The organism is Bradyrhizobium sp. 199, assembly GCF_023073355.1.
In the GTDB taxonomy this organism is placed as follows: Bacteria; Pseudomonadota; Alphaproteobacteria; order Rhizobiales; family Xanthobacteraceae; genus Bradyrhizobium.
In genome coordinates this window covers 55,566-167,452 of the sequence record NZ_JADPJI010000004.1, presented here as the reverse complement: position 1 = coordinate 167,452, position 111,887 = coordinate 55,566, and the positions used below count along the sequence as shown (strand labels likewise).

108 protein-coding genes, 3 tRNA genes and 1 riboswitch (1 of these 112 only partly in view) are annotated in these 111,887 nt (G+C 64.2%); of the genes, 52 read left to right on the top strand and 59 right to left on the bottom strand.

The genetic code is table 11. From position 1 onward, the window contains the following. The 4 genes in view from dnaQ to IVB28_RS07930 are tightly spaced (at most 55 nt apart) and all read right to left on the bottom strand, a layout consistent with a single transcriptional unit that may run on beyond the window. Positions 1–508, bottom strand: the 5' portion of a protein-coding gene (gene dnaQ / locus IVB28_RS07945) for a DNA polymerase III subunit epsilon (RefSeq protein ID WP_247525520.1). It extends 209 nt beyond the left edge of the window; only the first 508 of its 717 coding nucleotides appear in the window; its start codon is at positions 506–508; its stop codon lies off the left edge, out of view. A 55-nt stretch (positions 509–563) separates the two neighbouring features. Then, the gene (coaE, locus tag IVB28_RS07940; RefSeq protein ID WP_247525519.1) at positions 564–1,163 is read right to left on the bottom strand and encodes a dephospho-CoA kinase; all 600 of its coding nucleotides are present in this window, start codon (positions 1,161–1,163) and stop codon (positions 564–566) included. Between the two features lie 23 nt (positions 1,164–1,186). Beyond that, positions 1,187–1,795: a Maf family protein gene (locus IVB28_RS07935; protein ID WP_247525518.1), complete on the bottom strand. Its 609-nt coding sequence runs from the start codon at positions 1,793–1,795 to the stop codon at positions 1,187–1,189. An 8-nt stretch (positions 1,796–1,803) separates the two neighbouring features. Further along, positions 1,804–2,643: a pyruvate, water dikinase regulatory protein gene (locus IVB28_RS07930; protein ID WP_247525517.1), complete on the bottom strand. Its 840-nt coding sequence runs from the start codon at positions 2,641–2,643 to the stop codon at positions 1,804–1,806. Between the two features lie 458 nt (positions 2,644–3,101). On the opposite strand from IVB28_RS07930, the gene hemJ reads away from it, so the two are divergent. The 7 genes from hemJ to IVB28_RS07895 all read left to right on the top strand — a co-directional run bounded on the left by hemJ (position 3,102) and on the right by IVB28_RS07895 (position 11,574). Beyond that, entirely contained in the window at positions 3,102–3,536 is a 435-nt protein-coding gene (hemJ, locus tag IVB28_RS07925; protein WP_247525516.1) for a protoporphyrinogen oxidase HemJ, read from the top strand. A 248-nt stretch (positions 3,537–3,784) separates the two neighbouring features. Next, entirely contained in the window at positions 3,785–5,050 is a 1,266-nt protein-coding gene (gene rho / locus IVB28_RS07920; RefSeq protein WP_008133567.1) for a transcription termination factor Rho, read from the top strand. Positions 5,051–5,371: 321 nt separating this feature from the next. Next, positions 5,372–6,730 (top strand): tRNA uridine-5-carboxymethylaminomethyl(34) synthesis GTPase MnmE, encoded by a 1,359-nt coding sequence (mnmE, locus tag IVB28_RS07915; RefSeq protein ID WP_247525515.1) that lies wholly within the window; start codon positions 5,372–5,374, stop codon positions 6,728–6,730. Positions 6,731–7,048: 318 nt separating this feature from the next. Continuing rightward, positions 7,049–8,929 (top strand): tRNA uridine-5-carboxymethylaminomethyl(34) synthesis enzyme MnmG, encoded by a 1,881-nt coding sequence (mnmG, locus tag IVB28_RS07910; RefSeq protein ID WP_247525514.1) that lies wholly within the window; start codon positions 7,049–7,051, stop codon positions 8,927–8,929. A gap of 147 nt (positions 8,930–9,076) precedes the next feature. Continuing rightward, the gene (gene rsmG / locus IVB28_RS07905; RefSeq protein ID WP_247525594.1) at positions 9,077–9,709 is read left to right on the top strand and encodes a 16S rRNA (guanine(527)-N(7))-methyltransferase RsmG; all 633 of its coding nucleotides are present in this window, start codon (positions 9,077–9,079) and stop codon (positions 9,707–9,709) included. A gap of 27 nt (positions 9,710–9,736) precedes the next feature. Beyond that, positions 9,737–10,615 (top strand): ParA family protein, encoded by an 879-nt coding sequence (locus IVB28_RS07900; RefSeq protein ID WP_247525513.1) that lies wholly within the window; start codon positions 9,737–9,739, stop codon positions 10,613–10,615. A 71-nt stretch (positions 10,616–10,686) separates the two neighbouring features. Next, a complete protein-coding gene (locus IVB28_RS07895; RefSeq protein ID WP_247525512.1) occupies positions 10,687–11,574 on the top strand; it encodes a ParB/RepB/Spo0J family partition protein in 888 nt (295 codons plus the stop codon). Positions 11,575–11,754: 180 nt separating this feature from the next. Here IVB28_RS07895 and holA read toward each other — a convergent pair whose 3' ends face one another. The 3 genes from holA to leuS all read right to left on the bottom strand — a co-directional run bounded on the left by holA (position 11,755) and on the right by leuS (position 16,101). Beyond that, entirely contained in the window at positions 11,755–12,783 is a 1,029-nt protein-coding gene (holA, locus tag IVB28_RS07890; RefSeq protein ID WP_247525511.1) for a DNA polymerase III subunit delta, read from the bottom strand. Between the two features lie 128 nt (positions 12,784–12,911). Then, entirely contained in the window at positions 12,912–13,463 is a 552-nt protein-coding gene (gene lptE / locus IVB28_RS07885) for an LPS assembly lipoprotein LptE (RefSeq protein WP_247525510.1), read from the bottom strand. Then, a complete protein-coding gene (leuS, locus tag IVB28_RS07880) occupies positions 13,450–16,101 on the bottom strand; it encodes a leucine--tRNA ligase (protein WP_247525509.1) in 2,652 nt (883 codons plus the stop codon). The genes lptE and leuS overlap by 14 nt, the downstream gene beginning before the upstream one ends. Positions 16,102–16,382: 281 nt before the next feature. Here leuS and IVB28_RS07875 point away from each other — a divergent pair, with 281 nt between their 5' ends. Next, positions 16,383–17,363 carry a GGDEF domain-containing protein gene (locus IVB28_RS07875; RefSeq protein WP_247525593.1) on the top strand — a complete coding sequence of 327 codons (981 nt, stop codon included), beginning with the start codon at positions 16,383–16,385 and terminating at the stop codon, positions 17,361–17,363. Here IVB28_RS07875 and IVB28_RS07870 read toward each other — a convergent pair. After that, complete coding sequence (locus IVB28_RS07870) at positions 17,360–19,057, bottom strand: diguanylate cyclase (protein WP_247525508.1); 1,698 nt, start codon at positions 19,055–19,057, stop codon at positions 17,360–17,362. The genes IVB28_RS07875 and IVB28_RS07870 overlap by 4 nt on opposite strands. Before the next feature lie 109 nt (positions 19,058–19,166). Between IVB28_RS07870 and IVB28_RS07865 the strand changes: the two genes are divergently transcribed. Further along, positions 19,167–19,856, top strand: a complete 690-nt coding sequence (locus tag IVB28_RS07865) for a YggS family pyridoxal phosphate-dependent enzyme (RefSeq protein WP_247525507.1) — start codon at positions 19,167–19,169, stop codon at positions 19,854–19,856. Between the two features lie 80 nt (positions 19,857–19,936). On the opposite strand, the gene IVB28_RS07860 is transcribed toward IVB28_RS07865, so the two are convergent. Continuing rightward, positions 19,937–20,722, bottom strand: coding sequence for a fumarylacetoacetate hydrolase family protein (locus IVB28_RS07860; RefSeq protein ID WP_247525506.1), 786 nt, complete (start codon positions 20,720–20,722; stop codon positions 19,937–19,939). 6 nt (positions 20,723–20,728) lie between these two features. Continuing rightward, positions 20,729–21,298, bottom strand: coding sequence for a L,D-transpeptidase family protein (locus IVB28_RS07855; protein WP_247525505.1), 570 nt, complete (start codon positions 21,296–21,298; stop codon positions 20,729–20,731). A 205-nt stretch (positions 21,299–21,503) separates the two neighbouring features. Between IVB28_RS07855 and IVB28_RS07850 the strand changes: the two genes are divergently transcribed. Together IVB28_RS07850 and IVB28_RS07845 are read left to right on the top strand one after the other, a co-directional pair. Then, positions 21,504–22,190 (top strand): response regulator transcription factor, encoded by a 687-nt coding sequence (locus tag IVB28_RS07850; RefSeq protein ID WP_007598630.1) that lies wholly within the window; start codon positions 21,504–21,506, stop codon positions 22,188–22,190. A 58-nt stretch (positions 22,191–22,248) separates the two neighbouring features. Continuing rightward, the gene (locus tag IVB28_RS07845; protein WP_247525504.1) at positions 22,249–22,692 is read left to right on the top strand and encodes a cyclic nucleotide-binding domain-containing protein; all 444 of its coding nucleotides are present in this window, start codon (positions 22,249–22,251) and stop codon (positions 22,690–22,692) included. Positions 22,693–22,750: 58 nt separating this feature from the next. On the opposite strand, the gene xth is transcribed toward IVB28_RS07845, so the two are convergent. From xth to IVB28_RS07785, 12 genes are all read right to left on the bottom strand, one after another. Continuing rightward, positions 22,751–23,566 (bottom strand): exodeoxyribonuclease III, encoded by an 816-nt coding sequence (gene xth / locus IVB28_RS07840; protein WP_247525503.1) that lies wholly within the window; start codon positions 23,564–23,566, stop codon positions 22,751–22,753. 203 nt (positions 23,567–23,769) lie between these two features. Further along, the gene (locus IVB28_RS07835; protein ID WP_247525592.1) at positions 23,770–24,528 is read right to left on the bottom strand and encodes an outer membrane lipoprotein carrier protein LolA; all 759 of its coding nucleotides are present in this window, start codon (positions 24,526–24,528) and stop codon (positions 23,770–23,772) included. Positions 24,529–24,680: 152 nt separating this feature from the next. After that, complete coding sequence (locus IVB28_RS07830; protein WP_247525502.1) at positions 24,681–27,152, bottom strand: DNA translocase FtsK; 2,472 nt, start codon at positions 27,150–27,152, stop codon at positions 24,681–24,683. Positions 27,153–27,160: 8 nt separating this feature from the next. Continuing rightward, positions 27,161–28,375 carry an aminotransferase class I/II-fold pyridoxal phosphate-dependent enzyme gene (locus IVB28_RS07825; RefSeq protein WP_247525501.1) on the bottom strand — a complete coding sequence of 405 codons (1,215 nt, stop codon included), beginning with the start codon at positions 28,373–28,375 and terminating at the stop codon, positions 27,161–27,163. A 223-nt stretch (positions 28,376–28,598) separates the two neighbouring features. Next, a complete protein-coding gene (locus IVB28_RS07820; RefSeq protein WP_247525500.1) occupies positions 28,599–29,003 on the bottom strand; it encodes a GFA family protein in 405 nt (134 codons plus the stop codon). A 216-nt stretch (positions 29,004–29,219) separates the two neighbouring features. Further along, entirely contained in the window at positions 29,220–30,668 is a 1,449-nt protein-coding gene (locus tag IVB28_RS07815) for an ammonium transporter (protein ID WP_247525499.1), read from the bottom strand. A 37-nt stretch (positions 30,669–30,705) separates the two neighbouring features. Further along, positions 30,706–31,044, bottom strand: a complete 339-nt coding sequence (locus tag IVB28_RS07810; RefSeq protein WP_247525498.1) for a P-II family nitrogen regulator — start codon at positions 31,042–31,044, stop codon at positions 30,706–30,708. Positions 31,045–31,461: 417 nt separating this feature from the next. Next, entirely contained in the window at positions 31,462–32,064 is a 603-nt protein-coding gene (locus IVB28_RS07805; RefSeq protein ID WP_247525497.1) for an ATP-dependent Clp protease proteolytic subunit, read from the bottom strand. 42 nt (positions 32,065–32,106) lie between these two features. Continuing rightward, positions 32,107–32,463, bottom strand: coding sequence for an SRPBCC domain-containing protein (locus IVB28_RS07800; RefSeq protein WP_247525496.1), 357 nt, complete (start codon positions 32,461–32,463; stop codon positions 32,107–32,109). Positions 32,464–32,506: 43 nt separating this feature from the next. Next, positions 32,507–32,821: a metalloregulator ArsR/SmtB family transcription factor gene (locus IVB28_RS07795; RefSeq protein ID WP_247525495.1), complete on the bottom strand. Its 315-nt coding sequence runs from the start codon at positions 32,819–32,821 to the stop codon at positions 32,507–32,509. Positions 32,822–32,874: 53 nt separating this feature from the next. Next, entirely contained in the window at positions 32,875–34,173 is a 1,299-nt protein-coding gene (locus IVB28_RS07790) for an ammonium transporter (protein ID WP_247525494.1), read from the bottom strand. 138 nt (positions 34,174–34,311) lie between these two features. Continuing rightward, a complete protein-coding gene (locus IVB28_RS07785; protein WP_247525493.1) occupies positions 34,312–34,650 on the bottom strand; it encodes a P-II family nitrogen regulator in 339 nt (112 codons plus the stop codon). Positions 34,651–34,889: 239 nt separating this feature from the next. Here IVB28_RS07785 and IVB28_RS07780 point away from each other — a divergent pair, with 239 nt between their 5' ends. After that, positions 34,890–35,801 (top strand): DUF4339 domain-containing protein, encoded by a 912-nt coding sequence (locus IVB28_RS07780; protein WP_247525492.1) that lies wholly within the window; start codon positions 34,890–34,892, stop codon positions 35,799–35,801. 40 nt (positions 35,802–35,841) lie between these two features. Here IVB28_RS07780 and tesB read toward each other — a convergent pair whose 3' ends face one another. After that, positions 35,842–36,705 (bottom strand): acyl-CoA thioesterase II, encoded by an 864-nt coding sequence (gene tesB / locus IVB28_RS07775; RefSeq protein WP_247525491.1) that lies wholly within the window; start codon positions 36,703–36,705, stop codon positions 35,842–35,844. Positions 36,706–36,908: 203 nt separating this feature from the next. On the opposite strand from tesB, the gene IVB28_RS07770 reads away from it, so the two are divergent. After that, complete coding sequence (locus IVB28_RS07770) at positions 36,909–38,129, top strand: ubiquinone biosynthesis hydroxylase (protein ID WP_247525490.1); 1,221 nt, start codon at positions 36,909–36,911, stop codon at positions 38,127–38,129. 109 nt (positions 38,130–38,238) lie between these two features. Here IVB28_RS07770 and IVB28_RS07765 read toward each other — a convergent pair whose 3' ends face one another. Continuing rightward, complete coding sequence (locus IVB28_RS07765) at positions 38,239–38,436, bottom strand: Trm112 family protein (RefSeq protein ID WP_247525489.1); 198 nt, start codon at positions 38,434–38,436, stop codon at positions 38,239–38,241. Between the two features lie 123 nt (positions 38,437–38,559). Then, positions 38,560–39,090 carry a TetR/AcrR family transcriptional regulator gene (locus tag IVB28_RS07760; protein ID WP_247525488.1) on the bottom strand — a complete coding sequence of 177 codons (531 nt, stop codon included), beginning with the start codon at positions 39,088–39,090 and terminating at the stop codon, positions 38,560–38,562. 103 nt (positions 39,091–39,193) lie between these two features. On the opposite strand from IVB28_RS07760, the gene IVB28_RS07755 reads away from it, so the two are divergent. The 4 genes from IVB28_RS07755 to IVB28_RS07740 all read left to right on the top strand — a co-directional run bounded on the left by IVB28_RS07755 (position 39,194) and on the right by IVB28_RS07740 (position 43,470). Then, complete coding sequence (locus tag IVB28_RS07755; RefSeq protein WP_247525487.1) at positions 39,194–39,544, top strand: hypothetical protein; 351 nt, start codon at positions 39,194–39,196, stop codon at positions 39,542–39,544. A 326-nt stretch (positions 39,545–39,870) separates the two neighbouring features. Next, complete coding sequence (locus tag IVB28_RS07750; RefSeq protein WP_167772224.1) at positions 39,871–40,149, top strand: PepSY domain-containing protein; 279 nt, start codon at positions 39,871–39,873, stop codon at positions 40,147–40,149. Between the two features lie 60 nt (positions 40,150–40,209). After that, the gene (locus tag IVB28_RS07745) at positions 40,210–40,788 is read left to right on the top strand and encodes a cytochrome b/b6 domain-containing protein (protein WP_247525486.1); all 579 of its coding nucleotides are present in this window, start codon (positions 40,210–40,212) and stop codon (positions 40,786–40,788) included. 180 nt (positions 40,789–40,968) lie between these two features. Beyond that, positions 40,969–43,470 carry an EAL domain-containing protein gene (locus IVB28_RS07740; protein WP_247525485.1) on the top strand — a complete coding sequence of 834 codons (2,502 nt, stop codon included), beginning with the start codon at positions 40,969–40,971 and terminating at the stop codon, positions 43,468–43,470. Between the two features lie 199 nt (positions 43,471–43,669). On the opposite strand, the gene IVB28_RS07735 is transcribed toward IVB28_RS07740, so the two are convergent. After that, a complete protein-coding gene (locus IVB28_RS07735) occupies positions 43,670–44,347 on the bottom strand; it encodes an LON peptidase substrate-binding domain-containing protein (RefSeq protein WP_247525484.1) in 678 nt (225 codons plus the stop codon). Positions 44,348–44,381: 34 nt separating this feature from the next. Continuing rightward, positions 44,382–45,305: a thioredoxin gene (gene trxA / locus IVB28_RS07730; RefSeq protein ID WP_247525483.1), complete on the bottom strand. Its 924-nt coding sequence runs from the start codon at positions 45,303–45,305 to the stop codon at positions 44,382–44,384. Between the two features lie 274 nt (positions 45,306–45,579). On the opposite strand from trxA, the gene IVB28_RS07725 reads away from it, so the two are divergent. Then, positions 45,580–45,654: transfer RNA gene (locus IVB28_RS07725), tRNA-Gly, on the top strand. A gap of 142 nt (positions 45,655–45,796) precedes the next feature. Here IVB28_RS07725 and IVB28_RS07720 read toward each other — a convergent pair. Both IVB28_RS07720 and IVB28_RS07715 read right to left on the bottom strand, forming a co-directional pair. Beyond that, complete coding sequence (locus IVB28_RS07720) at positions 45,797–46,447, bottom strand: nucleotidyl transferase AbiEii/AbiGii toxin family protein (protein WP_247525482.1); 651 nt, start codon at positions 46,445–46,447, stop codon at positions 45,797–45,799. A 3-nt stretch (positions 46,448–46,450) separates the two neighbouring features. Continuing rightward, positions 46,451–46,711 carry a hypothetical protein gene (locus tag IVB28_RS07715; RefSeq protein ID WP_247525481.1) on the bottom strand — a complete coding sequence of 87 codons (261 nt, stop codon included), beginning with the start codon at positions 46,709–46,711 and terminating at the stop codon, positions 46,451–46,453. A 192-nt stretch (positions 46,712–46,903) separates the two neighbouring features. Between IVB28_RS07715 and IVB28_RS07710 the strand changes: the two genes are divergently transcribed. The 3 genes from IVB28_RS07710 (at position 46,904) to IVB28_RS07700 (ending at position 50,334) form a co-directional block, all read left to right on the top strand. Further along, entirely contained in the window at positions 46,904–47,890 is a 987-nt protein-coding gene (locus IVB28_RS07710; RefSeq protein ID WP_247525480.1) for an NAD(P)-dependent oxidoreductase, read from the top strand. 379 nt (positions 47,891–48,269) lie between these two features. Beyond that, positions 48,270–49,562, top strand: coding sequence for a PQQ-dependent sugar dehydrogenase (locus IVB28_RS07705; RefSeq protein ID WP_247525479.1), 1,293 nt, complete (start codon positions 48,270–48,272; stop codon positions 49,560–49,562). 178 nt (positions 49,563–49,740) lie between these two features. After that, positions 49,741–50,334 carry a c-type cytochrome gene (locus IVB28_RS07700; protein WP_247525478.1) on the top strand — a complete coding sequence of 198 codons (594 nt, stop codon included), beginning with the start codon at positions 49,741–49,743 and terminating at the stop codon, positions 50,332–50,334. A gap of 16 nt (positions 50,335–50,350) precedes the next feature. Here IVB28_RS07700 and panE read toward each other — a convergent pair whose 3' ends face one another. From panE to IVB28_RS07680, 4 genes are all read right to left on the bottom strand, one after another. Further along, the gene (gene panE, locus IVB28_RS07695) at positions 50,351–51,274 is read right to left on the bottom strand and encodes a 2-dehydropantoate 2-reductase (protein ID WP_247525477.1); all 924 of its coding nucleotides are present in this window, start codon (positions 51,272–51,274) and stop codon (positions 50,351–50,353) included. A 109-nt stretch (positions 51,275–51,383) separates the two neighbouring features. Next, positions 51,384–51,992, bottom strand: a complete 609-nt coding sequence (locus IVB28_RS07690) for a 2-hydroxychromene-2-carboxylate isomerase (RefSeq protein ID WP_247525476.1) — start codon at positions 51,990–51,992, stop codon at positions 51,384–51,386. A gap of 94 nt (positions 51,993–52,086) precedes the next feature. Then, positions 52,087–53,436 (bottom strand): MATE family efflux transporter, encoded by a 1,350-nt coding sequence (locus tag IVB28_RS07685; RefSeq protein WP_247525475.1) that lies wholly within the window; start codon positions 53,434–53,436, stop codon positions 52,087–52,089. Between the two features lie 91 nt (positions 53,437–53,527). Next, positions 53,528–54,124 (bottom strand): DUF2239 family protein, encoded by a 597-nt coding sequence (locus IVB28_RS07680; RefSeq protein ID WP_247525474.1) that lies wholly within the window; start codon positions 54,122–54,124, stop codon positions 53,528–53,530. Between the two features lie 174 nt (positions 54,125–54,298). On the opposite strand from IVB28_RS07680, the gene IVB28_RS07675 reads away from it, so the two are divergent. Continuing rightward, complete coding sequence (locus IVB28_RS07675; RefSeq protein WP_247525473.1) at positions 54,299–54,964, top strand: glutathione S-transferase; 666 nt, start codon at positions 54,299–54,301, stop codon at positions 54,962–54,964. Positions 54,965–55,164: 200 nt separating this feature from the next. On the opposite strand, the gene IVB28_RS07670 is transcribed toward IVB28_RS07675, so the two are convergent. Both IVB28_RS07670 and ggt read right to left on the bottom strand, forming a co-directional pair. Further along, positions 55,165–56,460 (bottom strand): MFS transporter, encoded by a 1,296-nt coding sequence (locus IVB28_RS07670; RefSeq protein ID WP_247525472.1) that lies wholly within the window; start codon positions 56,458–56,460, stop codon positions 55,165–55,167. Between the two features lie 97 nt (positions 56,461–56,557). Next, a complete protein-coding gene (gene ggt / locus IVB28_RS07665; RefSeq protein ID WP_247525471.1) occupies positions 56,558–58,309 on the bottom strand; it encodes a gamma-glutamyltransferase in 1,752 nt (583 codons plus the stop codon). 95 nt (positions 58,310–58,404) lie between these two features. Between ggt and IVB28_RS07660 the strand changes: the two genes are divergently transcribed. Continuing rightward, the gene (locus IVB28_RS07660) at positions 58,405–59,790 is read left to right on the top strand and encodes an MFS transporter (protein WP_247525470.1); all 1,386 of its coding nucleotides are present in this window, start codon (positions 58,405–58,407) and stop codon (positions 59,788–59,790) included. Positions 59,791–59,924: 134 nt separating this feature from the next. On the opposite strand, the gene purH is transcribed toward IVB28_RS07660, so the two are convergent. From purH to IVB28_RS07645, 3 genes are all read right to left on the bottom strand, one after another. After that, positions 59,925–61,517: a bifunctional phosphoribosylaminoimidazolecarboxamide formyltransferase/IMP cyclohydrolase gene (purH, locus tag IVB28_RS07655; protein WP_247525469.1), complete on the bottom strand. Its 1,593-nt coding sequence runs from the start codon at positions 61,515–61,517 to the stop codon at positions 59,925–59,927. Between the two features lie 24 nt (positions 61,518–61,541). After that, a riboswitch (ZMP/ZTP riboswitch) is annotated at positions 61,542–61,623 on the bottom strand. Between the two features lie 59 nt (positions 61,624–61,682). After that, positions 61,683–63,401 (bottom strand): heparinase II/III family protein, encoded by a 1,719-nt coding sequence (locus IVB28_RS07650; protein ID WP_247525468.1) that lies wholly within the window; start codon positions 63,399–63,401, stop codon positions 61,683–61,685. Between the two features lie 157 nt (positions 63,402–63,558). Further along, complete coding sequence (locus tag IVB28_RS07645) at positions 63,559–64,905, bottom strand: transcription antitermination factor NusB (protein ID WP_247525467.1); 1,347 nt, start codon at positions 64,903–64,905, stop codon at positions 63,559–63,561. A 190-nt stretch (positions 64,906–65,095) separates the two neighbouring features. Between IVB28_RS07645 and IVB28_RS07640 the strand changes: the two genes are divergently transcribed. After that, positions 65,096–65,299 carry a DUF1674 domain-containing protein gene (locus tag IVB28_RS07640; RefSeq protein ID WP_247525466.1) on the top strand — a complete coding sequence of 68 codons (204 nt, stop codon included), beginning with the start codon at positions 65,096–65,098 and terminating at the stop codon, positions 65,297–65,299. 43 nt (positions 65,300–65,342) lie between these two features. Next, positions 65,343–65,933 carry a thermonuclease family protein gene (locus IVB28_RS07635; RefSeq protein WP_247525465.1) on the top strand — a complete coding sequence of 197 codons (591 nt, stop codon included), beginning with the start codon at positions 65,343–65,345 and terminating at the stop codon, positions 65,931–65,933. A 54-nt stretch (positions 65,934–65,987) separates the two neighbouring features. On the opposite strand, the gene IVB28_RS07630 is transcribed toward IVB28_RS07635, so the two are convergent. Continuing rightward, complete coding sequence (locus IVB28_RS07630; RefSeq protein WP_247525464.1) at positions 65,988–66,503, bottom strand: L,D-transpeptidase; 516 nt, start codon at positions 66,501–66,503, stop codon at positions 65,988–65,990. 405 nt (positions 66,504–66,908) lie between these two features. After that, on the bottom strand, positions 66,909–68,855 hold the full coding sequence (gene acs / locus IVB28_RS07625) for an acetate--CoA ligase (protein ID WP_247525463.1): 1,947 nt from the start codon (positions 68,853–68,855) through the stop codon (positions 66,909–66,911). 398 nt (positions 68,856–69,253) lie between these two features. On the opposite strand from acs, the gene IVB28_RS07620 reads away from it, so the two are divergent. Next, on the top strand, positions 69,254–70,420 hold the full coding sequence (locus IVB28_RS07620) for a DNA topoisomerase IB (protein WP_247525462.1): 1,167 nt from the start codon (positions 69,254–69,256) through the stop codon (positions 70,418–70,420). Positions 70,421–70,460: 40 nt separating this feature from the next. Here IVB28_RS07620 and IVB28_RS07615 read toward each other — a convergent pair whose 3' ends face one another. After that, a complete protein-coding gene (locus IVB28_RS07615) occupies positions 70,461–70,916 on the bottom strand; it encodes an SRPBCC family protein (protein WP_247525461.1) in 456 nt (151 codons plus the stop codon). Between the two features lie 100 nt (positions 70,917–71,016). Between IVB28_RS07615 and IVB28_RS07610 the strand changes: the two genes are divergently transcribed. Next, the gene (locus IVB28_RS07610) at positions 71,017–72,114 is read left to right on the top strand and encodes an adenylate/guanylate cyclase domain-containing protein (RefSeq protein ID WP_247525460.1); all 1,098 of its coding nucleotides are present in this window, start codon (positions 71,017–71,019) and stop codon (positions 72,112–72,114) included. Positions 72,115–72,188: 74 nt separating this feature from the next. Here the strand turns inward: IVB28_RS07610 and IVB28_RS07605 are convergent, their stop codons facing one another. From IVB28_RS07605 to tsaD, 3 genes are read right to left on the bottom strand one after another with little or no spacing between them, the layout of a single operon-like run. Further along, positions 72,189–72,602: an EVE domain-containing protein gene (locus tag IVB28_RS07605; RefSeq protein WP_247525459.1), complete on the bottom strand. Its 414-nt coding sequence runs from the start codon at positions 72,600–72,602 to the stop codon at positions 72,189–72,191. Between the two features lie 2 nt (positions 72,603–72,604). Continuing rightward, on the bottom strand, positions 72,605–73,585 hold the full coding sequence (locus IVB28_RS07600; RefSeq protein ID WP_247525458.1) for an NAD(P)H-dependent glycerol-3-phosphate dehydrogenase: 981 nt from the start codon (positions 73,583–73,585) through the stop codon (positions 72,605–72,607). 2 nt (positions 73,586–73,587) lie between these two features. Further along, complete coding sequence (tsaD, locus tag IVB28_RS07595; protein WP_247525457.1) at positions 73,588–74,661, bottom strand: tRNA (adenosine(37)-N6)-threonylcarbamoyltransferase complex transferase subunit TsaD; 1,074 nt, start codon at positions 74,659–74,661, stop codon at positions 73,588–73,590. A gap of 152 nt (positions 74,662–74,813) precedes the next feature. On the opposite strand from tsaD, the gene IVB28_RS07590 reads away from it, so the two are divergent. The 6 genes from IVB28_RS07590 to IVB28_RS07565 all read left to right on the top strand — a co-directional run bounded on the left by IVB28_RS07590 (position 74,814) and on the right by IVB28_RS07565 (position 81,003). Continuing rightward, positions 74,814–75,560 carry a uroporphyrinogen-III synthase gene (locus tag IVB28_RS07590; RefSeq protein WP_247525456.1) on the top strand — a complete coding sequence of 249 codons (747 nt, stop codon included), beginning with the start codon at positions 74,814–74,816 and terminating at the stop codon, positions 75,558–75,560. 45 nt (positions 75,561–75,605) lie between these two features. Further along, positions 75,606–76,799, top strand: a complete 1,194-nt coding sequence (locus tag IVB28_RS07585; RefSeq protein WP_247525455.1) for a hypothetical protein — start codon at positions 75,606–75,608, stop codon at positions 76,797–76,799. Between the two features lie 36 nt (positions 76,800–76,835). Next, positions 76,836–78,569, top strand: coding sequence for a heme biosynthesis HemY N-terminal domain-containing protein (locus IVB28_RS07580; protein WP_247525454.1), 1,734 nt, complete (start codon positions 76,836–76,838; stop codon positions 78,567–78,569). Positions 78,570–78,669: 100 nt separating this feature from the next. Beyond that, a tRNA-Thr gene (locus tag IVB28_RS07575) sits at positions 78,670–78,745 on the top strand. A gap of 119 nt (positions 78,746–78,864) precedes the next feature. Next, complete coding sequence (locus tag IVB28_RS07570; RefSeq protein ID WP_247525453.1) at positions 78,865–80,511, top strand: hypothetical protein; 1,647 nt, start codon at positions 78,865–78,867, stop codon at positions 80,509–80,511. Between the two features lie 87 nt (positions 80,512–80,598). After that, positions 80,599–81,003 carry a hypothetical protein gene (locus tag IVB28_RS07565; protein WP_247525452.1) on the top strand — a complete coding sequence of 135 codons (405 nt, stop codon included), beginning with the start codon at positions 80,599–80,601 and terminating at the stop codon, positions 81,001–81,003. Positions 81,004–81,071: 68 nt separating this feature from the next. Here IVB28_RS07565 and IVB28_RS07560 read toward each other — a convergent pair whose 3' ends face one another. Further along, the gene (locus tag IVB28_RS07560) at positions 81,072–82,127 is read right to left on the bottom strand and encodes a polysaccharide deacetylase family protein (protein WP_247525451.1); all 1,056 of its coding nucleotides are present in this window, start codon (positions 82,125–82,127) and stop codon (positions 81,072–81,074) included. A 253-nt stretch (positions 82,128–82,380) separates the two neighbouring features. On the opposite strand from IVB28_RS07560, the gene IVB28_RS07555 reads away from it, so the two are divergent. Together IVB28_RS07555 and IVB28_RS07550 are read left to right on the top strand one after the other, a co-directional pair. After that, the gene (locus IVB28_RS07555; RefSeq protein ID WP_247525450.1) at positions 82,381–82,719 is read left to right on the top strand and encodes a hypothetical protein; all 339 of its coding nucleotides are present in this window, start codon (positions 82,381–82,383) and stop codon (positions 82,717–82,719) included. A gap of 170 nt (positions 82,720–82,889) precedes the next feature. Next, positions 82,890–83,102, top strand: coding sequence for a cysteine rich repeat-containing protein (locus IVB28_RS07550; protein ID WP_247525449.1), 213 nt, complete (start codon positions 82,890–82,892; stop codon positions 83,100–83,102). Positions 83,103–83,149: 47 nt separating this feature from the next. On the opposite strand, the gene IVB28_RS07545 is transcribed toward IVB28_RS07550, so the two are convergent. Then, complete coding sequence (locus IVB28_RS07545) at positions 83,150–84,838, bottom strand: MFS transporter (protein WP_247525448.1); 1,689 nt, start codon at positions 84,836–84,838, stop codon at positions 83,150–83,152. A gap of 149 nt (positions 84,839–84,987) precedes the next feature. Between IVB28_RS07545 and IVB28_RS07540 the strand changes: the two genes are divergently transcribed. From IVB28_RS07540 to IVB28_RS07510, 7 genes are all read left to right on the top strand, one after another. Beyond that, positions 84,988–86,361 (top strand): hydrolase, encoded by a 1,374-nt coding sequence (locus IVB28_RS07540; protein WP_247525447.1) that lies wholly within the window; start codon positions 84,988–84,990, stop codon positions 86,359–86,361. A 34-nt stretch (positions 86,362–86,395) separates the two neighbouring features. Continuing rightward, the gene (locus IVB28_RS07535; protein ID WP_247525446.1) at positions 86,396–87,766 is read left to right on the top strand and encodes a cytochrome P450; all 1,371 of its coding nucleotides are present in this window, start codon (positions 86,396–86,398) and stop codon (positions 87,764–87,766) included. Between the two features lie 50 nt (positions 87,767–87,816). Further along, positions 87,817–89,226 (top strand): adenylate/guanylate cyclase domain-containing protein, encoded by a 1,410-nt coding sequence (locus IVB28_RS07530; protein ID WP_247525445.1) that lies wholly within the window; start codon positions 87,817–87,819, stop codon positions 89,224–89,226. A 216-nt stretch (positions 89,227–89,442) separates the two neighbouring features. Continuing rightward, the gene (locus IVB28_RS07525; RefSeq protein ID WP_247525444.1) at positions 89,443–89,931 is read left to right on the top strand and encodes a TerB family tellurite resistance protein; all 489 of its coding nucleotides are present in this window, start codon (positions 89,443–89,445) and stop codon (positions 89,929–89,931) included. A 239-nt stretch (positions 89,932–90,170) separates the two neighbouring features. Continuing rightward, complete coding sequence (locus IVB28_RS07520; RefSeq protein WP_247525443.1) at positions 90,171–90,950, top strand: SDR family oxidoreductase; 780 nt, start codon at positions 90,171–90,173, stop codon at positions 90,948–90,950. 125 nt (positions 90,951–91,075) lie between these two features. After that, positions 91,076–91,876: a glutamine amidotransferase gene (locus tag IVB28_RS07515; RefSeq protein WP_247525442.1), complete on the top strand. Its 801-nt coding sequence runs from the start codon at positions 91,076–91,078 to the stop codon at positions 91,874–91,876. 137 nt (positions 91,877–92,013) lie between these two features. Further along, the gene (locus IVB28_RS07510; protein WP_247525441.1) at positions 92,014–92,826 is read left to right on the top strand and encodes an enoyl-CoA hydratase; all 813 of its coding nucleotides are present in this window, start codon (positions 92,014–92,016) and stop codon (positions 92,824–92,826) included. A gap of 123 nt (positions 92,827–92,949) precedes the next feature. Here the strand turns inward: IVB28_RS07510 and IVB28_RS07505 are convergent. Continuing rightward, a tRNA-Ala gene (locus IVB28_RS07505) sits at positions 92,950–93,025 on the bottom strand. Positions 93,026–93,241: 216 nt separating this feature from the next. Between IVB28_RS07505 and IVB28_RS07500 the strand changes: the two genes are divergently transcribed. The 3 genes from IVB28_RS07500 to folD are packed head-to-tail and all read left to right on the top strand — an operon-like array spanning position 93,242 to position 94,786. Continuing rightward, complete coding sequence (locus IVB28_RS07500) at positions 93,242–93,532, top strand: YggT family protein (RefSeq protein ID WP_247525440.1); 291 nt, start codon at positions 93,242–93,244, stop codon at positions 93,530–93,532. Between the two features lie 15 nt (positions 93,533–93,547). Then, entirely contained in the window at positions 93,548–93,892 is a 345-nt protein-coding gene (locus tag IVB28_RS07495) for a DUF167 domain-containing protein (RefSeq protein ID WP_247525439.1), read from the top strand. Between the two features lie 9 nt (positions 93,893–93,901). Next, entirely contained in the window at positions 93,902–94,786 is an 885-nt protein-coding gene (gene folD / locus IVB28_RS07490) for a bifunctional methylenetetrahydrofolate dehydrogenase/methenyltetrahydrofolate cyclohydrolase FolD (RefSeq protein WP_247525438.1), read from the top strand. Positions 94,787–94,896: 110 nt separating this feature from the next. On the opposite strand, the gene ppa is transcribed toward folD, so the two are convergent. Both ppa and IVB28_RS07480 read right to left on the bottom strand, forming a co-directional pair. After that, the gene (ppa, locus tag IVB28_RS07485; RefSeq protein ID WP_247525437.1) at positions 94,897–95,430 is read right to left on the bottom strand and encodes an inorganic diphosphatase; all 534 of its coding nucleotides are present in this window, start codon (positions 95,428–95,430) and stop codon (positions 94,897–94,899) included. A 176-nt stretch (positions 95,431–95,606) separates the two neighbouring features. Then, positions 95,607–96,116 (bottom strand): GNAT family N-acetyltransferase, encoded by a 510-nt coding sequence (locus IVB28_RS07480; protein WP_246923601.1) that lies wholly within the window; start codon positions 96,114–96,116, stop codon positions 95,607–95,609. 266 nt (positions 96,117–96,382) lie between these two features. Here IVB28_RS07480 and IVB28_RS07475 point away from each other — a divergent pair, with 266 nt between their 5' ends. Beyond that, on the top strand, positions 96,383–97,294 hold the full coding sequence (locus tag IVB28_RS07475) for an alpha/beta fold hydrolase (protein WP_247525436.1): 912 nt from the start codon (positions 96,383–96,385) through the stop codon (positions 97,292–97,294). Further along, positions 97,294–97,701 (top strand): thiol-disulfide oxidoreductase DCC family protein, encoded by a 408-nt coding sequence (locus IVB28_RS07470; RefSeq protein WP_247525435.1) that lies wholly within the window; start codon positions 97,294–97,296, stop codon positions 97,699–97,701. Before IVB28_RS07475 ends, IVB28_RS07470 begins: the two co-directional genes overlap by 1 nt. A gap of 103 nt (positions 97,702–97,804) precedes the next feature. Here the strand turns inward: IVB28_RS07470 and IVB28_RS07465 are convergent, their stop codons facing one another. From IVB28_RS07465 to IVB28_RS07435, 7 genes are all read right to left on the bottom strand, one after another. After that, a complete protein-coding gene (locus IVB28_RS07465; RefSeq protein WP_247525434.1) occupies positions 97,805–99,052 on the bottom strand; it encodes an NAD(P)/FAD-dependent oxidoreductase in 1,248 nt (415 codons plus the stop codon). Between the two features lie 183 nt (positions 99,053–99,235). Further along, positions 99,236–101,062, bottom strand: a complete 1,827-nt coding sequence (gene typA / locus IVB28_RS07460) for a translational GTPase TypA (RefSeq protein WP_247525433.1) — start codon at positions 101,060–101,062, stop codon at positions 99,236–99,238. Between the two features lie 237 nt (positions 101,063–101,299). Beyond that, positions 101,300–101,581, bottom strand: coding sequence for a hypothetical protein (locus tag IVB28_RS07455; RefSeq protein ID WP_247525432.1), 282 nt, complete (start codon positions 101,579–101,581; stop codon positions 101,300–101,302). Next, complete coding sequence (locus IVB28_RS07450; protein WP_247525431.1) at positions 101,578–101,805, bottom strand: DUF308 domain-containing protein; 228 nt, start codon at positions 101,803–101,805, stop codon at positions 101,578–101,580. The genes IVB28_RS07455 and IVB28_RS07450 overlap by 4 nt, the downstream gene beginning before the upstream one ends. Next, a complete protein-coding gene (locus tag IVB28_RS07445) occupies positions 101,802–103,247 on the bottom strand; it encodes a radical SAM protein (RefSeq protein ID WP_247525430.1) in 1,446 nt (481 codons plus the stop codon). Before IVB28_RS07445 ends, IVB28_RS07450 begins: the two co-directional genes overlap by 4 nt. Further along, complete coding sequence (locus tag IVB28_RS07440) at positions 103,228–103,944, bottom strand: prolipoprotein diacylglyceryl transferase family protein (protein WP_247525429.1); 717 nt, start codon at positions 103,942–103,944, stop codon at positions 103,228–103,230. The genes IVB28_RS07445 and IVB28_RS07440 overlap by 20 nt, the downstream gene beginning before the upstream one ends. 212 nt (positions 103,945–104,156) lie before the next feature. Beyond that, complete coding sequence (locus IVB28_RS07435) at positions 104,157–104,921, bottom strand: helix-turn-helix domain-containing protein (protein ID WP_247525428.1); 765 nt, start codon at positions 104,919–104,921, stop codon at positions 104,157–104,159. A gap of 172 nt (positions 104,922–105,093) precedes the next feature. On the opposite strand from IVB28_RS07435, the gene IVB28_RS07430 reads away from it, so the two are divergent. Then, a complete protein-coding gene (locus tag IVB28_RS07430; protein WP_247525427.1) occupies positions 105,094–105,474 on the top strand; it encodes a response regulator in 381 nt (126 codons plus the stop codon). Positions 105,475–105,477: 3 nt separating this feature from the next. Here the strand turns inward: IVB28_RS07430 and IVB28_RS07425 are convergent, their stop codons facing one another. Next, positions 105,478–106,230, bottom strand: a complete 753-nt coding sequence (locus tag IVB28_RS07425) for a hypothetical protein (RefSeq protein WP_247525426.1) — start codon at positions 106,228–106,230, stop codon at positions 105,478–105,480. A gap of 285 nt (positions 106,231–106,515) precedes the next feature. Then, a complete protein-coding gene (locus IVB28_RS07420) occupies positions 106,516–107,955 on the bottom strand; it encodes a TAXI family TRAP transporter solute-binding subunit (RefSeq protein WP_247525425.1) in 1,440 nt (479 codons plus the stop codon). Positions 107,956–108,097: 142 nt separating this feature from the next. Between IVB28_RS07420 and IVB28_RS07415 the strand changes: the two genes are divergently transcribed. Further along, a complete protein-coding gene (locus IVB28_RS07415; RefSeq protein ID WP_247525424.1) occupies positions 108,098–108,388 on the top strand; it encodes a 4a-hydroxytetrahydrobiopterin dehydratase in 291 nt (96 codons plus the stop codon). 100 nt (positions 108,389–108,488) lie between these two features. Then, positions 108,489–108,878, top strand: a complete 390-nt coding sequence (locus IVB28_RS07410; protein WP_247525423.1) for a YkvA family protein — start codon at positions 108,489–108,491, stop codon at positions 108,876–108,878. 169 nt (positions 108,879–109,047) lie between these two features. Here the strand turns inward: IVB28_RS07410 and IVB28_RS07405 are convergent, their stop codons facing one another. Then, complete coding sequence (locus IVB28_RS07405; protein ID WP_247525422.1) at positions 109,048–110,022, bottom strand: NADPH:quinone oxidoreductase family protein; 975 nt, start codon at positions 110,020–110,022, stop codon at positions 109,048–109,050. 227 nt (positions 110,023–110,249) lie between these two features. Between IVB28_RS07405 and IVB28_RS07400 the strand changes: the two genes are divergently transcribed. Continuing rightward, entirely contained in the window at positions 110,250–111,089 is an 840-nt protein-coding gene (locus IVB28_RS07400) for an SDR family oxidoreductase (RefSeq protein WP_247525421.1), read from the top strand. A 107-nt stretch (positions 111,090–111,196) separates the two neighbouring features. Continuing rightward, positions 111,197–111,859 carry an invasion associated locus B family protein gene (locus tag IVB28_RS07395; protein ID WP_247525420.1) on the top strand — a complete coding sequence of 221 codons (663 nt, stop codon included), beginning with the start codon at positions 111,197–111,199 and terminating at the stop codon, positions 111,857–111,859. Positions 111,860–111,887 lie beyond the last annotated feature (28 nt).

The window sequence follows — 111,887 nt, the reverse complement described above, 5'->3', positions numbered from 1 at the left end:
GCGCCCCGACCAGATCGACATAGACCTCGGCCAGCAGCTCGGCGTCGAGCAGCGCGCCGTGCTTGGTGCGGCGTGAATTGTCGATCGCATAGCGCGAGCAAAGATCGTCCAGCCGGTTGGACACTCCGGGATGCTTGCGACGCGCCAACAGCAGCGTATCGACCAGCCGCTCGCGCGGGATCGCCGCACGCTTGATGCGATCGAGCTCGGCATTGATGAAGCCGACGTCGAACGAAGCGTTGTGGATCACCAGCGGCGCATCGCCGATGAATTCCAGGAACTCGTCAACGACCTCGTGGAACAGAGGCTTCGTCGCCAGAAATTCGGCCGACAGCCCATGCACTGCAAACGCTTCCGCCGGCATGTCCCTCTCGGGATTGATGTACACATGGAAGCTCTGCCCCGTCGGCATGCGGTTGAGCATCTCGACACAGCCGATTTCGACCAGGCGATCGCCGCGAAGCGGATCGAGGCCAGTGGTTTCGGTGTCGAGAACGATTTCGCGCATGTCTTGAGATTGGTGGCTTGAGATCAGTGTCGTGGGGGCCGTGTGAGGCGGCGAATCAGGCTCGCCGTTGCGGCATCTTAACGACCTCGGCCAGGATGTGCTTGATTTGCGCGCGCACCGGCTCGAGTCCGTGTGACGTATCCACCACGAAATCGGCGCGCCGGCGCTTTTCCGCATCGGGCGTCTGCTTGGCGATGATCGCGTCGAGCTTTGCTTCGTCCATGGTGCCGCGCGCCAGCACCCGCTCACGCTGGAGTTCCGCCGAGGTCGAGACCACGACCACGGCGTCCACCCGTTTCTCGCCGCCGGTCTCGAACAGCAGCGGGATATCGAGAACCACGACCGGCGCTTTGGCCGCTTCCGCCTCGGCGAAGAACTTTTGCCGGGAGGCGCCGAGCATCGGATGGACGATCTGCTCGAGCTGCTTGATGGCGGCGGGATCGTGCACGACGCGCGCCGACAGTTTGGGACGATCGACCTTGCCATTCACAGTGGTGCCGGGAAAGGCGGCCTCGATCGCCGGGGCGGCTTCACCTTCATAGAGCTGATGCACGGCGGCATCGGCGTCGTAGACGGGCACACCGGCCTCCGCGAACAGTTTCGCGGTGGTGGATTTTCCCATCCCGATCGAGCCGGTCAGTCCCAGGATCCGCATCAGCCTACAGCCATCTCCACCATTTACACGGCAACTAGCCGCTCGCGTCGCAGGAACGCAAGCAGTGGCAGCAGCGGCAAGCCAAGAATGGTGAAATGGTCGCCTTCAATGCGCTCGAACAGATGGATGCCGAGGCTTTCAAGCTGATAGGCGCCGACGCTGGTGGTGACGGCGTTGCCGGCAGCATCCAGATAGGCTGCAAGCTCGTCCTCGGTCATCTCTCGCATGGTCATGCGGGCGATCGAGACGTCTTCGAACACGATCGTGCCGTCATGCGCCACGGCCACCGCGGAATTCAGCTCGTGGCATTTGCCGGCGAGGTCGCGCAATTGCGCCAAGGCCTGCGGACGGCCTGCTGGCTTGTTGAAGAGACGGCTGCCAAGAGCCAGGGTCTGATCGGCGCCGATGACGTAGCTGCCAGGATGATGCGCCGAGACAGCTTTGGCTTTTTCGCCGGCCAGTAGCAGGCCGATCTCGCGCGGGTCCGAAAGCTTCGACGCAGCCTGAATGGCGCGCTCATCAATATCGGCCGTGATCGCTTTGAACTCGAGCCCGGCATTTGCCAGCAGCAGTTTTCGCGCGCTGCTCTGCGAGGCCAGGATCAACGGAGATGTGCCGAGCCATAGACCCATCGCGAAAGCTATCCCGAAGGCCGGTTGCGCTGGCGATCGCTGTAAAGCTTCATGATCGCCGCGGCGGTTTCCTCGATCGAGCGACGCGTGACGTCCAGTAGCGGCCAATCATGCTTGGCGCTGAGCTTGCGCGCAAACGCGACCTCCTCAGTGACCGACTGCCTATCGGTATAGGTGTCGTTGCCCGAGTCGCTTCCCATCGAAAGCAGGCGGTTCTGGCGGATCTGGATCAGGCGTTCCGGCGTCGCGTGCAGGCTGACGACCAGCGGCCGCGTCAGCGTCTCCAATTGCGAGGGCACCGGAATGCCGGGAACCAAGGGCACGTTGGCGGTGCGGATGCCGCGATTGGCGAGATAAATCGACGTCGGCGTTTTCGAGGTGCGGGACACGCCGACCAGGACGACGTCGGCATCGTCGAGACCTTCGACGTGCTGGCCGTCGTCGTGGATCATCGTGTAGTTCAGCGCGTCGATGCGCTTGAAATATTCCGCGTTGAGCACGTGCTGAGCGCCGACGCGGCCCGTGGTCGCAGCCCCGAGATAGGCTTCGAATAGCTGCATCACCGGACCGATGATCGACAGGCTCGGAACGTTGATCCCCTTGCACTTGTCCTCGAGCCTAGCGACCAGATCCTTCTCGAGCAGCGTGAACAGCACGATCCCGGGCGCTTCCTCGATCTCGTCGAGCACCCGATCGAGCTGCTTCTGGCTGCGCACCAGCGGATAGACGTGCTCGACCGGCGTCACGTTGGCGTATTGGGCCGCAACCGCCCGTGCCACGGTGATCAGCGTCTCACCGGTGGAGTCGGAGACGAGGTGCAGATGGAAATAATTGTTCGAGGTTGGCACAAAAACTCTTTGTATGAAGGCGGTGTGAATTGTGGATTTCTGTGGAGCTTAACCCCTCGGAAAGGGTTGCGCGACACCAGGGGCGGGACAAGTGCCAATTTTCTTCACACCGCTGCCCATCTGAACAAGTTCGCCGGCAGGCCGCGATGGAAACGGGATTGCGCGGACAACCCCTTTGATAAGCTGCCGACAAAAAGGCGCAAGCCTTTGAAGCTGGCCGACTTATCGCAAGGCGCCAAGGGCGATCGGGGATATGTTGATGGGTGTGAACAAGCGCGCGTGAACTCGCGGACAGAATTTCATGAGTCCAATCCACGGTCACATAGACTCAAACCTTAAGAATCTAAGATTCTAGGTTTGAGGAAGGCGCTTCGGACGGATATGTGTGCACGGTAAGACCTTAACGAGTTCTTACTATCCCCAGTTCCTTTCGCTGGACAGAAACCCGGGCCGCGAAAATGTTCGAAGACGTCTATCTCTGGATCAAGGCGCTGCATGTGATCGCCGTCATCTCCTGGATGGCGGGCATGCTCTATCTGCCGCGGCTGTTCGTCTATCATTCCGACGCCGAGATCGGCTCGAAGCAGTCGGAAACGTTCAAGGTGATGGAACGCCGGCTCTTCAAGGCGATCATCAACCCTGCCATGATCGTCACCTGGCTCGCCGGGCTGTATCTGGCCTGGTCCGGCCACTGGTTCTCGTTCGGCTGGCTGCACGTAAAACTGGCACTGGTCCTGGCGATGTCGGCGGTCCACGGCTTTTTTTCCCGCTGGCTGAAGGATTTCGCTGCCGACCGGCGCCCGCGGTCTCAGAAATTCTATCGGATTATCAATGAGGTACCGACCGTCCTCATGATTTTTATTGTCATCATGGTGATCGTGAAGCCGTTCTAGGCAAGGCGCCCGACGATTAGCTCAGCGCTTCGGCTTGCGGAGCGGGAAGCGATTTTCTATATTGGCAATATCCCACCCAACGCAGGCGGATGTGGTTGTGTCTGAGCTTTCCAGAGGCCGGACACCGCATCAGGTTTGAAGCCTCACCGGCGCTTAACCTTGCCAGACCTGCGGACCTTACCTTCTCACGTCCGCATTTCAGAGCCTCCTCGCACCCCCTCCCAAGGTTACCCCACAGGACCACCCCAATGCGGGAAATTAAACTCGAAGACCTCAAGTCCAAAACGCCGGCCGAGCTCGTCTCGTTTGCGGAGGAGAATGGGGTCGAGAACGCCAGCACGATGCGCAAGCAGGAGCTGCTGTTTGCCATCCTCAAGCAGCTCGCACTCGCCGAGACCGACATTGTCGGCCAGGGCGTCGTCGAAGTGCTCTCCGACGGATTCGGCTTCCTCCGCTCGCCTGATGCGAATTATCTGCCCGGCCCGGATGATATCTACGTCTCGCCGTCGCAGATCCGCCGTTTCGGCCTGCGCACCGGCGACACCATCGAAGGCCATATCCGCAGCCCGAAAGAGGGCGAGCGTTATTTCGCGCTGCTGAAAGTCAACACGCTCAATTTCGAGGATCCGGAAAAGGCCAAGCACAAGGTCAATTTCGACAACCTCACGCCGCTGTTTCCGAATCAGCGTTTCCGCATGGAAATCGACGACCCGACGCGGAAAGACCTTTCTGCAAGGGTGATCGACATCGTCGCGCCCATCGGCAAGGGCCAGCGCGCGCTGATCGTCGCGCCGCCGCGCACGGGCAAGACCGTGTTGATGCAGAACATCGCGCACTCGATCACGCATAATCATCCCGAGTGCTATCTGATCGTGCTGCTGATCGACGAACGTCCGGAAGAAGTCACGGACATGCAGCGCTCGGTGAAGGGCGAGGTCGTGTCGTCGACCTTCGACGAGCCCGCGGTGCGTCACGTTCAGGTCGCCGAGATGGTGATCGAAAAAGCAAAGCGCCTGGTCGAGCATGGCCGCGACGTCGTGATCCTGCTCGATTCGATCACGCGCCTTGGCCGCGCCTACAACACGGTCGTGCCGTCGTCCGGCAAGGTGCTGACCGGCGGTGTCGACGCCAACGCGCTGCAGCGCCCCAAACGTTTCTTCGGTGCCGCCCGCAACATCGAGGAGGGCGGCTCGCTGACCATCATCGCGACCGCGCTGGTCGATACCGGCAGCCGCATGGACGAAGTCATCTTCGAAGAGTTCAAGGGCACCGGTAACTCGGAACTGATTCTGGACCGCAAGGTCTCGGACAAGCGCACTTTCCCGGCGATCGACATTTCGCGCTCGGGCACCCGCAAGGAAGAGCTCATCACCGATCCCCAGGTGCTCAAGAAGATGTACGTGCTCCGCCGCATCCTCAATCCGATGGGGACGATGGACGCGATCGACTTCCTGCTCGACAAGCTGCGCTCGACCAAGAGCAATTCCGAGTTCTTCGACTCCATGAACACCTGAGTGCGCTGCAGCATAGACTGCACAAGTTCAGAGGGCGCCTTCGGGCGCCCTTTTCGTTGTGCGGCCTTGTTGCAAGGAATGTGCAGCATGCAAGCCGGGTTATGCTGGCACGCTCATTTGACTAAGCTGCTGATTTTAAAGCATGATCTCTGAAACGCCGGTACCCTTTGTGGGTTGGCATTGGGAAAAGCGCAGCAAAATTCTGAGGTAATATTGCGTCGCAACATGCTGGTTTGCTGCAGCATTCAGCGCAGCAAGCCGTGCGTTCTTGCCATCCCGAACGGACATTTGCCTTTTCGCCGGTAGCCGGACAAATAGGCCATGCATCCGCGAGACCAGACCATCTTTGCATTGTCGTCCGGCCGGGCGCCGAGCGCGATCGCCGTGGTCCGCGTGTCGGGATCGCAGGCCGGCCAAGCGCTGACGAGCTTGGCGGGCAAGTTGCCGGCGCCGCGGCAGGCCGGTCGCCGGCTGCTCCGGGATCAAGCAGGCCAGCCGATCGACGATGCGGTCGTGCTCTGGTTTCCCGGGCCGGCCAGCGCGACCGGCGAGGATGTCGCCGAATTTCACGTCCATGGCGGCCGCGCGGTGCTGGCGGCACTCCTGGCCTCTATTTCGGTTATTCCAAATACGCGAACGGCCGAACCCGGTGAATTCACGCGGCGGGCATTCGAGAACGGCAAGCTCGACCTTACCGAAGCCGAGGGTCTCGACGATCTCATTCACGCCGACACCGACCGGCAGCGGCGGCAGGCGCTGCGGCAGTTGCAGGGTCTGCTCGGTGATCGCGCGCGCGACTGGCGCGAGCGGATTATCGAGGCGTCTGCGCTGATCGAGGCCGGCATCGATTTCTCCGATGAGGGTGACGTGCCGGCGGAGCTGATGGCCCCGGCGGTGAAAGCGATCAAAGCCCTGCACGACGAAATCGCAGAAGTGCTTGCGGCACAGGGACAAGCCGAACGCTTGCGCGACGGTCTCGTGGTCGCGATCGCTGGTGAGCCGAACGTCGGCAAGTCGACGCTGATCAATCAACTGGCGCGTCGCGAGGTTGCGATCGTCTCGCCGTACGCCGGCACCACACGTGACGTGATCGAGGTGCAGCTCGATCTCGACGGCTATCCGGTCACTGTGATCGACACCGCCGGCATTCGCGAGACCGACGATCCCGTCGAACAGGAGGGCGTGCGGCGTGCGCGGGCGCGGGCTGGAAGCGCTGACCTCGTGTTGTGGCTGGTGGAGGGTGGACAGGCCGTCGACCTGAACTCGATCCGGTCGCCATCGACGTCCGGCGCCGGGAGCGACCTATCCGGTGGCTCGGTCTGGATCGTCCGCAACAAGATCGATCTCGGTGAGGTCGGACCGGTGGGGCCGCAGGGTGAATTCGGGATCTCGGCGAGCCGGGGTGACGGCATTCCGGACCTGGTCAATGCCTTGGTGAAATTTGCCGCGGAGTTCTTCGGAACCGGCGAGGGGGCGTTGGTGACCCGGACCCGCCAGCGCGATCTCCTGCGCCAGGCGTCCGGCAGCTTGCGCCGGAGTCTTGAGCTTGTAGAACTGGGCGAGGAGCTGGCGGCCGAGGAGCTGCGTGCTGCCGCTTATGCCTTGGGTCGGCTATTGGGCCGGGTGGACGTCGAGGACGTCCTTGGGGCCATTTTCCAGAAGTTCTGCATCGGAAAGTAGTGCTAGTTCTTGATTGTAGAACAGTGCTTGTTCCATTGTTTCTGTTTCACGTGAAACGAGCTTCACGTGAAAAGGCCGCTGGAAACATCCGCTTTATTGCCCCGGAACAAGCGAACGGTGATCGTCGATAGCGGGATAAGACAGTCCACTTGCTGCATTTGTTTCACGTGAAACAGCAAGGCTCTCATGCCTTTGCTACTGTGCATGGGGTTGTTTTCGCGAAAGCGACATTCGGGGGCGCGGGAGCCACCTTGGTTTCACGTGAAACGCCCAGTTTCCGCTTTCCGCTTTTCTGCCTCTGAGTTAGAAGTCCGCCCCATGCGAACAGAGCGAGAGAGCTTCGACGTCATCGTGATTGGCGGCGGCCACGCGGGCTGTGAAGCCGCGGCTGCTGCTGCCCGGATGGGCGCAACGACCGCTCTGGTGACGCACCGTTTCGCCACCGTCGGCGCGATGTCCTGCAATCCTGCCATTGGCGGACTGGGCAAGGGTCATCTGGTCCGGGAAGTCGATGCGCTCGATGGTCTAATGGGCCGTGTGGGCGATGCCGGCGGCATCCAGTTTCGTGTCCTCAATCGCCGCAAGGGTCCCGCAGTTCGCGGTCCTCGGGCTCAGGCCGACCGAAAACTCTATGCCGCTGCCATGCAGGCCGCGATCCGGGAGACCGGCGGTCTTTCCGTGATCGAAGGCGAGGCCGACGAGCTGATCGTGGTCGAGGGCCGGGTTACGGGCCTACGCCTGGCGAACGGCCGTGAGCTTCGGGCAGGGGCTGTGGTCGTCACCACCGGCACCTTTCTGCGCGGTCTCATTCATCTTGGCGAGAAGAATTGGCCCGCCGGCCGCGTCGGTGAGGCCCCCGCGATGGGTCTTTCCGCCTCCTTTGAGCGTGCCGGCTTCACCCTTGGGCGGCTCAAGACCGGCACTCCGCCGCGTCTGGATGGCACCACGATCGACTGGTCCGCGGTCGAGATGCAGCCCGGAGACGAGCCGCCGGAGCCATTCTCGGTCATGACCGAGCGGATCACGACTCCGCAGATCCAGTGCGGCATCACCCGGACCACGTCCGCCACCCACGAGGTGATCCGCGCCAATGTGCATCGCTCTCCGATGTACTCCGGCCAGATCAAGAGCTCCGGACCGCGCTATTGCCCGTCCATCGAGGACAAGATCGTCCGCTTTGGCGATCGCGACGGTCACCAGATCTTCCTGGAGCCGGAAGGGCTCGACGACAGCACGGTCTATCCTAACGGTATCTCGACTTCGCTCCCTGAGGAGGTTCAGCTCGCGATCCTCGCCAGCATTCCTGGCCTGGAACGGGTCAAGATGGTCCGTCCGGGCTATGCGATCGAGTACGACCATATCGATCCCCGCGAACTTGATCCGACCCTGCAGACCAGGCGTCTGCGCGGTCTGTTCCTGGCCGGGCAGATCAACGGCACCACCGGATACGAGGAAGCCGCCGGGCAGGGCATCGTGGCCGGTCTCAACGCCGCGCTCTCCGCCAGCGGCGCGGCGCTGACGGTGTTCGATCGGGCCGACGGCTATCTCGGCGTGATGATCGACGACCTCGTCACCCGCGGGATCAGCGAGCCCTACCGGATGTTCACGTCGCGGGCCGAGTATCGGCTCACGCTGCGGGCAGACAATGCGGATCAGCGTCTGACCGAGAAGGGGATTGCGCTCGGTTGCGTCGGCAATGCCCGGACCCAGCATCATCGCGCCAAGATGGATGCCCTGAATGCGGCCAGGGCGCTGTCGAAGTCGCTCACGATCACGCCCAACGAGGCGATCAAGCACGGACTGTCCCTGAATCGGGACGGCCAGCGCCGGTCGGCCTTCGAACTGATGGCGTATCCGGAGATCGGCTTGAGCCAGGTTCGAGCGATCTGGCCCGAGCTGGCGCGCATCGATCCCGTCATTGCGTCCCACCTTGAGATCGATGCCAAATACGACGTCTACCTTGAGCGCCAGAGTGCCGACGTCGAGGCCTTCCGGCGCGACGAGGGGATGGTGCTGTCTGAGGTCGATTACAGCCTCGTCCCCGGCCTCTCCAATGAGGTGCGAGCCAAGCTGGAGAAGGCGCGGCCGTTCACGGTCGGCCAGGCTGGCCGGATCGACGGCATGACGCCGGCTGCGCTGGGTATCCTCGCGGCCTATCTCCGGCGCGAGGCACGGAAGATCTCCAAGGCAATCGCATAGGCGTTTCACGTGAAACAGCGCGGACCAGGCGGCGATAGGCGGCTATCGCGGGGACAAGGAACAGGCGAAGGCGCAGCTCGAGCTGAACCGGCGCCAGCCAGACCCAAGTTCGACAAGGCCAGCGCCAACGATCCGGCGCTCGATTCCATCATCGCCGCCGACAAGCGCGAGGCGCTGCGGCTCGCGCCCGTTTCACGTGAAACGGAAGCCCGGCTCGACCGCTACATCGCGCTGCTGCGGGAGTGGCAGGCCAAGACCAATCTGGTCGCGCTCTCGACTCTGCCGCAGCTCTGGACCCGGCACATTGCCGACTCGCTTCAACTCGCCGATCTTGCGCCGTCCGCCAAACGCTGGGCCGATCTCGGCAGCGGGGGCGGCTTCCCCGGGGTCGTGCTGGCCTGCGCCATGGCCGGGACGCCGGGCGCGAGCGTCCATCTCGTCGAGCGGATTGCCAAGAAGGCGGCGTTTCTGCGCGAAGCGATTCGCGTCACCACATCGCCGGGAATCGTACATCTCGCTGAGATCGGGGATAATGTGGATAGAATCACCGGCCCTGTCGATTGCGTCACCGCCCGTGCGCTGGCTCCGCTACATCAACTCATCGGCTTTGCGGAGCCGCTGATGCGCCACGGCGCAAAGGCGCTGTTTCCAAAGGGTCAAGATGTAGAGGCTGAATTGACCGAAGCCGCTAAATATTGGAATATCAAGCCTCAGCTGCACCAGAGCCGCACCGGTGACGGCTGGATCGTGGAGCTCGATGGCGCCGAACGGCGCAGCTGAGGCGCTCAGGGTGAGTGGGGAAATTCGATGACCGTGATTGACGAGCCGCAGCAGGAGAAGACCCAAGAACCGGCCCAAGAATCGACCAGCGAGGTCCCGCACGGCCACCCACGTATCCTGGCGCTGGCGAATCAGAAGGGCGGTGTGGGAAAAACAACCACTGCGATCAACCTCGGCACGGCGCTCGCTGCCATCGGCGAGCGTGTCCTGATCGTCGATCTCGATCCGCAGGGCAACGCCTCGACCGGCCTCGGCATCGACCGTCGCAACCGCTCCTGCTCGACCTATGACGTGCTGATTGGGGAAGCCGCCTTGCGCGAAGCGGTGGTCTCGACCGCGGTGCCCCGGCTGCACATCGCGCCCTCGACCATGGACCTCTCCGGCCTCGAGCTCGAGCTCGGCACCACACCCGGCCGCGCCTTCAAGCTGCGCGATGCCATCGGCGCGCTCAACAACAACGTCTCGCCGGACGCCGACTACACCTATGTGCTGATCGACTGCCCGCCCTCGCTCAACCTGCTCACGGTGAACGCGATGGCGGCATCCGATGCGATCCTGGTGCCGCTACAGTGCGAGTTCTTCGCGCTCGAAGGTCTGTCGCAATTGCTGCAGACGGTGGAGCAGGTGCGCTCGACGCTCAATCCGAACCTGTCGATTCACGGCATCGTGCTGACGATGTTCGACTCGCGCAACAACCTCTCGAACCAGGTCGTCGCCGACGTCCGTCAGTTCATGGGCGAGAAGGTCTACAAGACCATGATCCCGCGCAACGTGCGCATCTCGGAAGCTCCGTCCTACGGCAAGCCGGTGCTGGTCTACGATCTCAAATGCGTCGGCAGCGAAGCCTACTTACGGCTCGCCACGGAAGTGATTCAGCGGGAGCGCGAGCTGCGCACGGCGCATTGAGGCGACGTTGATCCTGAAGTTACGACAATTCAGTTCTGGAGTGCTGCACAGTGAATCCAAGGGAGCTGGCGATGGCCGATGAAGCGCGTTCGCGACTGGGCCGGGGTCTTGCAAGTCTGATCGGCGACGTCGGCGGCGAAGCCCAGCACGTCGACCGTCCGCGCGCGCAGCGCAAGGTGCCGATCGAATTCATCAAGGCCAATCCGCGCAATCCGCGCCGTACATTTCCGGACGCCGAGCTGAAGGAGCTCAGCGAGTCAATCAAACAGCACGGCGTGATCCAGCCGATCGTGGTGCGTCCGGTGAAGGGCGCACAGGATCGCTTTGAGATCATTGCCGGCGAGCGGCGCTGGCGCGCCTCGCAGATGGCCGGCCTGCACGAAGTGCCAATCGTGCCGGTCGACATCAGCGACAGCGATGCGCTGGAGTTCGCGATCGTCGAGAACGTGCAGCGCGAAGATCTCAACCCGATGGAAGAAGCGCAGGGTTATCACGCGCTCGCCAACGAATTCAAACGTAGCCAGGACGACATTGCCAAGGTCGTCGGCAAGAGCCGCAGCCACGTCGCAAACATGATGCGGCTGACGAAACTGCCCGCTGAGGTGCAGGCCTTCATTGCGACCGGCCAGCTGACGGCCGGCCACGCCCGCGCACTGATCGGCGTGCCGGATCCGCTCGCAGCCGCCAAGCGCATCGTCGAGGAGGGCCTTAATGTCCGCCAGACTGAAGCGCTCGCGCATGAAGAGGGGGTGCCGGAGCGCAAGCCGCAGAAGGCGCGCGCGACCGGGGCTAAGGAAAAGGACCCCGACACGGTCGATCTCGAAAAGCGCGTCAGCGACGCGCTCGGCCTCAACGTCACGGTCAATCACCGCGATCCCGGCGGCTCGGTCCAGATCAACTATCGCAACCTCGATCAGCTCGACGAGGTGATGAAGCGGCTGGCCAAGGGCGCGCTGTAGCCGCCCTCGCGTCGTCCTGGCGAAAGCCGGGACCTCATGTCAATCCACACGTCATTGCGAGCGCAGCGAAGCAATCCAGAATCTTTCCGCGGAGAGATTCTGGATTGCTTCGTCGCTTGCGCTCCTCGCAATGACGAGGGGAGAGAGAACTCGCTCGCAATGACGTGGAGAGAGTCGGGCCTATCCCCGCCGCTTCGCATTCGCGGCGATCGCCATCAGCGTGCGTTGGGCGATGGCGGCGGCGAGGGTAGACTGCTTGCGGGTGTCGAGCGCAGCGGTCGCCAGCTGCTCGATGATGGCGGCGAGCCGCGCCACGCTGAAATTGCGCAATGCGGTTTCGACCGCCGGCTTTCGCGAAAAGTGCAGGCGCGGATAGCCGCTGTCGAGCACGGCGGAGGCTGGCGTGCCGTCGGCGATTGCGAGCGCCGATTTGTGCAGCCACGCCGCCTGGCGCTGCGCCGCCGAGATGATCACGCCGGGATAGGTGCCGGCGATCATGGCCTTGGCGAATTCGGTCTCGACGATGTCGGGCCGCCCGGCGAAGGCGCCGTCGACGATCGGGTCGAGCTTCAGCTCGGAGGCATCGGCGACCACGGACATCACGTCGTCCAGCGTAATCTCGCCTTTGCCATGCGCGTAGAGCGTGAGCTTGCGCAGCTCGTTGCGCGAGGCCTGGCGATCGCCGCCGAGGAACGACATCAGCGCCGCGCGGGCCTCCTGCGCGATGCGCAAATTGGCGATACGGAGCTCGTCTTCCATCAGCTTGGCGAGATCGCGCTCGGTGTCGGGATAGCAGCCGATCGCGACAGCGGCCTTGGCCTTCTCGCAGGCTTTGCGCAACGGCGATTCGGGGCGCAGCTCGCCAGCCTCGATCACGATGCGGCAATCCTTCACGCTCATCTCTGCGAGCGTGTCGACGCCGCTGGCAAAGCTGCGCGAGCCGGCCCGGATGCGGATCGCGCGGCGGCCACCGAAGAGCGGTACGGTCATGGCTTCGTCGACGAGGCGCGACGGCTCGGCGGAGAGCTCGTCGCCATCAAGCTTGACCAGTGAAAAGGGATCGTTGGGATCGTCGACGGCAGAGGCGATCAGCGCATCCGCGCGCTCGCGCACGAGGCCGGCGTCAGGGCCGTAGAGCAGGATGATCGGACGGCCCGCATCGGGACGGGCAAGGAAAGCGTCGATCTCTTTTCCGCGTAGCGCGACCATGTTGTCCCGACGGCGTCATTTCGAGGCGGCTCGAAGCGCCGAACCGGAATCTCGATCCACAATCTCCGGATTCTCAGGTGCGCAATTGCACACCATAGTTCACGCTCGCGCGCCCCGACTGGAGTGACTTACGTGCCCGCGGTGAAGAACGAGGCGAGCCGGGTCGTGATGTTCTCGGCGATCTCGCTGGCGGCGCGATCCTCGGCATCGCGCACGGCGCGGCTGCGCGAGAAGCGTTGATAGGATCCCGGCATGTCATAGGACACGCGCGAGAAGGTCGAGCCGGTCATGACGGACCTGCCGGTCGTGACCTCGACCAGATTGTACTGGGCGTCGACACCGAGATTTTCGCTCGTCGGCAGTCCCGTCGTGGCGCTGACGATCAGGGAGGAACGGCTTGTGGTGAAGCGGATCTCCAGCTTGTGGGTCGGCGGCATGCCCGTCGCGCTGCCGTAAAGCTTGAAAGCCAGCGCGTTGCGGATTTCGACGCCGACGCGGGCCTCGCGGGAGGCATTGGGCTTGCTGATCGGGGGCAGCTCGATGCCCATCAGCTTCTCGCGCAGCCCCGGGGTGCCGTCGCTCCGTTCGGCATACATCGGCTGGAAACAGCCGGCCGTCAGCGCGGCCAAGGCGGCGACCGCCAGCAAGCGGGCTGCGATGCGGATCCTAGCCGACAACATTTACGATCCTCTTGGGGACGATGATCACCTTGCGGACGGGCTTGCCGTCCAGGGCCAGCTTTACCGCATCGAGGGCCAAAACGGCAGCCTCGATTTCCGGATTCTGGGCCGCTGTTGCAACTGTGACTTCACCCCGCTTCTTGCCGTTGACCTGGACCACCAGGGTCACGCTGTCTTCAACCAGCAAATCGCGTTCGATTTGGGGCCAATTGGCCTCGGAAGCCAGCCCGCTCTGGCCCAGAACCTGCCAGCACTCCTCTGCGAGGTGAGGCATCATCGGGGAGAACAGCTGGACCAGGATCTGGCCGGCTTCCCGGATCGCCCACGCCAAGTCTGGAGCCGGGTTCGCGGGGGACTGGCCGGGACGCTGCAGGATTTCCGAGAAGGTATTGGCGAACTCGCGGATATGGGCGAGGCAGACGTTGAAGTGCAGCCGCTCGATCCCGGTAGTGACCTTGTCCAGCGCACCATGGGCGGCCTTGCGCAAGGCGGTGGCGTCGGGGCCGAAGCTGGCCGGCCGGGCCGCCGACGCGCCCTTGCCGAATTCGACGGAATCGTTCACCAGCCGCCACAGCCGCTGCATGAAGCGCGAGGCGCCCTGAACGCGCTCGTCGCTCCAGATCACGTCGCGGTCGGGCGGGGAGTCCGACAGCATGAACCAGCGGGCGACGTCGGCGCCGTAGGTCTCGATGATGTCGTCGGGGTCGACCGTGTTCTTCTTCGACTTCGACATCTTCTCGATCGGGCCGATCTGGATGTCTTCGCCTGATGTGAGCAGCGTGGCGCGGCGTCCGTTGCCGCCGACCTCGACCTTGACCTCGGCCGGCTGCACATAGGTGCCGTCGGCCTTCTGGTAGGTCTCGTGCACCACCATGCCTTGCGTGAACATGCCGGCGAACGGCTCGTCCAGCGCGATGTGCCCGGTCGCCTTCATCGCCCGGGTGAAGAAGCGGCTGTAGAGCAGGTGCAGGATCGCGTGCTCGACGCCCCCGATATACTGGTCGACCGGCAGCATCCGGTTGGCCACAGCGGGCGTCGTCGGCGCGTTCTCGTTCCAGGGATCGGTGAAGCGCGCAAAATACCAGGACGAATCCACGAAGGTGTCCATGGTATCGGTTTCGCGTTGCGCGTTAGCCCCACATTTTGGGCAGGTGACGTGCTTCCACGTCGGATGATGATCCAGCGCGTTGCCAGGCTTGTCGAAGCTCACATCCTCCGGCAGCACCACCGGCAGGTCGGCGTCCGGCACCGGGACCACATCGCACTTCGGACAATGAATGACCGGGATCGGGCAGCCCCAATAGCGCTGGCGCGAAATGCCCCAGTCGCGCAGGCGGAAGTTCACCTGCCGCTCGCCGACCGGCGCGTTGCCGCGCAGCTCGGCCTCCAGGCGTTTTGCGACTTCGTCCTTGGCCTGATCGATCGTCATGCCGTCGAGGAAACGCGAATTGATCATGCGGCCGTCACCGTCATAGGCGGTATCGGTGATCACGAATGTCTTCGGGTCTTGGCCCTCGGGGCACACCACGGGTGTGTTGCCGAGATTGTACTTGTTGACGAAGTCGAGGTCGCGCTGGTCGTGCGCGGGACAGCCGAAGATCGCGCCGGTGCCGTATTCCATCAGCACGAAATTGGCGACATAGACCGGCAGCTTCCAGCTCGGGTCGAACGGATGCACCGCGCGGATGCCGGTGTCGAAACCCTGCTTCTCCGCGGTGTCAATGATCGACTGCGCGGTGCCGATCTTCTTGATGTCCGCGATGAAGTCCGCGAGTTTCGGGTTCTTTGCGGCGGCGGCCTGCGCCAGTGGATGATCCGCCGAGATCGCCATGAACTTCGCGCCGAACAGCGTGTCCGGGCGCGTCGTGAAGATCTTCAGCTCGCTCTCGCCGGCAGGAGTCGCACCTTCGGGCAACGTCTTGGCATCCAGCGCGAAGCGGACCAACAGGCCTTCCGAGCGACCGATCCAGTTGCGCTGCATCAGCCGCACCTTGTCCGGCCAGCGATCGAGCCCATCAAGCGCGGACAGCAGCTCCTGCGAGTACTTCGTGATCTTGAAGACCCATTGGCTCATCTCGCGCTGCTCGACGATCGCACCGGAGCGCCAGCCGCGGCCGTCGATGACCTGCTCGTTGGCGAGCACGGTCATGTCGACCGGATCCCAGTTGAGCTTGCGCTTTTCGCGCTCGGCGAGGCCGGCGGCGAGCATGTCCAGGAACATCTTCTGCTGATGCTTGTAGTAGCTGGGATCGCAGGTCGCGAATTCGCGCGACCAATCCAGCGACAGCCCGATCGAGCGGAGCTGCTTCTTCATCGCGGCGATGTTGTCGTAGGTCCAGGCCTTCGGCGCGACCTTGCGTTCGATCGCGGCATTCTCGGCTGGCAGGCCGAAGGCGTCCCAGCCCATCGGGTGCAGCACGTTGAATCCCTTGGCGCGCATGAAGCGGGCCAGTACGTCGCCGAGCGTATAATTCCGGACATGGCCGATATGGATGCGCCCGGACGGGTAGGGGAACATCTCGAGCACATAGTATTTCGGCCGCGAATCGTCGTTCTTGGAGACGAAGATCGCCTGCTGGTCCCAGAGGCGTTGCCAGCGCGGTTCGGCGTCGCGGGCGTTGTAGCGTTCGGAGGTCATGGAATCGTTGGGGTTTTCGTGGGTTCGGCCGGCTCAAGACGGCGGACTAGGCCATAAAAGTCCGTAACGGGTCAATGGGTTGCCGAAAACCGATAGAATCCCCTTGGTCACGCGTCTGGGCTCCGGTCCACTACGGAGGAGGCCCAAGTTCAACAGCTGTTAAGGCCGCGGGGCCAAGCTGGCAGAATCTGAGGCCGGGACCTTGCGCCATGATCGCTGCCGCTTTCGACGAACTAGATTATGACTACGCAGCATCCGTCGCGCAGAAAGCCGTTCAGTGCATGGCGGCGCAGCACGTGCCCGCCACGCCGGATAATTTCAACGTCTGGTTCGTCTATTCGATGGGCGTGCCGAGCGATCTGCAACGCGCCATCGATATTCTCATCGGCAACAAGCGCAAGTTCGACGCGACCGTAAACCGGGATCTGTTTTCGACCTATGTCGCCGCGCCCGACGGCTCGGCGGCCTCCTTGGCCTCCCGGCAGCTGCACTCGGTGATGGACGCAGCTCAGATCTTTCTCGCAACCGCCATTGCCGACAACCACGCGCAGATGCGGGCGATCCATGATGTTGCCGACCAGGGACAGGCCGGCTCCGATCCGAAGTTGCTCGTGAAGCAGTTGATGAGCGAGCTGGCCAAGGCCGCCGGTCGCGCAACCAAGCTCGAGGCAAGCTTCGCGGACAAGACGCGAGAACTCGAGGCGATCCGGGAAAACCTGAGCAAGTCCGAAGAGCGCGCCATGACCGACACGCTCACCGGCTTGCCCAACCGCCGTGCGCTGGAGGAGTTCTTCCGCAAGGCCCAGATCACCGCCATGGAAAAAGGCGAGCCGCTCAGCCTCCTGATGCTGGACATCGATCACTTCAAGAAATTCAACGACAATTTCGGGCATGGCGTCGGCGACCAGGTCTTGCGCCTGATGGCGCAGGTCCTGCGCGACAAGGTCCGCGAGGTCGATTTGCCGGCGCGCTATGGCGGCGAGGAATTGATCGCCGTGTTGCCCGGTGCCGATCTTTCCGCAGCGACGGTGATCGCCGAGCGCGTCCGCCGCGCCATCGCCGAGTGTCAGATTACCCGTCGTTCGACCGGCGAGACGCTTCCCTCCATCACGGTCTCGATTGGAGCTGCGCAGTTTCAGCCGGGAGAGACCATGAACGAGCTGGTCGAACGCTGCGACCGCGCGCTCTATCTGGCAAAAAGAAACGGCCGCAATCGGGTGATTGCCGAGACGGAGCTCGACCGGGAGATCGCGGCGGTTTAGCCCGCCATCGCGATCGCGGCCGCGCCGTGGTCGACCACCATGATGCCGTGCTCGACGACGTTGTTGCGGCCGCGGTGTTTTGCGGTGTAGAGCGCAGCGTCGGCGGCCTCGATCAGGTCGCCCGGACGCAAGCTCTCGTTGGGCTTCGTGGCGGCAACGCCGATCGAGACCGTGACGATCATATGGGCTGACGTGATGTGCGGCAGACAGAGTTTCAGCACGGCCGCGCGCACCTGCTCGCCGATTTCGACCGCGCACGTCACGTCGGTGTTCGGCAGCAACAGGCAGAATTCCTCGCCGCCATAGCGCGCCGCGAAGCCCATGTTGTCGGCGGCAATGCCGGACAGGGATTCGCCGAGCCTGGTCAGGCAGGAATCGCCTTCGAGATGGCCATAGGTGTCGTTGAACAGCTTGAAATGATCGACGTCGATCATCAGCAGCGCGAGGTCGCTGCCATATTGCTGCGCGCGCATCCATTCGAAGTCGAGCCGGCTCTGGAAGCCACGCCGGTTGGCAAGCCCTGAGAGCATGTCGATCGAGGCCATCACCGTCAGGCGGTCGTTGCTCGCGATCAGCTCGCGCTCGCGCTGGCTCAGCTGCGCGGCCATCGCGTTGAACGCGCGGGCCAGCGGCACGAATTCGGCCGGCAGGCGATTGCGCGCCGCGCGGGCCGAGAGGTCGCCCTCGCCGAGACGTTTGGCCATGTCGGCGAGCATCTCGACCGGCTTGATGACGAGCTTTTCGGCCGCGATCAGCGCGCCGAGCAGGACGAACACGACCACGAAAGCGAGCTGAAGATAGGCCGTGCGAATGTCGCGGCTGACCGCCTCGGACACCTTGTCTTCGTCGATGCTGGCGATCAGGCGGGCATTGGTGCCCGCGATGCGGATGTAGCTGACCGCGCGGCGGGAGCCGTCGGCGGCGAGGAAAGACAGCGAGCCCTCATCCTGGTCGGACCGCAGCGCGCGATCGGCGATCGCGGACATCAGCGGCAAATTGTCGAGGGGTCGGCCGACCGCGCTGTGCTGATCGGCAGGGGCGGCCAGCACGGTGCCCGCGCTGTCGACCAGCACGGCAGTGATGCCGGCACGGCCGCCCAGATTGCTCATCACCTTCGACATCCAGTCGAGATTGACCGTGGCGAGCACGACGGCATCGGACACGCCGCTGAAGGCGGATACCGGATAAACCGCCATTACGGTCGGCGTTGGCACCGGCCGCGACATGATGAAGTCGCTCAGTACGAAGCGGCCGGTTTCCTGTGCCTGCTGGAAGTAGGGCCGGTCGCTCAGGTCAAGGCCAACATACATGTTGTTGGTGGCGCATTGAATGCGTCCGTCCTGGCCGGCGATCAAAAGCGTGCGGATCCAGGGCAGGTTCGACGGCAGACTCGCGCGCAGCACGTCGCAGCTCTTGCTGACGCCGCCGGCGGAGGCGCGGATGAAGGCTTCCGACTTCAGGATGGTCTCGACTGACGAAATCACTTCGCGCTGCGCAGCGGCGCTGTGCCTTGCGATGGTGTTGAACTCAACCGTGGCCTGCGCGATCTGGCGGGCGCGGGTGTCTTCGAGCGAACGGATTCGCTCGAGCATCAAGGGCGCCACCAGAATCACCGCGAGCAACGCGAGCCGCGCCCGGATTCCGAGAACCTGCTTGAGTTTCGCTCGTTTGCGGTTGAGACTGATACTTGCCATTTTCGCTACCCACCCCGTGGGCCAAGGTAAAGCGAAGGGTTCAAAAACTCTTGCTTGAACTCGGTAAAATTGGACTTACCTCCGGTTAAGAGCACAACCAAACGACGTCATGACAGAAGCCAATGCCGCGCCGGTAACCGGCCCTTCACCAAACGCGCTCGCCGCGGTCGAAGCCGAAATCGCCCGCGCCTGCAAGGATGCGCGGCGCGATCGCGCCTCCGTGACGCTGATCGCGGTGTCCAAGACTTTCGGAGCCGATGCGATTACCCCGATCATCGACGCCGGGCAGCGCGTATTCGGCGAGAATCGGGTGCAGGAGGCCAAAAGCAAGTGGCCCGCCTTAACGTCTGTTTACTCCGGTATAGCGCTGCATCTGATCGGCCCGTTGCAATCCAACAAGGCGAAAGAGGCGGTGGCGCTGTTCGATGCCATCCATTCGGTCGACCGTCCGAGCATTTGCCAAGCGTTAGCCAAGGAAATCGAATCCCAGAACAAGCACCCGCAGCTCTTCGTCCAGATCAACACGGGCGAGGAGCCGCAAAAGGCCGGCGTCCCGCCCGGCGAGGCCGACGCGTTCCTCGCCAGCTGCCGCGACACCTATGGGCTGACGATTTCCGGGTTGATGTGCATCCCGCCGGTCGACGAGCCGCCGGCGGCGCATTTCGCGCTGACCGCCAAGATCGCCGCGCGCAATGGATTGACGAATCTTTCGATGGGCATGAGCGCGGATTTTGCCACCGCGATCATGTTAGGTGCGACCCATGTGCGCGTGGGGAGTGCGATTTTCGGGCACAGGTGATTGCCGTTGGCGAGGATAGGGAGACGTGCGAGCTCTCTATTTCGTCATTGCGAGCGCAACGAAGCGCGGTGTGTGCCGCCCTACACGAACCCCACCGACACCTTCCCCAGCACCCCAAAATCCACCGCAAAATGATCGCCGGCCTGGATTGGCAGCGGCGGATGGCACGTGCCTGTTGTCACCACCTCCCCTGCCCGCAAGGTGATGCCGAGTCCGCGCAGCTCGTTGGCAAGCCAGGCGAGCGCGGCGCAGGGATCGCCGAGCACGTTCTTGCCGTGGCCGACATAGCGCTGGCCGCGCAGCGTGATCGCTGGCCGCTCCTCGACGAGATCCATCGCCCGCCAGTCCGCAGTCGTCGCCGCGCCCAGCACGAACAGATGCGCGCAGGCATTGTCGGCGATAAGCTGCGCCTCGCCGGCGCTGGTGAAATCGGTAAAGCGCGAATCGGGAATCTCGATCGCGGGATGGAAGCTCTCGACGGCCGCCAGAACCTCGTCAACCGTGTACGGCGCCGCGCGCGGCGGCAGATCGCGTCCCATCCGGAAGGCGAATTCCGGCTCGCCGACGCGCATCTCGTTGCCCTTCATCGACGCGGTGCCGCCATCGGCGATCACGGTGTCGCTCATGATGCGGCCGGCCAGCGGTCCGCTGACGTTGATGTGCGTCTGTCCTGATACGCTGGTGGCCGCGATCTTCCAGCCGAACAATTTTCCACGCGACAGCGTTTCGAGTCCGGCCTGGACGGCATAGCCCTCCGTGCGGCTCTGTGGCCGCAAGTGTGCCTCCAGTGCGCCAACCTTGGTGCCGTCGCGCCAATGCCGAAAAAGAATGCGCGATGCGGCGGTGGTCTGATCCTTGTCGAGCATATGCCCTTACCCGATGATGATTCTTGTTCTTGGTCCAAGCCGTCGCAGCAATTGCAGCATCGCCGATTTCGTCATGGAGACGCAGCCCGCGGTCGGACCGAAATTGTCGCGGGCCAGGTGCAAAAAAACCGCGCTGCCACGGCCGGCAATTCGTGGTCTCGTGTTGTGGTCGATTTCGATGATGAAGTCATAGAGATGGTCGGTGCGCTTGAGCCGGTCACCGCCCTGCCCCTCGGCGAGCCGGATTCCCTGATTGTAATGGCGGTCGCTGGGATCCTCGCACCAGGCGTCCGCTCCGGTGATGATCCGGGCCGGCAGGAAGCTCTGCGGCCGACTGTGCCGATCGCCCCGCCACCACAACCGCCTGGGACGGAAGCGGCCCCTCGGCGTGCCGCCGTCGCCCTCGCGCTTGTTGGCCAGGATGCCGCCCCGCCCCAGCGCAACCGGTATGGTCAGCGATCCCGCCATCAGCCAACCCCTGCGCGGATTCCCGGCGGCAGGCTTAACCCGGATCGCGGAGAGCGGTCTGGCGCTTCGATTCATGGTGTAACCACCTGAAGCTGCTTTGTTTTTCATGTGAAAATGCGATCTCGAATTCATTACAGGACATTCATCAAAGCGCCCTGCTATTCTGGGTTAGAGTGGTTCTGGCTTGTGAATCGTTGACCGCCCACTACTTCAACACGAATAACAATAACAACAGCGACCCCCCTAAACTTCCCTCACGGCTGGGTGCAGCATGGATGCGCGCCGAGTCGGACCCCCAAAAGGATGACCCCCTATGGCCAATGCCCGCAAGATCCTGATCGTGGATGACGATACCGATCTTCGCGACACGTTGGTGGAGCAATTATCGCTACACGAAGAGTTCGAAGCCTCCGCCGTCGATACCGGCGCCAAGGGCGCGAGCGCCGCCAAGGCCAATGCCCCCGATCTCGTCCTGATGGATGTCGGCCTGCCCGATACCGACGGCCGCGAAGTGGTCCGCTCGTTGCGCAAGGGGGGCTTCAAGGCCCCGATCATCATGCTGACCGGACACGACACCGATTCCGACACGATTTTGGGGCTGGAATCCGGCGCCAACGACTATGTGGCAAAGCCTTTCCGCTTCGCCGTCCTGCTGGCCCGCATCCGCGCCCAGCTCCGCCAGCACGAGGCCAGCGAGGACGCGGTGTTCTCGGTCGGCCCCTACTCCTTCCGACCCGGCTCCAAGATGCTCACCGCCGCCAACGCGCGCAAGGTGCGGCTGACGGAGAAGGAAACCGCCATCCTCCGCTTCCTCTACCGCGCCGGCCAGATGCCCGTCTCGCGCGAGACCCTGCTCCAGGAGGTCTGGGGCTATAATTCCGGCGTGACCACCCATACGCTGGAAACCCACATCTACCGCCTCCGGCAGAAGATCGAGAAGGACGCGGCCAACCCGGAAATCCTGGTCACGGAAGCCGGTGGCTACAAGCTGGTGCCGTGATACGCTTGAAGGGCGTGCGAATCGTTTTAGATCGCATGCCCTTGAGCCTCGGATCTGAATGTCAATCGACGACGACGTAGCGCTTCTTGAGCGAGTCCCGACACTGCGCCTGTTGGGAGACGCCTCGTTGCGCATGCTGGCGATCGGCTCCGAGCAGCGTGACTTCGTCCGCGGCGACACCCTTTTCAATCTCGGCGACGACGCCGATGCCGGCTTCGTGGTCCAACGCGGCGCCTTCCGGGTCGACGACGGTGCCGGCGCTGAAATGATCGCCGGCCCCGGCGCGTTGATCGGCGAGCTCGCTTTGGTGGTGCCGATGAAGCGGCCGTCGAGCGCAACCGCGCTGGAGCACTCCTCCGTCATCCGCATCGCCCGCAGCCTGTTCCAGCGCGTGCTCGAAAGCGACCCTGCCGCGGCGGTTCGTCTCCGTGATGAATTCGCGGTGCGCTCCAGCCAGATTGCGAGCGACATATTGATGGCGGGGGCGAAGCTGACGTCGTAGGTCGGTCTTTCCGCTCGTTATTGCGGGGCGCGTCGCGAACCGGAATGACGGCGAGGGTTTACACCTCCAGCGTCACCGTGACAGGCACGTGGTCCGACGGTCGCTCCCAACTCCGCGCGTCGCGCAGAATCTTGAAATCACTGACCGCATCCTTCAGCGCGCGCGAGACCCAGATGTGGTCGAGCCTGCGGCCCCGATCGCCGACGGTCCAGTCGGCGGAGCGGTAACTCCACCACGTGTAAACCTTCTCGGACATCGGAATGCGGTCGCGTGCGACATCAACCCATTCGCCGGCTTCGAGCGCGGCCTGCAGCTTCTCGGTTTCGACGGGCGTATGCGAAACCACCTTCAGAAGCTGCTTGTGCGACCACACGTCGTTCTCGTGCGGGGCGACATTGAGATCGCCGACCAGGATGTGCCTGTCATCCCCGCGCGGATGCAGCGGCTCGCAGGCCTTCATCTCGTCGAGGAAACGAAGCTTGTGCTCGAACTTTTCGTTCAGCGCGGGATCGGGAATGTCGCCGCCGGCGGGCACGTAGAAATTATGCAGCACCAGCGGCTTTGCGATATTGGCCTTCTCGCCGAACGACACAGAGACGTGCCGCGAATCCACCTTGTCGCAGAAGGTGCGGATATCCTTCGATTCGAACGGGATCTTCGAGACGATGGCGACGCCGTGATAGCCCTTCTGCCCGTTCAGCGCGACGTGCTCGTAGCCGAGCCGCTTGAAGCGCTTCAGCGGAAAGGCATCGTCGATACACTTGGTTTCCTGCAGGCACAGCACGTCCGGCCGCGCGCTCTTGAGGAATTTCGCGACCAGATCGATGCGCAGCCGCACCGAATTGATGTTCCAGGTTGTCAGGGAAAAACGCATGAGGAATGCGTCTTAGCAAGCTCTCGTAGGGTGGGCAAAGGCGCAAAGCGCCGTGCCCACGTCTTTTCGGTTGCGAGATGTGAAGAGGTGGTCGTGCTCTCGCCGGGTCGGCAAAGCGAGGCGTGCGCACGTGCCGATCGCGAAAGGAAAGATGGTGCGCACGGCGCAAGTGCGCCTTTGCCCATCCTACGGCAGCGGAGCGTTTAACCCGGCGCCGGGCCGTAATTGGTGAAGTCGATCTTGAACATGCCGGGATCGAGCTTCTTGCTCGTATCCAGATTGTAGACCGCGATCGTGGTGTCGTAGCCCTGCGGATCGGTGACAGTCCACTGCTTAAGCTGGCCGTCCTTGGCGCCGAACATCAACAGCAGGCGGCTGGTGCCGACCAGCGCCTGCTTCTCCTCGATAGTGACGCTGACGAAGACGTCGTCGGCGGAGACATTGACGACGTTGGTGTCCCTCATCAGGTCGATGCGGTCGGACAGCAGGAAGCGCAGCGGCGTCTGCGACAGCGGGTAGACGTCCTGCGTCGCGAGCTTGCGGTCGCGCACCACCAGCGAGGACCCGTCGGCGACGATGGCGATCGGGCTCGGCGCGTCATATTCGAAGCGGACCTTGCCCGGCTTCTGGATGTAGAAATCGCCTTGGGTCTTGCTGCCGTCGGGGCCGACCTGGACGAAATTTCCGACCAGCGTCTGCAGCGAGGACAGATAGGCGCTGACCTTGGCCGCCTGGGCCTTCTGGTTGGCATCGAAGGTCTGGAAGATGCTGCTCGGCACGTTGCGGCGCGGATCCGGGATCACCGGATTCGGCGGCGCCTGCGTCGCGCCGGTGACAGCGGGCCCACCGCCTCCGGATTGAGCACCGTCACGGCCCTTCGGCGCGGGCTTCGGTACCGGCACGGTCTGCGCGAACGATGTCGCGGTCACCATCGCGGCAGTGACGAGCAGCACGCCGGCCACGCGCGCGCTTCGCGCAGCGATGGTGGCAGCGAATCGAATGTCCGGATGTCTGATCAACGCGTCGTCCTGTATGGCTGGGCGCCCTTTTAGCGTGATTTCGGCCAAAAGCAGATAACGTTTTTGCGCGCAATGATGGCTTGAGGCGGCTCGCCTCACATATGGCTGTCTTCTTCCTCGACCAGAATCTCGCGCTTGCCGGCGTGGTTGGCGGGTCCGACGATGCCTTCCAGTTCCATGCGCTCCATCAGCGATGCGGCGCGGTTGTAACCGATTTGCAGGCGGCGCTGGATGTAGCTGGTCGAGGCCTTGCGGTCGCGTTTGACGATCGCAACGGCTTGCTGGAACAGATCGCCGCCGCCGTCCCCGCCCATGCCGGTGGCGTCGAACACGGCGCCGTCCTCATCCTCGGCCGGCTCTTCGGCGGTGACCGCTTCGAGATATTCCGGTTGGCCCTGCGTCTTGAGGTGACGCACCACCTTCTCGACTTCCTCGTCGGAAGCAAAAGGTCCGTGCACGCGGCTGATGCGGCCGCCGCCGGCCATGTAGAGCATGTCGCCCTGGCCGAGCAGCTGCTCGGCGCCCATCTCGCCCAAAATGGTACGGCTGTCGATCTTCGAGGTGACCTGGAAGGCGATGCGGGTCGGGAAGTTCGCCTTGATGGTGCCGGTGATGACGTCGACCGATGGACGCTGCGTCGCTAGGATCACGTGCAGGCCGGCGGCGCGCGCCATCTGCGCGAGGCGCTGTACCGCGCCTTCGATGTCCTTGCCTGCGACCATCATCAGGTCGGCCATTTCGTCGACGATGATGACGATGTAGGGCAGCGGATCGAGCGAGAGCTTCTCTTCCTCGTAGATCGCCTTGCCGGTCTCCTTGTCGAATCCGGTATGCACCGTACGCGTCGGCTCTTCGCCCTTGGCCTTCAATTCGAGCAGACGCGTGTTGTAGCCGTCGATGTTGCGCACACCGAGCTTGGCCATGTTCTTGTAGCGCTCTTCCATCTCGCGCACGGCCCATTTCAGCGCGACGACTGCCTTCTTCGGGTCAGTGACGACGGGCGTGAGCAGATGGGGAATGCCGTCATAGACGGAGAGTTCGAGCATCTTCGGGTCGACCATGATCAGCCGGCACTGGTCCGGACGCAGCCGGTAGACCAGGCTGAGAATCATGGTGTTGATCGCGACCGATTTGCCGGAGCCGGTGGTGCCGGCGATCAGCATGTGCGGCGTGCGCGCGAGGTCGATGATCACGGGATCGCCGCCGATGGTCTTGCCGAGGCAGAGCGGCAGTTTTGCAACCGTATCGGTCGCCTCTTTTGCAATCAGCAATTCGCGCAGATAGACCTTTTCGCGATGCGCGTTCGGCAGCTCGATGCCGATGGCGTTGCGGCCGGGCACGACGGCGACACGCGCGGACAGCGCGCTCATCGACCGGGCGATGTCGTCGGCGAGGCCAATCACGCGCGATGACTTGATGCCGGGCGCCGGCTCCAGCTCGTAAAGCGTGACGACCGGGCCGGGGTTGGACTTCACGATCTCGCCGCGCACGCCGAAATCCTGCAGCACGCCTTCCAGCGAGCGCGAATTGGTTTCCAGCTCGGCCTTGCTGAGCGGCTGGCGGTCGCCGGCCTTCGGCGCGGCCAGCATGGAGACTGAAGGAAGGTCGAACTTGTCGGAGGATTTCCGGGCAGGGGTCTTCGGGGCTGCCTTCTTGCGCGGGGCGCGCGCAGCGGGCTCCTCTTCCTCCTCGTCATCCTCGTCTTCGTGCTGGTCGCCGTCGTCCTCGTCTTCGGGCTGCGGCGAGATCGAAGGCGCGGCGCGGCCACCGCCGAGATTCGGTTCCTGGCGGCTGAACGCCACGGCCTTGGTCTTCGGTCCGCTCGACACCAGCGAGCGATATGCGGCACCGAACAGCCAGATCAGCCGTGCCTTGGTGCTCATCAGAGCGTGGAATAGCCAGCCCAGCGACACCGAACCGCGATCGCTCTCCTCGCCTTCATCGAGCGGCTTGTCGTCATCCTCGATATCCGCGAGCTCGTCGTCGTGCTCGCGGGCGCCAAGACCGCAGGCGATCAGGAAGGTCGCCGCCAGCGCGGCGAACAGGATCGTGCCCAGCACGATGCGATAGATGGTGCCGGCCGGTCCGAAAATCACCGCGGGCGCGCGCACCAGGGCGTCGCCGACCACACCGCCGAGGCCGGTCGGCAGCGGCCATGCGCCGCCATGCGGCCAGCAGCTGACGAATCCCGCCGCAATCACCGTGCAGAGAATCCAGGAGCCTAGCCGCAGCGCTTCGCGGTCGAACGGACGATGCGTCATCATACGCCAGCCCCAGACCGCGACGGTCAGGACCAGCATGATGGCGCCGAGCCCGAGAATCTGCATCGCAAGGTCGGCGCCAATCGCGCCGGCATAGCCGATGATGTTGCGGATCGGCCGCGAGGTGGCGTGGCTGAGGCTGGGGTCCTGCACCGACCACGTCATCAGCGCGGCCGAGGCGACACCGGACAGTGCGATCAGGCCAAGGCCGGTGAGCTCGCGCATGCGCCGCGCCAGACCCTCGCGAATCGATGGCGGCAGATGGCCGACCAGTGGAATGACACGTTCGATTGCCGACATGCTCATGGGCCCGCCTAACCCAGAGTCTCGACCAGGCGGTGCAGCGCCTGCGCCGTGGTCTCGCCATCCTGCACCAGCGCGAGGCGAATGTAGCCCGCGCCGGGATTGAATCCGTCAGGCTGCTGCCGCGCCAAAAAGCTGCCGGGCACCACGCGCACGCCTGCTTCCGTGAACAGTTTCAGACACACCGACACATCGTCGCCGAGCGCGGACGTGTTGAGCCAGACGCAGAAGCCGGCGTCGGGCCGGCGATAGCCGTAGCGATTGCCGATGATCTGGTCGGCGAGATCGAACTTGATCCGGTAAAGCCTGCGGTTCTCCTCGACATGCGCTTCGTCGCCATAGGCAAAGGTCGCGACGTGCTGGAGCGGCACCGGCACCTGGGGAGCAGCGATGTTGCGCAGCTCCAGGAACATCCCGATGAATGTCTTGTCGCCCGCGGCGAACCCGACGCGCAGGCCCGGCAGGTTCGAGCGCTTCGACAGCGACTGGAACGCGGCCACACGGGTGAAATTCGCGCCCGCGCATTCGAGCGCGCTGCCTGGAGCTTCGCGGGTGTAGATCTCCGAATAGCACTCGTCGCTGAGGATCATGAAGCCGTAGCGATCGGCGAGGCCCTTCAGGCGCGTGAAGTAATCGTGCGAGGCGACCGAGCCCTGCGGATTGGCAGGCGAGGCCAGATAGAACGCCACGGTGCGCGCCAGCGTCGCCTCGTCGATGGCGTCGAGATCAGGCAGAAAGCCGTTTTCGACGGTGGTCGGCAGATGGACCGGCTCGCAGGCCGCAGCGAGAGCGCCAGCGCCATAGACCGGATAGAACGGGTTCGGCATCAGGATCGCGGGCTTGCCGGGACGCGGGCCGACATAGCGCTTTGCTGCGATCGCGGCGAGGAACAGCCCCTCGCGGCTGCCATTGAGGACGAGAATCTCGCTTTTCGGGTCGAGCGGCCGCGGCAGCTTGAATCGTGACGACAGCCAGGTGCTCGCTGCCTGACGGAACGGCTCGGTCCCCTGGTTCATCGGATAGCGGCCGAAATCGGCGATGTGCTTGGCCAGCACCGGGCCGACGAAATCAGGCACGGGATGCTGGGGCTCGCCGACGGCGAGCGAAATCAAGGGCTTGCCGGGCTGATGCGGCGCCAGCAACTCGTTCAGCCGTACGAAGGGCGAGCGTTCGGAATCGGAGCTTCCACCGGCCTGCGGCGCGCGGGATGAAGCGGTCATAGCCATTCTGGGCGCCAGCACTCTTGGAACTGCCGGTCGCATGGGAGCGCCGGCGGGAAGCGGTTCAGTTCACCATAGATAGGGCGAGGTTAAGACGCGATTAACCATCGACCGCCGCCTCCGTCCAGAGCAGGAATATTGAGGCCGGATAACAACGGGATGCGTGCAGGTCTGGCCCCCATCATAGCTGGGACAAGCCGGGCATGACGAGTTTCGAAGGGGCGCGCGCCTAGCGCCCCGGCAGCTTCTCGAATGTCTTCATGCCCGCCGGGATCGTGTGAAATTCCTGGACGTCGCAAGTGTAGATCGCCATCTGCGGATGGAACTGTTTTGGGTCGTCCAGCGTGCCGACTTTCAGGATCGCCGCCGGCAGTCCCGGAGCCTTGGTCACCAGATGGGTGCCGCACTCGGCGCAGAATTCGCGTGTGACGGCGCGTTCGAGATCCTTGCGCGTGAACTGCTTGGGTTGCCCCTTGGTGTAATTGAAGCCGGCCGCCGGCATCGCGATGAAGGTATTGGGCGCGCCGCCGGAGATGTACTGGCACTCGCGGCAATGACACTGGGCCTGCATCATCGGATCGCCCTCGGCTTTGTAACGCACTTCGCCGCAATAACACCCACCTTCCAAACGCATGACGACCTCCCGATCATGTTTCTTGTCGATATTTCTGCGCCGGCGACGTGGAATGGCAATCCTTTTCTTCGGTGCGACATCAAAAAGAGCGTCCCGCAAAAAAGAAAGGGGCTCCAGCTTGCGCTGAAGCCCCTCAACGGTCAGGGCATTGCCGGGTATGTGCCGAACCGTAGTTCTGGGCGCGATCTCCGGGGAGACCGCGCCCCGGGAGGAGACTTACATGTTGTAGGCGCGCTCGGTGTGCTCGGTGATGTCGAGGCCTTCACGCTCGCTCTCGACATTGGTGCGCAGACCAACGATCACGTCGACGACCTTGTAGAGGATCGCCGAGCCGACGCCCGACCACACCAGCGTGGTGCAGACGCCCCAGAGTTGAGCGATCATCTGAGCCGCGAAGTCGTAGTCGCCGGGCTTCGGCGGGATCGCGGCGTAGTCCATGACGCCGGTGCCACCCAGAGCCGGGTTGACGAGGATGCCGGTGCCGAGAGCGCCGACGATGCCGCCGATGCAGTGCACGCCGAACACATCGAGGCTGTCGTCGTAGCCCAGCGCGTTCTTCACGACGGTGCAGAAGAACAGGCAGACCACGCCGACGACCAGGCCGAGGACGATCGCGCCCATCACGCCGGAGTAGCCGGCCGCAGGGGTGACGGCCACGAGGCCCGCGACAGCGCCGGAGATGACGCCGAGCACGGACGGATGGCCCTTGATGATCCACTCCGCGAACATCCAGGACAGCGCAGCGGCTGCGGTGGCGACGAAGGAGTTGGTCATGGCAAGCGCGGCGCCGCCATTGGCTTCCAGATTGGAGCCGGCGTTGAAGCCGAACCAGCCGACCCAGAGCAGCGAGGCGCCGATCATCGACAGGGTCAGCGAGTGCGGAGCCATCAGCTCCTTGCCGTAACCGACGCGCTTGCCGATCAGGAGAGCGCCGACGAGGCCAGCGATGCCGGCGTTGATGTGCACGACGGTGCCGCCAGCGAAGTCGATCGCGTCCTTCTTGAAGATCCAGCCGGCGTCGGCCTTGATCTCGGCGAGCTTCGCCTCGGCCGCGGTCTTCGCCGCCGCGTCAGTGGCAGCAGCAATCGCCTTGGCTGCGTCCTGGATCAGGTCCGGACCCTGCCAGTACCAGACCATGTGCGCGATCGGGAAATAGATCAGCGTGACCCAGAGCGGGACGAACAGCGCGATCGCCGCGAACTTCATGCGTTCGGCAAAGGCGCCGACGATGAGCGCGGGCGTGATCGCCGCGAAGGTCATCTGGAAGCAGACATAGATGAGCTCCGAGATGTTGGAGTCGACCGAGAAGGTCGCGGCCTTGGTATCGGTGGTGACGCCCATCATGAAGGCCTTGGAGAAGCCGCCGATGAAGTCGGAGCCGCCGGTGAAGGTGAGGCTGTAGCCGTACACGGCCCAGATCACGGTGACGACGCAGACGGTGTAGAACACCTGCATCAGGACGGAGAGCATGTTCTTGGAACGGACGAGACCGCCGTAGAACAGCGCGAGGCCCGGGATCGTCATCAACAGCACCAGCACTGTCGATGTCAGCATCCAGGCGTTGTCTCCCTTGTTGACCGTTGGCTCGGCGCAGGCTGCGGTCGCAGCGAACAGGCCGACTGCGAGAGCCGCCAATCCCGCGCCATAGGGACGCTTGAACGTCATATTATTCACTCCTGATTGGATAAGGTTGAGCGCGAAATCAGAGGGCCGCGGCATCGGCCTCGCCGGTGCGGATGCGCACCGCGTGGTCGAGGTTGATGACGAAGATCTTGCCGTCGCCGATCTGTCCGGTCTTGGCGGCAGTCGTGATGGCGTCGATGGCCTTGTCGACCTGGTCGGAGGCGACAGCGACCTCGATCTTGATCTTGGGCAGGAAGCTCACAGCATATTCGGCGCCGCGGTAGATCTCCGTGTGGCCCTTCTGGCGGCCATATCCCTTGACTTCCGTCACCGTGAGACCGTGAACGCCGATGGCGGTCAGGGCGTCACGGACTTCTTCCAGTTTGAATGGCTTGATAATCGCCATAACAATTTTCATGGGTCCTATCCCCGCTTGGCCCGGTCCGGACATGGCCGGGCGTTCTCGACTGGTTCGCCACGAGGGAGAAAGTTCACTACGCGGGCACAGCCAGGACCCCTAGAATCAAATGCCGTGCCAGATCGGGCGCGTTGCCTAACGGACTATGAAGACGGGGGTTTTCGCGCCGGGCGCCTATTGCGGTGCGGTGCGCTATTCCGTCGCGCCCAAAACGTGGTCATGCCTGCTTAAAACGCGAGCACGACAGGCTGCCGACACAATGTTGCTCATACGTCGGGCAGGCGAAAGGTATCTTATTAGGGAAAGAGCGCCGCCAAGCCGCGAAAGAGCGGATCCGTCGCGCTTGTGCTCACGAGATGCGCGCCGGCCGGGGCCCAGCTTGAGCGGGGCGAGGCCCGGCCGGACGGCTGAAGGCCATCAGGCCGCGTCGCGCCCTGCGAAGACCCTGTCGATCAATCCCCATTCGACCCCCTGCTGCGCAGTCATGAAGTGGTCGCGGTCCAGGGTCCGTTCCACCTCCGCCTCGGAGCGCCCGCAATGTTGCGCGTAGAGCCGGGTAATGCGCCGCTTGGTTTCCTGCATCTCGTTGGCATGGATGAGGATGTCGGAGGCCTGGCCCTGAAAGCCGCCGAGCGGCTGATGCACGTGAAGGCTCGTATTTGGCAGCGCCGCGCGGTGGCCGGGTTCGCCGGCCATCAGCAGGAACGAACCCATGGAGCGCGCGGTGCCCATGCATAGCGTATGAACGGGCGCCTTGATGAACTGCATGGTGTCGTACATCGCAAGGCCAGAGGTGACCACGCCGCCATAGGAGTTGATGTAGAGATTGATCGGCCTGTTCGGATTCTCCGCTTCCAGGAACAGCAGTTGCGCGCAGACCAATCCGGACATCGCGTCGTTGACCTCGCCGTTGAGGAAGATGATGCGCTCGCGCAGGAGCCGCGAGTAAATGTCGAACGACCGCTCGCCACGGGCAGATTGTTCGACGACCATAGGGACGAGCTGAAGCATGTCGCGCATCGGCGACCTCCATGTTTGCAGATGATGAAAGTCTTGTCGGTGTTAGGCGGCGAGGCGCATCAGGCAGCAATTGCTGTTGGCCGGCTGCGGCAGCTTCGCATCATCGTCGCAGGCTTGCTGGATGATGCGAAAACGCGTGCCGCCGTCCTCATTCGGCTCGATCCGGAAGATGACATGGCTCTCGCGATAGGGCGGTTCGGAATCGCGAAGCCGGTAACGCACCTCTTCGCCTGGGATCGATGTTTCAGGCTCGGCGCCCGCAAGGTCGCAATCCGGCAGCCAGCGCTCGCGCAATTCAGGAATCGTCACGGCGCGCCAGACTTTTGCCGGCGGTGCGTCGAAATCGAATTCGAGCACCAGCTTCGCATCGGGGCGATCAGGCGTCACGGCGTCGCTCATTGATCCCTGTCCTTATTGATCCAGGTCTTTATTGATCCAGGTTTTATTGATCCATGTCCTTCAGGAGGTCAGCGAGGGCTTCCATGCGCTTCGGCCAGTAGGCGCGGTAGCGCGCAAGCCAGGTTCCGATGGCGGCGATTCCGTCCGGATCGACTTCGTAGTTCACAAAGCGGCCTTGCCGCTGCTCGCGCACGAGGCCTGCTGCGCGCAGCACCGAAAGATGCTGCGACATCGCCGGCTGGCTGATCTCCAACCCGTCGCGCAACGCGCTGGCATTCAGGCTGCCGCCAGCGAGCTTCTCAAAGACCTTTCGACGGGTCGGGTCGGCCAGCGCCTTGAAGATGTGGGCTTCGATCATGGCGACACATAAGCATACACTTATGTGTTGCGCAAGCCCCTGCTGCCCGGCTCTTATTGCAAGGCTTCGCCGTGTTGCGAAATATCGAGCCCCTCGAGCTCGTGCTCGCGGGATACGCGCAAGGGCACGAACAGCCCGACCAGCTTGAGCAGGACGAAGCTCACGCCCGCCGACCAGACGAAGGTGACGGCGACGCCATAGAACTGGATCAGCAACTGCTGCGGATGGCCCTCGAACAGGCCGGCGGTGCCGCCGATGGCGCTGGTTGCGAACACGCCGGCGAGCAGGGTCCCGGTCAGGCCGCCGATGCCGTGGACGCCGAACACGTCGAGCGAATCGTCATAGTTGAAGCGGTGCTTCAGCCAGGTGCAGGCCCAATAGCAGACAGCACCGGCGATGATGCCGATGACGATGCCGTGCCAGGGCGCCACGAATCCGGAGGCCGGCGTGATGGTGCCGAGACCGGCCACCGCGCCGGAGATCATGCCGAGCACGGAGGGCTTGCGCCGCGTCGACCATTCGATCGCGCCCCAGGTCAAGGCGCCGGCGCAGGCGGCAAGATGGGTGGCGATGATCGCCAATACCGCGCGTGAATTGGCGGCGCCCGCCGAGCCGCCGTTGAAGCCGAACCAGCCGACCCACAACAGGCCGGTGCCCATCACCGCGAGCGACAGATCGAACGGCGAGAGATTTTCGCTGCCGTAGCCGTGACGGCGCCCCATCACCTTCGCGGCAACGAGGCCGGCGCTGCCGGCCGACAGATGCACCACGAGGCCGCCGGCGAAATCCAGCACGCCCATGCTGGCGAGGAAGCCGCCGCCCCAGACCCAATGCGCCAGCGGAATGTAGACGAAGATGAACCAGGCGACGGAGAACAGGAGATAGGCGGAGAACCGCATCCGGTCGGCGACGGCGCCTGCGACCAGCGCCACCGTGATGATGGCGAACGTCATCTGGTACAGCATGAACAGCGCTTCCGGGATGGTCTTCGCCGCCGGATTGACGCTGTCCATGGTCATGCCGGCGAGAAACCAGCGGTCGAGCGTGCCGATCCACGGGCCGTCGCCGACGAAGCAGAGCGAATAGCCGAACGCGACCCAGAGAATGGAGATCAGCGTCACCGCCGCGAGGCTCTGCGCCATGGTGGCGAGCACGTTCTTCTTGCGCACCATGCCGGAATAGAACAGCGCGAGGCCCGGCATCGTCATCATCAGCACCAGCGCGGTGGCGACGATCATCCATGCGGTGTCGGCGGAGTTGATCTCGGAGCCTGCGGCGTGCGCTGACGATGTGATCGACGCAAACCCTATCGGCGCAGCGATACACGCCGCGCGGCGCAACAATCCCGCCATCTCATTTCCCCCAGCATAGAATTGACGTCGCACGCTATGGCTTCGTTGCCCGGTGCGATCGACGAAGAATTTATCTGGTCAGAGCGTTTCCGAGCGAAGTGGATACCGGCTCGCGTCAAGAAAACGCGTCAACAAAATCTAGAGCGCGTCGCTGTCGGTTTCGCCGGTGCGGATGCGCAGCGCGTGGTCGATCGGCGTGACGAAGATCTTGCCGTCGCCGATCTGCCCGGTGCGCGCGGAGGCGGTGATCACACTTACGGCCCTGTCGGCGATATCCGAGGCGACCGCGATCTCGATGCGCAGCTTGGGCAGGAAGTTCACGACATATTCGGCGCCGCGATAGATCTCGGTGTGGCCCTTCTGGCGGCCATAACCCTTCACCTCGGTCACAGTCATGCCGTGGACGCCGATCGCCGTCAGGGCCTGGCGGACCTCGTCGAGCTTGAAGGGTTTGATGATCGCGACGACGAGTTTCATGGTCAGGCCTATTCCCCGGGATGCGCCGCGCCGTATGTCCCCGGCGCTGCGTCAATCTGGCATCTTTCCGGGCAAATGGCATAAAAAAGTTGCAGGTTGAAGCGGAAAAACGTTTGGCCATGTGAATGGCCGCCTCTGTACAGGGCAGCCGTTCATCCTTCACAATGCATTTTTGGCATGGATGCGATGAACCCAAGTATCCGGGCCGGTACATAAGTAATGTTCGAGGGGGACGGTACATGGCGAGTTGGTTCTACGCATCCGAGGGCAAGCAGCAGGGGCCCTTTCCGGAGGGGCAATTCCGTGACCTCGTCGCCCAGGGCGTCGTGCGCCCGGATACGCTGGTGTGGACCGAGGGCATGGCCGGCTGGCAGAAGGCCGCCGAAATCCCCGGCCTGGTCGGGGGCGGCGGCGCGCCGCCGATGATGCCGGCGGGCGGCCCGCCGATGATGGGCGGAAGCGGCTATGGCGGCGCCGGCGGTTATGGTGGCGGTGGCGGCGGCGGAGGATCACTGGCCGTCGATTTCGGCATCCTCGAGTTCACCTGGCGCACGCTCGTGCTGCTGATCGGCTCGTGCTTCGTCATCCCGGTGCCGTGGCTGTTCGTCTGGTACACGAAATGGATCGTGTCCTGCGTAAAGGTCCCCGGACGCCCCAATCTCAGCTTCACCGGCAATGCGATGACGCTGGTGCCGTGGTTTTTCGGCTTCATCGTTCTGGCGATCGCGATCGGCTTCATCGGCAGCCAGATCGTGAGCAATCTGCTTTTTATCGTGCAGCTCGTTCTCTATTGGCTCCTGATCAAATGGATGGTCGCGAACCTTGCCTCCAACGGGCAGCCGCTGGGCTTGAGCTTCACGGGGTCGATCTGGGCCCATATCGGCTGGAATCTGCTGTTCGCGATTTCCATCATCACCATCATCGGTTGGGCCTGGGTCGCGGCGGCACAGCTGCGCTGGTTCTGCCGCAGCATCGAAGGCACGCGGCGCGAGATCGTCTTCAAGGGCAGTGGTCTCGGCATCCTCTGGCGCGGCATCGTCGCCGCGATCCTGTGCAGCCTGATCATCCCGATCCCGTGGGTGTATCGCTGGATCATGAACTGGTTCGCATCGGAGACCGTGCTGGCTCCGCGCGGGTCCCTTGGCGCATGATCCGGAAAGCCTCGAATGCGAAGCCGCGCGTTCGAGGTGACTATCCCCTCCGCTCGCGCACAGAACCTTCCTGCGCGACGGAGGCGACCAGCGTGCCATCAGGCTTGAAGATCGAGCCGCGGGTGAGGCCGCGGCCACCTCGCGCGCTCGGCGAATCCTGCGCGTAGAGCAGCCATTCGTCGGCGCGGAAGGGGCGGTGAAACCACATCGCGTGGTCGAGGCTCGCGGGCATCATGCGCTTGTCGAACAGCGTGCGGCCATAGCGCGCCATGATCGCATCCAGCAGCGAGAAGTCCGAGGCGTAGGCGAGCGCGCACATGTGCAGCGCAGGATCGTCCGGCAGCGTCGCCGCGGTCTTGATCCAGACATGGATGCGGCCGTCGTCGATCTTCTGGCCGAAATAGCGGCCGAGTTCGACCGGGCGCAGCTCGATCGGGCGATCGGATTCATAGTAGCGGCGGATGAAGTCCGGCATCTCCCGGAACATCGGCTGCTTCGCCACCTCCTCCGCGGTGAGTTTTTCCGGCGGCGGCACATCAGGCATCCTGTCCTGATGGTCGAATGCGCTCTCCTCGTCGGCATGGAACGACACCATGATCGAGAAGATCGCATTGCCGTGCTGGATCGCGGTGACGCGGCGCGTCGAGTAGCTCTTGCCGTCGCGCAAGCGCTCGACTTGGTAGATGATCGGGATCTGCGGATCGCCCGGCAAGACAAAATAGCAATGCAGCGAATGCGGCAGTCGTCCCTCGACGGTGCGGCAGGCCGCCACCATCGCCTGCCCGATCACCTGGCCTCCAAAGACTCGCTGCCAGCTCGTCTTCGGGCTGTTGCCGCGAAACAAATTCACCTCGAGCTGTTCGAGGTCGAGGATCGAGATGAGGTCGATCAGGCTTTTGGACATGGTGGTGCTTTCAAAATGCCTCGTCATTCCGGGGCGCACGGAGTGCGAACCCGGAATCTCGAGCTGACGACCTCTGGATTCCGGGCTCGCGCTCGCGCTCGCCCCGGAATGACCGAATGAGGCCATCCCGCCCTTGTTTCACCGCACTGTTTCGCCCACCTCAAGTCTGCTAGCAAGACCAGGATTTGACCGGGAATTTGGGTATGTCGGTACAGGGTAGCATTGTCATTGGCGGCGGCGCGTTTGCAGGGCTGGCGCTGGCGCTGGCGCTGCGACAGGGGCTCGGGCCCGAGATTCCCGTCATCGTCGCCGATCCCGCGCTCGGCACGCGGCCGAGCCGCGACCCCCGGGCCACCGCGATCGTGGCCGCCTGCCGCCGCCTGTTCGAGGCGATCGGCGCCTGGGAGGACGTCAGGAGCGAGGCGCAGCCGATCCTCGACATGGTCGTCACCGATTCCAAGCTGGAGGACGCCACCCGTCCGGTATTCCTCAACTTTGCCGGCGATGTCGCGCCGGGCGAGCCCTTTGCGCATATGATCGAGAACCGCCGCCTGATCGATACGCTGGTGGCGCGCGCCGAAGCCGAGGGCATCGACCTCCGCGCCACCACGGTGGCATCCTATGATGCGCGCGCGGAGGGGATCGACGTGACACTAGGCGATGGCAGCGTCATCGCCGCCAGCCTGCTCGTCGCCGCCGACGGCGCGCGGTCAAAATTGCGCGAGCGCGCCGGCATCGCGACCCATGGCTGGGAGTATGACCAGTCCGGCATCGTCGTCACGGTCGGCCATGAGCGCGATCACGAGGGCCGCGCCGAAGAACATTTTCTTCCCGCAGGCCCGTTCGCGATCCTGCCGCTCTCGGGCAGACGCTCGTCTCTGGTGTGGACCGAGCGCCGCGCCGAGGCCGCGCGCATCGTTGCGCTCGGCGACGAGGCATTTCACGCCGAGCTCGAGCAGCGGTTTGGCCTGCATCTCGGCGAGGTGAAGGCGCTCGACAAGCCGCGCGCCTTTCCGCTGTCCTATTTCGTCGCGCGCTCGTTTATTGCCACCCGCCTCGCGCTGGTTGGTGATGCCGCCCATGTCATCCACCCCATTGCGGGCCAAGGCCTCAACATGGGCCTGAAGGATGTCGCGGCGCTGGCGGAAGTCGTCGTCGATGCCGCACGGCTCGGCATGGATATCGGCGGGACCGACGTGCTCGAACGCTACCAGCGCTGGCGCCGCTTCGACACCATGGCGATGGGTGTTGCCACCAACTCGCTGAACTTTCTGTTCTCGAACCAGTCGACGCTGCTGCGCACCGTCCGCGACATTGGCCTCGGCCTCGTCGACCGTGCCCCGCCGCTGAAGAACCTCTTCATCCGCCAGGCCGCCGGGCTCACGGGCGAGGTGCCGCGGCTATTGAAGGGCGAGGCGTTGTAGCGGCAATTTCTCCTGTCGTCCCCGGGCGCGGCGAAGTCGCAAGCTAGGCACCCTACCCGCCTTCGCCGGGATGACACCGGGGCGTTGCGGCGCAGCCGTCGCAAGATATTCAGTCGATCTTCCGCGCCTCTTCCGGCAGCATGATCGGAATGCCGTCACGGATGGGATAAGCGAGCTTGGCGCTGCGCGAGATCAGTTCCTGCTTTGCAGCATCGAACTCCAGCGGTCCCTTGGTCAGCGGGCAGACAAGAATCTCCAGCAATTTGGGATCGACGCTGGCTTCGGGACGGTCGGTGGGCGGGTTCATGGGAGTCTCCGGCAATCGGTTGCCTCTAGCACAGAAATTCGGGCCCGCCCATCACGGGTGCCAACGCGTTTTCCTGCCAAGTAGGAACCGGTTCGCGTCAAGAAAGCGCGTCAGAATATGAATTTATGCGGAGACCATTGTTAGGACCTCGTCGAGCAGCGCCTGGAGCCGTGCGGCCGGCAGGGGCGCGGCTGACAGGGCGAAGCCGAGAAATGTCCAGTACAGGATCTGTGCCCTGGCCTGCGCCGTTGCCGGGGCAAGTCCGCGCTTGTCCAGCAGCCCCTCGATATAGTCGAGCCTGCGGCGATCGATTGCGCGTACGGCCCCTTGCGCAATCGCATCGAAGGCCGCCCAATTGCGCACCGCGCGCTCGAGATCGAGCCGCGCGCCGAACGACCTGCGCAGCAGCGCCTTCAGTGGCTCATCGCTGGCGGCTTCGACGTCGGCGATGATCTGCTCCGCTGCGATCTCGCGCCAGCGCTTCAGCACGGCTGCGTGGAACGCACCGAGATCGGCGAAATGCCAATAGAAGCTGCCACGCGACACGCCCATGGTCTTTGCCAGCGGATCGGCCTTGAGCGACGTGAAGCCGCTTTTGGCGAGCGCCTTCAGACCTTCCCTGATCCAATCGTCGGCGGAAAGCTGTTCGGTCATGTCGCGTTCCCATGGGCCTGACCATACACTAGTGTATTGACAGGCGGCAGGCCAGCGCCTATCTCCATACAGTACTGTATAGATGAAGGAGGCGAGGTCTGCGATGCGTGATCTGCTGCTGCAATGTGCCGGCGTCGCCGGAATCGTGGTTGCCCTGATCCATGGCGTGCTGGGCGAAACCAAGGTGTTCGCCAAAGCGACCATCACCCCGGAACGCCTGCGCATGCTGATCCGGCTGGTCTGGCAGGCCGGCACGGTGGCCTGGATCGGCGGCGGCGTGCTCCTGCTTGCGGCGCCCATGTTGGGATCGGACAGCGCGCGGCACTGGATCGTGGCGACGATCATCGCCGTCTACGGCTTTGCCGCCATCGCCAACGCATGGTGGTCGCGCGGACGCGGCTTTGGCTGGAAGGCCCTCACCGCCGTGATCGCGCTCGCGGCCGCAGGATACTGAACCTGCCGATGCAATCCAAGGAGGCGGACGCTGATCGATCGTGTTCATCGCACCATCGACGATGGCGCCGCCATGTTCGTCTGAACCGCCCCGACAAGATGAATGCGCTCGACCCCGCGGTTAGCAATCCATCCGACCCGTGAGGCGTAAGGCCGCAGCGACCCTGCGCGTGCCCGCTGAATGCGGCGAGCACTGATCTTTTGGCGGCCGTTAGAACAACTCTAAATCCAAATGGCCTCGTACCGGATTGACTTCACCATCACCTTTGCTTCCTTCAGTCCCGCTTCGCGGGTCGCGTAGCGCGCACGACAGAGGAGGAGACGTTCGTGAAGGTCATTCGAGTTGTTGCCATTGCACTGACGGTCGGGATGGGCATGGGGTCGGCGGCCATGGCCGACGGATTCAAGGATTGCACCAAGCTTGACAAGGCGTCGTGGAAACCGGCCAGCGAGGCGGAAGCCAAGGCCAAGGCGCTCGGCTATGAAGTGCGGCGCTCCAAGATCGAAGGCTCGTGCTACGAGGTCTACGGCGTCAAGGAAGGCAAGCTTTACGAGCTGTTCTACAGCCCGGAAGATCTGAGCCTGAAGAAGACGGTCGCCAAGTAAGTCGCGAGCGCGACGAGATCTGCGCAAAGCAGGACTTGAGGATGGCCTTTGCTTGATGCGATGCCAGAAGCGCGCGGGGTGTCCGACAGGCCCCCCGCGCATCGATCCGCTTCGCGGACGGTCGCAGTCTGGGATCTCCCGCTGCGCCTCTGGCACTGGGCTCTCGCGGCCTGCGTTCTGGCCGCGTGGTTCACGCCCACCGTCTATGATCGTCTTCACCGCATCGTCGGATATGCGGTGCTCGGGCTTCTTGCCTTCCGTCTGGCCTGGGGCTTTTGGGGAAGCCGCTATTCGCGCTTCCGTATGATCAGGGTCAGGCTCCGGGCTGCGCCGGGCTATCTCTGGAATCTGCGCCGCGGCATCACCGGTCGCTATATCGGACTCAATCCCGCCGGCACGTTGATGCTGGTGGCGCTGCTGGTCTCGCTCGCGGTTTCGACGATCACGGGCGCGATGTCGGTGACCGTCACGTTCTTCGGCGTCTGGTGGGTCGAGGACACCCACCATTATTCGTCGGATGCGGTCATCGTCCTCGTCGTGCTGCACGTGCTTGGCGTGCTGCTGATGGGGATTCTCCAGCGCGAGAATCTCATCCGCGCAATGCTCACCGGCCGCAAGCACATCCGCAATCGCCCCTAGACCTTCGTTGCCGATCATGGCTGTGGCGCTTACGGCGCGGCATCGTCGCGCCTCGATTGTCGGGACATTTCAAATTGCGCAGATGCGCTTAATGCATCGATAAGCATCCAATCAGCCACGGCACAAAATTAACGCGATTAGCTCGTTTCTAATCGACGATGCCGCCGATGGGAGGCCTGGATGTTTCGCGTTTTGTCTTGCCTTACTGTCGAGCATGATTTTCGGCTCGTCGTCCTCGCTGGTCTCGTCTGCTTCGTCGCGAGCATGGTCGCGGTCAGTATTTTCCATCGTGCCATCGCGGTGCGCGCAAGAACGCGCCTGATCTGGATCGCGATTGCCGGTGCCGCCATCGGATACGGAATCTGGGCAACCCATTTCGTCGCCATGCTCGCCTACGAGCCCGGCGTTACGACCGGCTATGGCATCGTGTTGACAGCGCTTTCGCTGGCCATCGCAATGCTTCTGACCTCGGGGGGCTTCGGCGTTGCGGTCGGCGATTCCGGCCGTTGGCGGGCGGGGGCAGGCGGCGTCATCATCGGCGGCGGCATCGCCAGCATGCACTATCTCGGAATGTGGGCACTTGAAGTGCCCGGCCGCGTCGCATGGTCGCTCGACCTCGTGCTGGTCTCGATCATTCTGGGCATGTGCTTCGGCTATGCCGCCCTGGCGGTCGCGATCAAGTACCGGAGCTACCGCGGAACGCTCGCGGCGGGAGTCCTGCTGACACTCGCCATCATGTCGCATCATTTCACGGCGATGGGCGCGGTGCACATCACGCCGGATCCAACGCGTGCGACAGGCGCCCTGTCGCTGTCTCCGGCGGTGCTCGCGCTTGCGATCGCCGGTGTCGCACTGTCCGTGCTGGGCATGAGCCTGATCGGCGTGCTGGCCGATCGTCGCCTGGCAAGCAGGACCGCCAAGTTCGAGGAGATCATCAGCCAGCTTTCGGACGCCCGGCAGCAGCTCGAAGATTCGCAGCACGAATTGCAGGAGCAGACGCTGAGGCTGGATACGGCGATCAACCATATGGTCGAGGGCCTTTGCATGTTCGATGCCGAGAAGCGGCTCGTAATATGCAACGAACGTTACGCCAATCTGTACCGCCTGCCGCCGGAGTTGCTGCGCCCGGGAACGCCGCATGGCGACATCATCAGGCATCGCATCGTCAGCGGCACGCTCAAGGGCGATCCCAGCGACATCGCCGCCAAGCGGCTGATCGCGAAGCTCGATGCCCTGCCCGTCAATGCGGTTTCGAGTCGGATCGACGAGTTCTCCGATGGCCGGTTGATCTGCGTGACGAGGCAGCCGTTGGCCGGGGGCGGCTGGGTAGCAACCCATCTCGATGTCACGGAGCAACGCCGGTCCGAGGCCAAGATCGCCTATATGGCGCAGCATGATGCGCTGACGGAGTTGCCGAATCGCATGCTGCTGCGGGCGCGTTTGGATCAGGCCTTTTCCATTACGCGCAATGGCGACCTCCATCTGGCGGTCCTCATGCTCGATCTCGACCGCTTCAAGGAGGTCAACGACACGCTCGGACATCCGGCGGGCGATTCGCTGTTGCGCGCGGTGGCGATGCGCTTGCGCCAGTGCAGCAGGGAAATGACGTTGATTGCCCGGTTGGGCGGCGATGAGTTCGCCGTCGTGGACTACGCGACGAATCCGGTCGTAGAGGCGGCCGCCCTCGCGGAGACGATCAAAACAGCGCTCAGCGAACCCTTTGATCTCGGCGACCATCAAGTCACGGTGGGAGCCAGCATCGGCATAGCCATAGCGCCCGGCGATGGCGCCGATTCCGATGTCATTCTCAAGAGTGCCGATCTCGCCCTCTATGCGGCGAAGGCCGGCGGACGCGGCGCAATCCGTTTCTTCGAGCCGGAGCTGGACCAGCTCATGCACGTCCGGCGCAACCTGGAAAAGGACATGCGGAAGGGGCTGGCGCGAGGTGAATTCGAGCTTCACTACCAGCCGTTCGTGAGGGTAGAGAGCGGACGAACCTGCGGCTACGAGGTGTTGTTGCGGTGGCATCACCCCGAGCGCGGTCTGGTCTTGCCTGGTGAGTTCATTCCGCTCGCCGAGGAAACTGGCCTGATCCTGCCCATCGGCGAATGGGTCTTGAGGGCGGCCTGCGCCGAGGCCGCCAACTGGCCTTCGGATCTGACGATCGCAATTAACCTGTCTCCCGCTCAGTTCAGGAGCAAGGAGCTCGTCTCCATCATTGTCGGCGCCCTCGCAACCTCAGGGATTGATCCGCAAAGGCTCGAGCTCGAAGTCACCGAAACGGTCATCATGCATGATAGCGAAGCGGTGTTCGCAGCCCTCGGGCGGTTGCGCGAGCTCGGCGTGCGAATTGCCCTCGACGATTTTGGTACGGGCTATTCGTCGCTGAGCTTCCTGCAGAAGTTTCCGTTCGACAAGGTCAAGATCGACCGCAGCTTCGTCAGTGAGCTCGCCAGCGAGCGGGAAGAGGCGCGTCGAATCGCCCGTGCCGTGGTTACGTTCGCCGTCAGCCTCGGCAAGACGACGACCGCCGAAGGCGTCGAAACCGCCGAGCAGCTCGCTATTCTGCGCGAAGAAGCCTGTGCGGAGGCGCAGGGCTATTATTTCAGCCGGCCCATGCACGCCTCCAGGATCGCGCAATCCACCCAGCGGAAGGCCGAAGCGGAAATCTGCGCAGCCTAGAGTGTGATGAGACGACGCTTGATCGCCTCAACGGCGGAGGTGCACTCCCTCTCTCGCTTGCGGGAGAGGCTTGGAGAGAGGGTGCTTCAGCAATCGAGAGCCCCCGTGTGAAAAGAGCCCTCACCCGGCGCGTCGCGCCGACCTCTCCCGCAAGCCGGGAGAGGTGAACGAGCCGCAGCACTCGATTTAACTTAGACCCTCACTGCAGCGGAGGATCGCCGCTGGTGCGCTTCTTGGCGAGGTCCATCTCGGTGACGGCGATCAGAATCTCGGCGCGGGTCTTCAGGTCGGGCGCCTCCAGCATGGCCTGCTTCTCCGCGGGGCCGTAGGGCGACATCATCGCCAGCGCATTGACGAGCGCTTCGTTGGGCGCGCTTTCGACGCCCTCCCAGTCGACCTTGAGATTGTTGGCCTTCAAGAAGTCTGCCAGCACCGCCAGCAGCGCCTCGCGATCGACCTGGTCCTCGCCCATGCGCGCGGTGAAGTCGTCGACGAAGGCGAAGAAATCCACCTTGCATTGACGGTAGGCGGTGAGCACTTCGAGTTCCTCGACCACCTTGAAGCGCGAGACGCCGGTGAGCTCGAGGATGTAGCGACCGTCGCCGGATTCGGCGAGCTGGGTGATGCGGCCGACGCAGCCGACGCGGAACAGCGTCGGCTTGTCGGAATTTTTCGGCGAGTGCGCGATGTCGGGCTGGATCATGCCGATCAGGCGATGGCCATCGCGGAAGGAATCATCGACCATCGCCAGATAGCGTGGCTCGAAGATGTTGAGCGGCATCTGCCCGCGCGGCAGCAGCAGTGCGCCCGGCAGCGGAAAGACCGGAATGATCTCCGGCAGGTCGGCGGGGCCGCGATATTCGATGTTGATCGGCATCTGCCCGGTCCCCCCTGGCGTTGCCAGCACGCCCTTACGAAAACAGGATCGTCGACAAACGCTTGCGGCCCTCGACGGTTGCATCATCGGTGCCGCCCCAGGCCTCGAAGAACTGCACCAGCTGCCTGCGGGCGCCGTCGTCGTTCCATTTGCGGTCGCGCTTGATGATCTCGAGCAGCTGCGCGGTGGCGGCAGCGCGGTCGCCTTGCGCGTTGAGCGCGGTCGCCAGGTCGAATCGGGCCTGATGATCGAGCGGGTTTGCGGCGACTTTCTGTTCCAGCTCCGCGACCGGTCCGAGCGATTGGGCCTGCTCGGCGAGATCGATCGCGGCCTGCACGGCCTTCACCGCGGGGTCGTTGCGCTTGGATTCCGGCACCATGGCCAGGGTCTGCTTGGCCTGCTCCATCGCGCCGGAGACGGCGTAGCATTTTGCGAGGCCCGCGAGCGCGGCGATGTTGGTCGAATCGTGCTGAAGCACCTCGGCATAAATCTGCGCGGCAGCCGCGGCGTCGCCCTCCGCGAGCACGGCCTCGGCCTCCTGCAGGATTTCAGCGATATTCGGCTCACCCGGCGCGGTCACGCCCTTGGTCAGCTTTTCGATGAAGGCGTTGAGCTGGCTCTCGGGCACCGCGCCCATGAAGCCGTCTGCCGGCTGGCCGTTGACGAAGGCGATCACGGCCGGGATCGACTGGATGCCCATCTGGCCCGGGATCGCCGGGTGCTGGTCGATGTTCATCTTGACCAGCTTGACCTTGCCCTTGGCCGCCTTGACCGCCTTTTCCAGCAAAGGCGTGAGCTGCTTGCAGGGGCCGCACCACTCCGCCCAGAAATCGATCAGCACCGGCTGGCGCTTCGATTCCTCGATGACGTCCTTCACGAAGGTCTGGGTGGTGGTGTCCTTGATCAGATCGGCGGCAGCCGGGCCCGCCGCTCCGTTACCCTGGTCGATGATCGTCACGGGATCCCCTCGTCTGATGTCCGGAATGGCGGGTCTTTAGCATGCCGCCACTTCCTATGCTTCGCTGTCGGCTCCTAAATTGGGCCGATTGGACCGAATTTCAATCCACCGCGGCCGATTCGCAGGTTCCGGGGCTTTTTCGGGCGATTTGGTCGCATCCGGGTCCCATATGGGCCTCCAAATGCGAATTGATGCCGCCGGTAGCTGTTGCATTCCCCTCCCGCTTTTGGCATACGACAGCCGTTGCCGGCGCGTCACGCGACCGACACAGGATGCGGGTGTAGCTCAGTGGTAGAGCACGACCTTGCCAAGGTCGGGGTCGAGGGTTCGAGCCCCTTCGCCCGCTCCAATTTTTTCAGAGCAATCCAGAAACAAGTTAGCTGTCCCCGCGGGGGCGAGCCGTTGCACCGGTTTTGGTGCGGTCGCGCAGGGCTGTTTCAGGTCCCCGGACTGGAATGAGCGCCAATCCGGATCAGGGACGATTGACCTGGCTATACAGCGCGAAGAAGGTCTTTGGTCTTGTCCAGCGCCAGGTTCGCGAGCCGCTTGTAGGGGTCCTTGATTGAGAGCTGATTGATCACTGCGCTCACGTACTCAGGCTTAAGTTTGCTGATTGTGGACAGCGTGCCTGCGACTCTATCGCGATAGCTGGCCAGTTCCTTGATGATGGTCTCCGCATGTTTTTCGCTGCCCGCCGCGATGTCAAATATATCGCGCGGCGCGATGCTCTCGCCCCGATGATAGACCTTCTTCACAATGATTTCAGGGATTGTCTCCAGGAGCACCACTTCGCCTTCGACCGTCGCTTGTGTCGTCGGCGAGGTAGTTAATGACGGTGCGACGATAAAATCGATCTCCCCAATTTCGAAGCCGAGCTTCAGCAGCCGCGTGCCGTCTCCCCTGTAATCAGCAGGCGCAATCTCGAAATCGAAGTCATGCTTTTGCGGATCGAGAAAGGAAAGAACCTGAGGATCCGGGAGAAATATATCGATATCGTTGCTCATCCGATGATCGATTTGCAGCATCATGGCTGTGCCGCCGCCGAGCGTCCAACGATCAATGATTTGCTGTTCGGCGTTGACTTGCCGGATCATTGCACAGGCAATGCGGAAAAGCTGCGCCCAATCTGATTGAGCGCTCATCGGCTACGCTGCGAGCGGAAAGGATTGTCCCGAAAACTCGGCAAACGCTTTCGCTGCGGCAACCAGTTGATCTTGGCTGATGCCGTACGCCTCAGCGAACGCGATCTGCAGTTCGGGTTCGACATCCCCAAAAAACGACGACATGGGACCGCAGGCCGCCTTCGCCGAAGCAGGGTCAAGTAGACAATGGACAAGCCCCTGCGCATCCAGCTTCTTGCCGTACGGCGCATTCACAGTCGACAGAACAAGGAGAGGGCTCTTCATCTGCGTCACTATCCAGATATCCGGCCAATATAGGATCGATCCGGGAGCATCCACACTCCTCCCAACTGTCTTCGCAGTCAATTTGTTCTTTTTCCGTTCTGTCTGCGTGCGCAGATCAGCTAACACCTCAACCGAACGCCTGGGAACGTAGGCGGTTTTCCGTCGTTGGCGGGCGGGTTTAATCGGTCTCAAATGCTAACTCTGGTCACCGGCAGTGCCGGCCATCTCGGTGAAGCCATTCTTCGCACCCTGCGCGAGCGCGGGTCGCCCGCGCGGGGGGTCGATCTGAAGTCCTCGCCCTTCACCGACGCGGTCGGCTCGATCGTCGACCCCGGCTTCGTGCGGGCGCAGATGGATGGCGTCTCGGCCGTGATAAATACCGCGACGCTGCACAAGCCGCATGTGGCGACCCACTCCAGGCAGGATTTCGCCGATACCAACGTGTCAGGCACGCTCAATCTGCTCGAGGCGGCAGTGGCCGCCGGCGTGACGAGCTTTGTCTTCACCAGCACCACCAGCGCGTTCGGCTGGCAGCTTCGCCCAGAGGCGGGCGAGGCGGCCGTGTGGGTCACCGAGGACCTGCCGCCGGTGCCGAAGAACATCTACGGCACGACCAAGCTGATGGCCGAGAACCTCTGCGAGCTGTTCTATCGCGATCGCGGACTGCCGGTCGCGGTATTGCGGACCTCGCGCTTCTTTCCGGAAGACGACGACGATCCGGCGATGCGATCGTCCTACACGAACGCGAACGCGCAGGCCAACGAGCTGCTCTATCGCCGGCTGGATATCGCGGACGCGGTGAGCGCCCATCTGCTCGCCGCCGAACGCGCCCCGAAGATCGGCTTCGCCCGCTACATCGTCTCCGCGACCAGCCCGTTCGAGCCGCGCCATCTCGCCACGTTGGCGCGCGATGCGGCCGGCGTCGTGCGCGAGCTCTATCCGGATTGCGCGGAGCTCTATGCGGCGCGCGGCTGGAACCTGTTCCCCGCCATCGACCGCGTCTATGTCAACGAACGCGCACGGCGCGAGCTGGGCTGGCGGCCCGAATTCGACTTCGCGCACGTCCTGAGACGTCTGCGCGATGGCCGCGATTTTCGCAGCAGGCTGGCGCAGGAGATCGGCTCGAAAGGCTATCATGACACGGTTTTTGACGATGGGCCCTATCCCGTCGCCCGCTAAGCGCCGCGTTTGCCATTTTGCCCGACAGCTCAAATGGGTGCGCGGCGTCACATGAGCAGCGCGACTCGCCCGGTTCTACTTTGCATGGGGTTGTTTTCGCGTTTTGGGTTGCTCGCAGCTCGTGCCTGCCCGCAAATGAGGCGGGCGCGGCCTTTGATTCCGCGTTGCAGCGAGAGCGTAGTGGCCGCCGCGTTTGCCCTCATTGACATCCGTCTCAATTTTTACGCGGTGCAACCGCGGTGCATGCGCCGCGCTTCTCAGCGGTCGCAGATGTGCTAACCTTTTTGCGTCTGTCGTCTCGACCGACCCAAACTTCGCCTCTCGACTAGCAAAATAAAATAATGCGCAGCCCTGACGGCTGCCTTAGGGGAGTGACGCGATGAAATTCCATCGATCCGTCTTTCAATCCGTCTTTCAATCCGTCCTGGCGCTTGCAGCGGTTGCCTTTCTTGCAGGGACAAGTGCCGGCAACGCGCAGCAGCAGGACAAGAACAAGCCGCTGAAGAAATACGAATCCGGCACCAAGGAGTTCTGGACCCATCCGCCGGATGACTGGTTCCTGGGCGACGAGACCGAGGCGCAGAAGGGCCTCGCGCCGCCATCGGGCCCGCCGACCGGCGCGTCCGACGCCGAGCTCGCCAACATCGTCAAGAAAATCAAGCTGCCGCCGGGCTTCAAGATCGAGGTCTATGCCTCGGGCGTGCTGGCCGCGCGGCAGATGGCCTGGGGTGACAAGGGCACGCTGTTCGTCGGCTCGTTCGGCCTCGGCAACGTCTATGCCATCAAGGACAATAACGGAAAGAAGGAGGTCAAGACCGTCCTCAAGGGCCTGAACATGCCCACCGGTCTCGCCTTTCGGGATGGCGCGCTCTACGTCATCGCCGTCGACAAGCTGATCCGCTACGACAACGCCGAGGCCAATCTCGACAAGCTCGGCGACGGCAAGGTCGTCTATGACGACATGCCGTCCTATGCCGCGCATGGCTGGAAGTACATCGCGGTCGACAAGGAAGGCTGGTTCTTCCTGCCGTTCGGACCGCCCTTCAACATCGGCATTCCGCCGACCAGTGTGTCGCAGATCCGGCGCGTCGATCCCAAGACCGGCAACGCCGAGATCTGGGCGCTCGGCGTTCGCAACTCCGTCGGCGGCGATGTCGATCCGCGCACCGGCAAGCTCTGGTTCACCGAGAATGCCCGCGACTGGATCAGCGACGATCTGCCCTCGGACAAGCTGAACATGATCAACCGGATCGGCGAGCATTTCGGCTATCCCTATTGCCACCAGGGCAACCTGCCTGACGACAAGTTCGCGATGGGCCACAAGTGCTCCGAGTTCACGCCGCCGGTGCTGAACTTAGGGGCGCATGTCGCTCCGCTCGGCATGAAGTTCTATACCGGCGACCAATTTCCGGCCGAGTACAAGAACAACATTCTGATCGCCGAGCACGGCTCTTGGAATCGCCACAAGTACCAGGGCGCGCGGATCATGCGGGTGATCGTCGGGCCCGACGGAAAGAACGCCAAGCAGGAGGTGTTCGCCTCCGGTTGGCTGGAAGGCGACCAGGGCTATCTCGGTCGTCCCAACGACATCCTTCTCGCCAAGGACGGTTCGATCCTGGTCGCCGATGACTGGGCCGGCGCGATCTACCGCATCAGCTACAGCAAGAAGTAGCGTTCACACGGTACGAAGGCTGCGGTGGCCGGAAGGTGCCGCAGCCTTTTGCTTTTAAGTTGATGTCGTTCCGGATCGCGCGTCGGTGCGGGTCCGGAACCCACGACCGCAAATCGAGGTTATGGGTTGCGAGGCCCTCTTCGGAGGGATGATGTGTTTGTCGGATCGGGATTCAATCATGCGCCGCCAGTTTTCTTCGTATGTCGTCGGCGCGCTTTCGCTCGCAGCGCTCGCATTCCTTCCAGCCGAGGCTGCCGACAATTCTGCGATCAAGGAGAAGGCTTCGGTTTGCTCCGGCTGCCACGGCGAGAACGGCATTTCGCAGACGGAGAACATCCCCTCGCTCGCCGGTCAGCCCGATCAGTTCATCCAATGGCAGCTCGTGTTCTTCCGCGCAGGCTCGCGCAAGAACGACCAGATGCAGCCGATCGCCGAGGAGATCACCAACGAGGACATCCGAAATTTCGGCGCCTATTTCTCGCAAATGGCGCCGCCGAAGGGACCGGAAGATGGGGATCCGAACCTGTCGAAGAAGGGCGCGCAAGTCGCCGCCGGGCGCCGCTGCGCCTCATGTCATTCGGATAACTTCGTCGGCACCAAGGGGGTCGCGCGGCTGGCCGGCCAGCGCGAGGAATATCTGGTCAAGGCGCTGCATGACTACAAGGCGGGCCAGCGCGTCGGCGGTGGCGTCGCCGCGATGGCCGATGTCGCCTACCACATGAGCGACGAGGAAATCACCGCCGTCTCGCACTATCTCGCACATTTGAAATAGCGCTGAGCTGTTGCAGCTAGCCCGCCCGCTGCTTCTCATACGCCTTCAGATGCGTGTAGGCGATGCGCAGCTTCGGCACCGGCACCTTGGCAGCGTCGGCACGCGTGATGAGATCGCCGATGACGTGATCGGCTTCGACCGGCAGGCCCGCCTTGATGTCGCGGAACATCGAGGCCGTCATCGGCGAGTCCTCGGTGGTGAGCAAACCTTTGACGCGTTCGAAGAACGGCCCGCCCGGCGTATAGCCCGACGCAGCGGCGATCGCGCTGGTCTCATCCAGCATGCCGAGCAGGAAATCCCGGCCACCTGGAGCTGCAAGGATATTGCCCACAGAGGTGCGCATCAGGCTGGTGGATGCTGCGAGTGAGGAGAGGAACACCCACTTCTCCCACATGTCCTGCATGATGTTCTGGCTGGCGGTGGCGCCAGCGATGCCGCTTTTGAAAGTCTCGTCAATCGCCTTGACGCGGTCCGAAAGCTTGCCGTCGCGCTCGCCGTAATTGATCGACTGCATCGGCTGCAGCTGCACCACCTCGCGCTTCTCGTTCAAGGTCGCGGCGATGGCACAGAGGCCGCCGAGCACGCGCTCCTTGCCGAATTTCTGGTCGAGCGTGTCGAGATGCTTCATGCCGTTAAGCATCGGAATGATCGCCGTATCGAGCCCGACCGCCGCGGCGAACGATTGGATGGCGTCGTCGAGGTCGAACGCCTTGCAGCTCAGAAGGACGACGCCGTATTTGTCCCTGAGCGCATCGGCCTGCACGGTCGGTGGATTTTGCAAAGTCGCATCGCCATTCGGGCTCTTGATGACGAGGCCGGCGCTGGCGAGCTCGCCGGCGCGGCGTGGCCGGACCAGGAAGGTGACGTCGCGGCCGGCCTGCAACAGCCTGCCACCAAAATAGCCGCCGATGGCGCCGGCGCCCACCACGAGGATACGCATGCGATAGTCCTTTTTGTTGCTATTGGCGGTCCATCTATAGTCGGCATTGCGAGCGAAGCGAAGCAATCCGGAATGCCGCCGCGATCACATTCTGCCGCGAACGAAGGGACTACTTGCCCAGCACCATCTCTTCGACCTCGCGCAGCTGCTCCTTGCCGAAGAACATCTCGGTGCCGACGAAGAAGGTCGGCGAGCCGAACGCGCCGCGGGCCACGGCGTCCTCGGTGTTCTTGATCAGCTTGCCCTTCACCTCGGGTTCCCCGGCACGGGCAAACAGTTTTTGCGCATCGAGCCCGGAGGACGCCAGCGCCTTCGCCGCGACTTCAGGATCGTCCATCTTCTTCGGCTCGCGCCACATGTGGTGGAAGGCGGCCTCGACATAGGGCTCGAATACGCCCTCGAGCTGCGCGGCGATCGCCGTGCGCATCAGGTTCAACGTGTTGACGGGGAAAAAGGGATTCATGACGTAAGGCTGGACCTTGAAGCGCTTGACGAAGCGCTCGGTCTCGACCGCGTGGAATTCGCGCTTGTTCTTGATGCCGGCGAGGGTCTCGGCCGGCGACTTGTTGTTGGTCGATTTGAAGATGCCGCCGAGCAGGATCGGGACATATTCGAACTTGACGCCGATGCGCTGCTCGATCGCCGGAATCGCGAGATGGCTGAGATAGGCGTTCGGGCTGCCGAAATCGAACAGGAATTGTGGCGCGGTGCGGGTCAAATTCCATCTCCCTGACTTCTCTTTCGTCCATTGTGGCGCAGCATACGCGACAGGTCCACCGTTTAATGACGATCATAATACCTAGACGAGACGGTCAGATCAGCCGCTCGATCGCCCGCTTGCGCCACACCAGGAGGTAATAGCCCGTCTGCAAAACGAACATGGCGCAGAACACGATGGGATAGGCGGCCCATACGCCAGCAAGGCCGATCGTGTGACTCAGGATCACGGCGGCCGGAAGCTCGATCGCGACAATCGCGAAGATCGAGAGCAGCATCGGCGCCAACGCGACGCCGGCCGCGCGCATCGCCCCGGAAAACACCGTGGCCAGGCCGAACGGCACCGAGCACCACAGGGCGATGTCGAGCAGGCCTTTCGCCAGATCGAGCACGGCACCGTCGGTGATGAAGATGCCGAGGACCGCGCGCGGCGCGAGATAAATCAGTGCCACGAGCCCGCCCGTCAGGACGAGGTTGAAAGCGATCCCGATCCGCACGATGCCGTCGAGCCGGGCTCTATCGCCGCTGCCGACCGCCTGCGCACCGAGGATCGAGACTGCGATCGAAATCGACATTGCCGTGAACTGCGTGTAGCCCATCACCTGGTTGACGGCGCCATAGGCCGCAGTGGCGTTCGACCCAAAGCCGTTGACGAGGCCGAGCAGGACCAGTTCCGCGATCGCCATCACCACCATGCCAATTGCGCTCGGCAATCCGATGCCGAGAATCTTTCCGAGCATGGCGCCGTTGAGCCGCAGATGACGCAGCAGCGCCGCGTCCGGTGCGAGCGCGTGCTTCTTCCGCCGCAGATAGAGGGCCAGCACGATCAAGGTGACCGCATTCGAAATCGCTGCCGCCCATGCCGGACTGGTGATGCCGGCCGCCGGCAATCCGAACGACCCGCGGATCAACAGCGGCGTCAAGATCAGGCCGACCGCGGTCGACAAGGCCAGCGCCAGCAGCGGCGTGAGCGCGTCGCCGACGCCGCGGATCATCGCCGTCATCAGCAGGAAGACGAAGCCGAGCGGCATGGTGAGCAGCGTGATCCGCGCATAGGCGCTGGCGGGAGCGAGAATGTCCGCGGGCGTCGCGAGCGCCAACATCAGTTGACGGCTGAACAGCCCGCCGATCAGCCCAACCGACACGGAGAGCAGAAGGCCGATCGCAAGCGTCGTACCCACGACGCTTCTGATCGTCTCGTGCTCGCGCGCGCCAAAGGCCTGGCCGATCAATACGGCCGCGCCGGTACTGAGGCCCATGACGAAGGCGAACAGAAAGAACATCACCGGAAAGAAAACCGAGACGGCCGCCAGTGCGTCGACGCCGAGCATCTGGCCGAGATAGACGTTGCTGACGGTGCCGAATAGCGATTGCAGCGCGTTGCCCAGCATCAGCGGGGCGAGGAAGCGGAGGAACGTCGTCCAGAGCGGTTTGGTGGCGGGCATGGCTATGTCTTTCGTCAGGGCGCGCGAAGCCGTTGCCGCACAAGGTGCGCGGCTCGGCCGTCGATGAGGTGGAGTGAAAGTGCCGCGCGGTTTAAGTGCGGTCGCTGTAGGCGAGCTTGACGATGTGGTCGCGGATATCGGTCGGCCAGTCGGCGATCAGTCCGGTAAAGCGCCGCCGGTCATCCGCGAACAGCGCTCGCGAAGCTTCCTCGAACTGCGGCAGGTTGCCTGCCATGGTCGACATGAAGTGATACGCCGCATCGCGCGCCTGCCGCTCGCGGTCCTTGTCGCCGCTCGCGCGCCTGGCCTCGTCGACGAGCTTGCGCAGCGCGACGGAGGCGCCGCCTGGCTGGGCATTGAGCCATTCCCAATGCCGCGGCAGCAACGTCACCTCGCGTGCGACCACGCCGAGCTTCGGCCGGCCGCGGCCGCGCGGCTCGCTTGGCGGCGCGCTCTCCTCGACTGGCGGCGGGACGAGCTTCGCAAGCCGTGCCAGGACCTCGCGATCCCCGCCGCGCAGATCGAAGTCGATCGATCGGCCCGTGCCGTCCTCGAAGATGATGATGGGCTCGTCCGGCCGTGGCGCCACCCGCTTGACGACCAGCGCGACTTCTCCGGCCGGCCCGGATGCCAGACGGCGCGGTCCCTGGAAAGCGGTGAAAATCTTCTGCATTGGAATCATTGCCATATTGCCGGTATTGAGCGGTTTAATACCCGGGTATATTTGGAACGTCAATATACCCGGGTGAAAATATCTGACTGGATGGCTCGACATTGTGTTCCCGGGCTGGCAGGTACGCGGGCCGACCGCCATGCCTAGCCACCGCGCCTAGCCACCACGCCTTGCCTTGGGGACCCGCCGATGCTGACCGTTCACCACCTCAACAATTCCCGCTCGCAACGCGTGCTGTGGCTGCTCGAAGAGTTGGGCGTGCCCTACGAGATCGTGCGCTATCAGCGCCAGCCGGATATGCGCGCGCCGAAGGAACTGCGCGCCATCCATCCGCTCGGAAAGTCGCCGGTCATCACCGACAACGGCAATACCATCGCCGAGTCAGGCGCGATCATCGAATATCTCATCGCAACCTACGGCAACGGCCGGCTGATTCCGCCGCCGAATACGCCGGAGCGGCTGCGCTTCACCTATTGGCTGCATTATGCGGAAGGGTCTGCGATGCAGCCGCTGCTGCTGAAGCTCCTGTTCACGCTGATGCCGAAGCGCGCGCCCGCACTGCTTCGACCGCTGGTACGCAAAGTCTCGAACCAGGCGCTGACCACGCTGGTCAATCCGCAGCTCAAGCAACACATGGATTATTGGGAAGGCGAGCTCGGCAAGAGCGAGTGGTTCGCCGGCAACGACTTTACCGCTGCGGACATCCAGATGAGTTTTCCGCTGGAGGCGGCACAAGCGCGCGGCGGGCTCGAGCAGGGCCATCCCAAAGCGATGGCATTCCTGGAGCGCATCCACGCGCGACCGGCCTACGCTCGCGCGCTCGAAAAGGGCGGGCCGTATGAGGTGGGGCGGTAGTTTTTAGCCCCGTCATCCCGGGATGGTTCGAAGGACCAGAAACGGAATCTCGAGATCCCGCGTTCGATGCTTCGCATCGCCCCGGGATGACGGTCAGGGCTAAAGCATGATCCGGAAAAGTGCGCAGCGGTTTTCCGAAAAGATCATGCTTAAACAACAACCTAAAGCGCGATGGCGATTCATCCTTACCGCATTGCGCTTTAGTCCGCGTGCAAGACGCGCCCGCGCGTCTCCGGCAGCGCAAAGGCGGCGATGAAGAACACGGCGTAAGCCACCACCGCGAAGATCGCGATTGCATTCGCAAGTGACGTCGTCGCCGAGAGCGCGCCGACGAGGAAGGGAAACAGCGCGCCGATGCCGCGGCCGAAATTGTAGCAAAAGCCCTGGCCGGAGCCGCGCAGCCGCGTTGGATAAAGTTCGGTCAGGAATGCGCCGACGCCGGAGAAATAGCCTGAAGCGAAAAAGCCGAGCGGGAAGCCGAGCACCCAGAGGATTTCGTTGGTGAGCGGCAGCTGCGTGTAAAGCAGCACAATCGCGATGGCGCCGATCGAGAAGATCAGGAACAGATGGCGCCGTCCGATGCGGTCGGCAAGCCATGCGCCGACGAGATAGCCGATGAAGGAGCCGATGATCAGCGTCGACAGATAGCCGGTCGAGCCGACGATCGACAGATGTCGTTCCTTGGTCAGGAATTGCGGCACCCAGAACGTGACCGCGTAGTAGCCGCCCTGGCAGCCCGTCGCCATCAGCGACGCAAGAATCGTGGTCTTCAGGATAGGGCCGGCGAAAATTTCCCACAGCGCCGGACGATTACCGCTTGCGGCCTGCCTGGCGCGGGCCTGGGCCGAGATTTCCGGTTCGGTGACGGAGCGGCGAATGTAGAACACGAGCAGCGCCGGCAGCGCGCCGATCACGAACATCCAGCGCCATGCGGTCTCCGGCGGCAAGACCGAAAACAGGATCGCCTGCGACAGCACCGCGAGGCCCCAGCCGACCGCCCAACCTGACTGCACTGAGCCGACCGCACGCCCGCGATATTGCGGCCGGATCGCTTCACCCATGAGCACGGCGCCCGCCGCCCATTCGCCGCCGAAGCCGAGGCCGAGCACGGCACGTGCGATCAGGAGTTGGTCGAAATTCTGCACGACAGCGCAGACCAGCGAGAAGAACGAGAACCAGATGATGGTGATCTGGAGCGTTCTCACCCGCCCGATATGGTCGGAGAGATAACCGCCGAGCCAGCCGCCGATCGCGGAGGCGAGCAGCGTCACGGTGCCCGCAAGGCCAGCGGAACCCGCATCGACCTTCCAGAGCGCGATGATGGTGCCGATCACCAGCGGATAGATCATGAAGTCCATGCCGTCGAGCGCCCACCCGGCCGCGCAGGCCCAGAACGTCCGGCGCTCCGGCGTGCTCATGTCGCGATAGAACGCCAGCAGGCTGGTGTCCTCGATCTCGGCGCGTTCGATACGCTGGTTCGGATCAGTCGCCGTCATGTGCGTTTCCCGGGCAGTGTCTTGAGCTGCGCTTTGGTAGCACGGGCGGTTGCGGGAGCTAGTGGGCTCGCGCTCCCGTGCCATGCAAACGACCCGCCTACTGCCCCGCTGCCTCCGCGCCGCGCGTGCGCAGATCGGGCGCGCCAAGCGGTCCGTTCGGAGTCACGAGGATCGAATTGGCCGACGTCTGCCCCATCGGCTCGACGACGAGATGGCCCATTGCCTTAAGGCTGAGCAGCACGTCGTCGGGAAAGCCGCGCTCGATGCGGACTTCGTCCGGCAGCCATTGATGATGCAACCGCGGCGTCGCAACCGCGGCAGCGATGTCCATTTTGTAATCGAGGACGTTCACGATCACCTGGAGCACCGTCGAGATAATGCGGCTGCCGCCGGGCGAGCCCGTCACCAGCACCGGCTTGCCGTCCCTCAGCACGATGGTCGGCGACATCGACGACAAGGGTCGCTTACCCGGTCCGGGCAGATTGGCCTCGAAGCCGACCAGGCCATAGGCATTGGAAGCGCCGACCGCTGCGGTGAAGTCGTCGAGCTCATTGTTGAGTAGCACGCCGGTGCCGTCGGCGACGAGGCCAACGCCATAACTGAAGTTCAGCGTATAGGTGTTGCTGACGGCGTTGCCGCGGCCGTCGACGACGGAGAAATGCGTGGTGTTGCTGCCCTCACGTTGGGAAGGGCCCGCGGAAGCAAGCTCCTTCGACGGCGTAGCGCGATCGGCGAAGATACCCGCGCGCAGCTTGGCGGCGTAGTCCTTGGCGATCAGCGTTTCGATCGGTGCGTTGACGAAGGCAGGATCGCCGAGATAGCGCGCACGGTCAGCATAGGCGCGCTTCATGGCTTCGATCAAAAGATGCAGCGACGCCGGCGACCCCTGGTTCAAGTCGGCGAGTTGAAAACCTTCGAGAATGTTGAGGGTCTCCACCAGCACCACGCCGCCGGACGAGGGTAGCGGCATGGATACGATGTCGTAGCCGCGATAGGTGCCGCGCACCGGCGCGCGGATCACCGCCTGATAGAATTTGAGGTCGGCCGGCGTCATGATGCCGCCGGCGTCAGCCACGGCCTTGGCGAGCTTTTCCGCAACGGGCCCCTCGTAGAAGCCGCGTGGCCCCCGTGCGGCGACCGCTGACAGCGTTTCAGCGAGATCGCCCTGCACCAGCCTGTCGCCTTCACCGATCGGCGTGCCATCGGGCCGCGAGAAGATTTTCGCCGAGGAGGGCCAGCGTGCCAGCCGCCGATGCCAGCCCGGCAGCGTGTCGGCCATGTCGTCGCTGACGACGAAGCCATCGCGGGCGAGCGCAATCGCAGGCTCGAGCAATTGCGCCAGCGTGAACTGGCCCGAGCCGTATTTTTCCAATGCCAAAGCGAGACCTGCGACGGTGCCCGGCACGCCAATGCCAAGCGCGGAATCCCGTGATTTCACGACGTCCGGCTTGCCGTCGGGTCCCAGGAAAACCTGCGGCGTGGCCGCAGCTGGCGCGGTCTCGCGATAGTCGATCGTGACGTCTTCATTGCGATCAGCGGAATGGATCACCATAAAACCGCCGCCGCCGATATTGCCGGCGCGCGGATAGGTCACGGCCATCGCAAAGCCGGTCGCGACCGCGGCATCGACGGCATTGCCGCCGCGTCGCAGGATGTCGGCACCGATCTGCGCAGATATCTTCTCCTGCGCGACCACCATGCCGTGTTCGGCGGCGACGGCGCGGACGCTGTCGCGGGCGGGTGGGACATAGCCTCGCCGCGCATCCTGTGCCGTCGCGGGCACAAGGCCGAACGCGAGCGTGGCGATGACGGCCAAAAATGTCCGCCGTGTCGAAGATGAGGACATCATCAAAATTTCCGTCGTGCCCTCGGGCCAGTTCGTCACGGCAATGCTATACGGTTTGCCCCAAGAGAGGCAAAACTGTTCGCGATGAGGACTGCGTGATGACGACGATCGCCCCGGATGCGCGCATGGCCGGCGTGCCGCGGACCTATCCGCCGCGCGCCGCCGTCGTCAGCTGGATCTTCTTCGACTGGGCCGCGCAGCCCTATTTCACGCTGATCACGACCTTCGTGTTCGCGCCCTATTTCGCCACCAACATTGCGCCGAATCCCGCCGCCGGCCAATCCTTGTGGGGATTTGCGATGGCGGCTGCGGGTCTCGCCATCGCGCTGCTGTCGCCGGTGCTGGGGGCCATCGCGGATGCTTCGGGCCGCAGGAAGCCCTGGATCGCGGGGTTCGGCACCTTGCTGCTGCTGGCATCCTGCACGCTGTGGATCGGAAAGCCCGGCGATCCCTCGGTCATTCCGCCGCTGCTCACGGCGGTGGCGCTCGCCAGCGTCGGCGCGGAATTCGCCACGCTCTTCAACAATGCGATGATGCCGACGCTGGTGCCGCCGGAGCGGATCGGGCGGCTTTCCGGAACCGGCTGGGCGACCGGTTATGTCGGTGGCATCGTCAGCCTGGTCATCGTGCTCGGCCTCCTCGCCGCCAATCCCGAGACCGGCCGTACATTGCTGGGTCTTTCGCCGTTGTTCGGGCTGGATCCGGTCAGCCATCAGGGCGATCGCATCGTCGGGCCGCTGACCGGGCTGTGGTTCGTGATCTTCGTGACGCCGCTGTTCCTGTTCACGCCCGACTATCCGGCGAAGCGCCCGCTGCGCGAGGCGTTGCGCGAAGGACTGTTGGAACTGAAGCAATCGATCAAGAGCCTGCCGAAGCAGCCCTCGCTCGCGGCCTTCCTGCTCGCCAACATGATCTACACCGACGGTCTGGTGTCGCTGTTCGCCTTCGGCGGCATCTATGCCGCCGGCACGTTCGGCTGGCACACGATTCAGATCGGCACCTTCGGCATCATGCTCGCGATCGCCGGCGCCTTCGGCGCCTGGCTCGGCGGCAAGCTGGACGATCGTCTTGGGCCGAAGCGCGTCATTGCCGGCAGCATGCTGGTCCTGCTGCTGGCGGTGGCGGCAATCCTTCTGGTCGACAAGGACAGCGTGTTGTTCGTCAAGGTCGCGCCGCCGCAAGCAGGCGCGCCCTTGTTCTCGAGCGCGGCCGAGCGCGCCTATCTCGTGCTGGGTTGTCTGATCGGCGGGGCCGGTGGTCCACTCCAGGCCGCGTCACGCACGCTGCTGATCCGCCTCGCGCCGAAAGATCGCATCGCCCAGTATTTCGGCCTGTTCGCGCTGACCGGAAAGGTGACGTCCTTTATCGGACCGCTTCTGATCGGCATGATCACGGCGGTGACCGCGAGTCAGAAGGCCGGCATGGCCGTGCTGGTGGTATTCTTCGTCACTGGATTGGCGCTGTTGATGCGGGTGCGGGAGTAGTCGCACTACGCGATCCATTCCCGTCATTGCGAGGAGCGAAGCGACGAAGCAATCCAGACTTTCTCTGCGGAAAGATTCTGGATTGCTTCGCTGCGCTCGCAATGACGAAGTCGATGGATTCCGTAGCCAATCAATCAATGCCTGAAATGCCTCGTGCCCGTGAACACCATGGCGATGCCGTGCTCGTCGGCGGCCTTGATCACCTCGTCGTCGCGCACGGAGCCGCCGGGCTGCACCACGGCGGTGGCGCCGGCCTCGATGCAGGCGAGCATGCCGTCGGCGAACGGGAAGAACGCATCCGAGGCCACCACCGAGCCCTTGGTCAGTGGCTCGGCGAGCTTCAGCTCGCTCGCCGCATCCTGGGCCTTGCGCGCGGCGATCCGCGCTGAATCCACCCGGCTCATCTGGCCCGCGCCGATGCCGACGGTGGCGAGATCCCTGGCGTAGATGATGGTGTTGGACTTGACGTGCTTTGCGACGCGGAATGCGAATTTCAGGTCGCGCATCTCGGCTTCGGTCGGTGCGCGCTTGGTCACGACCTTGAAGGTCATGTCGTCGACCACGGCATTGTCGCGGCTCTGCACCAGCAGGCCGCCGGCAACCGTCTTGGCGGTGAGACCCGGCGCGCGCGGGTCGGGGAGGCTGCCGGCCAGCAGCAGGCGCAGATTCTTCTTGCCGCCGATGATCGAGATCGCCTTCTCGCTGGCATCGGGCGCGATGATCACCTCGGTGAAGATTTTCGTGATCTCGCGCGCGGTATCGGCGTCGAGCGCACGATTCATCGCGATGATGCCGCCGAAGGCAGAGGTGGAATCGCAGGCCAGCGCCTTGCGATAAGCGCTGACGAGGTCGGAGCCTTCCGCGACGCCGCAGGGATTGGCGTGCTTGACGATGACGCAGGCCGCGGTGCGCTTGGCGTCGAACTCGCCGATGCACTCATAGGCCGCATCGGTGTCGTTGATGTTGTTGTAGGAGAGCTCCTTGCCCTGGAGCTGGCGCGCCGTCGAGACGCCCGGGCGCTTGTCCGGCGTCGCGTAAAACGCCGCGGTCTGGTGCGGGTTCTCGCCATAGCGCAGCGACTGGATCAGGCGGCCACCAAAGGCGCGGAAATCGGGCGCGTCGATGTCGAGCTGGCGGTTGAACCAGTTCGAGATCGCGGCATCGTAAGCGCCGGTGCGCGCATAGGCCTTTGCCGCAAGCCGCCGGCGCAGTTTCAGCGTGGTCGCGCCGTTGTTGGCGGCGAGCTCGTCGAGCACCGCCTGATAGTCCTCAGCCTCGACCACGACCGCGACGTCGTCATGGTTCTTGGCGGCGGCGCGGATCATCGCGGGGCCGCCGATGTCGATGTTCTCGACGCAATCCTCGAAGCCGGCTCCTTTGTCGACAGTCGCTTCGAACGGATAGAGATTGACGACGAGGAGGTCGATCGGCGAGATGCCGTGCGCCTTCATCGCCTCCGCGTGCTCCTTGTTATCGCGGATCGCGAGCAGGCCGCCATGCACCTTCGGATGCAGCGTCTTGACGCGGCCGTCCATCATCTCGGGGAAGCCGGTGAGGTCGGAGACGTCTTTCACCTTGAGGCCGGCCGCAGCGATCGCTTTGGCGGTGCCGCCGGTCGAGACCAGCTCGACATCATGCGCGGCAAGCGCCTTGGCGAATTCGATCAGACCGGTTTTGTCGGAGACGGAGAGAAGAGCGCGGGTGACGCGGCGGGGATGGTCAGTCATGAGCAAGATCCTCTGTTAAGGGAGTGTCTATGCCCAGGCGCGCGGCAGATATGTGTCGCGCTTCCCGATGGTGCTCCATCCAAGGTCGCCAGTCGCGCGAACGAGCGCTCGATAGCAGTTTTCAGCCGGCTTCACAACGATCAGATTGAGCTGAAATACGCGCGTCTAGAGCGGTAGTTCCGGCTCCCGCCGCGCATTTCTTCGGGCATTGGTGACTGTCGGCGAAGCGGTGGAACGCACAAAACTCCAGCGGATCGAGGGCGCCTGCCGCGCGTCCTGCCGGATCACGATTTGGGCGGTGCGGCGCGGACCGTCATTGCCGGCCAGGAACACGCTGTCCTCGAGGTCGACCTTGTCGTCGAGCGCCTCGAAGGTCCAGACGTCGCGGTTCGGCAGCACCAGCATGACGCCGCGCGCATCCGACAGCCGGCTCGCCTTCACCGCCGGATGCAGATGGAAGCGCAGCGCGAAATCGGCGTCCGCGCCCTTGAAGCGTCCGCCCTGCGGCGGCGACAGCGTGTCCTCGCCGTCGATGCGCGCGCCGTCATTGGCGATCATCAGCACGCGGCGGTGGATCGCGCCGAATTTGGCGAGATAGCCGTCATGGGAGGTCGTGAGCAGCGTGCCGTTCTGCACGATCTCCCGATAGCTCTCCACCTCGACGGGCCCGCTGGTGACCGGCGAGCCGTGCAGGAGCCGCTTCATTGCCGACATCTCAACGAACTGGCACGACGAGGCGTCGTGATAGGTCAGCGTCGAATGCGCCGCCGTGCCGCGTGCGAACGGCCGCCAATTGTCACGGCCCGTGGTCGGCATGCCGCAATTGGTCACGATGCGGCTGATGCCGGAGGACAGTTCGAACGACAGACAGCCGGCATGGGCGTCGTGACTGACGCCGGCCGGCGGTGGCGGGCCGGTGTCGATGATCACAGTGGTCTGGCCGGCATCGAGGCGCTGAAAGCCGGTATGCGGCATGTTCGCCATCGGCACGCCGTGGGTGTCGTCATAGGCGAGCAGCGTGGCGAGCAGATCCGAAGACGTCGCGCTCATGCCATTGAACAGCGCAAAATTTCCGTCGCCATGCCGGAAGAAACGCAGCATCGGCATCATGCGGTCGATCGCGTTCAGCAGTGCCGGCGGTGGCGCGATGTTGCGCGCGGCAAACGTCTGCCGCAGCGGCAGCAGGTCGATCAGGAGTTCGATCAGCGCGCCCGGGTTGCGGGAGATGTGTCCGCCATCGGGCAGGATCTGCCGCAGCAATTCGTCGGAGAGTTTTTTCGAGGCATTGCGGATGTGGCTCGCCTGGTTGGCGAGGCATAGGGCCGAATAGCACAGCGCGATCAGCACCTGGAGTTTCGGCACCCCGTCCGGAATGTTGACCATGGTGTAGCGCAGGAAACGGATCTCGCGGGCGAGGGCGCGCAGATAGCGGCGGTAGAATTTGTTGTCGGTCTCGTTGAGCACCAGCGGTGCCTGCGACAACAACGAGATCACCCGCCGGGCCAGCACGTCGGCGCGGCGGGCGACCGGGCGACGCTTGTTGGCGGGGTTGGCGATCCAGTCTTCGACTAGAGCGCGCGCGTTCGCCCGTGTCAGCGCAGTGTCGGCGGCGCGCAAATGGCGCAGCCAACCGAAGCCGAGCAGCGCGACCTCCCAATCCTCCGACGGGGGCTCGAGATCGAAGATCGAGCGGCCGTGGCAATTGACGATCTTGCCGGCAAAAACGAAACGGCCGGCATAAATTTCGGCGGCGCGAGTCGCATCCGCCGTGCGCAAATCGTGCGGCGCGATGATCAGCCGGTCGGTGCGGCCGGGCCAAACCCGCGACAGCGCAACCGAACCGCCGCTCGCGCGCGCGAGCATGTTCCGCGCGAAGCGGTTCATGACCAGCGTCGAGATACGTCTGCGTTGAGCGACCGACACGCCTTGCCTTGAAGGGGGAGAGGATTCCGACGAATCCCTATTAATCCCAAAATCGGACGTCTGACACCACCTTGAACGTGTGCGAATCAGCGTCGCGGTCGCAAAATCCGGTGCAAAGTCAGGATTTAACAAGCCGCGTCGCGAAAAATCCGTCGAGCCCGCCGAGCTTGGGATCGGCGTTCGGCAGATGGCTGGGCAAAGTGCGCAGATCGCCCTCGGTGGTGATGATTTCGGCGAGGCCTGCGACCTCTGACACCTCGATCGGGACGCGGCGAAGCGCAGGCTCGGCCGCCAGCAGCGTCGCCACGGCCTGCTCGCCCTCCTCGGGTTCCAGCGAGCAGGTGCAATAGACCAGCGTTCCGCCCGGCTTGAGCAACGACACCGATTTTCGCAGCAGCCGCTGCTGGAGCGCGGTCATGGTGCTGACATCGGATTCCTGCCGCAGCCACGCCACGTCGGGATGACGGCGGATCGTGCCGGTCGAGGTGCAGGGCGCATCGATCAAAATACCGTCGAAACCCTCGGCAGGGCCGGCCCATTCCACGGCGTCAGCGACGACGGTCTCGGCCTGGAGCGACAACCGCGTCAGGTTTTCGCGCAGCCGCGCCACCCGGGCCGGCGAGCGGTCGAGCGCCGTGACATGCGCGCCTGACAGCGCGAGCTGCGCGGTCTTGCCGCCTGGGGCGGCGCAGAGATCGGCGATGGATTTGCCTTTGATGTCGCCGAACAGCCGGGCGGGCAACGCGGCGGCGGCATCCTGCACCCACCATTGTCCCTCGGCGAAGCCGGGCAGCATGGTCACAGCGCCGTGCAGCAGCATCCGCACCGTTCCGGTCGCCAGCGTCTCGCCATGCAGGCGGCTCGCCCATTGCGCGGCATCCGACTTCACGGTGAGATCGAGCGAGGGCTCGTGGCCGAGCGCCAGCGCCATGTCTCGTGCGGTCGCCTCGCCATAATGCGCGGTCCAGCGCGCGAGCAGCCATGGCGGCAGATCCAGCGATTGGCCGGCGACCTCCTCGACCAGCGCCGTGCCCTCGCGCGCGCAGCGGCGCAGCACGGCATTGACGAGGCCGGCATAGCGCGCGGCGCGCCGGTCGGATTGCACCAGGCGAACGGAGAGGTCGACGGCGGCGTGATCTGGCACGTCCATCCAGAGAATTTGCGCCGCACCGATCAGCAGCGCGCTCTGCGCGCGCGGCGCCTCGGAGGGAATGCCCTTGTCGAGCAGGCGGGACAGCACGTGGCCGAGCGTGCCGAGCCGGCGCAGCACGGTGGCGACCAGGCGCCGCATCAGCGCGCGGTCGCGGTCGGCCAGCGTCTTCAGTCCGGGATGGGCGCCGCTGCCGTCGAGTTGATCGTCGAGCGTGCGGTGCTTGTGCAGCACGCCGTCGACGATGTCGGCGGCAATCCGTCGCGCCGCAAGACCAGGCACTTCGGACGGAGGAGCGAAACGTTGAGATGGCATGCGGAAGCAAGGTTCTGAGCGAGCGGCAGTTCCGCCGCAATGGGCGCATGCCTAGAGAACCCAATCTCTGGCACGCGAATATGCCAAATGTAAGAATCGCTTCCGGCTTTTTCAGCCCTTCCGAGGCCGATTTCAGGGATGCGTTATTGGACGTCGCGTTGCGCCTCATCCTGCGCTAAAAAGCGCAGCGATGAGTGACCAGCCTCCCGTTCCCGACCGCAAGCCGTTATCGCCGGCCGCCCAGCGCGCGCTCGCGGAAGCCGAGGCGCGCCGGCAGGCGGCCGCCGCCCACGCCAAGGATCCGGCCAAGGCCAAGGAATTGCAGGGACCGAAGGGCCCGGAGCCCACCCGCTACGGCGACTGGGAGCGCAAGGGCATCGCCTCCGACTTCTGAGGCGCTCTTGCGGGCTCGGCCGACTCAGCCATAGCGTTGCGCGATGTCGCGCTTTGACCCCAGCCATCCCTATCGGACGTCATACAGCGGTTCGCCGTTCGGTCGGCACTTCTCTGCATTGTTGCCGTGGATGTTCGTGGTCGGCGTCGTGCTGGCCGTCGTACTCATGTTCCGCCATGGGATGGACTGGCTTGCTCCGCACACCGATGGCGACCGCACGCGAGATGCCGAGATCATTCTCCAGCAGGCGGGGCATCCCGATGTTCGCGAGCCGGTCGATGTCATTCGCACCATTGACGGCGACACTTTCCTTGCGCGTGTCCGTCAGCGCGACGGCCGCGATCTCGGCGTGCGGGTTCGGCTGCGCGGCATCGATGCGCCCGAATTGAAGGCGTCGTGCAAGGAGGAGTTGGACAAGGCGGAAGCGGCGGCGCGCGCTTTGCGCAATCTGCTTGGCCAGGGCGGCGTGACCATCACCAATCTCGGCCCGGACAAATACGGTCGCGTTCTCGCTGACGTTGCGACCCGGCGGACCGCGAACGTTTCGGCGGCGCTGCTCGCCGGCGGTTTTGCGCGGAGCTACAATGGCGGCCATCGCGACGGCTGGTGCGCACGCAGCTGGCGCTTCTGGTAACAAAAAGCCGCGTCCAAAGACGCGGCTTTTTCCTGTCTTGCGCTTTCCAGGCGATCAGCGCGTCACGACCACCGTCGTGCCGACGGAGACGCGGCCATAGAGGTCGGTGATGTCGTCGTTGAGCATGCGGATGCAGCCATAGGAGACGAAGCCGCCGATCGAACCCGGCACGTTGGTGCCGTGGATGGCGTATTCGCCGCCGGACAGTGTCATCGCCGCGACGCCCATCGGGTTGCGCGGCGAGCCGCCCGGAATGACGTCCGGGATGCTGGGCTTGTCGCGCTTCACCTCTGCCGGCGGTGACCAGGCCGGATTTCGGTACTTCCCGTCGATGCGGGTGGTGCCGGCCCACTGCTTGCCGGACTTGCCGACGCCGACCGGATAGCGCACGGCATGGCCGTTATCGAGGATGAGGTAGAGCCTGCGCTCGCTGGTTTTGACCACGATGGTGCCCGGCGAATAGTCGGCCACATGCGCCCCTACCAGCTCCGGCCGCGCCTCTGCCGGCGTCGACATCAAGACCCCCGCCCCGATGGTGGCAGCAAGTGCCGCCGTAATCCTCATCGACATCGATTTTCCCCTTGCCCCGAACAGATCGTCCAAAATCACGCAGCCGGCAATCACTGCCTCGCCCACCTATTCTTAACCGCGCGCGTTAACCGGATGGTTTCCAAGCGCGGCCACCGAGGGCCAGCCAGCAGGAGGAACAAAGGAAATGTTCGAAATAAAGTAAATGACCTGAAAACAACACTCCGCGGGAAAGATGCGGGCGCACGGCCGCGTGCTCTGACAAGAGCGTGAGGATGTGAACGGTTGTTGTTTGACGGGAGGCAGCCCCGCATCCCGGACGCCCTGCAGCGTGCAACGCTGCTGCGCAGAGCCGGGACCCAGTTCCTTCTTTCCACGAATGAATGGGCCGCGGCTCAGCAGCGCACCACTTACGTGCTGCGCTGCGCCCGGGGCACGATCGGAACCTTACGCCAACTTCTTGTTCTGCCGGTTCTTGACGAGATCATCGACCACGGCGGGATCGGCCAGGGTCGAGGTGTCGCCCAGGCTGCCCGGCTCGTCCTCGGCGATCTTGCGCAGGATGCGGCGCATGATCTTGCCGGAGCGGGTCTTTGGCAGGCCCGGCGCGAACTGGATCTGGTCGGGCGAGGCGATCGGGCCGATCTCCTTGCGCACCCAGGTGACGAGCTCCTTGCGCAGGTCCTCGGTCGGCTCGATGCCGGTCATCAGGGTGACATAGGCGTAGATGCCCTGGCCCTTGATATCGTGCGGGAAGCCGACCACGGCGGCTTCCGACACCTTCTCATGCGCCACAAGCGCGCTCTCGACTTCCGCGGTGCCCATGCGGTGGCCGGAGACGTTGATGACGTCGTCGACGCGGCCGGTGATCCAGTAATAGCCGTCGGCGTCGCGCCGGCAGCCGTCGCCGGTGAAGTACTTGCCCTTGTAGGTCGAGAAATAGGTCTGCTCGAAGCGGGCATGGTCGCCATAGACCGTGCGCATCTGGCCCGGCCATGAGCGGGTGAGGCAGAGATTGCCTGACGTTTCACCCTCCAGCACCTTGCCGTCAGCGTCGACGATTTCAGGGACCACGCCGAAGAACGGCTGGGTCGCCGAGCCCGGCTTGAGCTTGGTCGCGCCCGGCAGCGGCGTGATCAAAATGCCGCCGGTCTCGGTCTGCCACCAGGTATCGACGATCGGGCAGCGGGCGTCGCCGACGACGCGGTGATACCACTCCCAGGCTTCCGGATTGATGGGTTCGCCGACCGAGCCGAGCAGGCGGAGGCTCGCGCGCGAGGTCTTCTTCACCGGCTCGTCGCCGGACTGCATCAGCGCGCGGATCGCGGTCGGCGCGGTGTAGAAGATGTTGACCTTGTGCTTGTCGATGACGTTCCAGAATCGCGAATTGTCCGGGTAATTCGGCACGCCTTCGAACATCAGCGTGGTCGCGCCGTTGGCGAGCGGTCCGTACAGGATGTAGCTGTGACCCGTGACCCAGCCGACGTCGGCGGTGCACCAATAGATGTCGCCGTCATGATAGTCGAAGACGTATTGATGCGTCATCGCGGCGAACACGAGATAGCCGGCGGAGGTGTGCAGCACGCCCTTGGGCTGACCGGTCGAACCCGAGGTGTAGAGGATGAACAGCGGGTCCTCGGCGTGCATGTGCTCGACCGGGCATTCGGTCGTCACCATTGCCGCGGCCTCGTGATACCAAAGGTCGCGCGTCGGGTTCATGTCGATCTTGCCGCCGGTGCGCTTGACCACGACGACCCAGTCGACGCCGTCGGCTTTGGTGAGCGCCGCGTCGACATTGGCCTTCAGCGGCACCTTCTTGCCGCCGCGCAGGCCTTCGTCCGCGGTGATGATGACCTTGGACTGGCAGTCATTGATGCGCTGGGCGAGGCTGTCCGGCGAGAAGCCCGCGAACACCACGGAGTGAACCGCGCCGATGCGTGCGCAGGCGAGCATCGCATAGGCCGCTTCCGGAATCATCGGCAGGTAGATGGTGACGCGGTCGCCCTTTTTGACGTTGCGGGTGCGCAGGATGTTGGCCATCCGGCAGACTTCGTCGTGCAGCTCCTTGTAGGTGATGTGCTTTGACTGCGAGGGATCATCGCCTTCCCAGATGATCGCGGTCTGGTTGCCGCGCGTGTGAAGGTGCCGGTCGATGCAATTATGGGCGACGTTGAGGATGCCGTCCTCGAACCATTTGATCGAGATGTTGCCGGGCGCGAACGAGACGTTCTCGATCTTGGTGGGCACCTTCATCCAGTCGATGCGCTTGGCCTGCTCCGCCCAGAAACCATGGGCGTCCGAGATCGAGCGAGCGTACATGTCCTTGTACTTGTCCTGGTCGACCCAGGCGCGCTTCGCCCACTCCGCGGGGACGTCATAGATCTTCTCGGACATGCTTTCCCTCCACCTCCGGCAGGCCGGGCGCTAGCGACTAGCGAGCCGACTTGATCGTTGACTTGATTATGCGTCGGGCTAACCGGACCCGACAAGGAGCACAAGCTGGACCTTCGGTGGGCCGCCGGCCATGCGCAGGATCAAGGCCATCCGGTGCGATCGTCGCAAATCTGAAACAGCGCGTGGGCGGCTTTCGGGTTTACCCAGATCCGTGGAATAGGCGCGCGCAGAGGCCTCATGCGTTGGTAGAGGTATTCCGAAACCGTCACTCGCTGATTCGGGACTCGCTATACGGTTCGGAACACCCTAAATGGCCAACCCGGGTCCAAAGAGACCCCTTGGAACAAAAATCAGAACAGCGGCATTGACGGTAACAGACAGGGCTAAGGCATAACGCTATGATGGATCAGCAGAATCTCGGGACGATGCGGCCCGCTTCAGCCGATCCGACGGCCATTGCGCTCGCCAAAGCCCTCGGACAATGGCCCAAACCGGCCGCTTTCAGGCGCCCGAGCCCGAAAAAAACCTTCGATACAGCGCCGGCCACCGTCGAGGCGCTCGCCAAGGAGCTGGGCCTGCGGCTCGGCGACCAGAACGAGCTGACCATCCGCCGCATCAAGCGCGGCAAGGGCTATTCCTTCGTCCGCCCCAACGGCGTGCACATCCGCGACGCCCGCACCATCCGCCGGCTGCACGCCATGGCGGTGCCGCCGGCCTATCGCGAGGTGCGCTACTCGGCCGATCCGAGCTCGCATCTGCAGGCCGTCGGGCGCGATGCCGCGGGCCGGCTGCAATATCGCTATCACGCCGATTGGGAGAAAGTTCGCGAGCATCGCAAGGCGCATCGCCTGGAGAAGCTTGTCGGCGCGCTGCCAAAGATCCGGCGCAAGGTCTCGGCGTTCCTTTCGGGCGACGAACCGACGCGCGAATTTGCGCTCTCGGCCGTGATCGAGCTGATCGCGCGCACCGCGATCCGCCCCGGCAACGAATCCTATGCTCGCCTCAACGGCACCCGCGGCGCGACCACGCTGCTGAAGTCCAACGTTACGCTGGAAGACGACAGCTTCGTGCTGACCTTCAAGGCGAAGGGCGGCAAGGCGGTGCGCAAAGAGTGCGATGCGGCCAAGCTGGTGCGCGCCATCGGTATTTTGCAGGGCGTCCCGGGCAAGCGCATGTTCCAGTATCGCGATGCTTCCGGCATCGTACGCGCGGTCAGCACCACGCAGGTGAACGCGTTCTTGCGCGAAATCGCCAACATCAAGATTTCGCTAAAGGATTTTCGTACGCTGATGGCGTCCGCGGTCGTCGTGGAATCCTTGTCGCGGATCACGCCGGCGAACAGCCAGCGCGGCCGCAATAAGCAGGTGCTGGACGCGATCCGCGCCGCGGCGGACCAGCTCTCCAACACGCCGGCGATTTGCCGCAGGAGCTACGTTCACGACACCATCGTCACCGCGTTCGAGGACGGCATCCTCGAACGCTTTGCCGCCACCATGAAGGGTCAGCGCTCGCAGGCGAGGCGCGAGCAGCTTCTGGCGCAAGTGGTCGCGACCGCCGCGGTGTAACGTCGCTGCCGCGGACAAGTCGCTTTGCCCACGCTACGAGCTACGACTTGGTCGAGACACCATTATCCGGGCCGGGATCGTTGCCAGCCGCTGCGATCGTCAGCCGTTCGAGATAATGCGCCCACCCCGTCGCGTGCGCGGCGGCCTGTTCGGCGGTCGGCAGGCCGCTGTGGGTCATGCGCAGCAGCGTGCCTCCGTCGCGTTCGATCAGATCGATCTCGATCAGGCTCGAGCCTGGCGGCACTTCCTGGCCGCCCTCCCAGCCGAACGTGTAGGCAAGGCGATGCACCGGCACGACCTCGCGAAAAGCACCGCGGGCGACCCCGCCGCGCGGGCCGACGCCCTTGAGCAGATAAAGCCCGCCGGGATGCGGCTCGGTGGTCACCTCCGAGCCCATCCAGCTCAAGATCTTCTCGGGATCGGTCAGGTAAGCGAAAACGGTGGCGCGTGGAGCTGCGACCTGGGTCTCGCGTCGCACGACGAACGGTTCGGTCATCGGGGATCATCCCTTCGCTGACACTGCACATGGCGGCGTCGGAGCGGCTCGTCAAGGATTGTCCGTGACAAGCCCGGCCCGCCTTCGTCATGATCGAACCATGCAGCAGCTCTCCCCGACCCTCGCCTGGCTTGTCGATGCCGCCGCGGATAGTGGCGGAGCTGATCGCCTGCTCGCGGAACTCGGCGCACATCTGGTCGCCGACGGCGTGCCGCTCGCGGCGGGCGCCCTGACGCTGGAGGTGCCGCATCCGCTGATCGCGAAGCGGACCTGGTTGTGGCGTGCCGACACTGGCCAGGTGATCGAAGCCCTCGGCTTCGCGCCTGGCGGCCTGGCACCGGATCCGCCCAACGATGCCGGTCGCCGCTGGCTGCGCGACACCGCGCGCGGCGAGGTGCACGAAGACATCGTCGGACGGCAAGATGGGCCGCTCCTCGGCTGGATCGGACCGGATCCGTTCACGGCCGACGAGATCGGGCAATTGCGCCAGGCCGCGCGGTTTGCCGCGACGCCCCTCGCCGTGCTGGCCGCGCGCGCCACGTTGCGGGCAACGCTGGATGCGTATCTCGGCAAGCGCAGTGCCGAGCGGGTGCTGGGGGCACCCTTGCGGCGCGATCTCGGCGAGACCATTCAGGCCGCCTTGCTCTATGCGGACCTGCGCAATTTCACGATCCTCTCGGAAGCCTCACCGCCTGGAGAGGTCATCGCCGCCCTCGACGCCTGGTTCGATCGTATCGCCGGCGCCGTCCACGCCTTCGGCGGCGAGGTGCTGAAATTCATCGGCGACGGCGTGCTCGCGATCTTCCCGGTGGTCGAGGCATCACCGCGCCGCGCCTGCGAGGCCGCTTTGCGTGCCGCAGGCGCAGCCGAGGCCGGGATGGCCTATCTCAACGCGGAGCGCGGCGCCAAGGGCCTGCCGCCGCTGGCGTTCGGTGCCGCGCTTCATCTGGGTGAGATGCTCTGGGGCAATATCGGGGCGGCCAACCGGCTCGATTTCACCGCGATCGGTCCCGCCGTCAATCTCACCAGCCGCCTCGAAGGTTTGTGCAAACCGTTGGGGCGGACCGTGCTGGTGTCGGGCGCGCTCGCCGCGGAAACAGACATGCCGCTGGTTGCGCTCGGGTCGCATTCGCTGCGCGGCATTGCCGCGGCATGTGAGGTGTTTGCATTGCCGGAGGCGCAAACTCAGACATCGTAGCCCGCATGAGCGTAGCGACACGCGGGTCGCGATAGTGCCGGATCTCGCTTCGCTCGTCCGGGCTACGGTAGCTACTACATTCCACCCATCTTGCAGACGAGCTTCCACTCTTGCGCCGTCACCGGCTGCACCGACAGGCGCGAATATTTCACCAGCGCCATGTCGGCGAGCTTCTTCTCGGCCTTGATTGCGGCCATCGTCACCGGTGTCTTCAGGGGCTTGTCGGCCTTGATGTCGACGCAGACGAATTTCTCGGTCTTGTCGGTCGGGTCGGGATAGGCTTCCTTGACGATCTCGGCGATGCCGACGATCTCCTTGCCCTCGTTGGAATGATAGAACAATGCCTTGTCGCCCTTCTTCATGGCCACGAGGTTCTGGCGTGCGGTGTAATTGCGCACGCCGGTCCAGGCCTCGCCCTTCGCGCCCTTCGCCACCTGGTGATCCCAGGACCACACCGACGGTTCGGATTTCACCAGCCAGTACGCCATGCTCATTCCTCTGCCTTGAAGGGGCGCGTCAACAGCCCCGAGATCGCGGCGTCGATCGTGCTCCGGCCGCTCAGGATCGACACGACCCCTTTTGATACCGGCATCTCGATGTCTCGCGAAGCTGCGAGTTCGATCAGCACTGGCGCGGTGAATTCGCCCTCGGCAAGCTTGCCGGCGGGCGGCGGCTCGCCGCGACCGAGTGCGAGGCCAAGCGCGAAGTTGCGTGATTGCGGGCTCGAGCAGGTCAGAATGAGATCACCGAGGCCGGACAGGCCCGTGAGCGTCTCGCCGCGCGCGCCGAGGGTGCGGCCGAGGCGCGTCAACTCGGCAAAGCCGCGCGTCGTCAGTGCGGCCTGGGCGGAGGCGCCGAGCTTGCGCCCGACGGCGATCCCGACCGCAATCGCCAGCACGTTCTTGGCCGCGCCGCCGATCTCGACGCCCCGGATGTCGGTGGAGTGATAGGGACGGAATGTCGGCGAGCCCAGCGCCTGCACGAGCGCGCTCGCCAAGGTCTCGTCGCCTGCCGCCAGCGTCACCGCGGTCGGCAGGCTGCGCGCGACATCGTCGGCAAAGCTCGGGCCCGACAGAATGGCCGGTCGCGCGTGGGGCGCGGCTTCCGCGATCACGTCGGTCATGAATTTGTGGGTGCCGTGCTCGATGCCCTTGGCGCAGGCGATGATCGGTGCCGGCCCTGGCAGATGCGACGCCAACATGTTGACCGCGCCGCGGACATGCTGCGCCGGTGTTGCGATCAACAGCATGTCCGCGCGCGCGGCGAGCGCCAGGTCGTTTGTAACAACGATCTCCGGAGCGATTCGTACACCGGGCAGCCGCGGGTTGTCGCGGGTCGCCGCGATCCGCGCGGCGTGCTCGGCATTGCGTGCCCACAATGTCACGGTGCGCCCCGCCCGTGCGGCGACAGTCGCCAGCGCCGTGCCCCAGGCGCCCGCGCCGATCACCCCGACAGATCGGAAGGCTGACATCGCTAATATCCCGCCCGCGTCTTGCCGTAACCTGCCGGCGCCGTCGCGTTCGAATCGAGCAGCCAGCGTGCGCGGGGCTGCGCCTCCATCGTGTCAGTCATGCCGAGCGCGAGGCGCTCGGCGCCGGCCCAGGCGATCATCGCGCCGTTGTCGGTGCAGAGCGCGGGCGGCGGCATGATCAATTGCGTCCCGGCTTGCTGTGCGACGCCATCGAGGGCGCCGCGGATCGCCTGATTGGCGGCGACGCCCCCGGCGGCCACGAGCGCGCTGGGCGCGCCGAACTGCTCGCGAAAAAGTCTCAAGCCGACGTTCAGCCGGTCGGCGGTCGAATCGAGCACCGCGGCCTGAAAACTCGCGCAGAGATCGCTGATGTCCTGCGGCGTGACCTCGGCGAGCCGGCTCGCTTCGCTGCGCACCGCCGTCTTCAATCCCGACAGCGAGAAATTGGCATCAGGTCGTCCCTGCATCGGCCGCGGAAACGCAAAGCGCTTGGGATCGCCGCTTGCCGCGGCGCGCTCGACCTGCGGGCCGCCGGGATAGGGCAGGCCCAGCATCTTCGCGACCTTGTCGAAGGCCTCGCCGATCGCATCATCCACGGTGGTGCCGAGCCGCACATATTGTCCGACGCCGGTGACTGCGACGATCTGGGTATGGCCGCCGGAGGCCAGAAACAGGCAATAGGGAAACGCGATTCCGTCGGTGAGGCGTGGCGTCAGCGCATGCGCCTCCAGATGGTTCACGGCGATCAGCGGCGTGCCGTGCACCAGCGCGATCGCCTTCGCGGTGGTGAGTCCGACGATGACGCCGCCGATCAGGCCCGGCCCTGCGGCGGCCGCGACGCCGTTGAGCTCGGCAAAGCCGATGCCGGCCTCGCGCATGGCGCGATCGACGATGCCGTCGAGCAGATCGACATGGGCGCGGGCGGCAATTTCCGGCACCACGCCGCCGAAGCGGGCATGCTCTTCGATCTGCGACCGCACGATGTTGGACAGGATCTTGCCGCTGCCGTCGCCCGCGCGCTCGATCACGGCCGCGGCAGTCTCGTCGCAGGTTGTTTCGATGCCCAGTACCAGCATTGGCGAATTGTTATCCAATTTGCGCCCTTGCGCTCATCCGTAAAGCAGAGTTCTGGTACGTCCGGTAGCATTCCGGGGCCAGATTGCGCAATCGTCACGAAGCAAGCCATCCTCGTCATCCCTCACTGCCACGTCGTTCGGGAACACCTGCGATGTCCATTCTTGTCACACGGCCGCATCCCGACAATGAGGCGACGGCGGGAAGTCTGCGCGCGCGGGGGCACGCGGTGCTGCTTGCGCCGGCGCTCAAGTTCGAGCCGGTCGCCTTCCATGAGGAAAGTGAAGCACCCTACGGCGCCATCCTCGTCACATCGGCCAACGCGATCCGTGCCATCGCACCACAATTGCAGGATCTCGGACTTCTGGAGCTGCCGCTGTTTGCGGTCGGCGAGCATACGGCTGCTGCGGCGCGCGACGCCGGCTTTGCCGAGGTGATCGTCGCCGGCGGCGATGCCGCATCCTTGCGGCACAAGGTGATGCAGGCTGCACGCGACAAGGTGCTGAAGAAAAAGAGCACGCTGCTGTATCTTGCGGGCGCGGATTTGTCGCGCGACCTCGGCGGCGAGCTCGGTGCGGAGGGCTTCTCCGTGGTGACGCGGACGACCTATCGCATGACGCCGGTCAAGCATCTGCCGCGCGAGGTCTGCGAGGGCTTTGCCAGCCACGGTGTCGAGGCGGTGCTGCACTACTCCCAGCGCAGCGCCCGGGCGTTCCTGGATGCGGCGCGGGATGAAGGTGTCGAGATCTCCGCGCTGGCGATACCGCAATGCTGCCTGTCCGAGACGGTTGCGAGCGCGCTGCGCGAGGCCGGCGCGTCGCAGGTTCTGGTCGCCGCGACCCCAGACGAAAATGCCTTATTTGCCACCTTGGAGCGTGCGTTGCGCACCCGTTTGGCGTAAGAGGTCGGCCGAATCCGAAGTATGGAAGTGTGAGGAACCGTCACGATGGCCGACGACAAGCCTGAAGACGCAGGATTGGCGCCCGACGCTGGTCGTGCCAAGCGCACTCCGCCCACCATCGACCTAGAAGCCACCGAAGTCTCGACGCAGCCGCAGGAGGCGGCGGTCGAACCCGAGGCTCAGCCGGGGCCGGAACACGCCGAGCCCGAGCAGGCTAAACCCGACCAGGTCGACGCAGAACCGGATCGCATCGATGCGCAGGCTCCCCCGTCGTCGATTTCGCCCTGGGTCATCGCCCCGTTGTCCGGCGCCGTCGCCGCGGCGGTCGTGATCGCGGTCGGCTGGATGCTGGGCTGGCCCGCCGTGCAGGCGCCGCCGGCCACCCCCCAAGTCACCATCGCTTCGGTCGATGCGCTGAGCGGTCGCATTGCGGCGATCGAAGCCAGGGCTGGCAAGCCCAGCCCCGATCCGGCCATGGCGGCGCGGATTGACGCGCTGGAGAAATCCGCAACCAGCTTGCGCAGCGATGTCGCCAGTCTGCGTACGCAGTTGGACAAGACCGCGAGCGCATTGAACGATGCGAAATCGGTGCCCGCCACGGCCGCGCCCGATCTTGACGCTCTCAACGATCGCATCGCGCAGCTCGAGCGAACGAGCAAGTCCGAACGTGCCGAGCTCGCGCAGCAGGGGGAGAAGATCGCCGACAATAAGGCCAGGGATGACAAGCCGCTACGCTTTGTGGTGGCGGCGGCCCTGCTCGACGTCGCCGTTCGCCATGGCGACCCCTATCAGTCGCAGCTGTCCGCGGCGCGTTCCCTCGCCGCCAAGCCCGACATGCTGAAGCCGCTCGACACATTTGCATCGTCGGGCATTCCGACGCCGGTCGCGCTGAGCCGCGAACTCCTCAACATCGTGCCGAAACTGTCACCGCCGGCGGAAGCTCAGACCAGCGGCACGGGCATTGTCGAGCGTCTCCAGGCGGGGGCGTCGAAACTCGTTCGCATCGAGCGCACCGACGGCATCGGCAATGATCGCGGCGCCATCGTCACGCGCGTGACAGCCGCGGCACTTCGCAATGATGTCGTCGAAGCGCGGCGCGAGCTCAAGACGCTGCCGGAGGCAGATCGCGCGCCTGCACAGGCCTGGCTCGACAAGGCCGATGCCCGCGACGCCGCGCTCGCCGCCTCCCGCAAATTCGCCGATGATGCCATGGCGGATCTCGCCAAATCTGCTCAATAGGATTCGCGCAACGATCGGCGCGTAACAGGGATCGCCATGCTTCGCATCGTCCTCTTCCTCGTCCTGATTGCGCTGGCAGCGGCCGGCGCGGCCTGGGTTGCCGATCAACCCGGCGAAGTCGTCTTGACCTGGGGCGGCTGGCGCGCCTCGCCGACCATTCCAGTGTTCGTGCTCCTGCTCGGCGTCTTTGCCGTCGCGGTCGTCCTCCTCTGGAGCATCCTGACCGCGACATGGCGATTGCCGGGCCGCATGCGCCGCCGCCGTCACGACAAGCGCCACGCTCGCGGCCGCCACGCCATTACGCACGGCCTGCTCGCGATCGGTCATGGCGACACTGCGCTCGCCCGTCGTCACGCTGCGGCGGCGCGTCGGCATGCCCCGAATGATCCGCTCGCCCTCCTGCTGCATGCGCAGTCGGCGCAGCTCGAAGGCAATCGCGGCGAGGCGCAGCGCGCCTTCCGCGCCATGGCCGAGCGCGAAGATACGCGGCTGCTCGGCCTGCGCGGCCTGTTCATCGAGGCGCAGCGCGCCGACGATGCGGTCGGCGCCGTGATGATCGCGGAGGAAGCGATCAAGCTGTCGCCGTCCTCGACCTGGGCCTCGCAGGCGGTGCTCGGCTTCCGCTGCGCGCGCGGCGACTGGAGCGGCGCGCTCGCGATCCTCGATTCGAATCTGTCCGCGGGCCTGATCGACAAGCCGGCCTATCGCCGCCAGCGCGGCGTGCTGCTCACCGCACGGGCGCTGGAACTGCAAACCATGGACCGCGACGTCGCGCGCGAGAGCGTGATGGAAGCGATCAAGCTCGCGCCGACCCTGGTGCCGGCCGCGGTGCTTGCCGCAAAATTCGAGAGCGAGGCGCATCAGGTGCGCCGTGCCATGAAGCTGGTCGAGGCCGCCTGGCTCGCCAATCCGCATCCCGATCTCGCCGATGCCTATGCGCATGTGAAGCTCGGCGATACCGCGTGGCACCGCTTGCAGCGCATCGAGACGCTCGCGGCCAAGACGCCTGCCGACAAGGTCGGCCACATCGAGGGTCAGATCGCAATCGCGCGCGCCGCGATCGACGCCTCCGAGTTCGCCCGCGCGCGCGAGGTGCTCGCACCGTATCTCAGCGATCCGACCCAGCGCGTCGCGCTGCTGATGGCCGAGATCGAGCGCACCGAACATGGCGACGGCGGCCGCGCCCGCGCCTGGACCTTGCGGGCGGTGCGCGCCCGTCACGATCCGGCCTGGACCGCGGACGGTTATGTCAGCGACCGCTGGCGTCCGGTCTCGCCGGTCACCGGCCGCCTCGACGCGTTTCAGTGGCAGACACCAGTCGCGAGCCTGCCTTCGGACAGGGGCGCCACGATCGAATCCTCGGCCTTCGAAGAGGCCATGCTGGCGGCCCCGCCGCCGAAGCGGGTGACGGCCACAACCGAAAGCCAGGTGGAACCGACGGTGACAGCTCCAGCCCCAGAGCCGGCTGCCCAGGACAATTCACCCGTGATCGCCAAAGAAGAGTCGGCCGCCGCGACGGCCGAAACAGTCCAGCCGACGCCCGAGCCTGCCGAATCATCGCCTCCGGCGGCAACACCGATGTTCAGGACCCGCGCCGACCTCGGCAAACCCGCGGCAGCGCCGATTCCCGCGGTCATCCCGATCGTCCGGGCGCCAGACGATCCCGGGATTGATGACGAGGGTCCGAGCGACGAATTTACGGAACAAATCGGCACACCCAAGGCCCAGGCCGGGGGCTGGCGCGGATTCTGGTCCCGCTGGGGCGCGTGAGCCGCATTTCGAACCCGGCTTGTCCTTGCCAATTCGGGCCATGCCCGATATCAGGAACGCGCGTATCGGGGCCCGCTTTGCCTTGGCCCCGGCAGGGTTCGCCGCAATAGCTCAGTTGGTAGAGCACGTCATTCGTAATGACGGGGTCGGGGGTTCGAGTCCCTCTTGCGGCACCATCGCCTTGATTGTCCAATCTGTGAGGAGAAGCCCCGGCCATTGCATTCGACGCATTGCGCGCGATGCGGGTGTCTTTACGATGCCCCACTGACAGATGCTTGAAGGGGCGAGCAGGGGCATGGAGGACGGGACCGGGTCCGCGGATCGGAGCGCTTGGATCCGGCTGTCCGGCCTCGCTCTGCTTGCGGCGCTGATCACCGCCGTCCTCGCGTCCAAATCGCTCGATGCCTCGCGGTTGCACAGCCGGCTCTCCGTTCCCCCGCTCTATGACGATGTCGCTTATTTCGGCGATGCCGTCAGATGGATGAATGCCTTTGCAAGTCGTGGCGTCGCGGGCAGCGTCTGGGATGTGATGCATCACCACGCGCCGTTCTCGACCTTGGTGGCGGCTATCGGGCTTGGTCTGTTTCCCGGAAGCTATGTCGGTCCCTATCTGGTTCACGCCGTGGCCGTCTTCGGCTTCCTGCTCGGGATCATCTGGCTGGTTCGGCGACGATCCGTCCTTGAGATCGCATCATGCCTGATCGCCGCGGCTTGCGTGCCGGTGCTGTGGCACACGGTCACCGAAGCGCGCCCCGATCTGCCCTCGGGTCTCGCCGTCGGTCTTGCCGCCGGGGCGGTCGTCTATCGCGGTGTGCTCCAGCGCAGCGCACGCTCGCTAGCAGGCCTCGGCGTTGCCTGCGCACTCGCCGCCAGCATCAAGCCGACGTCGTTTCCGGCTGCGCTCGCTCTGCTCGGCACTGCGTTCGCGATCCGGCTGCTCGCCGATTGCATCCTGGCCGGCGGATTACGCGGGTCGATCCGGACTGCGCTGGGCGTGCTCGCGTGGTTCGTGTTGCCGTTGATCGCGACCATTGCGGTTTTGATCGGACCAGCGTTGGTCGAGACCGTCACCTACATCCTCCTGGTGTTTGTCAGCCAGCGCGATCTCTGGACCAGCGGCGAGAGTTTCTGGGTCGGGCTGCTACGCTTCTCGATCGGTGGCGAGGGACAATTCGGCCTGCACTATTGGCTCGCCATCGGGTTGGCCTTGATGCTGCTGCGCTTCGTGCTCGCCGCAGTCCTCGGCCGCGCCGCGGTGCTGGATGCCGTTGTTGTGCTCGCGACCGTGCTGATCGCCTACGTCATTCCTTCGATGGCGGAGATCAAGACCTACTATTTCGGCGCAATGTTCTATGGCGTGTTCATCGTCGCGATGGCGCTCAATGGCTGCGCCAGCATGGCGTCGATTGAATCGCTGCTTGCGCGCACGGGTCTTACGACGGACGTCCGCCGCCATCTGCTCACGGTTGGCCGGGTGCTTGCGCTCGCAATCTGCCTCGAGCTGCTCGTCAAGCACGTCGTGATCGGTCAGCTCAGCGTGGCGACGCCCCTGAGCGTACAGCAGCAAGACAGCATCCGGGCGGCGACCGAGCGCCTGTGGTCGCTTTTGCACGACGTCAAACTGCCGTCGTCCGGCCCGCTCTATGTCGGCTTTTCAAGCCCCTATCCGGTCACGCCTGCGACCATCCAGTTGTATGCGGCGCAGGCGCGGATGAATCTCGTCATCCGCGGAGAGATGATGCATCGAACGGCGGCTGCCACGGGAGACGCGCTGTTGCGGTCGAACATCCTCGTCGTATCGAGCTCGATCCAGCATACGCTGATCGGGCCGCGCGTCGGCGATGAACTCATCGCCCGTATGGACACTGAGAAGGACGTCTGCCTGCTGGACAGCATGAGTTTTCCCGACGTGTCGCTGCGGGTCTACCGGCGCGGATGTTGATCGCAGGCAGCCTGTGTGAGGCCTGTCACTTAACACCGGGCATGTCGCCAGTAATGTCCCCGTCACGCAAACACGGGGAGATTTCACATGCGCAAGATCATTCTGGTTGCCGCCATGGTCCTGGCTTCTGCATCTGCCCAGGCAGACGGCTCCCGCAGCCTCTCGCTGTCGGCGGCGGGCGCTCAGGCCGCCGTTCCATCGACCACGCCGACGTCGGCGACCACCACCACGGCCGAGGTGAGCGAAACTGCGCCAGCCGCCGAGGCTCCGAAATATTCCGATCGCCCGCCGGCGGTGACGCTCTCTGCGCCGGCTGCTCCGGTCACCACGGCCGCCCCTGCGGTGACCACGCCCGCGACGATTCCAGCGCCGGTCACGACCACCAAGCCCGTCACCAAGTCCACGGCGAGCGCCGAGAAGCCGAAGCCCAAGCGCAGCTGGACTGAGCGCCGCATCATCAGCGAGCTGCACCGCCACGGTATCTATTGGTAAGCCGGTCACCCAAAGCAAATGGCCGGGCGAAAGCCCGGCCATGCGCATGCTCGAAGTGATGGTCGCGCTTACTGCGACACCGTCTGCACCACGCTTCCGATTGGACGTGTGGTGGTGCTTGCGGTCGGCACCTTCATGTCCTTCATCAGCGCCTCGTCATATTCCGGCAGCGTCTGCAGCGTCGTCTTGGCCTTCATCTGCACGACCTTGTAGCCGCCGGCCTTGAGCCGCGCGAGCAGCGCCGGCAGCGCGATGCCGGTATTCTTCTGAAAGTCGTGCATCAGGATGATGCCCTTGCCGAGCTTGTCGAGCCGCGTCATCACCGTCTCGATGATCTTCTCCGGCGTGGCGCCCTTGCGGAAGTCGAAGGAGTCGATTTCGGTCGAGAACATCGCGACGTTGCGGGTGCCGAAATAGTTCACGATCGCCGGATTGTGCTGGAGCTGCGGGAAACGGAAGAACGGCGCCGGGTTGGCACCGAGCGCGAACTTCACCGCGCTGATGCCCTTTTCGACCTCGTCCTTGGCCATCTGCTCGGTCATCTTCTTGCCGTTCAGATTGACGTGCGACCAGGTGTGCGTGCCGACCGTGTGGCCCTGGGCCAGCACCTGACGCAGGATTTCCGGATGATAGGTCGCGTGCTTGCCGACCGAGAAGAAAAGCCCCTTGGTGCACTCATCCGCGAGCGCCTTCAGCACATTCTGCGTGTTCACGGGCCAGGGACCATCGTCGAAGGTCAGCACGACCTCCTTCTCGGTGAGGAAGTCGAATTGCTTGAAATGATCGAAGCCGAAGCCGGGACCGCCGGTGGTGTCGATCTCGACCACGCGGGAGACGCCCAGCGCGTTCGGATTGGCGCAGGCCTGCTTCGGCTGCATCGGCATGACTGGAGCGGGTGCAGGCGCCTGGGCAACCGCGGTCGGCTTGGCCGCGATCGTCGCGGTGGTCTGGACGTCGTCCCTGGCGGCGAGCTTCGCCGGTGCCGGCAATTGATCGGCGGCACGGGCTGCAATTGTCTTGGGAGCGCCCTGATCGGCGCGTGCGGAATAATAAAACCAACCGCCGGCGGCGATCACGACCGCCGCAACTACACTGGCCAGCATCAGGCCCAACGCATTACGCATCGCTAATCTTTCCAATTACGCAACCAAAGGGGCGGAATCTCCCGCGCGACGAGCCATTAATGCGAAGTAACAGTTAACGTGACACCAACACGACGGCGGTTGTGGAGGAATTTCAGGGAGGTGCGCCAAAGTGACCGGGGTCACAGTCGGGGTGCGGCCCGTGACGGTCATCACAGTGGAAACTGTTTTACTGGAGCATCGTAGTTCCCATCAACAACGGGCGCCGTTGTGACGGCGCCAATGGGAGCTTCAAATGACCAAGTCTCTGAACGCCAAGTCGCTGACCACCAAGTCGCTGACCACCAAGTCCTTCACCAGCACGATCCGTGATACCAGCCTGGCACTGGGCTTTGCCGCCCTCGTCGCGATCGTGTCGACGACCTCAAGCTTCGCCTTCTCGGCCGAGGCGCAGCAGCAGTGCACTGGCGATGCCTTCCGCCTGTGCTCGTCGGAAATTCCCAACATCCCGAAGATCACGGCGTGCATGGTGAAGCATCGCACCGATCTGAGCGCCGGCTGCCGGGCGGTGATGGACAAGGATCTGGGCAAGGGCGCGTCCCGCAAGGTCGCTGACGTCCAGGACAGTCATTAAGAGCGCGCGCAACAACGATCGCCGCGCCGCTCAGCTCCCCCTCGCGATGTGCCCCGGCCTCGAGCCGGGGCCACGCGGCGGCACTCTCCCGCACGGCAACAAAGCCGTTGCAGCCCCGGGATCGTCGCACTAGCTTCCCCGCACATCTTCCGGGTAAGAGGCATTACGCGATGACCAGATTCCTTTTCATCATTCCTTTGCTCCTGTGCGCCTCAGTCGCAACGGCGCAGCAGCCCGGCCAGGATGCCTGCGCGCGCGATGTCAGCCGCTTCTGCCGCGCCGTGATGAACAACGGCGACGGCGCCGTGCTCGCCTGCCTGAAGCAGAACCGCACGCGGCTGAGCAAAGGTTGCGAGAAGGTGCTGACCGAGCACGGGCAGTGATCGTCATTCCGGGGGCTCGCGCTTCGCGCGCCCCGGAATGACAGAACCTACGTGCTGCTCCCCGCCGCGGTCGCAACCACCGGCAGCACCTCTTCGCTGGCGCGGTCCGGCGTCTCTTCCTTCCAGCGCACCGAGCCGAACGGACGCTCCAGCATGCGACGGATCCGCACCGGCTCAGGGCCGATGTGGAAGGCGATCGCCTCCTGGTACAGTGCGCGTTCGGATTGCGTCGAGCGGTTGCGCTGGCGCAAGTAATCGAGCCAGGTTGGGCAGTGATAGCGCTCGGTCCACAATTCGGGATCGGCGATGTCGCGGGCGATCGACCAGCCATAGGCGCCGTTGCGCTGCCGGGAGAGCTGCACGTCCTGCATCACGTTGTGGAACGCGCGCGCGTTCTCCTGGGCGACACGATATTCGATTTCGACGACCAGGGGGCCGCTGCGCCCCGTCAGGGACAGCTTCACCTCGGGATCGGCCAGCACGTCGGCATCCTCGTTGCGGGCGCCGACACGCGGCATCGTCAGCCAGATCCCGAGCAGCGGCGAGATCAGCATCAGGCCGGCCGCGGTCAGCAGCGCGACCTCGACACCGGCAGAGTCGGTGAGATGGCCCCAGCCCCAGGCGCCGATGGCGATGCCGCCTGAAATCGAGGCCTGGAACGCTGCGAGCGAGCGGCCGGCGACCCAGCGCGGCGCCGAGAGCTGCACGCCGATGTTGAATAGCGCGATGGCGGCCATCCACACCGCGCCGGCCAGCACCAGCGCGGCCGCTGTCAGCACCGGCTCCGTGCTCAGGGCAAGCGCGGCCATCGCAAATGCCATCGAGATGGTGCAGGCGCGGATCGCGGCCTCGCCGCTCATGCGCTTGCGCAATTCGTGAATGTTGAGCGCACCGATCACGGCGCCCATGCCAAAGGCGCCCAGCATGATGCCGTAGGTCTGCGCGCCGCCATGCAACAGGTCGCGTGCGACCAGCGGCATCAGCGCCATGATGGCGCCGCCGATGAGGCCCATCACCAGCGTGCGCAACAGCACGATCTTGATCGGCGGCGAATTGGTGATGTAGCGGAAGCCAGAGACCATCGCGCGGTTGAGTTTTTCCCGCGGCAAGCGCGAGGGCTCGGTGCTGCGGCGCCACAGCAGCAGCACCACCAGCAGCGGCAGATAGAGGATCGCGTTGCAGGCGAAGGCCGCGACCGCACCGAGCGCGGCGACGATGACGCCGCCAACGGCGGGGCCGAAGCTGCGCGCGATGTTGTAGCTGATGCCGTTCAGCGCGACGGCCGAAGGTAGCGCATCCGGCGGCACCTGCTCGCTGACGGACGACTGCCAGGCTGGGCCGAACAATGCGTTGCCGCTGCCCACCACGAAGCAGAAGGCCAGCAGGGTCTCCGGTGTGATGAGATTGAACCCGGCCAGCACCGTCAGCGCCGTCGCGCCGGTGAATGCAATCATCAACGAGACCAGGGTGACGATGCGGCGGTCATACATGTCGGCGATGGCGCCGGCCGGCATCGAGATCAGCATGATCGGCAGCATCAAGGCGGTCTGCACCAGCGCGACCCTGTCCGCGGAGGCCGCCATCTGTGTCATCGCCCAGGCCGCGCCAACGCCCTGGATCAGCAGGCCGAGATTGGAGAGCAGGCTGGCGAGCCAGATGCGCCGGAACAATGTGTACCGCAGCGGCGCGGTGATGCCGTCGGCGGCGATTTTCTGGCGGTTCGTCTGCTCGGTCATATCCCCTTCCATATGGGCTGGCAGAAGTGGTCTGGCGTGGTCTTTGGGCAATTCCGGCAAATTCAGTGATGCCTGCGAAAGTCCTTCGCTGTCCAGTGGTTAGGCCGCTATAAGCGGTGCAAAGACACGGTTTGCCGGGGAGGAACACAATGACGTTGTCGCGACGGACGATCCTGCAGGCGGCAGGCAGCTTGCCTTTGGCGGTTGCGAGCTTGCGGACGGGCGCATGGGCCCAAGCCGCACCCGCTGCGGCGCCCGGCACCGAGGTGCCGCCGATCCTGTTCGTCCACGGCAATGGCGATTACGACGCGCTCTGGATGACCACGATGTGGCGGATGGAAACCAACGGCATCGCGCGTGATCGCATGGCCGCCATCAATTTCACGGATCCGCTGGCGCGCAGCGACGACAAGGTCGAGCAGGCGAACCGCTCTTCGACCGAGGACCAGCGCCGCGAGCTCGCCGCTGCCATCGCCGAGCTGAAGCGCCGCACCGGGGCGCCTCGCGTGGCGCTGGTCGGCAGCTCGCGCGGCGGCAATGCGATCCGCAACGTCATCAAGAATGGCGGTGCCGGCGATGTCAGCCACGCTGTTTTATGCGGCACGCCCAATCACGGCGTGTTCGCGACCGACGACCAGCCCAACAACGAGTTCAACGGCCGTGGCGCATTCCTCCGCGGCCTGAACGAGGGCGAGAGCGAGGTGACACCAGGTGTTGCCTTCCTCACATTGCGCAGCGACGGCATGGACAAATACGCCCAGGCCGACGGCCGCTTCATCGGCAAGCCCGGCACGCCGACCGGCGTCACCAATGAAGGGCCGGAGCTGAAGGGCGCGACCAACCTCGTGCTTGGCGCCCTCGACCATCGTGAGGTCGCGTTCCACCCGCGCGCCTTCCGCGAAATCTACAAGTTCATTGCAGGCCGCGAGCCAACGCGCATCGCGATTGTTCCGGAGGCAAGCGTGAAGTTGAGCGGCCTCGTCACCGGCACGCCCGGCGGGGTATCGACCAACCGTCCCGTCGCGGGTGCAACCGTCGATATCTTCCGCATCGATCCTGATACCGGTGAGCGCAAGGGCGGCGCAGTGCACAGCGCAACGACCGGCGCCGACGGCCGCTGGGGTCCCGCACAAATCGACCCCTCCTGGTCGCTCGAATTCGTCCTGACTTCGCCGGGGGCGCCGATCACCCACATCTACCGCTCGCCGTTCCCGCGCTCGTCCGACGTCGTCCATTTGCGTGCCGCACGGCCGCTCGGGCCAGCCGACAAGGACGCCGGAGCGGTCGTGATCATGTCGCGGCCGAGGGGCTATTTTGGCCTGCCGCGGGACGTGGTGCTGTTCGACGGCAAGGAGCCGGCCGACGTCAAGCCGGGCGTGCCGACGGATTCGGCGGCGACCCTGCGGCTTCCCGCCAGCGAGGTCGGGCGTAACATTGTGGCCGAGTTCGGCGAAGAACGAATTGTGGCTCGCGCCTGGCCCGCCCTGGAGAACAGGATTGCGATTGCCGAGCTGACTTATTAGCTGTTTGCCTGCGTGCATCTGTGGGGAGAGAGCCATGAACATCGCCAGCGTGCGTCGGCCCATCATCCCTCCGGCTCCCCCGCGTGCGCCCGACGACATGTCGTTTTTCAGTCGTCTGGCGGTGATCCGCCAGAACATGATCGCAACCTGGGGGCAGCGCGCCTATGAGGAAGACGTCGTCGAGGGACGCTTCTTCTTCCGCAACAGCTTCATCCTGAACCGGCCGGACGCGATCCGGCACGTCCTGCTCACCAATTACGAGAACTATTCGCGCACGCCGGCGGGAATCCGCATGCTGCGTCCCGTGCTCGGTGACGGCCTTCTGATCGCAGAAGGCCATTCCTGGACGTTTCAGCGCCGCACCCTCGCGCCGGCCTTCACGCCGCGCGCGACCGCGAACCTCGTTCCGCACATGACGGCGGTGCTCGACGAGACCATCGCGAAGCTGGATGCGCGCTCCGGCGAAGACGTCGACCTGCGCGAGGTGATGCAGCGCATGACCCTCGAGATCGCCGGGCGCACGATGTTCTCGTTCGGCATGGACCGGCATGGCGCGACCCTTCGCAATTTCATCATGGAATATGCCGCGCGGTTGGGACGCCCGTATCTCCTCGACATGGTGCTGCCGGTGTCCTGGCCGAGCCCGATGGATTTTGCACGGGCCCGCTTCCGCAAGCGCTGGACCGAATTCGTTGCCATGCTGATCGCCGAACGGCGGGCGGCCGGCAAGAAGGACGGCGCGCCGCCGCGCGACCTGTTCGATCTGATGGACGAGGCGCGCGATCCGGAAACGGGCAAGGGCTTCTCCGACGAACAGCTCGTCGACGAGGTCGCGACCATGATCCTCGCCGGTCACGAGACCACGGCGACGGCGCTGTTCTGGGCGCTCTATCTGCTCGCGCTCGATCCTGACACGCAGGAAGAGGTCGCCTCCGAGGCGCGCGGCGAGCATCTCGACAGCATGGCCGACATCGACCGGCAGAAATTCACCCGCGCGGTGACCGAGGAGACGATGCGGCTCTATCCGCCGGCCTTCCTGGTCGCGCGCGCCGCACGCGAGAAGGACAATGCGGCCGGTGTCGAGATCGGCAAGGGCGACATCATCATGATCGCGCCCTGGCTGCTGCATAGGCACGAGAAGCTGTGGGATCAGCCGAACGCGTTCATTCCCAAGCGCTTCATGTCGACAGAGGCGCCCGATCGTTTCGCCTACTTGCCGTTCGGCGCAGGTCCGCGCGTCTGCATCGGCGCGCCGTTCGCGCAGGCCGAATCCGTACTGGCGCTGGCCCGGTTGATCGGCGCGTTCCGTGTCGAGCTCACTGATGCGACGAGCCCCGTGATCCCGCTCGGTGTCGTCACGACCCAGCCGGACCACTCACCCATGTTCCGCATCACGCGTCGGTGACAGGCCCTCGTCTGGCCGATGGCGTGATCCACCTTAGATAGAGGCTCGCCATGAGCGACATCCAGGCACAGTTTTCCGTTCTGAAGCAGACCGCCGACGCGAAAGTGGTCGACGCGATCGCGCGCGTCATCGAGGAGGGCGAGGATCACGAGCTCAACCGCGTCAATGTTCTCGACTTCGCCACGCAGTATGGCGTCGATGAAGAGCATGCGATCTCTGCCTTCCTGCATGCGGCGCGGCTCGGGCTGTTCGATCTCGGCTGGAACGTGTTATGCCCGGGCTGCGGCGGCGTGCTGGGGGCGCATTCGACCCTGAAGGCGCTCAAGCCGGATGAATATCACTGTGCGCTTTGCGCCTGCGGCTACAAGACCTCGGTCGACGATCAGGTCGAGGTCTCCTTCACCGTGAATCCGCGGGTCCGGCGCATCGCGGCGCACGATCCTGATACGCTTCCGGTGTGGGACTATTTCAAGCAGATGTTCTGGAGTTCCGGCGTGGACTTCAACAAGGAATCGTTCGAGGCGCTCGCCAATGATGTCACGCTGGATACGATGGAGCTGCCGGCCGGCGAGAAGGCGACCATGTCGCTGCAACTGCCGAGTGACTTCGTCATCATCTTCGAGCCGGTGACGCACGCCGCCCATTTCATCGACGTCCAGGGCGAACCGACCAAGGACCGCCAGCAGTTCGCCATCATGTACAACAAGGTGCAGGCGCCGACGGGCACCACCACGATGCGGCCGGGTCCGCTGCGGCTATCCCTGGAGAACCAGGCCGGCGTGCGCGTGTTGCCGTCGGTGTTCATCGCAGCCGAGGCGCTTCATCATCTCATTGGCAAGCGCAAGCCGTTCCTGACCGCCAAGCGCATGCTGTCGAACCAGACCTTTCGCGACGTCTTCAAGGCGGACAATCTCAGTCTCGACCAACGACTCCAGATCACCTCGTTGACCTTCCTGTTTACCGACCTGAAGGGCTCGACCGCGCTCTACGAGCGTGTCGGCGATCTCGCCGCCTTCGATCTGGTGCGGGCGCATTTCCATGCGCTGCTGGAGATCATCTCTTCCGAGAAGGGCGCGGTGGTGAAAACGATCGGCGATGCCGTGATGGCGACCTTCGTTCGTCCCGAGCATGCCATTGTCGCGGGCTTGCGGATGCGTGCGGCGATGGACGAGCTCAACAAGCAGCGCGGCACCGACGATCTCATCGTCAAGATCGGCATCCATGAAGGCCCCTGCCTCGCCGTCATGCTCAACGAGCGGCAGGATTATTTCGGCCAGACCGTCAACATCGCTGCCCGCGTGCAGAGCCTGTCGACCGCGCAGGAGATCCACATCACCGGCCCGGTGCTGGATGCGCCGAAGGTTGCCGAAATCCTCGAGCAGCGTGCGATCAAGCCAATCCAGAAACAGGCGGCGCTGCGCGGCATCGCCGACAAGATGGTGGTGTACGAGATCCCGTGAGCTACAAACTGTCATTCTGGGGCGCGCAAAGCGCGAACCCGGAATCTCGAGATTCCGGGTTCGATGCTCGCGCATCGTCCGGAATGACAGTGAACAGATTGCCGAAACGTAATCCAGCGCGCGGAACTGACGCACGTTGCGCCGGTTGAGTTTCCTCCTCATATAATGCCGGTAACAGCCGCGCTCCTCGCGGCGCATCGATTTCGGTAGGACCTTATGCTCGACGGCCTGCGCCAGTTCATCACCGACATTGTCGCCCCCCATGACCAGAACCGCACGTTCGGCGACAGCGATTATCGATTGGCCGCGACCGCGCTGCTGGTCCATGTGGTCTCGCTGGATGGCCAGCCGACCGCGGCCGAGCAGCGCAAGCTGCACGGCCTGATCGAAAGCCATTTTGGGCTCGACCGAGGTACCGCGGACCGGCTGATCGCCGACGCCACCCAGGTCGAAGGCGAGGCGGTCGATCTCTATCACTTCACCAGCGTCATCATGCGCTCGCTCGACGAAGCAGGTCGCAAGCGCATCGTGCAGTTGATGTGGGAGCTGGTCTATGCCGACGGACAGGTGAGCGAGTTCGAGGACAACGTCGTCTGGCGCGCCTCCGACCTGCTCGGGATCGCCCAGCGCGACCGGATCGAGCTGAAGCATGCTGTTGCGGATCGTGCCGGCGGCCAGTCGAAGGACAGCGCCGTCAGCGGCTGATCCCTGCCTGCTGCGCAGTAGCCGGTTGTGCTGATCACATGACGAAAGTTTAATGTAGCTGCCGGCCGCCTTGCGCCCGGATCCATCCGCAAATCAATGGGTTTCCTGCTCTCTCTGATCTCAGATCAGGCGGCCATGCTGCCGGCGCCGCTTGCCTGTGGCGCGCCGCCTATGCTCTGGTTCCCTCATTGCGGGGCCAAATCTTCACTTCATGAGACTTGGATCAAGAGACTTGGATCGTGACTGAGCGGGTAACGTTGATCACCGGTGCCTCGGCGGGCATAGGCACGGAGCTGGCGCGCGTATTTGCCGCCAACGGACATCGCCTAGCATTGACGGCGCGGCGCGCGGATCGGCTTGAAGCGCTCGCGAACGAGCTCGTCGCCAAGGGCGGCAAGAAGCCGATCGTGATCGCCTGCGATCTCCAGGACATGGACGCCGGCGAGACGATCGCGGCAGCGCTCGCCGCCGAAGGCGTCGAGCTTGATCACCTCGTCAACAATGCCGGCTTCGGCGTGTTCGGCGATGCCGTCGAGCGCGATCGCGACGAGCAGGTCGGGATTGTCGATGTCAACGTGCGGGCCCTGACGGATCTGTCGCTGCGCTTTGCGGATCAGCTCATCAAGAACAAGGGTGGTCTTCTCAATGTCGGTTCGGTCGCGGGATTCCTGCCCGGCCCCGGCATGGCCGTCTATTACGCGTCCAAGGCCTACGTGATTTCCTTCACCGAGGCGCTGCGGGCAGAGCTTGCGCCGCGCGGTGTTCGCGTCACCGTGCTTTGCCCGGGTCCCGTGCCCACCGAATTCCAGGCGCGAGCCGGTGTTGGCTCGGGACACGATACGGCCCTTCTTAATGTTTCTGCCGCCGATGTCGCCCGGGAGGCCTATCGAGGGCTGATGTCCAACAAGAGGGCAGTGCTGCCTGGTCTGGGCATCAAGATTGTGCCATTTGCGCTGCGCTTTCTCCCAAGGGGCTTCATCCTGGCCGCCACCAGTCGATTCCAGAGGCAGAGGCGCTAAGGAGAGGCTTAAGCGCCCATATTGGCGCGGAGCTAGCTTCCTTTTTGATGTGTGCGCGAACTCACACGAAATTAACGTTCGCTTAGTTATGCTGGCGGTCTGAACCAATAGCTTTCGCAAGGACAATGTCGTTCCGGACGGACAGGTTTGGTAGTGCTGAGGTGGTGCCCTTCCCGCGAAGGACGCCCGGCGCGCCTGCCTCTGATTCGGCAAACGGCCTGCCGGTTCTCATCATCCTGCATCAGGAATCCTCGACCCCGGGCCGCGTCGGCAATGCGCTGCGCGCGCTCGGCCATCGCCTCGACATCCGCCGTCCCCGCTCCGGGGATCCCCTGCCCGAGACGCTCGATCAGCATGCCGGCGCCGTGGTCTTTGGCGGCCCGATGAGCGCCAATGATTCCGACGACTTTGTTCGCCGGGAGATCGACTGGATCGAAATTCCGCTGCGCGAGCAGCGGCCGTTCCTCGGTATCTGCCTTGGGGCGCAGATGCTCGCGATGCAGCTCGGTGCGCGCGTCGCGCCGCATGAAGATGCGCTGACCCAGATCGGCTACTACCCGATCCGTCCGACCGCCGCCGGCCACGCGCTCTGCCCTGCCTGGCCGGCTCAGGTCTATCACTGGCACCGCGAGGGATTCGAGCTGCCCATCGGCGCAGAGCTGCTCGCGGAAGGTGATGATTTTCCCGTGCAGGCATTCCGCACCGGAAACGCTTTCGGTGTGCAGTTTCATCCTGATGTGACCTACGCGATGATGCATCGCTGGACCACGCGGGGCTATGACGGCTTCAGCGCGCCCGGTGCGCGGCAGCGACACCATCATTTCGCGGATCGTGCCGTGTACGATGCCGCAGAGCGCGCTTGGCTCGATCACTTCATCAACCGCTGGCTGGCGCGCCGGCCCGTGCTGGCGCAAGCCGCCGAGTAATCGCGCGTTCGCGCAGGTCCTTGGCACAGGTCCTTGGCGTAGATCCTTGGCGCAAGTCCTTGCCTCCGTCCCTGATATGCTAGGCTCTCTACCAACGAGCGCGCACCAATGCGTGCCGGCAAACAAGGGAGAGCGCCGTGGCCTACGAACACATTCTCTACGAGGTGAGCGACAAGATCGCGACCATCACGCTCAATCGGCCTGATCGCATGAACGCGTGGACGCCGATCATGGAGCGTGACGTGCGACACGCGATGGAAGCATCAAGCGCCGACGACAATGTCCGCGTCATCATCCTCACCGGCGCGGGCCGCGCCTTCTGCGCGGGGGCCGACATGGATGCGCTCAAGGGGCTGGACCCCGACGACGTCAAGCGCGCCTCGAACCTGCCGCCGTTCGATATGAACCGGCGCCCGGACTGGCAGACGCGCTACGGATTCTATCCATCGATCAAGAAGCCTGTCATCGCCATGCTCAACGGCGCGACCGCCGGCATCGGGCTCGTGCACGCGCTCTATTGCGACCTGCGCTTTGCCGCCGACAATACCGTGTTCACGACGGCCTTCGCGCGGCGCGGCCTGATTGCCGAGCACGGCATCAGCTGGATGCTGCCGCGCATCGTCGGCCACGCCAATGCGATGGATCTGCTGCTGTCGGCGCGCCGGCTGTCGAGCGGGGAAGCGCTGCGGATCGGACTGGTCAATCGGCTCTGCTCGCCGGAGAAGCTGCGCGAGGAGACCTATGCCTATGCCCGCGATCTCGCCGATTTCGTCTCGCCGAGTGCGATGGCCGTGATCAAGCACCAGCTCTACGAGGTGCCGTTCCAGACGCTGGCGGAGGCGACGATCGAAGCCAACAGGGAGATGATGGTGGCGCTGGGTGGTAGCGATTTCCGGGAAGGCGTCGCGAGTTTCATGGAGAAGCGGCCGCCAAGGTTTACGGGGAGGTAGGGGGGCTATCTTTGCAGAGGTCCGCCGCCGCCCTTCGGGCTATGGCGGGACAGCCTTCGCTCACTTCGCTACGAAGCAGCCGGGCTGGCTTGCCTAGCCGTAGCTCGCGAAGCGAGCGAAGGCTGGTGGAGCCAGGCGGGATCGAACCGCCGACCTCGTCATTGCGAACGACGCGCTCTCCCAGCTGAGCTATGGCCCCTTTGCTGGCCGCTCTGGTCAATGCGGCCGACAACCGGGCGCCATTTAAGTCCCCGCCAAGGTCAAGTCAAGGACGGCTGTAACCCGGTTTTAGCCATTCGGAGCGCGACTTCCCTTGTTTGGGCGGGGGGGAACCGATATCTAGCAACGACGTCACCTCCGACTGCAGCCAGTCTTCAAAAGCCAGAGGCTTCAAAAGCCAGAGTCCTGAAAAATCATGCGTGCCGTTCTCGACATCATCATCATCGTGCTCGACCTCTACGTCTGGCTGCTGATCGCCTCTGCGATCCTGTCCTGGCTGATTGCCTTCAACGTCGTGAACACGCGCAACCAGTTCGTATCGGCGGTGGCGGAGTTCCTGTACCGGATCACCGAACCGGTGCTGGCGCCGATTCGCAATCTCCTGCCCAGTCTCGGCGGCCTCGACATCTCGCCGATCATCCTGATCCTGCTCATCATGTTCATCGAGCGGGTGATCCTCTACTACATCTACCCGAACGTGGTCTGAGCGGGCTGGAGCGCCTTGGTCGCGAAACAGGCCTTCAGGGAACCCTGGCGCTACTCGGCCGCAGGAATCAGCATTGCGCTGCGGGTGACGCCGCGCGGCGGCCGCGACGACATCGACGGGGTCGAGCAGTTGGCCGATGGCCGCAGCGTGCTCAAGGTGCGGGTGCGTGCGATCGCCGATGGCGGCGAGGCCAACAAGGCCGTTTTGGTGCTGCTGGCGAAATCGCTCGGTGTCCCCAAGGCCAGCGTGAGGCTCCTGTCCGGAGCCACCTCGCGGCTGAAGCAGATCGCGGTCGACGGCGATCCGGTACGGCTCGGAGTGGCCCTGCGGCAGCTCATCTCGGCCCAATCGACAGACTGAGGAACTGACATGACCGCCAAAATCATCGATGGAAAAGTCATCGCCGCGGAGCTTCGGGCCCGCGTCGGCGACGAGGTTGCCCGGGTCAAGCGCGAGCACAATCTGGTGCCGGGGCTGGCGGTCGTCCTGGTCGGCAGCGACCCCGCCAGCGAGGTTTATGTCCGTTCCAAGCACACCCAGACCCAGGCCGCCGGCATGGCCTCGTTCGAGCACAAGCTACCCGCCGACGTCGCGCAGGCAGATCTCATGGCGCTCGTCGCAAAGCTCAACCGCGATCCGGCCGTGCATGGCATTCTGGTGCAGCTGCCGCTGCCGAAGGGGTTGAACACGGAAGCCGTCATCAACGCCATCGACCCCGCCAAGGACGTCGATGGGCTGCATCCGAACAATGCCGGCCGGCTCGCCGGCGGTCTCGAGGCGCTGTCGCCCTGCACGCCGCTCGGCTGCATCATCCTGACCAAGAGCGTGCACGCCTCGCTGGAGGGCATGAACGCAATTGTCATCGGCCGCTCCAATCTGGTCGGTCGCCCGCTGGTGCAATTGCTGCTGAACGAGAACGCCACGGTGACGATCGCGCATTCGCGCTCGCGCGATTTGCCGGGGCTCGTGAAGAAGGCGGATCTCGTTTATGCCGCGGTCGGCAGGCCCGAGATGGTGCGCGGCGACTGGCTGAAGCCGGGCGCGACCGTGATCGACGTCGGCATCAACCGGATTCCGAAGGATGACGGCAAGACGCGCCTCGTCGGTGACGTCGCCTATCAGGAAGCACTCGGGATTGCCGGGGCCATCACGCCGGTGCCGGGCGGCGTCGGTCAGATGACGGTGGCCTGCCTGCTGGTGAACACGCTGCGTGCGGCCTGCGCGATCGCGGGGCTGCCGAAGCCGGCGGTGTAATGGGTTGTCATTCCGGGCGGCTCGCAGAGCCGAACCCGGAACCTCGCGCCTCAACCTCTGGATTCCGGGTTCGCGCTGACGCGCGCCCCGAATGACCGCGGGGCTGAACTTCAGCCCTTCTTCTTCTCGCGATCCATGCCTTCGAGGATCAGCTTGTGCGCATCCTCCGGGCCGCCCCAGCGCAGGATCTTCACCCATTTGCCCTTCTCGAGATCCTTATAGTGCTCGAAGAAGTGCTGGATCTGCTGGAGCGTGATGTCAGGCAGGTCGGAGTACGACTTCACCTTGTCGTAGCGCTGCGTGAGCTTCGACGACGGCACTGCCAGAATCTTCTCGTCGCCGCCGGCTTCGTCCTCCATGAACAGCACGCCGACCGGACGCACGCTCATGACGGCGCCGGGAATGATGGCGCGGGTGTTGACGATCAGGACGTCGCAGGGGTCGCCGTCATCCGACAGAGTGTGCGGAATGAAGCCGTAGTTACCGGGATAACGCATCGGCGTGTAGAGGAAGCGGTCGACCACCAGCGTGCCGGCCTCCTTGTCCATCTCGTATTTGATCGGTTCGCCGCCCACGGGCACTTCGATGACGACGTTGACTTCGTGAGGTACGTTCTTCCCGATCGAGATCGCATCGATACGCATTCAAGGCTCCGTTGTTGCCGAGGTGAAATCGCGCCCGGCAGCGATTTTCGGCTGTCATACGCGGGCTTGGCCCGCTGATCCATCGCGTTTTTGTGAAATAATGAATCCGGAAATCACCGGCTCAAAGGCAACGGTATCGACGGAGGGAAAACGCTGCCGATCCAGCTTTCAGCAGCTCAATTGGTCCAAGCGAAGGCAACCTTGTCGAGCGACTTCGGCCCGAACCGCTCGGACGAGCGTGCCACCATACGGCCCCCAAGGGCCCGGTAGAACTCGGTCGCCGGATCGTTGTCCGAGAGCGCCCACACCACCATGCTCTTCAGCCCGCTCTGCATCAGGTCGCGGCGGGCGGCGGCGAACAGGCGCCGGCCGAAGCCGAGGCCCTGGAATTCCGGACGCAGGTAAAGCTCGTAGACCTCGCCGTCGAAATGCAGGCTGCGGGCGCGGTTGCGACCGTAATTGGCGTAACCCGCGATCTTGTCGCCGAACACGAGCACGCTGACGCGGCTGCCCTTGCGGATTGCGCTGTCCCACCATTGTGGGCCACGGCGGTTGATGAGCTTTTCCAGCTCCGCACCGGGAATGATGCCCTGATAGGCGGAGCGCCATGCTTCATCATGAGTGGACGCCACCGCAGTTGCATCTGCAGCTTTGGCCGGCCGGACCTCGATCAGGGTTGTGCTCATGGACGCAATCAAACCAAGTCGCCGCGTCGGCGGCAAGACCTATCGTTAATTATCGGTTAACGTGTGGACTTTGTGCATCAGTATCTTAACCATGTTGTGCCGAAAAAAGACAAGACGCCAATCAAATGGCACCGGCGTGCCTTGCGTCGGTGCAAAACTCCTGGTGCGGCAACGAATGAATGACAATGGCAACGCAGAAAGTCCGCCCATGGTGATTCGTTCCTACTAGTGTGGTTGTCGCTGTCCGTGTTCGCCCTCGGCCATTCATGCGGCTCCTCAACGCCATCGCGCTCCTGTCTCTGCTGGCCTTGCCGACTGCGCCGCCTCTGTGCGCTCAGGTCACGTTTGGCCCATCGGGTGCGGAGGGCGAACCGCTTCGCCGACAACAATGGCGTGTGCCGTCGCCGGATACCGGCGTTGCTGCGCATGCCCTGCTGTTTCGCCCCGCCGGTGCAGGTCCGTTTCGGCTGGCGGTCATCGCGCACGCCTCCACCCAGAATGCCTTGCGTCGTGCGCAGATGCCGCAGCCGGAATACCGTCCTCTCGCCGCCTATCTCGTCGCGCGCGGTTTTGCCGTGCTGGTGCCGGAGCGGCTCGGCCATGGTGCGACCGGCGGCAATTATGTCGAGGACCAGGGCGGATGTGACGAGGCCGACTATGCACGTTCGGGCCGTGCAACGGCCGAGCAAATCTGGCTCGCGCTCGATCACTTGCGAAAGCAGGATTTCATTCGCAACGAGGCCGTCATCGTGATCGGCCATTCCGCCGGCGGCTGGGGTGCGCTCGCGCTCGCCGATGCCGACCCGAAGGCGATCTCCGCCATCACAGCGTTTGCGCCGGGCCGCGGCGGCCATGCCAATGACGAACCGAACCGGATCTGCGCGCCGCACTCGCTTCGTGCGGCCGCCGCGGAGTTCGGCAAGGGCGCGCGCATTCCCGTCACGTGGCTCGTCGCGGAGAATGACAGCTACTTCTCGCCGACATTTTCGAGAGCGTTGGCCGATGCGTTTCGTGGCAGCGGAGGCAAGGCCGATTTTCGCGTCCTGGCGGCCGTCGGCAGCGAGGGGCATTGGTTGATCGAGAGCGGAGCCGGGGTCAAAGCCGCAAGCGACGCGCTCGGGCACGCGCTGAACCGGCCGGAGCCAATGGCGACGAAGAAGTCGCGGGACAATCGCTGATGACCAAATGGCCCGACGACGACGTGATCCTGTTCGACGGCATCTGCATCTTCTGCTCACGCTGGGTGCGGTTCGTGGCCAAGCGCGACACGGCGAGGCGGTTTCGGTTCACGCCGATCCAGTCGGATTATGGGGCGAGGCTCGCGCGGACCTTCGGCATCGATCCCGATGATCCCGATACCAACGCCGTTGTTCATGGCGGCGAGGTATTTATGAAGTCCGACGCCGCGCTGACGGTGCTGTCGCAGCTTCCCGGCTGGAGCTGGGTACGCGCGTTATTCGCCATGCCGAAGCCGCTGCGTGATCTCGTCTACAGCCTCGTCGCGCGCAACCGCTATCGCATCTTTGGGAAGTACGATTCGTGTTTCGTGCCGGATGCTGATTTGCGGGCGCGGATGATCGACTAGCATCCCTCGTCATTGCGAGGAGCGTAGCGACGAAGCAATCCAGAATCTTGCCGCGGTGGCGGGCTGGATTGTTTCGCTGCGCTCACAATGACGGAGAGTGTGGCTAGCGTTTGCCGCGCGCCGCCAGCACTTCCTGCGCCGCGCGCTCGCCGCTGTCCCGCGCCCCATGCGCCGTCGTGAAGAAAGTCGGAGACGTCGCTTCTCCCGCGAAGAACAGCCGTTCATCCACTGGCGCAGCCAGCACCGCACGGTCGCCGGCATGACCGGGCAGCGCGTGCGAATAGGAGCCTCGTGCGAAGGGATCTTGGGCCCAGCGCGACTCATACAGCGGCTTCAGCTTGCGGCGGATGTCGTTGCCGAGGAAACCGGCGATCTCGTCGATGCTATGCGCGGCAATGGCGCCTTCGCCGGAGTCCTCCAGTGCGCGTGCAAAGCTGCCGCCGAAAAAGCCTTCGATGCAGGGCTGCCCGAACGGGCGGATGTGGTAGGTGCCCATGTCGGTGCGCATGGTGGCGCCTCGCAAATTGGCTTCCTTCGGAAAAGCTTCGGCGTCTTCGAGCGCCAGCGTCACCTTGTCGTCGACACCGAGCGGCAAGCCGGCTGCCGCATCGACCTTGGACGGCAACGGCGGCGAAAAGCGGACCGCCTCATCGGCGATCAGATTGGTCGGGATGGTGACGATCACCTTGTCCGCGATCAGCGTGCCCTGCGATGTTTCGATGCGGATGCGTTTGTCGGAATGATCGATCAGCGCGACTTTGCAGTTCAGCACCATCGGGCAGGGCGCACCGTAGGCCGCGATCAGCGCGCCATAGCCGCGCCGGACGCGCCAGTTGAGGCCCGTGTCCTCATAGGCATCCCAGTCCAGCGTCGACATATCCTTCAGCTCGCAGCCGTTGATGTAAGTCGAGATCGCGTCGATCATCGGGTTCCAGCGATTGCCTGCCTCGAGACTCAGGATCGCGGGCTCGTCCTTGCCGGTCTGCGCGGCCTGCCAGAGGCGCTCGTAGAACGCATCGATCGCGTGTGTGAAATCGTCACGCTCGCCTTGCGGAAACGCGTTGCCATAGGCGCGCTCGCGCCAGGGCGGCAGGTCCTTGTTGATCGCGAAACCCAGCTGTTTCGCGATGGTGACGAAGGAGTTCCTGTCCGCCGAGTGCAACCAGCCGCAGCCGACGTCGAAGGTGACCTCAGGCGAGGCCTGCACCGTCCAGGCGCGGCCGCCGATACGGCTGCGCGCTTCGATGACGATAGCGGACAGTCCGGAATCCTTCAGCGCGTGCGCGGCCCCGAGCCCGGCTGCGCCGGCTCCGATGATCACGACGTCAACGAAGGAGGGAAGGGAACTCATTGGCCCGGCTCTAGCATGTTCCCCGAGGGTGCTAAAGCGGGCCAAGCACTCGTGTTCCTAGCTCGGGGATACGCTCTACCCTCGGCCCGGAGCCGAGGTGAGAGGCGGGCAGTGAAAGTGTCTGGGCCCCGGCTCAGCAGCGCACCACTGCGTGCTGCGCCGCGTCCGGGGCATGAGAGTGGCTTACGCCACCGCTTCCTTGGACTTCTCCGCGCGCTTGCGCTCGTTCGGGTCGAGGTGCTTCTTGCGCAGACGGATCGACTTCGGCGTGACCTCGACGAGTTCGTCGTCCTCGATATAGGCCAGCGCCTTTTCCAGCGTCATGCGGATCGGCGGGGTCAGGCGCACGGCTTCGTCCTTGGAGGTCGTGCGGATGTTGGTGAGCTGCTTGCCCTTGAGCACGTTGATCTCGAGGTCGTTGTCGCGGGTGTGCTCGCCGACGATCATGCCCTTGTAGACCTTCCAGCCCGGCTCGATCATCATCGGGCCGCGGTCTTCCAGCTTGAACATGGCGTAGGCCACCGCTTCGCCCTGGTCGTTCGAGATCAGGACGCCGTTGCGGCGGCCCTGGATCTCGCCCTTGTAGGGGGCATAACCGTGGAACAGGCGGTTCATGATCGCAGTGCCGCGGGTGTCGGTGAGCAGTTCGCCCTGGTAGCCAATCAGGCCGCGGGTCGGCGCGTAGAACACCAGACGCAGGCGGTTGCCGCCCGAGGGCTTCATCTCGATCAGCTCGGACTTGCGCTCGCTCATCTTCTGCACGACGACGCCGGAATGCTCCTCGTCGACGTCGATCACGACTTCCTCGATCGGCTCCATCGTGGCGCCGGTCGCCTCGTCCTTCTGGAACACGACCCGGGGGCGCGACACCGAGAGCTCAAAGCCCTCGCGGCGCATGGTCTCGATCAGGATCGCGAGCTGCAATTCGCCGCGGCCCGACACTTCCATCGCGTCCTTGTCCGAGGCTTCGACCACGCGCAGCGCGACATTGCCTTCGGCTTCGCGGAGCAGACGGTCGCGGATCATGCGGCTCGTCACCTTGTCGCCTTCGGTGCCGGCGAGCGGAGAGTTGTTGACGATAAAGGACATCGACACGGTCGGCGGGTCGATCGGCTGTGCCGGCAGCGGCACCTCGACGGTCGGGTCGCAGAAGGTGTCGGCGACGGTGCCCTTGGTCAGGCCCGCGATGGCGACGATGTCACCGGCTTCGGCTTCATCGAGCGGCGTGCGCTCAAGACCGCGAAACGCCAGGATCTTGGTGATGCGTCCGGTCTCGACCAGCTTGCCCTCGGCGTTGAGCACCTTGACCTGCTGGTTCGGCTTGACGATGCCGGACGAGATGCGGCCGGTGATGATACGGCCGAGATATGGGTTGGCTTCAAGGATGGTGCCGATCATCCTGAACGGACCTTCCTCGACGGTCGGCGGCGCGACGTGGCGCAGGATCAGGTCGAACAGCGGCTCCATGCCCTTGTCCTGCGGACCTTCAGGGCTTTCGGCCATCCAGCCCTGCTTGGCCGACCCGTACAGGATCGGGAAGTCGAGCTGCTCCTCGCTGGCATCCAGCGCCGCGAACAGGTCGAACACCTCGTTGATGACTTCGGTCGGGCGCGCGTCGGGGCGGTCGACCTTGTTGATCACGACGATCGGCTTGAGGCCGACCTTGAGCGCCTTGGAGACCACGAACTTGGTCTGCGGCAGCGGGCCTTCGGCGGCGTCGACCAGCACCAGCGCGCCATCCACCATGTTCAGGATGCGCTCGACCTCACCGCCGAAATCGGCGTGGCCCGGGGTGTCGACGATGTTGACGCGGGTGTCCTTCCACTGCACCGAGGCCGCCTTGGCCAGAATGGTGATGCCGCGCTCGCGCTCCAGATCGTTGGAGTCCATAGCGCGATCCGTCAATTTCTGGTTTTCGCGGAACGTGCCGGACTGCTGGAGGAGCTTGTCGACCAGGGTCGTCTTGCCGTGGTCGACGTGGGCGATAATGGCGACGTTGCGGAGGTTCATGAGTTAGCTTCTTTGCGTTCGAACAATGGGTTAAGCGCGATCTCGCCGGTCGGACCGGGACCTCTTCTCGAAACAACGCTGGAAGACTGGAAAAGGGCGCTCGCCGCCCAAAAAGGAAGCCCGGCCATATCGACCGGGCAGCCTACGCGTTGCGGCGCAATATATGCAAAAACAGCCAAAAAACAATGTGTTCTTTGCTGGTTGGTTGACTGAATTTTGTCCGGGAATCTCCGGGGCTTACCTGCCGTTCGGGGCCGGCGGAGCCTTTCGGCCCACGATCGCCGCCCAGATCATGACGACGCCTCCGATGCCGATGACCAGTCCCAAAAAGACCAGCGACGCGATGTCGGCGGGGATCTGGCCACCTTCGACCACCGACATTCCGCCGAACAGGAGCGCGCAGAGCCCCGGCAGCAGCATGAAAATCCCGGCGATCGCCATCAGCGCGGTCAGGCAGCCACTGCGCGGTTGCTGAATCTGTGGAGGCACTGCTGGTGGGGTGGGGCTGGAATCGCTCATGGTCTCTTTCTCGCTGCCCTGATCAGCATCACGCCGGCAAAGGCCACCAGCAGTGCGAGGACGAGGACGGGGATGAAACGGGTGTCGAAGTGAGACGACTGGGTCTGGTCGAAGGCAAAGATCAGGGCACAGATGCCGGGCAGCAGGAGGACAATGCCGAACATGACCATGAGCGCGGTGACGCATCCACTTCGCGACGATGAAGATGGCGGCGTCTCGCTCAACGAGACATCTCCTCGCGCTGCTTGGCTGCTCGATAGGTTTCGCCGGCCAGCGCCGCGCGGATGCCGTCGATCTTGCCGTTCCGGTAAAACAGATTGTAGGTGTCGAATGGAATGATCGCGCCTTGCTCCGTCACGAAATGGATGCAGCTGCGTTTGACGTTGCCGACGCAGAAATTGAAGCGATCGAGGAATTGCACGATGGTGACTCGGAAGACGTTCTCGTAGGTGAGTCCCTGCGGCACCTCGAAGCTCGGCAGGCAGCACAGCAATTCGCAGATGCGCTCGCTGGTGTTCAGGGGCCCCGACGACAGCGAAAACAGATCGACGAATTTCTCCCGCAGGATCGGATGTTTCTCCGGGCTGATGGTGTTTGGCATCACCGCAACCAGCTGCTCCTGCGGAATCAGCGACGTCAGCGGCAGCACCTTCTCGCCGTTGCGCAGGCCGTAGCCGATCGAGATGCTTTCCGGGTTGCAGGGCAGCGGGATCATGTCCTTGTCGCCGAATATGCCGGTCTCGATCACGCGCTTGCGGATCTCAGACAGCATGATGCGGTCGGTATTCTTGTCGAAATTCTCGTTGCGGCCCGCGTCCTGCACCGGCTGCAGCGTGACGCCGCGCACGCACTTCCAGGTGAGCGCGTGGCGGACGATGTCGCCGATCTCGGCCTCGTTGACGCCGCGCTTGATGGTCGCGACCAGCGTGGTCGACACGCCGTAATGTTCGAGATTTTCCAGCGCCTGCTGGCGGATCTTGCGCAAATCCGCGCCGCGCAAATTGATCAGCGCATCGCGCTGCATCGAATCGAACTGGAGATAGACCTCCAGCCCGCGCCTGTTCTCGGCCAGTCGCGCCACGAAATCCTTTTCACGGGCGATGCGCAGGCCGTTGGTGTTGATCATGACGTGGCGGATCGGACGGGCACGCACCGCGTCCAGGATTGCGAAGAAATCCGGATGCAGCGTCGGCTCGCCGCCGGAGATCTGCACCAGATCGGGCTCGCCTTCGCTTGCGACCAGCGCGTCCAGCATCTTCTCGACCGTTGCGAGCGGGGTGAATTTCGTTCGCGTGGGCGATGATTCCGCGAAGCAGACCGGGCAGGTGAGATTGCAGTGCTCGGTGATCTCGATCAGCGCCAGGCAGGAATGCTGTTCGTGGTCGGCGCAGAGGCCGCAATCATAGGGACAGCCGAATTCGGTGTGACGCTGGAATTGCAGCGGCCGGTCGCCGGGCTTGATGAAATCCTTGCAGAGACGCCAATAGGCGGCATCCGTCGAAACCAGCGTCGACTGGACGCCATGCTCCGTGCAGCGCTTTTCGTACCAGACCTCGTTGCCCTGGATCTGGATCTTGGCCGGCACCAGCTTCAGACAGGTCTCGCAGAGGGATTGGGTCTGGCCCCAGAAAATATAGGGACGCGACTTACGCAGCGGCGCGTTCATGCACAGGTCTCGCTTTGGGGGCCATCGCCAGCATGAATGCGGCGTACAGCAGGATGGACAGCGACAGCAGGTGAAACAGGGTGAAGGGGCCGATCAGCGGCCCGTAGGGTTTGAGGAATTCCCACAGGAAGCGTTGCGCTCCGTAACAGGCGAGCACCAGGTAGAACCCATTGGTGACCATAAAGGCGTTCCGGTTCAAGACCGCCAGCACATAGAGCAGAGCGAATACGGCCATGGCCGTGCTCTCATAGAGCTGCACGGGATGGCGCGGGACGCCGTCGCCGAAATCATGGCCGAAGGGCAGGGCGGTCGGCGTACCATAGGTGAAATCGTCAAGGCCCGCGAAGTAGCAGCCGAGCCTGCCGATCGCGATGCCGAGCGCCAGCGGCAACGCAAACCGGGCGCCGGTTCGGACCGTGATCCCTGCGGACCATTTGTAGAGTTCGATCGCCACGATGCCGCCGGCCAGCGCGCCCTCCACAGAGCGCGCAATGCCGCTCTGGCCCGACAGCCACAGATTGGCCGAGCCGAACAGATAGGCTCCGAGCCCCGCGCCGAACATCAGCGCGGCGATATAGGGCAGCTGAAACGATTGCGCCGGAAACTCCAGGCGCCGCCGCGACAGCCACCAGACGGCGGCGGCCGCCCCCAGCCACGCCAGGATGTCAAAGATGGTGTGAAGAACAGCCCCGCTCATGCGGGCGAGAGTATAGCACGCCACGATCGGAAAAGCGCCGGCGCATGACTGTGCCCTCTCACCTTGCGGGAGGGGGCAGCTCCGCTGCTAGCCACCAGCTCATCGGAGTGAGTGGTCTCTCGTACCCAGGCGAGTTCGCCGATAGAACCCCTCATCCGACGCGCAGTGCGCGCGCCCCCTTCTCCCGCAAGGGGGAGAATGGGACCGAGCCGTTACCCGGCCTCCCGTTCCTCGGTCGGATAGACGCCGCGCAGCACCTCCTCGAAATGCATTTTAACCGCGTCATTGCACAAGCAGGCGCGAAGCTTCAGGCCGTCGCGGCTGCGAACTAGAATCGCTCCGCGCCTGGTGTCGAGAACCTGTTCCGCCTTGAACGACTGAAGCACCCGGCTGGCATAGCTGCGGCCAACGCCGAGCAGCGTCGCAAGCTGTTCGTGGGTCAGCGGCACGCTGCTCTCGTCGCCGGTTCGTTCCATTGCCGCCAGGATCCATTTGGCGGTGCGCTGTTCGATCGAATGGATCGCATTGCAGGCGGTCGACTGGAAGATCTGCGCCAGCATGCAATCGGCGTAGCGGGCAAAGATATTGCGCAGCGACGTCGAGCGCAGCTTGGCCGCTTCAAGCTTGGCGACATGAATGCGTGCAAACGGCCCGCCGAATTTCACGCAGATCCGGGTATACGCCGGCAGGAATCCCTCGCTGACGATGCCGCCTACCGCGCCCTCGCGGCCGACCAGGATGGTTTCGACGTCGCGGCCGTCCTCGTTGGGGACGAGAAAGGTCGCAAGCGACGGTCCGCAGGGGAAGTGAGCGACCTGGACGTCATCGCCAGGATTGTACAGCAGCTGGCCTGCTGCCGCGTCTTCGATGGTCACATGCGGTCCCAACAGGGCATAGTCCGCCGCACTCAATCGGCGCAGCAGATTGTTGGCCGGCCGGCTCTCGACCTCGGTGGCTTTGCCGATACGCGCATCCATATTGAACTCCCTCCTCCTCCCACCCTAGCGAGTTCCATCCGGCGCCTGTGTGCACAAGTGGACAGACTGAAGAACGTTGTTATGGTGAGTTTCGTTCCGGGAACCCGATGTGCTTGGCGCAGGCATCGTGTCGCGGCTGTCCTGGTCCGAACCCCCCACACGCGTTACGATCATGGCACCCGCATCTTCCAATGGCTCAGGCTTGCCCGCCGACGTTCTGGTCGTCGAGGACGATCCCATCATCGCAATTGATTTCGAGGACCGTCTGCTCGGGTTTGGAGTGACAGACGTGCGGACCGTCGGGTCGGTGAGGCAGGCGCTGGACGCGATCGTGAACCGCGCGCCCGACTTCGCGCTGCTCGATGTCGAGTTGGTCCGCGAGACGAGCTTTGCGGTCGCCGAGCGGCTGATCGCGCTGAACATCCCGTTCGTCTTCGTCACCGGCTATGGGGCCGAGGCGCGCATTCCGCCCGAATTCTCCCGTCAGCCACGTTTGCAGAAGCCGTGTTCGAGCGACGCGCTGGAAGCGGCGTTGCGCACGCGCGGCGCCTGACGGCTATGTGCCGGAGCGGATGCAGAGTTCGGCGAGGTCGCTCTCGACGCCCTTGAAGAAGGTCTGCGGAAGTGGCGGCGGTGGTGATGCGGTCTTCTTGATCGCCGCGGCTCGCGCAGCTCCCGCCTCCTCCGACAATTGCAGGAAACGTTTCAGCGGCTTCGACCGGCTCTTGCCGGCGAATTCGTCCAGCTTCTCCTCGGTGGTGTCGATTGGATTGAGCCGGAGCAGAGCCTCGTTGCCGGTGCCGAACGGAGACACTGGTCCGAGCTTCACGCGGCTGATTACATTGTAGCCGTCGAAATGCTCGAAGATCAGGTTCAGGATCTTGGCCTGGCGCAGCGGCTCCTCCATCGCCAGATAGCGCTTCACATCTGTATTGCCCCTCAGACTTTCCAGCTCGCCCGCGTCGGCGAATGGGTTGTCCTCGGTTTGCCGGTCGATGCGAGCGAAGGCGCCTTCCAGCATGCGCGTGCCCCATGTGATGACGATATCGCGGCCGCGCGGCTCGAGCTGGTCGACAGCCAACCCCTTGTCCGTCAGGCATACGGGATCGGCGCTTGCGCGGAGCGACTTGCCGAGTTCGGCGGTCAGGGCCTTGCCGTAGGGCGACGCGAACGCCTCGCGCACCAGGGTGGCCTTGTCCTTGGTTTGCTGTTGAGCCTGTCTTTGGGTCTGCTTTTGAGCCTGCGCCCATGTGGGCCAGGCTGCGCTCAGCAGCAGGACGACGAGGATGGTTCGTGGGCTGGACAGCACGGCTTCAACTCGAAAATGGTCTGGACGCCATCAGGCCTGTGAAAATGCACGGGCCTGCAATGGTCGTTCGGGCCGGCCGGATGGTTCACCGTCATCCGGCTGCGAGCGGGGTGACAAGCTATATTGAGGCAGTGTGAAAGCATCTCAGCCGCCACCTCAACCCTCATGGTGAGGAGCCCGCGCAGCGGTCGTCGCGAAGGATTGCCGCGGCGCGGATGGAGGCCTCTATGGTTCCAGACGCGCGTTCCGCGCTCCTCACCATGAGGGTCTCAGTGTAACGCAAGCTCAGGCGTTGCCTGCGGCCCTGAAGGCTGCACCCGCGCGCTGCAGGTTCTGCGGCAGGCTGAACAGCACCGCTTTGCGGTCGGCGACGGCGGCGTGGAATTGGTCCAGCGCGATGTTGAAGGAAGTGAGCGCGGCCTCCTCGATCGCGCCGTGATCGAAGCAGCGCAGCGTGTCGCGCAGGATCTCGTCGGCCTCGGTCTGCATCTGGTCGAGCTCTTCGGTCGTCTCGCATTTGCGTGCGGCGGCGATCATGTCGAGCAGGCGTTCGCGCTGATGGTTGTTGTTGTCGCGTTCGTCCTTCTTCAGATAGCCCGCGAACCAGGCGCCGATCGAGCCCATGGCGGAAACTGCCATCAGGCTCCACCAGATGTAATCGCTGTATTTGTCGAGGAAGGTCTTTTCCTCGCCGTCGACGAAAGCGGCTGCGCCGGGATGCACCGGGATCACCGCATCCTTGTCGGTGTCGGGCGTTTCGATCTTCGCCGCGAGCGGGAATTCCGTCACCAATTGCTGGCGCACGGCGAACAGCTGGCGCGTGAACGCCGCGATGGTGGTTTCAGACACGCCTTTGCGCGCCACGACGTGGTGCGAGAAGCTGATGGTTTTGACTTCGTCCTCCGGGCGGGCGGGCGAGCCGCCATAGGTGCCGGCGGGAATTTCGGAGGCTTCGTAGACCGGATGGTTCTGCGCGATCGCATCCGCCGAATCGATCGCGAGGAAGTTGGGCGCGCCGAAATCCTTGATGGAGGCGGCGATTGCATCCGCCGTGATCTTGCTGTTGACCGGGCCGGCGGCGAGATAGACGTCGGCCTTTTGGGCCTTGATCGCCTCGGCCACTTCATTGGCCGGGAATTGCACGATCTCGACTTTGGCGGGATCGACGCCGTATTGCTGCAGGATCACCTTGAGCAGATTGACATTGGCCTGGGTGCGGCCGACCACGCCGATGCGATGGCCGGCGAGCTGCGAGATCTTGGTGATCTTCGGGCCCCGCTTCTTGCCTTTGCCCGGTACGGACCACAGCACCACGACGTTCTTGCGCAGGGTCGCGACCGCTTGCGCGTTCTTGGGCACGTCGAGATCGCCGCGCACGATGGCGAGATCGACCTTGCCTTCCGCAAGCGCATTGGCGCTGGCCGCGGCGCCGTCGGTCTGGATCGGCCGCAGCCGCACCTGGCTCTTGGTCTGCGTGAAAGCCTGCGTCAGCGCCTGCACGACCTTGACGTCGTCGCTGTTTGCGGGACCGACCGCGATCTTCAGCGTCACCGGCCGCATCGCGAAGTAATAGCCGCCGGCGAGCGCGCCGACGATCGCAAGCACGAGTGCAAGAGTCACGAGCGCCGTCTTCCGCGCCGCGGATCGCGGCGAAGGGGGCGCTTCGGCCAGGTCCAATCCCCCGGTCATCGATCTCCCAAACAGGCGCTTCAGGCTCAGTTTCATCTTGGCCGGCGCAATTGTAGCAAATTTCCTGTCCGGCGGGGTTACATCTCCGTCATGGTTAGCGGATGGCGGAAATCCCCGTATGAACCCGAGGCGTCAGGACGATGTTAGGGTAAAGTTCCCCTGAAGGACGGAGACGACCATGGCAGAACGGCTCTCGGCGGAGGCGCGCAAGCAGGCGCTCAGCGGACTACCTGGCTGGAGCGAGGTTCAGGGCCGGGATGCCATCGGGAAGACCTTTATCTTCAAGGATTTCAACGAGGCGTTCGGCTTCATGACCCGCGCCGCGCTGGCCGCGGAGAAGATGGATCACCACCCCGAATGGCGCAACGTCTACAAGACCGTGGAGGTGGTGCTGTCGACCCACGACGCCGGCGGCGTCACGGCGCTCGACATCGCGCTGGCCAGGACCATGAACGCGGTCGCGGGCTGAGATCGGCCGACGTCTTGCAGCAATCGGCCACATCCCCATCTTGTGATCAGCCGGGATGTGGCTGATCCGCCGCCCGGGCTGAATAGGGAGTTTGTCGAACATGGCTGCCGAACACAGCGTCGGTTTCGAGCCGGCCGATCGGCTCGCGGAAGATCGCGAGAGCGTGCGCCGCCGCTTCTGGCGCAAGCTGAAGCGTGTCGCTGCGCATCTGCCGTTCGCGGAAGACCTGCTTGCTGCCTATTACTGCGCGTTCGATCGGCAGACGCCGCGCCACGTCCAGGCCTCGCTGCTCGGGGCGATCGCTTATTTCATCCTGCCGTTCGACTTCGTCGCGGACGTGATGCCGATCCTCGGCTTCGCCGACGACGCCGCCGTGCTCGCCACCGCCATCCGCATGGTTGCCGGCCACATCACCAGTGAACACCGCGACGCTGCTCGCGCAGCGCTGAAGCGCGGGGTGGATGAAGCGGAAGTGGAAGCCGCGCAGTAGCTATCGCCGCATCCTCTGCTGTCATTCCCCGCGAAGGCGGGGAATCCAGTACGCCGCGCCTTATCGATTCAACAACGCTCGTCACGGAGTACTGAATCGCCCGGTCAAGCCGGGCGACGACAGCTGAGTGTGTGGTGACGATATCGCGACACTCTACGCGCCGACATCCTCACGGATGCAGGATCACCTTGCCCATGGCCTGGCGTCCCGCGAGCACCTTCAGCGCGTCCGCGGTCTGGGCCAGCGGGAAGGTGCGATCGACATGCGATGAGATCTTTCCCTCCGCGGTCCACTTCACGAGCTTCTCGAGATTGGCGCGGTTCTTCTCCGGATTCTGCCGGGTCCAGGCGCCCCAGAACACGCCGCGGATGTCGCAACCCTTCAGCAGCGCGAGGTTCAACGGCATCTTCGGAATGTCGCCAGCGGCAAAGCCGATGACGAGGAAGCGGCCTTCCCACGCAATCGAGCGCAGTGCCTGCTCGGCATAGGCACCACCGACCGGATCGAAGATGATGTCGACGCCCTTGCCGCCGGTGAGCTTGCGCAGGCCTTCCTTCAGATCTTCCTTGGCGTAGTTCAGCGTCAGCTCGGCACCATGCGCTTTGGCGAATTCGAGCTTCTCGTCCGACGAGGCGCAGGCAATCACCTTCAGCCCCATCAGCTTGCCGAGCTCGCAGGCGGCAAGGCCGGTGCCGCCGGCAGCACCCAGCACCGCGAGCGTCTCGCCCGGCTTCGGGCTGGCGCGATCTTCCAGCGCATGCAGCGCGGTGCCGTAGATGATGATGATGCCGGCGGCCCGGTCGTAATCCAGATTGTCCGGGATCTTCACGATGGATGCCGCCGGCAGCGCGATCTTCTCGCGCGCGCCGTTGTGGCCGCAGGAGGCGACGACGCGATCGCCGACCTTCAGATCGGTCACACCGTCGCCGATGCTCTCGATCACGCCCGCGACTTCCGCGGCCGGCGAGAACGGGAACGGGGGCTTGATCTGGTACTTGCCCTGAATCATCAGGAGGTCGAAGAAGTTCAGCGCCGCCGCCTTGATCGCAATCACCGCTTCGCCGGGACCGGCCACCGGATCCGGCACCTCAGTCAGCACGAGATCGTCGGGCTGGCAATATTGCGAGCAGAGGATGGCTTTCATGGCGGCACCTTGGGCGTTTCGAGTGGAGTTATAGTTGGCCCGGTTTTGCCGGATTTAGGGACGGGCGACAATCCAGATTCTTTGTCTGAGGTTACGCGCCGGCCTATCCTCGTCATTGCGAGCGCAGCGAAGCAATCCAGAGTCCGTCCCGCGGAAATAGTTTGGATTGCTTCGTCGCTTCGCTTCTCGCAATGACGGAGCAAGAAGGAAAATGGAGGAATCAAACGATGTTTGAAACAAGCCTGCTCAGGTCCAAGCGCATTCTCGTCACCGGCGGCGGCTCGGGTCTTGGCGCGGCGATGGGGCGTCGCTTCCTCACGCTCGGCGCCGAACTCGTCATCTGTGGTCGCAAGCTCGATCGGCTCGAAGCGACCGCACGCGAGATGCGTGAGCAGACCGGCGGCAAGGTCACCACCATCGCCTGCGATATTCGCGACGGCGCTGCCGTCGAGGCGATGATGGACGCGATCTGGCGTGAGGCGCCGCTCGATATCCTCGTCAACAACGCGGCCGCGACCTTCATCGCACAGAGCGAGCATCTGTCGTTCCGAGCGGCCGATGCGATCCTGGCGCCGACGCTGCATGGCGCGATGTATTGCACGCTCGCTGCCGGCGGGCGTTGGATCGAGGCCAAGCATGGCGGCGTCGTGCTCTCGATCCTCTCGACCTCGACCATCACCGGCCGTGCCTTTACCGTGCCGTCGGCGATGGCGAAATCGGCGCTGCTGGCGATGACCAAAAGTCTTGCGGTGGAATGGGGGCCGAAAGGCATCCGCACCGTCGCCATTGCGCCGGGTCCGTTCCCGACCGCGGGCGCCTCAGGGCAGCTCCGCCCCGAGGGCCGTGACGAAGGCTGGACCGCGCGCAATCCGCTGAGACGTACGGGCGAGCACGGCGAGCTTGCCGATCTCGCCAGTTTTCTGGTCTCGGACCGCGCCGGTTACATCAATGGCGAGATGGTCGTGATCGACGGTGGCGCGCATTTGCGCAGTTCCGGCGCCGAGGATTTGCTCGGTTGGACCGATGCGCAATGGGCCGAGCAGCGCGCCGCGCGATCCAAAGGCTGATACCGCTAACTGCCTTCCCAAATTGGACTTTCCCGGCTATCCCTGCCCCGGGGACAAAGCGCGGCCGGGCCATCTTCCAGTCACAATATTGAGGGAACCACTCCAACATGTGGCGGGCGCTGATTTTAGCTTTGATGACTGGCGTGGCGGCCGGGGGTATCGCCAATTCCGCGCGGGCGCAGACGGCGCAACCGGCGCCCAAACCCGCTCCAAAGGAGGCTGCACCGAAATCGGCTGCGCCGGCGGCCCAGACGACCGCGAAGTCGGCTGCAAAGCCCGAGAGCAAGCCGCCAGCCCCGCCCGCGGCGGTTGCGGGCGGTGCGGAGCCGACCCTGATCGGCCAGTTCGGCACCTGGGGCGCGTATTCGGCGACGCCCAATGGCAAGAAGGTCTGTTTCGCGCTGGCAAAGCCCTCGTCGTCGAAGACCAACCCGCCAAACCGGCCGCGCGATCCCGCCTATGCCTTCGTCTCGACCCGGCCGGCGGAGAAGGTCACCAACGAAGTCTCGGTCATGATCGGCTACGCGCTGAAGCCGGGCTCGGAATCCTCGGTCGAGGTCGGCGGCGCCGCGTTCGCGATGTACACGCAGGGCGACGGCCTCTGGATCAAGAACGCGGCCGAGGAGGAGCGGATGGTCGAGGCCATGCGCAAATCCGCCGAGCTGGTCGTCAAGGGCGTCTCGGCCAAGGGCACCGAGACGACCGACACGTTCTCGCTGAAGGGTCTCGCCCCGGCACTGGACAAGATCGGCCAGGATTGCAGGCGGTAACCGCTAGTCGTCAAGGCTGAGGACGATA

Coding starts and splice junctions, on each gene's coding strand:
- IVB28_RS07480 (WP_246923601.1), bottom strand. CDS start 96,116: ATGAGCACAACCCTGATCGAGGTCCGGCCGGCCAAAGCTGCAGATGCA.
- tesB (WP_247525491.1), bottom strand. CDS start 36,705: ATGTCCAAAAGCCTGATCGACCTCATCTCGATCCTCGACCTCGAACAG.
- IVB28_RS07525 (WP_247525444.1), top strand. CDS start 89,443: ATGCTCGACGGCCTGCGCCAGTTCATCACCGACATTGTCGCCCCCCAT.
- IVB28_RS07560 (WP_247525451.1), bottom strand. CDS start 82,127: ATGCGTAATGCGTTGGGCCTGATGCTGGCCAGTGTAGTTGCGGCGGTC.
- IVB28_RS07400 (WP_247525421.1), top strand. CDS start 110,250: ATGTTTGAAACAAGCCTGCTCAGGTCCAAGCGCATTCTCGTCACCGGC.
- IVB28_RS07860 (WP_247525506.1), bottom strand. CDS start 20,722: ATGCTCGACAAGGATCAGACCACCGCCGCATCGCGCATTCTTTTTCGG.
- IVB28_RS07405 (WP_247525422.1), bottom strand. CDS start 110,022: ATGAAAGCCATCCTCTGCTCGCAATATTGCCAGCCCGACGATCTCGTG.
- IVB28_RS07430 (WP_247525427.1), top strand. CDS start 105,094: ATGGCACCCGCATCTTCCAATGGCTCAGGCTTGCCCGCCGACGTTCTG.
- IVB28_RS07615 (WP_247525461.1), bottom strand. CDS start 70,916: ATGACCGAACCGTTCGTCGTGCGACGCGAGACCCAGGTCGCAGCTCCA.
- IVB28_RS07545 (WP_247525448.1), bottom strand. CDS start 84,838: ATGACCGAGCAGACGAACCGCCAGAAAATCGCCGCCGACGGCATCACC.
- IVB28_RS07825 (WP_247525501.1), bottom strand. CDS start 28,375: ATGGCTATGACCGCTTCATCCCGCGCGCCGCAGGCCGGTGGAAGCTCC.
- IVB28_RS07785 (WP_247525493.1), bottom strand. CDS start 34,650: ATGAAACTCGTCGTCGCGATCATCAAACCCTTCAAGCTCGACGAGGTC.
- IVB28_RS07895 (WP_247525512.1), top strand. CDS start 10,687: ATGGCCGATGAAGCGCGTTCGCGACTGGGCCGGGGTCTTGCAAGTCTG.
- IVB28_RS07445 (WP_247525430.1), bottom strand. CDS start 103,247: ATGAACGCGCCGCTGCGTAAGTCGCGTCCCTATATTTTCTGGGGCCAG.
- IVB28_RS07675 (WP_247525473.1), top strand. CDS start 54,299: ATGCTGACCGTTCACCACCTCAACAATTCCCGCTCGCAACGCGTGCTG.
- IVB28_RS07810 (WP_247525498.1), bottom strand. CDS start 31,044: ATGAAAATTGTTATGGCGATTATCAAGCCATTCAAACTGGAAGAAGTC.
- IVB28_RS07660 (WP_247525470.1), top strand. CDS start 58,405: ATGACGACGATCGCCCCGGATGCGCGCATGGCCGGCGTGCCGCGGACC.
- IVB28_RS07720 (WP_247525482.1), bottom strand. CDS start 46,447: ATGAGCGCTCAATCAGATTGGGCGCAGCTTTTCCGCATTGCCTGTGCA.
- IVB28_RS07755 (WP_247525487.1), top strand. CDS start 39,194: ATGCGTGATCTGCTGCTGCAATGTGCCGGCGTCGCCGGAATCGTGGTT.
- IVB28_RS07420 (WP_247525425.1), bottom strand. CDS start 107,955: ATGAAACTGAGCCTGAAGCGCCTGTTTGGGAGATCGATGACCGGGGGA.
- IVB28_RS07705 (WP_247525479.1), top strand. CDS start 48,270: ATGAAATTCCATCGATCCGTCTTTCAATCCGTCTTTCAATCCGTCCTG.
- IVB28_RS07710 (WP_247525480.1), top strand. CDS start 46,904: ATGCTAACTCTGGTCACCGGCAGTGCCGGCCATCTCGGTGAAGCCATT.
- IVB28_RS07855 (WP_247525505.1), bottom strand. CDS start 21,298: ATGAAAAACAAAGCAGCTTCAGGTGGTTACACCATGAATCGAAGCGCC.
- IVB28_RS07650 (WP_247525468.1), bottom strand. CDS start 63,401: ATGAACCGCTTCGCGCGGAACATGCTCGCGCGCGCGAGCGGCGGTTCG.
- IVB28_RS07770 (WP_247525490.1), top strand. CDS start 36,909: ATGTCGGTACAGGGTAGCATTGTCATTGGCGGCGGCGCGTTTGCAGGG.
- IVB28_RS07580 (WP_247525454.1), top strand. CDS start 76,836: ATGCTTCGCATCGTCCTCTTCCTCGTCCTGATTGCGCTGGCAGCGGCC.
- IVB28_RS07700 (WP_247525478.1), top strand. CDS start 49,741: ATGCGCCGCCAGTTTTCTTCGTATGTCGTCGGCGCGCTTTCGCTCGCA.
- IVB28_RS07550 (WP_247525449.1), top strand. CDS start 82,890: ATGACCAGATTCCTTTTCATCATTCCTTTGCTCCTGTGCGCCTCAGTC.
- IVB28_RS07715 (WP_247525481.1), bottom strand. CDS start 46,711: ATGAAGAGCCCTCTCCTTGTTCTGTCGACTGTGAATGCGCCGTACGGC.
- panE (WP_247525477.1), bottom strand. CDS start 51,274: ATGCGTATCCTCGTGGTGGGCGCCGGCGCCATCGGCGGCTATTTTGGT.
- IVB28_RS07470 (WP_247525435.1), top strand. CDS start 97,294: ATGACCAAATGGCCCGACGACGACGTGATCCTGTTCGACGGCATCTGC.
- IVB28_RS07735 (WP_247525484.1), bottom strand. CDS start 44,347: ATGCCGATCAACATCGAATATCGCGGCCCCGCCGACCTGCCGGAGATC.
- IVB28_RS07635 (WP_247525465.1), top strand. CDS start 65,343: ATGTCGCGCTTTGACCCCAGCCATCCCTATCGGACGTCATACAGCGGT.
- IVB28_RS07455 (WP_247525432.1), bottom strand. CDS start 101,581: ATGAGCGATTCCAGCCCCACCCCACCAGCAGTGCCTCCACAGATTCAG.
- IVB28_RS07515 (WP_247525442.1), top strand. CDS start 91,076: ATGTCGTTCCGGACGGACAGGTTTGGTAGTGCTGAGGTGGTGCCCTTC.
- IVB28_RS07540 (WP_247525447.1), top strand. CDS start 84,988: ATGACGTTGTCGCGACGGACGATCCTGCAGGCGGCAGGCAGCTTGCCT.
- IVB28_RS07620 (WP_247525462.1), top strand. CDS start 69,254: ATGATGGATCAGCAGAATCTCGGGACGATGCGGCCCGCTTCAGCCGAT.
- IVB28_RS07565 (WP_247525452.1), top strand. CDS start 80,599: ATGCGCAAGATCATTCTGGTTGCCGCCATGGTCCTGGCTTCTGCATCT.
- IVB28_RS07605 (WP_247525459.1), bottom strand. CDS start 72,602: ATGGCGTACTGGCTGGTGAAATCCGAACCGTCGGTGTGGTCCTGGGAT.
- tsaD (WP_247525457.1), bottom strand. CDS start 74,661: ATGCTGGTACTGGGCATCGAAACAACCTGCGACGAGACTGCCGCGGCC.
- xth (WP_247525503.1), bottom strand. CDS start 23,566: ATGCGTTTTTCCCTGACAACCTGGAACATCAATTCGGTGCGGCTGCGC.
- IVB28_RS07600 (WP_247525458.1), bottom strand. CDS start 73,585: ATGTCAGCCTTCCGATCTGTCGGGGTGATCGGCGCGGGCGCCTGGGGC.
- lptE (WP_247525510.1), bottom strand. CDS start 13,463: ATGTTGTCGGCTAGGATCCGCATCGCAGCCCGCTTGCTGGCGGTCGCC.
- IVB28_RS07645 (WP_247525467.1), bottom strand. CDS start 64,905: ATGCCATCTCAACGTTTCGCTCCTCCGTCCGAAGTGCCTGGTCTTGCG.
- typA (WP_247525433.1), bottom strand. CDS start 101,062: ATGAACCTCCGCAACGTCGCCATTATCGCCCACGTCGACCACGGCAAG.
- acs (WP_247525463.1), bottom strand. CDS start 68,855: ATGTCCGAGAAGATCTATGACGTCCCCGCGGAGTGGGCGAAGCGCGCC.
- IVB28_RS07500 (WP_247525440.1), top strand. CDS start 93,242: ATGCGTGCCGTTCTCGACATCATCATCATCGTGCTCGACCTCTACGTC.
- IVB28_RS07670 (WP_247525472.1), bottom strand. CDS start 56,460: ATGACGGCGACTGATCCGAACCAGCGTATCGAACGCGCCGAGATCGAG.
- rho (WP_008133567.1), top strand. CDS start 3,785: ATGCGGGAAATTAAACTCGAAGACCTCAAGTCCAAAACGCCGGCCGAG.
- IVB28_RS07805 (WP_247525497.1), bottom strand. CDS start 32,064: ATGCGCGACATGCTTCAGCTCGTCCCTATGGTCGTCGAACAATCTGCC.
- IVB28_RS07795 (WP_247525495.1), bottom strand. CDS start 32,821: ATGATCGAAGCCCACATCTTCAAGGCGCTGGCCGACCCGACCCGTCGA.
- mnmG (WP_247525514.1), top strand. CDS start 7,049: ATGCGAACAGAGCGAGAGAGCTTCGACGTCATCGTGATTGGCGGCGGC.
- coaE (WP_247525519.1), bottom strand. CDS start 1,163: ATGCGGATCCTGGGACTGACCGGCTCGATCGGGATGGGAAAATCCACC.
- IVB28_RS07815 (WP_247525499.1), bottom strand. CDS start 30,668: ATGACGTTCAAGCGTCCCTATGGCGCGGGATTGGCGGCTCTCGCAGTC.
- IVB28_RS07845 (WP_247525504.1), top strand. CDS start 22,249: ATGTCAATCGACGACGACGTAGCGCTTCTTGAGCGAGTCCCGACACTG.
- ppa (WP_247525437.1), bottom strand. CDS start 95,430: ATGCGTATCGATGCGATCTCGATCGGGAAGAACGTACCTCACGAAGTC.
- IVB28_RS07440 (WP_247525429.1), bottom strand. CDS start 103,944: ATGAGCGGGGCTGTTCTTCACACCATCTTTGACATCCTGGCGTGGCTG.
- holA (WP_247525511.1), bottom strand. CDS start 12,783: ATGGTCGCGCTACGCGGAAAAGAGATCGACGCTTTCCTTGCCCGTCCC.
- folD (WP_247525438.1), top strand. CDS start 93,902: ATGACCGCCAAAATCATCGATGGAAAAGTCATCGCCGCGGAGCTTCGG.
- IVB28_RS07870 (WP_247525508.1), bottom strand. CDS start 19,057: ATGGCAAGTATCAGTCTCAACCGCAAACGAGCGAAACTCAAGCAGGTT.
- IVB28_RS07865 (WP_247525507.1), top strand. CDS start 19,167: ATGACAGAAGCCAATGCCGCGCCGGTAACCGGCCCTTCACCAAACGCG.
- IVB28_RS07800 (WP_247525496.1), bottom strand. CDS start 32,463: ATGAGCGACGCCGTGACGCCTGATCGCCCCGATGCGAAGCTGGTGCTC.
- IVB28_RS07530 (WP_247525445.1), top strand. CDS start 87,817: ATGAGCGACATCCAGGCACAGTTTTCCGTTCTGAAGCAGACCGCCGAC.
- IVB28_RS07745 (WP_247525486.1), top strand. CDS start 40,210: ATGCCAGAAGCGCGCGGGGTGTCCGACAGGCCCCCCGCGCATCGATCC.
- ggt (WP_247525471.1), bottom strand. CDS start 58,309: ATGATGTCCTCATCTTCGACACGGCGGACATTTTTGGCCGTCATCGCC.
- IVB28_RS07535 (WP_247525446.1), top strand. CDS start 86,396: ATGAACATCGCCAGCGTGCGTCGGCCCATCATCCCTCCGGCTCCCCCG.
- IVB28_RS07590 (WP_247525456.1), top strand. CDS start 74,814: ATGTCCATTCTTGTCACACGGCCGCATCCCGACAATGAGGCGACGGCG.
- IVB28_RS07680 (WP_247525474.1), bottom strand. CDS start 54,124: ATGGCAATGATTCCAATGCAGAAGATTTTCACCGCTTTCCAGGGACCG.
- IVB28_RS07900 (WP_247525513.1), top strand. CDS start 9,737: ATGACCGTGATTGACGAGCCGCAGCAGGAGAAGACCCAAGAACCGGCC.
- IVB28_RS07555 (WP_247525450.1), top strand. CDS start 82,381: ATGACCAAGTCTCTGAACGCCAAGTCGCTGACCACCAAGTCGCTGACC.
- IVB28_RS07740 (WP_247525485.1), top strand. CDS start 40,969: ATGTTTCGCGTTTTGTCTTGCCTTACTGTCGAGCATGATTTTCGGCTC.
- IVB28_RS07875 (WP_247525593.1), top strand. CDS start 16,383: ATGGCGGCGCAGCACGTGCCCGCCACGCCGGATAATTTCAACGTCTGG.
- purH (WP_247525469.1), bottom strand. CDS start 61,517: ATGACTGACCATCCCCGCCGCGTCACCCGCGCTCTTCTCTCCGTCTCC.
- IVB28_RS07410 (WP_247525423.1), top strand. CDS start 108,489: ATGGCTGCCGAACACAGCGTCGGTTTCGAGCCGGCCGATCGGCTCGCG.
- IVB28_RS07820 (WP_247525500.1), bottom strand. CDS start 29,003: ATGCGTTTGGAAGGTGGGTGTTATTGCGGCGAAGTGCGTTACAAAGCC.
- IVB28_RS07850 (WP_007598630.1), top strand. CDS start 21,504: ATGGCCAATGCCCGCAAGATCCTGATCGTGGATGACGATACCGATCTT.
- IVB28_RS07475 (WP_247525436.1), top strand. CDS start 96,383: ATGCGGCTCCTCAACGCCATCGCGCTCCTGTCTCTGCTGGCCTTGCCG.
- IVB28_RS07760 (WP_247525488.1), bottom strand. CDS start 39,090: ATGACCGAACAGCTTTCCGCCGACGATTGGATCAGGGAAGGTCTGAAG.
- IVB28_RS07830 (WP_247525502.1), bottom strand. CDS start 27,152: ATGAGCATGTCGGCAATCGAACGTGTCATTCCACTGGTCGGCCATCTG.
- IVB28_RS07395 (WP_247525420.1), top strand. CDS start 111,197: ATGTGGCGGGCGCTGATTTTAGCTTTGATGACTGGCGTGGCGGCCGGG.
- IVB28_RS07465 (WP_247525434.1), bottom strand. CDS start 99,052: ATGAGTTCCCTTCCCTCCTTCGTTGACGTCGTGATCATCGGAGCCGGC.
- IVB28_RS07610 (WP_247525460.1), top strand. CDS start 71,017: ATGCAGCAGCTCTCCCCGACCCTCGCCTGGCTTGTCGATGCCGCCGCG.
- IVB28_RS07570 (WP_247525453.1), top strand. CDS start 78,865: ATGGAGGACGGGACCGGGTCCGCGGATCGGAGCGCTTGGATCCGGCTG.
- IVB28_RS07415 (WP_247525424.1), top strand. CDS start 108,098: ATGGCAGAACGGCTCTCGGCGGAGGCGCGCAAGCAGGCGCTCAGCGGA.
- IVB28_RS07585 (WP_247525455.1), top strand. CDS start 75,606: ATGGCCGACGACAAGCCTGAAGACGCAGGATTGGCGCCCGACGCTGGT.
- IVB28_RS07435 (WP_247525428.1), bottom strand. CDS start 104,921: ATGGATGCGCGTATCGGCAAAGCCACCGAGGTCGAGAGCCGGCCGGCC.
- IVB28_RS07685 (WP_247525475.1), bottom strand. CDS start 53,436: ATGCCCGCCACCAAACCGCTCTGGACGACGTTCCTCCGCTTCCTCGCC.
- leuS (WP_247525509.1), bottom strand. CDS start 16,101: ATGACCTCCGAACGCTACAACGCCCGCGACGCCGAACCGCGCTGGCAA.
- IVB28_RS07935 (WP_247525518.1), bottom strand. CDS start 1,795: ATGGGTCTATGGCTCGGCACATCTCCGTTGATCCTGGCCTCGCAGAGC.
- IVB28_RS07780 (WP_247525492.1), top strand. CDS start 34,890: ATGGCGAGTTGGTTCTACGCATCCGAGGGCAAGCAGCAGGGGCCCTTT.
- IVB28_RS07765 (WP_247525489.1), bottom strand. CDS start 38,436: ATGAACCCGCCCACCGACCGTCCCGAAGCCAGCGTCGATCCCAAATTG.
- IVB28_RS07630 (WP_247525464.1), bottom strand. CDS start 66,503: ATGTCGATGAGGATTACGGCGGCACTTGCTGCCACCATCGGGGCGGGG.
- mnmE (WP_247525515.1), top strand. CDS start 5,372: ATGCATCCGCGAGACCAGACCATCTTTGCATTGTCGTCCGGCCGGGCG.
- IVB28_RS07790 (WP_247525494.1), bottom strand. CDS start 34,173: ATGGCGGGATTGTTGCGCCGCGCGGCGTGTATCGCTGCGCCGATAGGG.
- hemJ (WP_247525516.1), top strand. CDS start 3,102: ATGTTCGAAGACGTCTATCTCTGGATCAAGGCGCTGCATGTGATCGCC.
- IVB28_RS07640 (WP_247525466.1), top strand. CDS start 65,096: ATGAGTGACCAGCCTCCCGTTCCCGACCGCAAGCCGTTATCGCCGGCC.